Annotated in this window: 109 protein-coding genes (2 of these 109 cut by a window edge); 39 read left to right on the plus strand and 70 right to left on the minus strand. The window is 46.9% G+C overall.

Annotated elements, in window-relative coordinates:
- Nucleotides 1-599 carry the 3' portion of an aldo/keto reductase gene (locus tag AC58UW_RS07385; protein WP_497420057.1) on the plus strand. Its footprint begins 265 nt before the window's first position, so 599 of the gene's 864 nt are visible here — the last part of the coding sequence; its start codon lies beyond the left edge, outside the window; it ends in the stop codon at nt 597-599.
- Nucleotides 600-822: 223 nt separating this feature from the next.
- Here AC58UW_RS07385 and AC58UW_RS07390 read toward each other — a convergent pair whose 3' ends face one another.
- The 8 genes from AC58UW_RS07390 to AC58UW_RS07425 all read right to left on the minus strand — a co-directional run bounded on the left by AC58UW_RS07390 (nt 823) and on the right by AC58UW_RS07425 (nt 10,268).
- Nucleotides 823-1,569: a LutC/YkgG family protein gene (locus AC58UW_RS07390; protein ID WP_497420058.1), complete on the minus strand. Its 747-nt coding sequence runs from the start codon at nt 1,567-1,569 to the stop codon at nt 823-825.
- Complete coding sequence (locus tag AC58UW_RS07395; RefSeq protein WP_497420059.1) at nt 1,562-3,079, minus strand: LutB/LldF family L-lactate oxidation iron-sulfur protein; 1,518 nt, start codon at nt 3,077-3,079, stop codon at nt 1,562-1,564. The genes AC58UW_RS07390 and AC58UW_RS07395 overlap by 8 nt, the downstream gene beginning before the upstream one ends.
- Nucleotides 3,066-3,809, minus strand: coding sequence for a (Fe-S)-binding protein (locus tag AC58UW_RS07400; protein ID WP_497420060.1), 744 nt, complete (start codon nt 3,807-3,809; stop codon nt 3,066-3,068). The genes AC58UW_RS07395 and AC58UW_RS07400 overlap by 14 nt, the downstream gene beginning before the upstream one ends.
- 112 nt (nt 3,810-3,921) lie before the next feature.
- Entirely contained in the window at nt 3,922-4,689 is a 768-nt protein-coding gene (locus tag AC58UW_RS07405) for a DeoR/GlpR family DNA-binding transcription regulator (RefSeq protein WP_497420061.1), read from the minus strand.
- Nucleotides 4,690-4,698: 9 nt separating this feature from the next.
- On the minus strand, nt 4,699-6,201 hold the full coding sequence (gene rhaB, locus AC58UW_RS07410; RefSeq protein ID WP_497420606.1) for a rhamnulokinase: 1,503 nt from the start codon (nt 6,199-6,201) through the stop codon (nt 4,699-4,701).
- Nucleotides 6,195-7,415, minus strand: a complete 1,221-nt coding sequence (gene rhaI, locus AC58UW_RS07415; RefSeq protein ID WP_497420062.1) for an L-rhamnose isomerase — start codon at nt 7,413-7,415, stop codon at nt 6,195-6,197. The genes rhaB and rhaI overlap by 7 nt, the downstream gene beginning before the upstream one ends.
- 31 nt (nt 7,416-7,446) lie before the next feature.
- On the minus strand, nt 7,447-9,516 hold the full coding sequence (locus tag AC58UW_RS07420) for a bifunctional aldolase/short-chain dehydrogenase (protein ID WP_497420063.1): 2,070 nt from the start codon (nt 9,514-9,516) through the stop codon (nt 7,447-7,449).
- A gap of 623 nt (nt 9,517-10,139) precedes the next feature.
- On the minus strand, nt 10,140-10,268 hold the full coding sequence (locus AC58UW_RS07425) for a hypothetical protein (protein ID WP_497420064.1): 129 nt from the start codon (nt 10,266-10,268) through the stop codon (nt 10,140-10,142).
- A 296-nt stretch (nt 10,269-10,564) separates the two neighbouring features.
- Between AC58UW_RS07425 and AC58UW_RS07430 the strand changes: the two genes are divergently transcribed.
- Nucleotides 10,565-10,939: a LysR substrate-binding domain-containing protein gene (locus tag AC58UW_RS07430; protein WP_497420065.1), complete on the plus strand. Its 375-nt coding sequence runs from the start codon at nt 10,565-10,567 to the stop codon at nt 10,937-10,939.
- 12 nt (nt 10,940-10,951) lie between these two features.
- Here the strand turns inward: AC58UW_RS07430 and AC58UW_RS07435 are convergent, their stop codons facing one another.
- The 3 genes from AC58UW_RS07435 to AC58UW_RS07445 form a co-directional block, all read right to left on the minus strand.
- Entirely contained in the window at nt 10,952-11,569 is a 618-nt protein-coding gene (locus tag AC58UW_RS07435) for an SLOG family protein (RefSeq protein ID WP_497420066.1), read from the minus strand.
- A 77-nt stretch (nt 11,570-11,646) separates the two neighbouring features.
- Entirely contained in the window at nt 11,647-12,687 is a 1,041-nt protein-coding gene (locus tag AC58UW_RS07440; RefSeq protein ID WP_497420067.1) for a dienelactone hydrolase family protein, read from the minus strand.
- Between the two features lie 22 nt (nt 12,688-12,709).
- Nucleotides 12,710-13,993 (minus strand): Gfo/Idh/MocA family protein, encoded by a 1,284-nt coding sequence (locus AC58UW_RS07445; RefSeq protein WP_477501826.1) that lies wholly within the window; start codon nt 13,991-13,993, stop codon nt 12,710-12,712.
- Nucleotides 13,994-14,152: 159 nt separating this feature from the next.
- Here AC58UW_RS07445 and AC58UW_RS07450 point away from each other — a divergent pair, with 159 nt between their 5' ends.
- Both AC58UW_RS07450 and AC58UW_RS07455 read left to right on the plus strand, forming a co-directional pair.
- Entirely contained in the window at nt 14,153-14,974 is an 822-nt protein-coding gene (locus tag AC58UW_RS07450) for a helix-turn-helix transcriptional regulator (protein WP_497420068.1), read from the plus strand.
- Nucleotides 14,975-15,446: 472 nt separating this feature from the next.
- Complete coding sequence (locus AC58UW_RS07455) at nt 15,447-15,698, plus strand: hypothetical protein (RefSeq protein WP_497420069.1); 252 nt, start codon at nt 15,447-15,449, stop codon at nt 15,696-15,698.
- A 163-nt stretch (nt 15,699-15,861) separates the two neighbouring features.
- Here the strand turns inward: AC58UW_RS07455 and uxaC are convergent, their stop codons facing one another.
- The 3 genes from uxaC to AC58UW_RS07470 form a co-directional block, all read right to left on the minus strand.
- Nucleotides 15,862-17,262 (minus strand): glucuronate isomerase, encoded by a 1,401-nt coding sequence (gene uxaC, locus AC58UW_RS07460; RefSeq protein WP_497420070.1) that lies wholly within the window; start codon nt 17,260-17,262, stop codon nt 15,862-15,864.
- A gap of 124 nt (nt 17,263-17,386) precedes the next feature.
- Nucleotides 17,387-18,319, minus strand: coding sequence for a VanW family protein (locus tag AC58UW_RS07465; protein WP_497420071.1), 933 nt, complete (start codon nt 18,317-18,319; stop codon nt 17,387-17,389).
- 148 nt (nt 18,320-18,467) lie between these two features.
- Entirely contained in the window at nt 18,468-19,277 is an 810-nt protein-coding gene (locus AC58UW_RS07470; RefSeq protein WP_497420072.1) for a phytanoyl-CoA dioxygenase family protein, read from the minus strand.
- A gap of 160 nt (nt 19,278-19,437) precedes the next feature.
- On the opposite strand from AC58UW_RS07470, the gene AC58UW_RS07475 reads away from it, so the two are divergent.
- The 4 genes from AC58UW_RS07475 to AC58UW_RS07490 all read left to right on the plus strand — a co-directional run bounded on the left by AC58UW_RS07475 (nt 19,438) and on the right by AC58UW_RS07490 (nt 23,403).
- Nucleotides 19,438-20,211, plus strand: a complete 774-nt coding sequence (locus AC58UW_RS07475) for a helix-turn-helix domain-containing protein (RefSeq protein ID WP_497420073.1) — start codon at nt 19,438-19,440, stop codon at nt 20,209-20,211.
- A gap of 68 nt (nt 20,212-20,279) precedes the next feature.
- The gene (locus AC58UW_RS07480) at nt 20,280-21,512 is read left to right on the plus strand and encodes an aminopeptidase (RefSeq protein WP_497420074.1); all 1,233 of its coding nucleotides are present in this window, start codon (nt 20,280-20,282) and stop codon (nt 21,510-21,512) included.
- Between the two features lie 157 nt (nt 21,513-21,669).
- Nucleotides 21,670-22,587 carry an arginase gene (gene rocF, locus AC58UW_RS07485; RefSeq protein WP_497420075.1) on the plus strand — a complete coding sequence of 306 codons (918 nt, stop codon included), beginning with the start codon at nt 21,670-21,672 and terminating at the stop codon, nt 22,585-22,587.
- A gap of 126 nt (nt 22,588-22,713) precedes the next feature.
- Nucleotides 22,714-23,403 (plus strand): DUF1361 domain-containing protein, encoded by a 690-nt coding sequence (locus AC58UW_RS07490; protein ID WP_497420076.1) that lies wholly within the window; start codon nt 22,714-22,716, stop codon nt 23,401-23,403.
- A gap of 61 nt (nt 23,404-23,464) precedes the next feature.
- On the opposite strand, the gene aspA is transcribed toward AC58UW_RS07490, so the two are convergent.
- A complete protein-coding gene (gene aspA, locus AC58UW_RS07495; protein ID WP_497420077.1) occupies nt 23,465-24,883 on the minus strand; it encodes an aspartate ammonia-lyase in 1,419 nt (472 codons plus the stop codon).
- A gap of 498 nt (nt 24,884-25,381) precedes the next feature.
- Here aspA and AC58UW_RS07500 point away from each other — a divergent pair, with 498 nt between their 5' ends.
- Entirely contained in the window at nt 25,382-26,581 is a 1,200-nt protein-coding gene (locus AC58UW_RS07500; protein WP_497420078.1) for an ornithine--oxo-acid transaminase, read from the plus strand.
- A gap of 252 nt (nt 26,582-26,833) precedes the next feature.
- Here the strand turns inward: AC58UW_RS07500 and AC58UW_RS07505 are convergent, their stop codons facing one another.
- The 7 genes from AC58UW_RS07505 to AC58UW_RS07535 all read right to left on the minus strand — a co-directional run bounded on the left by AC58UW_RS07505 (nt 26,834) and on the right by AC58UW_RS07535 (nt 31,766).
- Nucleotides 26,834-27,454, minus strand: coding sequence for a carbohydrate-binding family 9-like protein (locus AC58UW_RS07505; RefSeq protein ID WP_497420079.1), 621 nt, complete (start codon nt 27,452-27,454; stop codon nt 26,834-26,836).
- Between the two features lie 202 nt (nt 27,455-27,656).
- Nucleotides 27,657-28,424 (minus strand): ABC transporter permease, encoded by a 768-nt coding sequence (locus AC58UW_RS07510; RefSeq protein ID WP_497420080.1) that lies wholly within the window; start codon nt 28,422-28,424, stop codon nt 27,657-27,659.
- Nucleotides 28,425-29,195, minus strand: coding sequence for an ABC transporter ATP-binding protein (locus AC58UW_RS07515; RefSeq protein ID WP_497420081.1), 771 nt, complete (start codon nt 29,193-29,195; stop codon nt 28,425-28,427).
- 18 nt (nt 29,196-29,213) lie between these two features.
- Nucleotides 29,214-30,080 (minus strand): pentapeptide repeat-containing protein, encoded by an 867-nt coding sequence (locus AC58UW_RS07520; protein WP_497420082.1) that lies wholly within the window; start codon nt 30,078-30,080, stop codon nt 29,214-29,216.
- 13 nt (nt 30,081-30,093) lie between these two features.
- Nucleotides 30,094-30,423, minus strand: a complete 330-nt coding sequence (locus tag AC58UW_RS07525) for a PadR family transcriptional regulator (protein ID WP_497420083.1) — start codon at nt 30,421-30,423, stop codon at nt 30,094-30,096.
- A gap of 201 nt (nt 30,424-30,624) precedes the next feature.
- A complete protein-coding gene (gene rpoZ / locus AC58UW_RS07530; protein WP_497420084.1) occupies nt 30,625-30,840 on the minus strand; it encodes a DNA-directed RNA polymerase subunit omega in 216 nt (71 codons plus the stop codon).
- Between the two features lie 221 nt (nt 30,841-31,061).
- Nucleotides 31,062-31,766, minus strand: coding sequence for an SDR family NAD(P)-dependent oxidoreductase (locus AC58UW_RS07535; protein ID WP_497420085.1), 705 nt, complete (start codon nt 31,764-31,766; stop codon nt 31,062-31,064).
- Nucleotides 31,767-31,883: 117 nt separating this feature from the next.
- Between AC58UW_RS07535 and AC58UW_RS07540 the strand changes: the two genes are divergently transcribed.
- Nucleotides 31,884-32,360 (plus strand): MarR family winged helix-turn-helix transcriptional regulator, encoded by a 477-nt coding sequence (locus tag AC58UW_RS07540; protein WP_497420086.1) that lies wholly within the window; start codon nt 31,884-31,886, stop codon nt 32,358-32,360.
- Nucleotides 32,361-32,482: 122 nt separating this feature from the next.
- Here the strand turns inward: AC58UW_RS07540 and AC58UW_RS07545 are convergent, their stop codons facing one another.
- Both AC58UW_RS07545 and AC58UW_RS07550 read right to left on the minus strand, forming a co-directional pair.
- Nucleotides 32,483-32,926 carry a DUF2663 family protein gene (locus AC58UW_RS07545; RefSeq protein ID WP_497420087.1) on the minus strand — a complete coding sequence of 148 codons (444 nt, stop codon included), beginning with the start codon at nt 32,924-32,926 and terminating at the stop codon, nt 32,483-32,485.
- A gap of 119 nt (nt 32,927-33,045) precedes the next feature.
- Nucleotides 33,046-33,279 (minus strand): cold-inducible protein YdjO-related protein, encoded by a 234-nt coding sequence (locus AC58UW_RS07550; protein ID WP_167060956.1) that lies wholly within the window; start codon nt 33,277-33,279, stop codon nt 33,046-33,048.
- 157 nt (nt 33,280-33,436) lie between these two features.
- Here AC58UW_RS07550 and AC58UW_RS07555 point away from each other — a divergent pair, with 157 nt between their 5' ends.
- The 5 genes from AC58UW_RS07555 to AC58UW_RS07575 all read left to right on the plus strand — a co-directional run bounded on the left by AC58UW_RS07555 (nt 33,437) and on the right by AC58UW_RS07575 (nt 41,037).
- Nucleotides 33,437-34,702, plus strand: a complete 1,266-nt coding sequence (locus AC58UW_RS07555) for an MFS transporter (protein WP_497420088.1) — start codon at nt 33,437-33,439, stop codon at nt 34,700-34,702.
- Between the two features lie 156 nt (nt 34,703-34,858).
- The gene (locus AC58UW_RS07560; RefSeq protein ID WP_497420089.1) at nt 34,859-37,228 is read left to right on the plus strand and encodes an AraC family transcriptional regulator; all 2,370 of its coding nucleotides are present in this window, start codon (nt 34,859-34,861) and stop codon (nt 37,226-37,228) included.
- Between the two features lie 261 nt (nt 37,229-37,489).
- On the plus strand, nt 37,490-39,145 hold the full coding sequence (locus AC58UW_RS07565; RefSeq protein WP_497420090.1) for an extracellular solute-binding protein: 1,656 nt from the start codon (nt 37,490-37,492) through the stop codon (nt 39,143-39,145).
- Between the two features lie 70 nt (nt 39,146-39,215).
- Complete coding sequence (locus AC58UW_RS07570) at nt 39,216-40,145, plus strand: ABC transporter permease (protein ID WP_497420091.1); 930 nt, start codon at nt 39,216-39,218, stop codon at nt 40,143-40,145.
- Between the two features lie 16 nt (nt 40,146-40,161).
- Entirely contained in the window at nt 40,162-41,037 is an 876-nt protein-coding gene (locus tag AC58UW_RS07575) for a carbohydrate ABC transporter permease (protein ID WP_497420092.1), read from the plus strand.
- 61 nt (nt 41,038-41,098) lie between these two features.
- Here AC58UW_RS07575 and AC58UW_RS07580 read toward each other — a convergent pair whose 3' ends face one another.
- Nucleotides 41,099-42,856: a glycoside hydrolase family 2 protein gene (locus AC58UW_RS07580; RefSeq protein WP_497420093.1), complete on the minus strand. Its 1,758-nt coding sequence runs from the start codon at nt 42,854-42,856 to the stop codon at nt 41,099-41,101.
- Nucleotides 42,857-43,032: 176 nt separating this feature from the next.
- On the minus strand, nt 43,033-43,311 hold the full coding sequence (locus AC58UW_RS07585; RefSeq protein WP_497420094.1) for a hypothetical protein: 279 nt from the start codon (nt 43,309-43,311) through the stop codon (nt 43,033-43,035).
- 160 nt (nt 43,312-43,471) lie between these two features.
- On the opposite strand from AC58UW_RS07585, the gene AC58UW_RS07590 reads away from it, so the two are divergent.
- Both AC58UW_RS07590 and AC58UW_RS07595 read left to right on the plus strand, forming a co-directional pair.
- Nucleotides 43,472-45,154, plus strand: a complete 1,683-nt coding sequence (locus AC58UW_RS07590) for a DUF2339 domain-containing protein (protein WP_497420095.1) — start codon at nt 43,472-43,474, stop codon at nt 45,152-45,154.
- Between the two features lie 227 nt (nt 45,155-45,381).
- The gene (locus AC58UW_RS07595; protein ID WP_497420096.1) at nt 45,382-45,933 is read left to right on the plus strand and encodes a hypothetical protein; all 552 of its coding nucleotides are present in this window, start codon (nt 45,382-45,384) and stop codon (nt 45,931-45,933) included.
- Nucleotides 45,934-46,357: 424 nt separating this feature from the next.
- Here the strand turns inward: AC58UW_RS07595 and AC58UW_RS07600 are convergent, their stop codons facing one another.
- From AC58UW_RS07600 to phnX, 8 genes are all read right to left on the minus strand, one after another.
- Nucleotides 46,358-47,194: a DUF8832 domain-containing protein gene (locus AC58UW_RS07600; RefSeq protein WP_497420097.1), complete on the minus strand. Its 837-nt coding sequence runs from the start codon at nt 47,192-47,194 to the stop codon at nt 46,358-46,360.
- The gene (locus AC58UW_RS07605) at nt 47,191-48,210 is read right to left on the minus strand and encodes a hypothetical protein (RefSeq protein ID WP_497420098.1); all 1,020 of its coding nucleotides are present in this window, start codon (nt 48,208-48,210) and stop codon (nt 47,191-47,193) included. The genes AC58UW_RS07600 and AC58UW_RS07605 overlap by 4 nt, the downstream gene beginning before the upstream one ends.
- 50 nt (nt 48,211-48,260) lie before the next feature.
- A complete protein-coding gene (locus tag AC58UW_RS07610) occupies nt 48,261-49,076 on the minus strand; it encodes a DeoR/GlpR family DNA-binding transcription regulator (RefSeq protein WP_497420099.1) in 816 nt (271 codons plus the stop codon).
- A gap of 21 nt (nt 49,077-49,097) precedes the next feature.
- Nucleotides 49,098-50,819: a putative 2-aminoethylphosphonate ABC transporter permease subunit gene (locus tag AC58UW_RS07615; RefSeq protein ID WP_497420100.1), complete on the minus strand. Its 1,722-nt coding sequence runs from the start codon at nt 50,817-50,819 to the stop codon at nt 49,098-49,100.
- Complete coding sequence (locus tag AC58UW_RS07620; protein ID WP_497420101.1) at nt 50,820-51,857, minus strand: putative 2-aminoethylphosphonate ABC transporter ATP-binding protein; 1,038 nt, start codon at nt 51,855-51,857, stop codon at nt 50,820-50,822.
- A gap of 131 nt (nt 51,858-51,988) precedes the next feature.
- Nucleotides 51,989-53,092 (minus strand): putative 2-aminoethylphosphonate ABC transporter substrate-binding protein, encoded by a 1,104-nt coding sequence (locus tag AC58UW_RS07625; RefSeq protein ID WP_497420102.1) that lies wholly within the window; start codon nt 53,090-53,092, stop codon nt 51,989-51,991.
- Nucleotides 53,093-53,225: 133 nt separating this feature from the next.
- Complete coding sequence (phnW, locus tag AC58UW_RS07630) at nt 53,226-54,353, minus strand: 2-aminoethylphosphonate--pyruvate transaminase (RefSeq protein ID WP_497420103.1); 1,128 nt, start codon at nt 54,351-54,353, stop codon at nt 53,226-53,228.
- The gene (gene phnX / locus AC58UW_RS07635; protein WP_497420104.1) at nt 54,350-55,147 is read right to left on the minus strand and encodes a phosphonoacetaldehyde hydrolase; all 798 of its coding nucleotides are present in this window, start codon (nt 55,145-55,147) and stop codon (nt 54,350-54,352) included. Before phnX ends, phnW begins: the two co-directional genes overlap by 4 nt.
- A gap of 258 nt (nt 55,148-55,405) precedes the next feature.
- On the opposite strand from phnX, the gene AC58UW_RS07640 reads away from it, so the two are divergent.
- The gene (locus AC58UW_RS07640) at nt 55,406-56,191 is read left to right on the plus strand and encodes an HAD family hydrolase (protein ID WP_497420105.1); all 786 of its coding nucleotides are present in this window, start codon (nt 55,406-55,408) and stop codon (nt 56,189-56,191) included.
- A gap of 68 nt (nt 56,192-56,259) precedes the next feature.
- On the opposite strand, the gene AC58UW_RS07645 is transcribed toward AC58UW_RS07640, so the two are convergent.
- Together AC58UW_RS07645 and AC58UW_RS07650 are read right to left on the minus strand one after the other, a co-directional pair.
- The gene (locus AC58UW_RS07645) at nt 56,260-57,048 is read right to left on the minus strand and encodes a DUF975 family protein (protein WP_497420106.1); all 789 of its coding nucleotides are present in this window, start codon (nt 57,046-57,048) and stop codon (nt 56,260-56,262) included.
- A gap of 116 nt (nt 57,049-57,164) precedes the next feature.
- Nucleotides 57,165-57,938, minus strand: a complete 774-nt coding sequence (locus tag AC58UW_RS07650) for a phytanoyl-CoA dioxygenase family protein (protein WP_497420107.1) — start codon at nt 57,936-57,938, stop codon at nt 57,165-57,167.
- A gap of 132 nt (nt 57,939-58,070) precedes the next feature.
- Between AC58UW_RS07650 and AC58UW_RS07655 the strand changes: the two genes are divergently transcribed.
- Nucleotides 58,071-58,940, plus strand: a complete 870-nt coding sequence (locus tag AC58UW_RS07655) for a helix-turn-helix domain-containing protein (RefSeq protein ID WP_497420108.1) — start codon at nt 58,071-58,073, stop codon at nt 58,938-58,940.
- Between the two features lie 9 nt (nt 58,941-58,949).
- Here AC58UW_RS07655 and AC58UW_RS07660 read toward each other — a convergent pair whose 3' ends face one another.
- Nucleotides 58,950-59,792: a phytanoyl-CoA dioxygenase family protein gene (locus AC58UW_RS07660; RefSeq protein ID WP_497420109.1), complete on the minus strand. Its 843-nt coding sequence runs from the start codon at nt 59,790-59,792 to the stop codon at nt 58,950-58,952.
- A gap of 124 nt (nt 59,793-59,916) precedes the next feature.
- Here AC58UW_RS07660 and AC58UW_RS07665 point away from each other — a divergent pair, with 124 nt between their 5' ends.
- Nucleotides 59,917-60,795: a helix-turn-helix domain-containing protein gene (locus AC58UW_RS07665; RefSeq protein ID WP_497420110.1), complete on the plus strand. Its 879-nt coding sequence runs from the start codon at nt 59,917-59,919 to the stop codon at nt 60,793-60,795.
- 49 nt (nt 60,796-60,844) lie between these two features.
- Here the strand turns inward: AC58UW_RS07665 and AC58UW_RS07670 are convergent, their stop codons facing one another.
- The 4 genes from AC58UW_RS07670 to AC58UW_RS07685 all read right to left on the minus strand — a co-directional run bounded on the left by AC58UW_RS07670 (nt 60,845) and on the right by AC58UW_RS07685 (nt 66,409).
- Nucleotides 60,845-61,927: a Gfo/Idh/MocA family protein gene (locus AC58UW_RS07670; protein WP_497420111.1), complete on the minus strand. Its 1,083-nt coding sequence runs from the start codon at nt 61,925-61,927 to the stop codon at nt 60,845-60,847.
- A 182-nt stretch (nt 61,928-62,109) separates the two neighbouring features.
- On the minus strand, nt 62,110-62,826 hold the full coding sequence (locus AC58UW_RS07675; protein ID WP_127457431.1) for a response regulator transcription factor: 717 nt from the start codon (nt 62,824-62,826) through the stop codon (nt 62,110-62,112).
- Between the two features lie 96 nt (nt 62,827-62,922).
- Entirely contained in the window at nt 62,923-64,719 is a 1,797-nt protein-coding gene (gene pnpS / locus AC58UW_RS07680) for a two-component system histidine kinase PnpS (protein ID WP_497420112.1), read from the minus strand.
- Between the two features lie 139 nt (nt 64,720-64,858).
- Nucleotides 64,859-66,409: a fumarate hydratase gene (locus AC58UW_RS07685; protein ID WP_497420113.1), complete on the minus strand. Its 1,551-nt coding sequence runs from the start codon at nt 66,407-66,409 to the stop codon at nt 64,859-64,861.
- 76 nt (nt 66,410-66,485) lie between these two features.
- Between AC58UW_RS07685 and AC58UW_RS07690 the strand changes: the two genes are divergently transcribed.
- Together AC58UW_RS07690 and yfbR are read left to right on the plus strand one after the other, a co-directional pair.
- The gene (locus AC58UW_RS07690) at nt 66,486-67,628 is read left to right on the plus strand and encodes a polysaccharide deacetylase family protein (RefSeq protein WP_497420114.1); all 1,143 of its coding nucleotides are present in this window, start codon (nt 66,486-66,488) and stop codon (nt 67,626-67,628) included.
- Nucleotides 67,629-67,645: 17 nt separating this feature from the next.
- Entirely contained in the window at nt 67,646-68,251 is a 606-nt protein-coding gene (gene yfbR / locus AC58UW_RS07695) for a 5'-deoxynucleotidase (RefSeq protein WP_497420115.1), read from the plus strand.
- Nucleotides 68,252-68,540: 289 nt separating this feature from the next.
- Here yfbR and AC58UW_RS07700 read toward each other — a convergent pair whose 3' ends face one another.
- Nucleotides 68,541-68,969 carry a hypothetical protein gene (locus AC58UW_RS07700; protein WP_497420116.1) on the minus strand — a complete coding sequence of 143 codons (429 nt, stop codon included), beginning with the start codon at nt 68,967-68,969 and terminating at the stop codon, nt 68,541-68,543.
- A 224-nt stretch (nt 68,970-69,193) separates the two neighbouring features.
- Here AC58UW_RS07700 and AC58UW_RS07705 point away from each other — a divergent pair, with 224 nt between their 5' ends.
- Together AC58UW_RS07705 and AC58UW_RS07710 are read left to right on the plus strand one after the other, a co-directional pair.
- Complete coding sequence (locus AC58UW_RS07705) at nt 69,194-69,769, plus strand: TetR/AcrR family transcriptional regulator (RefSeq protein ID WP_497420117.1); 576 nt, start codon at nt 69,194-69,196, stop codon at nt 69,767-69,769.
- Between the two features lie 150 nt (nt 69,770-69,919).
- Nucleotides 69,920-70,681, plus strand: coding sequence for an SDR family oxidoreductase (locus tag AC58UW_RS07710; RefSeq protein ID WP_497420118.1), 762 nt, complete (start codon nt 69,920-69,922; stop codon nt 70,679-70,681).
- Nucleotides 70,682-70,747: 66 nt separating this feature from the next.
- Here AC58UW_RS07710 and mdh read toward each other — a convergent pair whose 3' ends face one another.
- The 3 genes from mdh to citZ form a co-directional block, all read right to left on the minus strand.
- Nucleotides 70,748-71,689, minus strand: a complete 942-nt coding sequence (gene mdh, locus AC58UW_RS07715; RefSeq protein WP_477499823.1) for a malate dehydrogenase — start codon at nt 71,687-71,689, stop codon at nt 70,748-70,750.
- Nucleotides 71,690-71,746: 57 nt separating this feature from the next.
- Entirely contained in the window at nt 71,747-73,045 is a 1,299-nt protein-coding gene (icd, locus tag AC58UW_RS07720) for an NADP-dependent isocitrate dehydrogenase (protein WP_497420119.1), read from the minus strand.
- A gap of 359 nt (nt 73,046-73,404) precedes the next feature.
- The gene (citZ, locus tag AC58UW_RS07725) at nt 73,405-74,517 is read right to left on the minus strand and encodes a citrate synthase (protein WP_497420120.1); all 1,113 of its coding nucleotides are present in this window, start codon (nt 74,515-74,517) and stop codon (nt 73,405-73,407) included.
- A gap of 300 nt (nt 74,518-74,817) precedes the next feature.
- Between citZ and AC58UW_RS07730 the strand changes: the two genes are divergently transcribed.
- Nucleotides 74,818-76,353 carry a Ppx/GppA phosphatase family protein gene (locus AC58UW_RS07730; protein WP_497420121.1) on the plus strand — a complete coding sequence of 512 codons (1,536 nt, stop codon included), beginning with the start codon at nt 74,818-74,820 and terminating at the stop codon, nt 76,351-76,353.
- Here the strand turns inward: AC58UW_RS07730 and ppk1 are convergent.
- Nucleotides 76,319-78,451: a polyphosphate kinase 1 gene (gene ppk1, locus AC58UW_RS07735; protein ID WP_497420122.1), complete on the minus strand. Its 2,133-nt coding sequence runs from the start codon at nt 78,449-78,451 to the stop codon at nt 76,319-76,321. The genes AC58UW_RS07730 and ppk1 overlap by 35 nt on opposite strands.
- Nucleotides 78,452-78,626: 175 nt before the next feature.
- Between ppk1 and ytvI (AC58UW_RS07740) the strand changes: the two genes are divergently transcribed.
- Entirely contained in the window at nt 78,627-79,763 is a 1,137-nt protein-coding gene (ytvI, locus tag AC58UW_RS07740) for a sporulation integral membrane protein YtvI (protein WP_497420123.1), read from the plus strand.
- Nucleotides 79,764-79,801: 38 nt separating this feature from the next.
- Here ytvI (AC58UW_RS07740) and AC58UW_RS07745 read toward each other — a convergent pair whose 3' ends face one another.
- The 8 genes from AC58UW_RS07745 to AC58UW_RS07780 all read right to left on the minus strand — a co-directional run bounded on the left by AC58UW_RS07745 (nt 79,802) and on the right by AC58UW_RS07780 (nt 88,992).
- The gene (locus AC58UW_RS07745) at nt 79,802-80,197 is read right to left on the minus strand and encodes an FxsA family protein (RefSeq protein WP_497420124.1); all 396 of its coding nucleotides are present in this window, start codon (nt 80,195-80,197) and stop codon (nt 79,802-79,804) included.
- 13 nt (nt 80,198-80,210) lie between these two features.
- Nucleotides 80,211-80,663 carry an acyl-CoA thioesterase gene (locus AC58UW_RS07750; RefSeq protein ID WP_497420125.1) on the minus strand — a complete coding sequence of 151 codons (453 nt, stop codon included), beginning with the start codon at nt 80,661-80,663 and terminating at the stop codon, nt 80,211-80,213.
- 154 nt (nt 80,664-80,817) lie between these two features.
- Entirely contained in the window at nt 80,818-82,572 is a 1,755-nt protein-coding gene (pyk, locus tag AC58UW_RS07755) for a pyruvate kinase (protein WP_497420126.1), read from the minus strand.
- The gene (accA, locus tag AC58UW_RS07760) at nt 82,565-83,539 is read right to left on the minus strand and encodes an acetyl-CoA carboxylase carboxyl transferase subunit alpha (protein ID WP_497420127.1); all 975 of its coding nucleotides are present in this window, start codon (nt 83,537-83,539) and stop codon (nt 82,565-82,567) included. The genes pyk and accA overlap by 8 nt, the downstream gene beginning before the upstream one ends.
- Nucleotides 83,529-84,395: an acetyl-CoA carboxylase, carboxyltransferase subunit beta gene (accD, locus tag AC58UW_RS07765; RefSeq protein WP_497420128.1), complete on the minus strand. Its 867-nt coding sequence runs from the start codon at nt 84,393-84,395 to the stop codon at nt 83,529-83,531. The genes accA and accD overlap by 11 nt, the downstream gene beginning before the upstream one ends.
- A gap of 67 nt (nt 84,396-84,462) precedes the next feature.
- Complete coding sequence (locus AC58UW_RS07770; protein ID WP_145659579.1) at nt 84,463-84,651, minus strand: glutamate decarboxylase; 189 nt, start codon at nt 84,649-84,651, stop codon at nt 84,463-84,465.
- A gap of 171 nt (nt 84,652-84,822) precedes the next feature.
- Complete coding sequence (locus AC58UW_RS07775) at nt 84,823-85,323, minus strand: phosphatidylglycerophosphatase A family protein (protein ID WP_497420129.1); 501 nt, start codon at nt 85,321-85,323, stop codon at nt 84,823-84,825.
- A 69-nt stretch (nt 85,324-85,392) separates the two neighbouring features.
- Nucleotides 85,393-88,992: a DNA polymerase III subunit alpha gene (locus AC58UW_RS07780; protein ID WP_497420130.1), complete on the minus strand. Its 3,600-nt coding sequence runs from the start codon at nt 88,990-88,992 to the stop codon at nt 85,393-85,395.
- A gap of 120 nt (nt 88,993-89,112) precedes the next feature.
- Here AC58UW_RS07780 and AC58UW_RS07785 point away from each other — a divergent pair, with 120 nt between their 5' ends.
- The 3 genes from AC58UW_RS07785 (at nt 89,113) to AC58UW_RS07795 (ending at nt 90,321) form a co-directional block, all read left to right on the plus strand.
- The gene (locus AC58UW_RS07785; protein WP_497420131.1) at nt 89,113-89,445 is read left to right on the plus strand and encodes a YtrH family sporulation protein; all 333 of its coding nucleotides are present in this window, start codon (nt 89,113-89,115) and stop codon (nt 89,443-89,445) included.
- Nucleotides 89,442-89,933, plus strand: coding sequence for a sporulation membrane protein YtrI (locus tag AC58UW_RS07790; protein ID WP_497420132.1), 492 nt, complete (start codon nt 89,442-89,444; stop codon nt 89,931-89,933). The genes AC58UW_RS07785 and AC58UW_RS07790 overlap by 4 nt, the downstream gene beginning before the upstream one ends.
- An 85-nt stretch (nt 89,934-90,018) precedes the next feature.
- Nucleotides 90,019-90,321: a YtpI family protein gene (locus tag AC58UW_RS07795; protein ID WP_497420133.1), complete on the plus strand. Its 303-nt coding sequence runs from the start codon at nt 90,019-90,021 to the stop codon at nt 90,319-90,321.
- On the opposite strand, the gene AC58UW_RS07800 is transcribed toward AC58UW_RS07795, so the two are convergent.
- The 3 genes from AC58UW_RS07800 to nfsA all read right to left on the minus strand — a co-directional run bounded on the left by AC58UW_RS07800 (nt 90,318) and on the right by nfsA (nt 92,959).
- The gene (locus tag AC58UW_RS07800) at nt 90,318-91,646 is read right to left on the minus strand and encodes a DRTGG domain-containing protein (RefSeq protein WP_497420134.1); all 1,329 of its coding nucleotides are present in this window, start codon (nt 91,644-91,646) and stop codon (nt 90,318-90,320) included. The genes AC58UW_RS07795 and AC58UW_RS07800 overlap by 4 nt on opposite strands.
- Nucleotides 91,647-91,836: 190 nt before the next feature.
- Entirely contained in the window at nt 91,837-92,166 is a 330-nt protein-coding gene (locus AC58UW_RS07805; protein ID WP_497420135.1) for a hypothetical protein, read from the minus strand.
- 64 nt (nt 92,167-92,230) lie between these two features.
- Nucleotides 92,231-92,959 (minus strand): oxygen-insensitive NADPH nitroreductase, encoded by a 729-nt coding sequence (gene nfsA / locus AC58UW_RS07810; RefSeq protein WP_497420136.1) that lies wholly within the window; start codon nt 92,957-92,959, stop codon nt 92,231-92,233.
- Between the two features lie 234 nt (nt 92,960-93,193).
- Between nfsA and AC58UW_RS07815 the strand changes: the two genes are divergently transcribed.
- Nucleotides 93,194-94,222, plus strand: coding sequence for an NADH:flavin oxidoreductase/NADH oxidase (locus AC58UW_RS07815; RefSeq protein ID WP_497420137.1), 1,029 nt, complete (start codon nt 93,194-93,196; stop codon nt 94,220-94,222).
- Nucleotides 94,223-95,127: 905 nt separating this feature from the next.
- Here the strand turns inward: AC58UW_RS07815 and AC58UW_RS07820 are convergent.
- The gene (locus AC58UW_RS07820; RefSeq protein WP_497420138.1) at nt 95,128-96,222 is read right to left on the minus strand and encodes an acyltransferase; all 1,095 of its coding nucleotides are present in this window, start codon (nt 96,220-96,222) and stop codon (nt 95,128-95,130) included.
- A gap of 149 nt (nt 96,223-96,371) precedes the next feature.
- Nucleotides 96,372-96,707, minus strand: a complete 336-nt coding sequence (locus AC58UW_RS07825; protein WP_497420139.1) for a YlbF family regulator — start codon at nt 96,705-96,707, stop codon at nt 96,372-96,374.
- A 160-nt stretch (nt 96,708-96,867) separates the two neighbouring features.
- On the opposite strand from AC58UW_RS07825, the gene AC58UW_RS07830 reads away from it, so the two are divergent.
- The 5 genes from AC58UW_RS07830 to AC58UW_RS07850 all read left to right on the plus strand — a co-directional run bounded on the left by AC58UW_RS07830 (nt 96,868) and on the right by AC58UW_RS07850 (nt 103,110).
- Nucleotides 96,868-98,244 carry a YheC/YheD family endospore coat-associated protein gene (locus tag AC58UW_RS07830; RefSeq protein WP_497420140.1) on the plus strand — a complete coding sequence of 459 codons (1,377 nt, stop codon included), beginning with the start codon at nt 96,868-96,870 and terminating at the stop codon, nt 98,242-98,244.
- Nucleotides 98,245-98,253: 9 nt separating this feature from the next.
- Nucleotides 98,254-99,381 carry a YheC/YheD family endospore coat-associated protein gene (locus AC58UW_RS07835; RefSeq protein WP_497420141.1) on the plus strand — a complete coding sequence of 376 codons (1,128 nt, stop codon included), beginning with the start codon at nt 98,254-98,256 and terminating at the stop codon, nt 99,379-99,381.
- Between the two features lie 97 nt (nt 99,382-99,478).
- Nucleotides 99,479-100,843, plus strand: a complete 1,365-nt coding sequence (locus AC58UW_RS07840; protein ID WP_497420142.1) for a YheC/YheD family endospore coat-associated protein — start codon at nt 99,479-99,481, stop codon at nt 100,841-100,843.
- Nucleotides 100,843-101,970, plus strand: coding sequence for a YheC/YheD family endospore coat-associated protein (locus AC58UW_RS07845; RefSeq protein ID WP_497420143.1), 1,128 nt, complete (start codon nt 100,843-100,845; stop codon nt 101,968-101,970). The genes AC58UW_RS07840 and AC58UW_RS07845 overlap by 1 nt, the downstream gene beginning before the upstream one ends.
- A 6-nt stretch (nt 101,971-101,976) precedes the next feature.
- Nucleotides 101,977-103,110 (plus strand): YheC/YheD family endospore coat-associated protein, encoded by a 1,134-nt coding sequence (locus AC58UW_RS07850; RefSeq protein ID WP_497420144.1) that lies wholly within the window; start codon nt 101,977-101,979, stop codon nt 103,108-103,110.
- 46 nt (nt 103,111-103,156) lie between these two features.
- Here the strand turns inward: AC58UW_RS07850 and AC58UW_RS07855 are convergent, their stop codons facing one another.
- The 4 genes from AC58UW_RS07855 to AC58UW_RS07870 all read right to left on the minus strand — a co-directional run bounded on the left by AC58UW_RS07855 (nt 103,157) and on the right by AC58UW_RS07870 (nt 105,800).
- A complete protein-coding gene (locus tag AC58UW_RS07855; protein WP_497420145.1) occupies nt 103,157-103,519 on the minus strand; it encodes an ArsR/SmtB family transcription factor in 363 nt (120 codons plus the stop codon).
- 12 nt (nt 103,520-103,531) lie between these two features.
- Complete coding sequence (locus tag AC58UW_RS07860) at nt 103,532-104,584, minus strand: cation diffusion facilitator family transporter (RefSeq protein ID WP_497420146.1); 1,053 nt, start codon at nt 104,582-104,584, stop codon at nt 103,532-103,534.
- Nucleotides 104,585-104,834: 250 nt separating this feature from the next.
- Nucleotides 104,835-105,059 carry a spore germination protein gene (locus tag AC58UW_RS07865; protein WP_497420147.1) on the minus strand — a complete coding sequence of 75 codons (225 nt, stop codon included), beginning with the start codon at nt 105,057-105,059 and terminating at the stop codon, nt 104,835-104,837.
- A 72-nt stretch (nt 105,060-105,131) separates the two neighbouring features.
- Nucleotides 105,132-105,800: an HAD family hydrolase gene (locus AC58UW_RS07870; protein WP_497420148.1), complete on the minus strand. Its 669-nt coding sequence runs from the start codon at nt 105,798-105,800 to the stop codon at nt 105,132-105,134.
- Between the two features lie 243 nt (nt 105,801-106,043).
- Between AC58UW_RS07870 and nagB the strand changes: the two genes are divergently transcribed.
- From nagB to AC58UW_RS07885, 3 genes are all read left to right on the plus strand, one after another.
- On the plus strand, nt 106,044-106,772 hold the full coding sequence (gene nagB / locus AC58UW_RS07875) for a glucosamine-6-phosphate deaminase (RefSeq protein ID WP_497420149.1): 729 nt from the start codon (nt 106,044-106,046) through the stop codon (nt 106,770-106,772).
- Nucleotides 106,769-107,941 (plus strand): N-acetylglucosamine-6-phosphate deacetylase, encoded by a 1,173-nt coding sequence (nagA, locus tag AC58UW_RS07880; protein WP_497420150.1) that lies wholly within the window; start codon nt 106,769-106,771, stop codon nt 107,939-107,941. Before nagB ends, nagA begins: the two co-directional genes overlap by 4 nt.
- A gap of 420 nt (nt 107,942-108,361) precedes the next feature.
- Nucleotides 108,362-109,108 (plus strand): YdcF family protein, encoded by a 747-nt coding sequence (locus AC58UW_RS07885; RefSeq protein ID WP_497420151.1) that lies wholly within the window; start codon nt 108,362-108,364, stop codon nt 109,106-109,108.
- 84 nt (nt 109,109-109,192) lie between these two features.
- Here the strand turns inward: AC58UW_RS07885 and AC58UW_RS07890 are convergent, their stop codons facing one another.
- From AC58UW_RS07890 to AC58UW_RS07900, 3 genes are read right to left on the minus strand one after another with little or no spacing between them, the layout of a single operon-like run.
- Nucleotides 109,193-109,762: a manganese catalase family protein gene (locus tag AC58UW_RS07890; protein ID WP_497420152.1), complete on the minus strand. Its 570-nt coding sequence runs from the start codon at nt 109,760-109,762 to the stop codon at nt 109,193-109,195.
- 16 nt (nt 109,763-109,778) lie between these two features.
- Nucleotides 109,779-110,045, minus strand: a complete 267-nt coding sequence (locus AC58UW_RS07895; protein WP_161409001.1) for a spore coat protein CotJB — start codon at nt 110,043-110,045, stop codon at nt 109,779-109,781.
- Nucleotides 110,042-110,266: a spore coat associated protein CotJA gene (locus AC58UW_RS07900; protein ID WP_161409000.1), complete on the minus strand. Its 225-nt coding sequence runs from the start codon at nt 110,264-110,266 to the stop codon at nt 110,042-110,044. The genes AC58UW_RS07895 and AC58UW_RS07900 overlap by 4 nt, the downstream gene beginning before the upstream one ends.
- Nucleotides 110,267-110,472: 206 nt before the next feature.
- Between AC58UW_RS07900 and AC58UW_RS07905 the strand changes: the two genes are divergently transcribed.
- Entirely contained in the window at nt 110,473-111,159 is a 687-nt protein-coding gene (locus AC58UW_RS07905; RefSeq protein WP_497420153.1) for a C40 family peptidase, read from the plus strand.
- Nucleotides 111,160-111,346: 187 nt separating this feature from the next.
- On the opposite strand, the gene ytvI (AC58UW_RS07910) is transcribed toward AC58UW_RS07905, so the two are convergent.
- The 4 genes from ytvI (AC58UW_RS07910) to AC58UW_RS07925 all read right to left on the minus strand — a co-directional run.
- Entirely contained in the window at nt 111,347-112,393 is a 1,047-nt protein-coding gene (gene ytvI, locus AC58UW_RS07910; RefSeq protein ID WP_497420154.1) for a sporulation integral membrane protein YtvI, read from the minus strand.
- A 14-nt stretch (nt 112,394-112,407) separates the two neighbouring features.
- Entirely contained in the window at nt 112,408-113,745 is a 1,338-nt protein-coding gene (locus AC58UW_RS07915) for a hemolysin family protein (RefSeq protein WP_497420155.1), read from the minus strand.
- A 29-nt stretch (nt 113,746-113,774) separates the two neighbouring features.
- Entirely contained in the window at nt 113,775-114,902 is a 1,128-nt protein-coding gene (gene yfkAB / locus AC58UW_RS07920; RefSeq protein WP_497420156.1) for a radical SAM/CxCxxxxC motif protein YfkAB, read from the minus strand.
- 118 nt (nt 114,903-115,020) lie between these two features.
- Nucleotides 115,021-115,343, minus strand: partial view of an MMPL family transporter gene (locus AC58UW_RS07925; RefSeq protein ID WP_497420157.1) — the final stretch only. 1,909 nt of this gene lie beyond the right edge of the window; only the last 323 of its 2,232 coding nucleotides appear in the window; the start codon falls outside the window, past its right edge; the stop codon is at nt 115,021-115,023.

A 115,343-nucleotide genomic window follows, 5' to 3' on the forward strand; every position in this document is an offset into this window, starting at 1 on the left:
ACGGTTCTATGAAGCTGCTCGAAGAGAGCTTGAAGAGGCTGCAAACCGATCATGTGGAAGAATGGCGCTTGCACAATATTATGACGATGGAAGAGCTGGACCAATGCTTTGCCAAAGGCGGTGCTATGGAAGCATTAGTTGAAGCAAAAGACCAAGGCTTGATCAAACATATCTCGATCAGCGGACACACGAATCCTCGTGTTCAGCTCGAAGCCATCGACCGGTACCCGTTCGATAGCGCGCTCGTGGCTCTATCAGCCGCTGACCACCTCGTGTACAGCTTCGCGCATGAGTTCCTGCCGAAAGCAAACGAGAAGGGCATTGCCGTAATCGGCATGAAGGTAATGGCGCTAGGCAAGCTTGCTCCGTGGTACGAGAAGGCGCTGCAATACACGTTCTCTCTGCCGATTTCCACAGCAATCGTCGGCATGGAATCGATGGAGCAGCTAGAGCAAAATCTAGCCATCGCCAAGAGTTTCAAACCAATGACTGAGCTCGAGCAGCTGTCCTTCCTGAAAGAGATTATGCATCTGGCGAATCCGGATGTACTGCGTTGGAAATCAACCGACTGGGTATCGGGGGAATGGTACGTTCGTTAAAAAGGCAAATGAAAAAGGAGCTAAGCGGCTTAAATGCGCTTAGCTCCTTGGCTTTTGGCGTCAATAGCTGGGAGAGTCCCCGACTTCCAGACTTACTTAGATGCGATGGGAAAAGTGTCGATTCCCAGCAAAATAGAGGATCATAGTTCCCTTCATGGGTGCATCTGTCCATTATTTCGGAACATAATGGACTGTAAGATCGTCCACCCTCGTGCACGAAAGCTTATTCAATAATTAAGGCATAAACGATGCCAGGACCATGAACGCCAATGGTCAAATCGTTCTCGATATCGGCTGAGCGGCTCGGACCTGATATAAAATGGATGCCTGCCGGCCGCTCGCCTAACGCAAGTTCGTCAAAAGGCCGCAGAACCTCGCCAAGCTTCGTCCACAGGCGCTCCACGGGGATGATCGCGATGAACGTCGTCGGGAGCAGACTAACACTTCGGCCTCGCGTAGCGTCAGAGGTGACGACTAACGAGCCCGTGTAAGCTACCGCATGCTCGACAGCCACGATGCCGATATCTGCGCCAGCCGCTTTAGCGACTAGCTCATCTTTGGCCTCGCCGGTAGCGCCTTGCGCATTCCAAACGGTGATGTTCGTTTCCGTACCGGCTGAGAGGCTTGCGCGCAGCATTTCCAACTCCGGCTGATCCTGTATGATCAGATTCTTCGCCTGCGTTTTAGCGATAAAATCGGAAATGAAGGCTTGCGCTTCTGCCATCCCAGACAGACGGTAGGTGTGTCCGCCAGCTTTTTGCCAGTTCGCCATGAAGAGCTGAATCCGCTCCTCGAGCGGAAGGTTTACGTCCTCCCAAAAAGCTGGAGCCCCCTTCATCGGATGTGCAGGTGCGCTCTGAAGCGGCTTCGCACGACCGAGTCGCGTCGAAATATTAGCGAAGAAGGATTCCTGCTTCTTGAGGGCTTCTTCGTGCAATTGCTGCAGAAATGCCGGATCTGATTTAGCCATGATGATGTCCTCCTCCGCCATTTTTGCGATCAGCCACTAACTTCTCCATGCGCGCTTTCATGACAGCATCAAGCTCTGGGAACGTGCCTTCCAGCTCCTGCTCGATGTCCTTCCACGACTCGCGGAACGTCTTCTTGGCCATACTTGGCGCATAACGATACGAGTTCCAGCCTTTGAGCGGACCAATCCGCGCTTTAATATGGCCGTCACGGACAAGCAGCTTTTGCCCGACGCGACCGAGCTTAATAAGCGCCTTCACGCGCTTGGCATCGGACATGAGGAAGTTAAAGCCCTTCATCCCCATTTTCTCCGCAAAATCCGTCGATCCCCGCTCTACTTTGCGTTGGCGAAGATATACGAGCATATCGTGCAGCGGAATTTTGACCGGGCAGGCCTCATAGCAAGCCCCGCAGAGGCTGGAGGCGTTGGCGATGTCGTCCCACTGGTCGACATTCTTGTTCAAAGCCGGCGTAAGCACGGCACCAATAGGGCCGCTGTACACGCCGCCGTACGCATGTCCGCCGATATGGCGGTACACGGGGCAGGCGTTCAAGCAAGCACCGCAGCGAATGCAGTTCAGCAATTCCTGGAACTCTGGATCGCCGAGCTGCATGGAGCGCCCATTATCAAGGATGATGATATGCATCTCCTCGGGACCATCGCCGTCATGCTGACGCTGCGGCCCGGAAATAACGGACATGTACACCGTCAGTTTCTGTCCAGTAGCCGAACGAGGCAGCAGCGTCGCCATGACTTCGAGATCGTCCAGTGTAGGAATGATGCGTTCCATCCCCATGTAGGTGATCTGTGTCTTAGGAATCGTGCTTACCATCCGCGCATTGCCTTCATTTTCAAAAAGCACCATCGAACCTGTCTCGGCAATGGCAAAATTACAGCCCGTCATCCCGATGTCGGCTTCAAGGAATTTCTCGCGCAGCTTTCTCCGTACGTATCCGGCCAAAATACCTGTATCAGGCTCAAGCTTCTCTCCTGCGTCTTCGGACAGTAAATCAGCTATCTGATACCGGTTTTTGTGAATCGCCGGGATAATGATATGCGAGGGTGTTTCACCAGCTAGCTGAATGATATATTCACCAAGGTCTGTCTCAATAGCTTCTACGCCGATTTGCTCAAGCGCATGGTTAATGTGCAGTTCCTCGGAAACCATCGACTTGGACTTCACGGCGCTTTTCGCCTTCTTGTGCTCGGCAATCTGCATCGTTAGCCGAACCGCATCGGCCGCATCAGCCGCAAAATGAACGTGCACACCTTGCGCACTTGCATTTTCAACAAATTTGCCAAGATAGTAGTCGAGGTGAGCAATCGTATGCAGCCGAATTTCTCGTCCGCGTTCACGCCACTCTTCCCAATTGCCATGCTCGGCCGTTGCAGCCAGTTTCCCGTTCTTCAATCGCTCCGTTGTGAATTTCACCGCATTGCGCAGAAAGTCATTGTTCAGCGCAATCTTGGATCTATCCTTCACCGTCCCGCTAGGTTTATGCTCGCTCATGGGCAAGTTTCACTCCCTCAGCCAATAATTCCGCCAGATGCATCACCTTGACAGGCTTTCCACGAAACGATAAATTACCGGCAATATTCATCAAACAGCCCATGTCGAGCCCAACGAGCACTTCGGCTTCCGTCTCTAGCACGTGGTCGGATTTCTCGGACACCATCGCACCGGAAATATCACTCATTTTCACTGCAAAAGTACCGCCAAAGCCGCAGCAATCCTCGGCATGAGGAAGCGGCAGCAGTTCCATCCCGCGAACATTTTGCATCAGCTGCATCGGTTCAGCCTTAACCCCCAGCAGCCGGCTGCCGTGGCAGGAAGGATGGTAGGTCACTTTATGCGGGAATACAGCTCCCACATCCGTAACCCCTAACACTTGAACGAGGAACTGTGTGAATTCATAAGTTTTGTCAACGAGCCGATTAGCGCGTGCTAGATTCACAGGATCATTTTCAAAAAGCTTCGGATAATAATGGTGAATCATACTCGTACAGGAACCCGAAGGCGATATGACAAAATCGCTGTCTTCAAAAGCCGCCAGCAGGGTCATTGCAGAGCCTCGCGCCTCATCCCAATAACCGCTATTGAAGGCGGGCTGTCCGCAGCAGGTTTGTGTCGCCGGGAAGTCTAGCTTGACTCCGTATTTGGCAAGCAAATGAACGATAGACTCGCCGACCTTGGGATAAACAAGATCGCTGAGGCACGTAATGAACATCGATACTTTCATGTTGCAGCTGACTCCCTTCCTGCATCGTTCCCCCCACAGAGGTAGGTGGTTATACAAAAAACCATCCTCAGTACGAGAGAGAACATACTGGAGATGGAAGGAACAATGTCTTTTACTCTTTATCTAGTTGGATGACGTGGACACCTTTTTCCCGAATACGGTCCACATCTTCCTTATTGGTTTGTCCGTCTGTGATCACATGCTTAATTTCAGGCCACGCCGCGACTTGCGTCAAAGACTGCATTCCGAATTTGCTGTGATCGGCTAGCAGGTACGTTTCATCGGCAATGGAAATCATTTTGCGCTTAATAAGCGCTTGAAGCTCGTTCGACTCGCTGATGCCGCGTTGAATATGAACCCCTTTGCAAGAAAGAAAAAGCTTATGGACGTGGTACATGTCAAGCGACCTCTCCGCTAGTGGTCCTACATAGGACAACGATTTTGGCGAGAGAAGCCCTCCAGTTGAAATCACTTGGATCTTCTCCTTGCCGCTAACCTCAAGCGCGACTTTCATCGAATTCGTAAGGATGGTTAGCTGCATATCCGGAATCAATTTGGCCATATACCAAGCCGTTGTGCTCGCATCTAGAATAATGCGGTCCCCTTCGCGAATATGCGATACCGCTTCCTTCGCGATGCTGTTTTTGAAATCAGCATGCGCCGTTTCCCTTTCCAGGAAAGGCACTTCTGACTGCGCTTCCTTCACGCTTACTGCACCGCCGTGGCTGCGCATCAGCTTGCCTTCGCTTTCCAACCGATCCAAATCTCTTCGAATCGTCTCTTCCGTTACCTGACACAGCTCACTGAGCTCCGTCACTCGAATGCTTCCTCTTTCATTCACTAACTGAACGATTCTCTGCCATCTTTCCGCTACCAGCATCGTCTTCCCTCATTTCATCCTCGATCGGGACGCCACCTGACAAAATGTTGCATACGCCGCCTGCCAACCCGCAGCATCCTCGGGGATGTACGTTTTGACTGGGAACGAATTCCGAATCAGTTTCCTGGCTTCGCGCAAATTCGCGATATACCCTAATGCTATCCATTGTACTACAAGGTTTCCCAGGGCACTACCCTCGATAGGTCCTGCCCAAACCTCGCGCCCTGTAGCGCTCGCAGTGAATTGGCAGAGCAGCTCATTTTGAATGCCGCCGCCAACAATGTGAAGTCCAGGGTACGTAACGCCTGTAAGCTGCTCGGTCCATTCCAGAACAAAGCGATATTTGAACGCCAGGCTTTCTAAAATGCAGCGCGCGATCTCGCCTTCGGATTGTGGGACAACCTGCTGCGTATCTCGGCAGTATTGCCGAATTTGCTTCGGCATATGCTGTGGATTAAGGAACATATCGTCATCCGGATCAATGAAGGATTGGAAAGGCTTCGCCTGTTCAGCAAGCTTGACGAGAGCGGTAAAGCTGAGGTTTTTGCCTTCTTTATCCCACGTCCGCTTGCACTCTTGAATCAACCACAGTCCCATGATGTTCTTCAGTAAACGATTCGTGCCATACACGCCGCCTTCGTTCGTGAAGTTCCAAGCCAAAGCCTGTTCGGTTAGGACAGGTTCCGTCGTTTCTGTTCCGAGCAAGGACCAAGTCCCACAGCTTAGGAAAGCAAAATGATCGTCCAGCGCAGGAACCGCAACAACGGCTGAAGCCGTATCGTGCTCCCCTACAGCAATGACAGGAATGGAAGCAATATCAAGATCCGTGCATATATCTTCAGTTAATGAACCTACTCGTGTACCTGACGCTACTGGATTCAGCAACAAACGGGCTGGCAGTTCAAGCTGCTCAAGAAGCTCTGCATCCCACGTCTTCGTTGTAGCATTCAAAAGCTGAGTGGTCGTAGAGTTCGTGAATTCGCTATGTTTTTCCCCAGTCAGAAAATAGCGGAGCAAATCTGGAATCATGAGCAGTGTTTCCGCACGTTCCAGCAGTTCCGGGTTTCTTTCTTTGATTGCAGCAAGTTGAAAAATCGAGTTGAATTGCAGAAACTGGAGCCCTGTTTTGGCATAAAGCTTTTCACGTCCGACTTTTGCGAATACCTTCTCCATTACATGGTCAGTCTGGTGATCACGGTAATGATATGGATTGCCTAGAAGCTCGCCGTTCTTGGAAAGCAGACCGAAATCTACCGCCCAGGAATCGATCGCCAAACTCTCGATATCCGTATAACCTAGCTGCCTCGTCTGTAAAATGCCTTGTTTCAACTCATGAAACAAGCGCAAAATGTCCCAGTGAAGATGGTCGCCCACCTTCACTGGATCATTCGAAAAGCGGTGAATCTCCTCGATCGTCACTTGGCCCGCTTCAGAATCAAGGCGTCCGACGATCGCTCTGCCGCTGCTTGCTCCCAAATCAAAGGCCAGAACGCTTGAGGGTTTACTCACCAGCTCGCACCGCCTTTGCCGCGCACGTTAATGCTTTCATCGTAGCCGCTTTCCAGATAAGCTTTCATCGGATCAACCGGCACGCCGATTTCTTCGCGAACAGCTTGCAGCAGCGGTGTCACATCGAATTCGAATGCTTTCCGAACCGCATCTTCCGCACCAAGGACGTCTTGACGCTCTTGCGCATCTCTCACTTCATCAAGGTTGATGAGAAGAGCTTTGGCATATTGCGTTTGAACGTTCAGGACAGATCGCAGCATTGCTGGGATTTTGCGCTCGATATTATGGCTTTGATCAATCATGTACGCAATGTTGTTTGCAGCCTGACGGATTTGCGGGTTTTTGTCGCTCGCCGCATCAATGATTTGGTAGAAAATCAGGAACAATTCGTATGGATTCACGGATCCTACGATCAAATCATCATCCCCATATTTGCGGGAATTGAAGTGGAAGCCGCCAAGTTTATTTTCATCTAACAAATAAGTCACGATGTGCTCAATGTTCGTGCCTTGCGGGTGGTGGCCTGTGTCTACAAGCACTTCTGCTTGAGGACCCAACTTATTCGCCATGTTGAACGCCATGCCCCAATCCGCCAAATCCGTATGGTAGAAGGCAGGCTCATAGAATTTGTATTCGATCAGCATCCGCATGTTAGGAGTCATTGCATTGTACATCTCTTTGAGCGATTCATACATCCAAGTTTTGCGAGCGCGAATGTCGACTTGGCCTGGGTAGTTGGAGCCGTCAGCAAACCATAAACTCAGGATGTCAGAACCAACGGTTTTGGCGATGTCTACGCACTCCAGCAAATGATCCGTCGCTTTGCGACGAATGGCTGCGTTCGAATTCGTCACGCTTCCGAAAATATAATCATCTTCTTGGAAGAGGTTCGGATTCACTGCTCCGATGGAAACGCCTAAATCAGCTGCATGCTGCTTCAATTTCGCGTAATCGTCCACTTTATCCCAAGGAATGTGGATCGCAACCGACGGGCAAACACCCGTCAGTTTATGAACCTGCGCAGCATCCTCGAATTTCTCAAAAGGATTACGTGGCACACCGTTTTGCTTGTACACTTTGAAGCGAGTTCCGGAATCCCCGTAACCCCAAGATGGCGTTTCTACTTTGAGGGCTTTCAGCTTGGCTTTTACAGCAGTCAGATCAATACCTCTACTTGTTTGCAGCTCTTCAAACAGCGCATATGCTTTATCACTCATGGGAATAGCCTCCTTTTGGATATGGAACGGATTAACGGGTAAATGCAGCCGGAACGCCGCCGTCAACGGTAATCATACAGCCTGTCGTTTTCTCAGCTTTGGAAGATGAGAAGTACACGATGGCTTCCGCAACGTCTTTCGGGAAAATGTTAACAAGCAATGTCGTTCTTTTGCGGTAGTGCTCTTCGAGTTGATCTGGTTCGATGCCGTAAGCCGCAGCGCGCTCATTGCGCCAGTTGGAATTCCAAATCGCGGAACCTTGGAGAATGGCATCCGGCAGTACAGAGTTCACGCGAATGCCGTATTCTCCGCCTTCAGCTGCGATACAACGCGCCAAGTGAATTTCTGCCGCTTTCGCTGTTGAGTAAGCAGAAGCATTTTTACCTGCAAATACCGAGTTTTTGGAGCCGACGAATACCATGCTGCCGCCAACATTTTGCTTTTTCATAATTTTAAAAGCTTCTCTAGCTACCAAGAAATATCCTGTGCTGAGCACGTTCATGTTCAGGTTCCACTCTTTGAGGGACGTTTCATCGAAAGGACTCGATGTCGCAAGACCCGCATTATTCACGATTACATCAATACCGCCGTAGCTAAGAATCGATTCGCGGTAAGCCGAATCCACTTCTTCTTCCTTCGTTACATCCATTTTCACAGCAATGGCTCTGTTCTCGCCGTATTGCTCGTTCAACTCAGCCGCTAACTTTTGTGCGCCTTCCAGATTCAAGTCAGCCAGCACAACGTGTGCGCCTTCTTTGAGGAATTGGCGAGCCGTTACGCTGCCGATTCCACCTGCGCCGCCAGTGATGAAAGCAATTTTGCGGGAGAATTCCGCTTCTGCAGGTGCAAGTGTCAATTTATATAATTCAAGTGGCCAGTATTCCACGTTATAAGACTCATTTTCGCTCAAGGAAACGAAAGTTCCAAGTGCAGTTGCGCCTCTCATAACGGAGATTGCACGGTGGTAAAGCGCGCCGCTGACTTGCGCCATAGCCCAGCTTTTGCCTGTGTTAATCATCCCGATTCCTGGGATCAAAATAACGCGAGGAGCCGTTTCGAAAATAACGTCGCCTTCATTTTTGTTGCGCTCGAAGTATGCTTTGTACTCTTCTTTGTAAGCAGCAATGCCGGCTTGTAATGCTTCCGTCAGGGAAGCGGCATCACGGGAATTCGGATTCCAGTCGATGTACAGCGGCTTCATTTTTGTATGAACCAAGTGATCCGGACAAGCTGCGCCTACTTGTGACAGGACAGCCGCATCTTTGCTGTTAACGAACTTCAATACATCGTCTGCGCTGTCTACTGTTAGAATCATTTTCTTCTCTTTGCTTACAGCTCCGCGAACCGTTGGCAGTACTTGCGCCAAAATGTCGTTACGCTCGGAATCGGAAAGGGATTCGAATTTGGAGCCGCTGTACAAGCTGTCCTCATGAACTCGCGCTTCGATAAAGCTTTCAGCTTCATTGATGATGGCAAGTGTTTTGAGGTAGCTCTCCTCGGACGTTTCGCCCCAAGTAACCAGACCGTGCTTCTCCATCAGCACTAGCTCAGCATTTGGATTGTTTCTTACGCCTTCAGCGATCATTTTGGACAGTGTGAAACCAGGACGTACGTAAGGTACCCATACGAAGCGGTCGCCGTAGATTTCCTTCGCCAGCTCACGGCCATTGTGTGCGCAGCACAGCGAGATAATCGCATCCGGATGTGTGTGATCTACGTGTTTGAACGGTAAGAAAGCATGCAGCAGTGTTTCAATGGAAGCACGCGGATGTTTGCTGTCGATCATGCAGTTCACAAGGTAAGCAACCATTTCCTCATCGGACATTTCGTCTCTTTCATACAAAGGACGAATGTCTTCCATACGAAGACCTGTGAAATTCTTTGCTTTCATCGTCGCTAGGTCAGAACCGCTTCCTTTGACCCACATCACTTCAACGTCTCGGCCACGGAAATCTTTTTCGATCGTTTTGTATGACGTATTGCCCCCGCCCCAGTTAGCAACAGCACGATCTGTTCCAAGTAAATTGGAGCGGTAAACCAATTCCTCTACACCTTTTGATACGTTACTCGCCTTTTCTGCTTCCCACAAATTCGCAACCATAAGTACCCTCCTAGTATAGGGGTCTCTGAGCGCTGCCCAAAGTCTCTCCTCTTCACATCCCATGATGTGTTTGTTTTTGATGGATTTATCGTATCACATCTTTGTTTATTTTTGAATAATTATTTTTGTTTTTGTTTATCTTTGATTAAAAGAAGGAGGAAAAACACCTCCATGGAGGGGGATGGAGGTGTTAAAAACTCAGAGTTCCGCAGCAATGGTTAAGAACTAATTGCTTCGGGGAATGGGCCCTGGTGCCTTCTGCGACGACTGAGCCTAGCCCTTAAAGCATAAAAAAAGCCTGGCTGGATTCAGGATTCAATCCGCCGGACTTTCGTATATGATACTTTTCTAACCTACCACCATCCATCTCACTATTCTCCACACAGCCGCCTTCTACCTCTTCTTAGGGGAACTTGAGTCCCCTATTTAAAGGAAAACAAGCTGTTTCCTCTCTGAGCGGAACTACAGGATCTTCCCCGTCCATGTCAAGCTTTTCTGGTGAAATTAGCAAAATAGCGGATCGTAGTTCCCGAGACTGTTGGAAAATGCAGATTTTCTGTGAAATAGCGGCCCGTAGTTCCTCCCTCTAAGAGGACTGTCAAAAGAGCACCCTCCCGCTACTTTCATTGGATGAATTCCAATGAAACTGCCATATTTCCCCCTGAAACAGCCATCTCATTGGACAAAATCCAGTGAGTCGGCCATATTTCCACTGTTTCATCACCTTCGCGATTGCTCTCATTGGATTCCATCCAATGAAAGCTCAATTTCGACCAGTAAATCCCCCAATTTATTGGATTTCATCCAATAGAAATTGATATCCTTTTCCCAGCTCACACCCGATTCCCATTACCGCGAACAAGAAAGCACTCGTTTTGGCAGGGTCTCCGCTGCGAAGCAAATAAAACCACAGGGACAGCTATCTTTAACAACCGGGCATACGCAATTTTTGATTGAAAAGGTGCTTCACTATGAGCTCGATGGCGCATTCATCGGTTGTTCCTGCGCGCATCCTGATTTGCAGTCCATTCAAACATAGGAAGAGGAATTGGTCGTCGCTGCCGGTCCTGGCGTTGCCACACTTTCCGAAGCCTTGACGAAGCCTATTCTTGTCTTCAACACAGGCTGTTCCTATCGCGACGTTCTGGATCAATGGCTGCAGTCCATTGGCAAATCACAACCGATCATCATGGAGTTCGGTATGCTTGAAGCCATTATTGACGGTGTAACCGCTGGATTAGGGATATCGCTCATGCCCAAAGCGGTCATACAAAAGCACGAAAAGGAAGGTTTAATCCGCACCTTTGAGATGCCACAGCCTTACCGGTTCATCAAAACGGAATTCATCACGCGTAGGGATGCTTTTATAAGCAGTTCATTAAGCGCTTTTGTCGGCATGCTGCCGGGAGTCACCCGGGCGTAAGATGCAACACGCTTATATTTCCTCATATTCGGTGGGACCGCTTGGATGTTGGGCGTCCACATCCCCCCACTGATCCCCGTGCTCAACATCCTGTTCATCTTCGGCGACATTTTGCAAATCGCTGGCATTAATCGTGATGATTGGGTAGTCATGATGAGCCGCCACCTGCGCCGCTTGCAGTTTCATGAACTTCGGAGACCCTTCTGTATCCTCATCATAGACAAGAAGAATGCCGTCCGAGTTGCGCAGCAGGAACTTGTCCCGTTCCTTAAACTGCCAAGGTCCCTCATATTTCGTTTTCGTGATGCTATTTACGTAATTAGCCCGAGTTATAACGCTCGTGTAGCTATTCTTCTTCTCGTCGCTCCACTTCTCTTCTTGCTCCAAAAAAGGCGTGATTACTGCCAATTTGAGCTCTGGGTAGATGTTGGCTCTAAGGTCAAGAACAGCTTCCGCCGCCCACAACTCGACACCCCATCCGCCACTGACGACAACCCATTCAAGTCCCTCTTCAATCAGCGGAGTAAGTCTCTTTTGGATCGCTTTTTTAATAATCGAAATGCCTGGATGTTTGAGTGAAAAAATGCCTAGCTCTGATGCTTTATATCCTGTAATTAATATTCTTTTCAAAAGAGGCACACCACCTTGTTAACTCTCCCTAAAGGGTAGCATAGAAAGATAACGATAGAAAGCAAAAGAGCCGCCGGTTAATTACCGGACAGCTCTCTGCTCATAGCCTCGACAAGCCAAGGATGCGCCTGGATCCCATTCACTTCGTGTTTACCTTCGTACAAATGGAATCCCAATCGCTCAGCCGCACCAGCTTTCGTGTACTCGCGCTTCAATTGCTCGATCGCCACTTCCGTCGTAGCTACCGGGAAAATCCGATCCTGCCTGCCAGAAGCTATGAATAACGAACGAGGTGCAATTAGCCCCATTAAGTCAGGCAGCTCCGCATAGGCCAGCGCGCCTGGCAAGTAGTTGTCAATGCAGTGCCGAACATGCATAATACTGCCCTTGAACGTATTCGCAAAAGCGCATAACACGGTAGCCTTGACGCGTTCATCCAAAGCCGCTGCGTAAGAAGCAATTAAGGCGCCGCCTGAGAAGCCAAAGCAGCCTACGCTGCCGCCTTCGACATCTTCGCGTGCCAGCAGATAATCGATGGCCCGCTGCGCTTCCTGCACGCGCAGCCCTGCCAGCGATATGCCGTACAGCAGCAGCTGGGAAGCGAGCGCTTGGCAAGAGGAGTTGCCGACTTTCCCATCCTTCAGCTCCTCGGCCAATCGGCGATCGCCGAAACCGATAATTTCCGGCACCATGACGATAAAGCCGCGTCTCACTAATTCAAGCGCATAATTGCCATGAGAATCCGGTTCTCCGGTATTTTCGGTACCATCCGCATGCATGCCGGAAATCTGCCTGCTGCCATAGCCATGCCCATGCAGGGCAAGGACTGCGGCTGATCGCTCTTTTGTACCCTTGGGGATCAGCACATAAGCAGGGACACGGAATCCCGACACCGTCCCAAATTCAATTCGCTCCTGAATATGATCCTCCCGTTCGACACGATCAAGAAGAACAGGGCGAAGCTCATCCTTCGTCATCAATCCTATCTGCAGCGAATTAGCTAGCCCTTGCTTAAGCCTCTCCCTAGTCTGGTCGGCACTCTCTTCCCTCATCTGTGCTAGACGTTTCTGCTCATAGGAGAGATAGAGATTCTCCATGATGGCATCTGGATTCCACATACCGTCTCCTCACTCTCAGTTGTTAAAAAGTGACTAATTTATCTACCGCAACAGGTTGTCCAGTGCGCAGTGAAATGTTGCCCGCGATGCCAGTAAGAATAGACATAGCGCCGTCTACATGAGAAGCTGCTCTTTGGAAGCGATCGTCAGATGCTTTTTCGAAAATATCTCGAAGCAGCACAGGGTCTCCGCCACCGTGACCGCCAACGCCTTCTTCGATCTGAACCTGATAAGGTGCCGCGAACATAGGGAATACCTTGATCGTTTTCTCCTTCAAAGCGCCTTCATCTTCTTTTTTACCGCCGGAATTGACATATGATTGCTCGACAACTTTCATTTCAATACGGCCTTTGCTGCCGTTAATATGCACATTGAAGCCTTCCCATGGCATGTAAGCATTCAAAGAGTAGGTCAGAATCGCTTTATTTTTGTAGCGAACCATAACGCCCATCGTATCTTCGATGTTAATACCGTCGCCGAAAACACTTTGATCGCGCTGATAACCGTCTTCATGCTCCGCATTTAAATATAAGCCTTTGAGGTGCTCGTTTTTATCCAAATGCAGCGCAAACGGATCATCCTTCGCATTCTCGTTGCCTGTCGCGCGTTGATAGAACTTGGTCTCGCCGCGTTTCTCGGCATTTTCTCTGCCGTAGAACATTAATCCACCCATTGCATAAACAGTTTCGGGACGCGTTCCCAGCCAGAAGTTCACAAGGTCGAAATGATGCGTCGATTTGTGTACGAGCAGACCGCCGCCATTGCGCTTATCCCGGTGCCATCTGCGGAAATAGTCAGCGCCATGCTGGGTGTTAAGCAGCCACTCGAAATGCACGGAATGCACGTCGCCAATAGTTCCATCCATGATCAGCTCGCGGATTTTCGTATTGTGGGGTGCATAGCGGTAATTGAAAGTTACGCGAAGCTGACGACCTGTCCGCTTGATCGCATCAAGAATCTCTTGGCATTTCTCTTCATCCACCGTCATCGGTTTCTCGGAAATGACATCGCAGCCTAGCTCCATCGCTTTAATAATGTACGTGTGATGCGTGCGATCAACGGAAGTTACAATGACATAATCCGGCTTTTCTCTGCGGATCATCTCTTCGAATTCATGCGCTTTATAAGTGGGGACAGCCTTATATTCGTATTTTTTTTGCAGCAAACCGTTTGTAAAGTCCATTCTCGTTTGATTAATATCGCAGATTGCAACCAATTCCGATGTATCTTGGAAATCCCTGACAATAGCGCCATAGAAAAATTCGGCCCGTCCTCCGGTGCCGACGACAGCATAACGTTTTTTCATAACCGGTTAAGCCCCTCTCGAGATTAAGTTTTCTTACCTCAAGATTAATACAATATTTGCTGTGTTTCTAATCAAATCTTATCTAATGTCTTTCAATCCTTGCATATTTTGCTATAATAACAGTACATTTTAGTTTGAGTGATCGAAGAGGTGTCCCTTGTGATCCAATATGAAATCGAAAGACTGCGCAGAGATCGGCCCTACTCCATGCAGGTGAATCATTTCCATGATCATTATGAAATCTACTATTTGCTGAGTGGTAAACGCTACTACTTTATACAAGACCGCTCGTACTTCATTCAAGAAGGCGACCTCGTTTTTATTGATAAAAATCAGCTGCACAAAACGCGAAATGTCAATGCGGAGACGCATGAGCGCATTTTGCTAAGCTTCGATGATAGATGGATTCGCTCCATTGGTGAAGATGCTTCGACGCATCTGCTAGTGCCTTTCGTGCAAAAGCAGCATGTATTCTCGTTGAGCGGTACGAATCGTACCCTCGTTGAGAATCTGCTGTTTCAACTGCTCCGTGAGCAGCAGCAGGCGCTCGGTGGATGGCAATTAAACAGTCGCGCACTGCTTACGCAGTTGCTGATTTTCTGCTCGCGCTTGACTGATAAGATGAGCACGGCTCAAGATCATGCGCAATCCCACAATCCCAAAATTTTTGAGATTGTGGCTTATATCAACGAGCAGTACCGGAATCGGCTGACGCTTGCTTCGATCTCGGAGACGTTTTATATTAGTCCCAGCTATTTTTGCCGTTCTTTTAAAGAGACAACGGGTTTTTCGTTCGTTGAGTACTTGAACAATGTGCGGATTCGGGAAGCTCAGCGGCTGCTAAGAGAAACGAAGCTGAAGGTTATTCACATTGCGGAGCAATCGGGCTTCGATAGTGTGGCCCATTTTGGCCGCGTATTTAAGCAGGTCACCTCGCAGACGCCGCTTGAGTGTCGGAAGATAATGCGGCTGAGCCAGTAGTTGGTGGGTGGATCGCGTTGGATGGGTTAAATCGGGATTGGATGGAGAATAACTGGAAAAAGTACTGTTAATTTTTCCTTTCGAGAATGCTAATGCAAATTAGAGGGAAATTCCACCTCTAATTTCCTAGAAATGGTGTGATCTGAGGTCATGTGATTGAATTAGCAGGAGAATTTCCCTCTAATTGGAATTAACTAGTTGAATTACATGAAAATAACAGTAGAAATTCCAGTTATTTCGACTGCGCATGGTTATTGATGCTGATATTGGTGGATGCTGCTTGAGAGTATAACTTGTGACTAGTCAGTGTTGGTGGATTGCTAGTCCTGTTTGGTGGCTGATGCTGGTACCGATGATGCTGCTTGAGAGTATGGCTTGTGACTAGTTAGTGCTAATGGCTTGCTACTCCTGTTTGGGGACTTATGCTGTTACTGATGATGCTGCTTGAGAGTACGGGCTTGTGACTAGTTGTATGGATTTGCTGGTTGTACTTGCTATGTGCTTGCTGCTTGTAGCTACTTCGTGCTTGCTGCTTGTAGCTACTTCGTGCTTGCTGCTTGTACTTGCTATGTGCTTGCTAGTTGTAGCTACTTCGTGCTTGCTGCTTGTAGCTACTTCGTGCTTGCTGGTTGTACTTGCTATGTGCTTGCTAGTTGTAGCTACTTCGTGCTTGCTGCTTGTAGCTGCTTCGTGCTTGCTGGTTGCAGCTGCTTGCGGCTGCTGATTGCTATAACGTGCTTCTTACTTATTGCTATACTACCCGACAGTTCGCGATCCCCCTCATCGCCTCCCGCAGCAGCTCATAAGCGCGCCAAGCCGCGCGTCCACAAAACCAAAAAAAGGCTCCCCGCAAGCAGATAACTCTGCTTGCGGGAAGCCTTTTTCTCTTAAAACCCAAAATATTGTTTCGCGTTATTGTAGGAAATACCTTGAACCAATTGCTTGAGCAGCTGCTCGTCATTCGGGAACTCGCCCGCTTCAACCCACTCGCCGAACATGTTGCACAAAATTCTGCGGAAATAATCATGTCTCGTGTACGACAAGAAACTTCTGGAGTCAGTCAGCATTCCGACGAAACGGCCAAGCAAACCGAAATTGCCGAGTGATTTCATCTGCGAAACCATGCCGTCTTTCGTATCGTTAAACCACCAAGCGGCGCCAAGCTGAATTTTGCCTGGGATTCCGTCGCCTTGGAAGCTGCCCATCAGTGAAGCAAGAATTTCGTTGTCGCGCGCGTTCAATGAGTAAAGAATGGTTCTTGGCAGCGAATCCGCTACAGCCAGAGAAGACAGTAAACCGGTAAGCGCGCTAGCTACAGGGCTATCATTAATGGAGTCGAATCCCGTGTCCGGCCCGAGTGTTGCAAAAGCTTGTCCGTTATTGTTACGGGATGCGTTGATATGGTACTGCATCGCCCAATCCAGCTTTTTATAAACGCCGCCTAGGAACAACAAAGTGAATGCTTTATATTTTTTCTCGTCTTCCAGACTAACAGCGTTACCAGCCAAGGCGGATTTGAAAATTTGTTCAACTTCTGCTTTGGTCGCCACCCCAAAAGGCACGTAATCCAAAGCATGGTCAGACACTTTACAGCCTACGGAGTTAAAGAATTCCGCTCTGCTCTCAAGCCCTGCAAGCAGGTCGTCGTAAGACGAAATCGTGATGTTTGCTGCTTTTTCCAGTTGAGCGATCCACGGAAGGAATGTAGCTCGGTTAATTTCGAGCGCTTTGTCAGGACGGTAAGACGGCAGCACTTGGGTATGGAAATCTTTGATTTCTTTGATTTTAATGTGATATTCCAAGGAATCAACCGGATCGTCCGTCGTGCAGATTACGGTTACTTTGGAATTCGTGATCAGGTCTCTGGCGCGTGAACCGCCTTCAGCCAGCTTCGCGTTCACTTTTTCCCAAATTGCAGGTGCGTTCTGTTCATTGATCAAGTCATTCACGCCAAAATATGTACGTAGCTCCATATGGGACCAGAGATACAGCGGGTTGCCGATCGCCATTGGCAGTGTGCCTGCCCAAGCAACGAAACGATCATAGTCGCTAGCTTCACCGGTAACTTTATTCTCCTCAACGCCGTTAGCGCGCATCATTCTCCACTTATAGTGGTCGCCGTAAAGCCACGCTTCCGTAATGTTATTGAATTGTTTATTTTCATAAATCTCTTTAGGGCTTAAGTGGCAGTGATAGTCAATAATCGGCAGATCTTTGGCATATTCGTGGAACAAATGAACAGCGGTTTCATTAGTAAGTAAAAAGTTTTCATCTAAAAACGTTTTCATAAAGCAAATTTCCACCTTTCTCGACCTGAATGATCTGCCCTTATTTTAGCCGAAGGTGGAAGTGTTGTCTTGTGATTTTTTGCTTTAATTTTGCGAAATATGCATATATTGACCTCTCGAAAGTCTAAGGAATTAAATACTCAACTTCTGCACTAGCCGTTATTTCTTCCGGTATAGCCTTGGAAGCGCCAGGAACGTGCCGCGGCTTATGATTTATCAGCTCAGAGGAATAGATGCTAACATACACTCTACCGGGCAAAGCCTGCGCTCTGATGAGGATCGGCTGATTATAGTTATTTTTGAAACTAAAATCTGGGCCACCCCAGTTCACGGTCGCGTCTCTTCCAGAAGGTACATAGGGTACCGATCTGCTGTGAGAGTACCTTTCTACAATCGTCAGACCAGCCCGGTCCACTGCATTAAAAAGAGTCGAGGAGGTTTGACAAATACCGCCGCCAATCCCTTCAGAGAATTCTCCCCTGACAATGACTTTGGCTGGCATGTAGCCTCTTCCGCGCGTACGAACGCCAACCACCCGGTTAAAAGAGAACGTTTCGTTCGGGAGAACCACGTAATTGTTTATCGCCTGAGTAGCGAGCTTAATATTCGTAAAGCGGTGCTTATTATTTGAATTAAAGTACGTCACATAATAACCGATTGGATGCACGCGGATGCTAGCAAGCAGCTCACTATCTACTTTCGGATAAATAGGCAGCACGGGAACATCGAATTTCAAAGGCCCCTCACTGTAAAACTGCCTGTAAAATTGTTCTACAAACGCGCGCCGATTCAACTGTGCTCCTGGAATTTCCTTCACAATCCCTCCCGCATCGCTAATCGTAGCATTAACGGGCTTCCGGTACGCTTTCTTCTCCATTTCATTCACAAGACGATCTAATCGTTCATTATTGATCAATGGTATGTCAACATAATCAAGTCTGTAAGCTTCACGCTGCACATTGGCTTGGATTTGAGAGCTTCCATCCTTGATGCTTTGATCAGCCATTTCATTCATCTGCATAAAAAGCATGAGACCCGCAATCCATCCCTGCATCATCTAATCAATCACCCCTCCCCTATTGTGAGCAATTGAACATTTTCCATACCAAATAAATGAATTCCTAGCAACAATGTAAAAAGGACCGCCCCCCTGACCAGTGTCTGGTTAAGGAACAGTCCCTTACTTTTCAGCAGATTGTATCGCCTTAATGCGGGTAAGCAACTTGGAACTCATCACCGCAAGGCCCGCCGCCAGGATTATTTTCCAGATCGACGGTTTCGCCGTTTTGGCGGAACAAAGGGCAATAATGTTGATTAATATGCGTAGCGGAATCATTGGCATAATGGCAGATGAACGCCCTGCGGAAGCGATCTTTTGTTTTGTTGCGATACGAGCCATGGATGAGATTGCCGTTAAAAAACAACACGTCGCCTCGTTCCATGACGACAGGCATTGCCTTTTCGTCTTTTGGCGGCTTCACGTAATGCGTGGTAAATGATTCTTTGTCATCTGCAAGATCCGGGCAAGAAAGCTCCAGCGTATTCGTTTTGGGCACGACGAGTAGACCGCCGTTTTGCTCATCTGCGGCATCTATAGCCGTCCAGGCGGCAATGCAGTTACCTGGCTCAACCTGCAAATAAAAGTTATCCTGGTGCAGCGCTTGGCCGCGAGAGCCTGGCGGTTTGTAATAGAACATACTCTGCGCAGCCAGTGCTTCCTCCTCATACAAATCAGCTAACACCTCCATCACCGGCTGATGCAGCATATACTTCTTTGCTGTCTCATTAAAACGGTGCGGATGCATGACACGCGGATAACGCTTCAGAGGATCCGATACGTCCGCCTGCAAATCGGGTTCAAAATAGCCAGGTACCGTCTGCATCGACATCTCTTCAAAAGTAGCATCAATTTCTGCCAAGTTATCCTCTGAAAATAAGCCTTTAACGATCAAATAACCGTCACGTTCAAAATGCTGTTTTTGCTCTTTGGTTAGTTTAAGCAAGGTTTTGGACATCTGATCTTCCCTCCAAATTATCTATTATTCTTCATGCTTTCAGCATATCGAATATTGCGCAATCCAAGAAGTAAGAATGCTGCTAATTAATCCTACAATCCTGCTATTTTCTGATATACTCAATTCATCAGCATGCAGCTATCAGGAAGGAAGGATCTTCATGAATAACGAAGCAAACACGTTCTTGGCCGGGCATTTCAATGAATCGGATTCCTATGTCACCATTCGCCCTGAAGGACGTAACGATTGGCTCCTTTGCTTCACGTTAGACGGGGAAGGTTACTTCAAACATAACGGAAATGAAAGGCGCTGCCGAGCAGGGGATCTCACGCTGCTTGCCCCAGGAACTCCGCAGCATTATGGTACGAGGAAACATCATCATTGGCACTTTGTTTGGGCTCATTTTCCGTCCATCCTCGCAGAGACGAATCTGCTGCCGAAGGAAGAGCAGCTTGTCCTCGCCATTGAAAGCGAGTCGCTCCGGGAGCGCATTTATCAAGCTTTCGCACGCATCCTGCAGGATTCCAGAGAACGCGGGGAATACTGGTTTGAGCTGATCCTTTCCTCCTTGCGGGAAATCCTGCTCATCATGGCGCAGAAAACAAGCCGCAAAATGGACCCTCGCATTGAAGAGGTCCTTCACCTCTTGTCCCAGCAGATGCGCGAGCCTATCCGCATCGAAGAATTGGCTCAGCATGTCGGGCTCTCCTCATCGCGACTTGCCCATCTTTTTAAAGCCAGCACGGGGTACTCCATCATTGATTCCCTCAACCGAATGCGCATTCAGCAAGCCGCTCTCCTGCTTGAGCATACGCAGCGGAGCGCCTCGGACGTTTGCTATGACGTTGGTTTTCAAAACTATAATCACTTCACTAATCAATTCCGCAAGTGGCATGGCACTAACCCCAGCACCTTCATGAAAGAACGACGGTAAAATTTATTTGACAGTTTACAAACTCCACGATAAACTGCTAGCAAGCTATAGAAAAAAGGAGGATTTCTATGACCTTTGAACACAATCTTGATAAATATGCGGAGCTTATCGTCCGCGTGGGTGTAAATATCCAATCCGGGCAAACGCTATGGATTAACGCTCCCATTCTCCATCCAGCTCTTGTGCGACTCATTTCCCGGAAAGCTTATGAAGCAGGAGCCAAACACGTACATATCGAATGGCAAGATGAAATCAGCACACAAATTAAATATATGCATGCACCAGAGGAAGCTTTTCACGAGTATCCTACCTGGCGCTCGCAAGCACTTAATGATTTAGCGGAAAATAACGGCGCTTACCTATTGATCGATGCCGTAGATCCTGAGCTACTCAAAGGCGTCGATCCCGCGCGTATTGCCGCAAACTCCAAGGCAGCAGGACCTAAACTGGTCAAATGGAGAGAAAGCATGTCCTCCTATTTCATGACCTGGTCGATTGCTGCTGCGCCTACTCCAGCCTGGGCCTCTAAGGTGTTCCCGCACTTGGAGGAAGAAGCTGCCATGGATGCCCTATGGGACGCGATTTTCAAAGCGACGCGCGTTGATCAAGACAATCCTGTGCAAATTTGGCACGAGCATAACGCAACGCTGCGCAGCAAAAGAGAACAGCTTAACGAGAAGCAGTTCCATAAAATTCATTACCGTGCCCCGGGCACAGAGCTAAGTGTCGAGCTGCCGAAAAACCACATTTGGCGCGGCGGATCAGCAACCAACGGAACGGGAGGCTTTGAATTCAACCCGAATATCCCGACAGAAGAAGTGTTTATTTCACCAAATCGACTAGGGACACAGGGCACCGTAAGCAGTTCGAAGCCGCTAAGCTATCAAGGGAATTTGATCGACAACTTTACGATCACCTTCGATAACGGACGTGTCGTCGACTATACAGCCGAGGTAGGTTTTGAGTCCTTGAAAGCGATGATCGAAATGGATGAAGGCGCCCATTATTTAGGCGAAATCGCGCTTGTTCCGCATGATTCACCGATTTCCAACTCGAATCTGATCTTTTTCAATACACTTTTTGATGAAAATGCTTCAAATCACTTGGCTTTGGGAAGAGCTTTCCCTACTTGCGTGGAAGGCGGACCTTCCATGTCCAAGGATGAGCAGCGCGAAGCAGGCCTTAACGACAGCTTAATCCATGTTGACTTCATGGTCGGCTCTGCCGACATGGATATTGACGGTGAGCACGCAGACGGCCGTATTGAACCTATTTTCCGCAAGGGCAACTGGGCATTTTAACCTCGACAAAAGAGACCTTCTTAACCCACAATAAGTGTGGAACGGAAGGTTCTTTTTTCATATAGTATAGGAGCATGGGTTCTTATGAATTTGGGAATGTTAGTCAGAAGGTAACGGAATTTCTTGCAACCCCATCCAAACAAGAGGAGTTGATCGTATGAGTACCAAACCGACGATTGCTGCGATTAGCGTGCCATTTGATCTTGGAGCAGGCCGACGCGGGGCTAGTAAAGGACCTAAAGCCATATTTCAAGCAGGCTTATTGCGGGGCTTGCAGCAAATGGATATATCGATTCAGCATGTGGCGGAGATTCGTCTCCCGAATGATACAGCAGCTCCGCTCCCGCCTGAGGTGGACAAAACCAATTTAAAATATTTAGCTGAAGTTATAGACGTAAATACTCGCTTGGCTGAGCAAGTTTCCAAGGTTGTGCAGCAAGGGCAATTCCCCTTAGTTATTGGCGGCGATCACAGCATTGCCATTGGGACACTTGCCGGTTTATCCGGGCATTATACGAATTTAGGCGTCATATGGGTTGATGCGCATTCTGATTTAAATACGGCGGACACGAGTCCAACCGGCAATATTCACGGCATGTCACTCGCAGTTAGCATTGGGATGGGGCACCCTTTGCTCACCGGCATTAAAGGAGATCAAGCCAAGGTGAAGCCGGAAAACATCGTCCTTATCGGGTCCCGTTCACTGGATGGGGGTGAGAAAAAGCTGATTCGTTCACTCGGCATCAAGTGCTATACCATGCATGATATTGATCGCAAAGGGATGGCCGCTATCATGCAGGATGCAATCGCTTATATTAGCGGTAAAACGGACGGTGTTCATGTTAGCTTTGATGTTGATTCCTTAGACCCGCTCGAAGCGCCGGGAACCGGCACAGCCGTTAAAGGCGGACTTCACTTCCGCGAAGCCCATCTCGCTCTAGAGATGCTGCACGAAACAGGCATCGTTACTTCTGCCGAATTCGTAGAGGTCAACCCGCTGCTCGACGATAACAACAAAACCTCGCAGCTAGCTGCTGGTCTCATTAGCTCACTGCTGGGCGAACAAATCTTATAGCATCCTTATAGGCGGCTTACAGCTCGTATTCCTCACAAGGGATACGGGTTTTTCTGCTTGTTGCATGCAGGTTTAATTGGTAAAATATAGATGACTTACGAGACGGACATTGGATTGGAGCTCAGCATGAAAACGATAAATCAATGGATTCTGCAGCTTTTACTTGCCCTGCTTTCTTTATGCACGATTGGCATCTACCTGTTTTTCAAAAACCAAACGTACTTTGAATTTCTGAACTGGAATCTATTCCTTGCCTGGATCCCCAATCTCTTCGCATTGCTTGCTTATTGGTTACATACACGCCGACCTTCGGTTATTGGCCATATTTTCATGTTCATCTTTGGACTAGCCTGGCTTTTGTTCCTGCCCAATGCCCCGTATATTATAACTGATTTCATTCATTTAACGCTTTTGAAGGACTTGTACATACAGAAAAAATCCTGGAGCATGGCCTATTGGAATGACTTTTTCACGATTTTTTTATATGCGTGGAATGGGTTATTGCTAGGATGCAGCTCCATGTATATGATCCATGTCATTATGATGAAACGTTGGGGCCGCATCATCTCATGGCTCCTCATGATCGCAACCTCACTGCTAAGCGGGTATGGCATTCTTCTGGGCAGAGAATATCGACTGAATAGCTGGGATGCCCTGCTGGACATCGATATCGTGGGGACCCTGCAAGAGAGCATTCACAAAGAAGCAATTATTTTCTGCGTCCTAGTAGGCTTTGTCATTTTTGCCATGTATACAACTTTCTATTTGCTTATCAACGGCATTGGCAGCTCCAAGCTTGCAACTTATAAAAGATAACAGTAACGCCCTCACCCCATCTTTTCGATGAGTTGAGGGCGTTTGGTAGGTTCAGCCAGACTTAGTCTGCAGGCTGTAGCAATCTTTCGCCGGCAATGCCTGGCGTCGTCATCTGAATCGGATTGAGGATTTCTTCAATCTCCTCCGTAGTCAGCAAGCCGCGCTCCAGGATCAGCTCTTTCAGCGTCATGCCTGTGCGCACGGCCTCTTTCACCAGCTGCGCGGCTACCTCATAGCCAAGATGCGGATTCAAGGCAGTAACGATGCCGAAGCTTTGCTCGACATAGGTGCGGCATCGGTCACGGTCCGCTTCCAAACCTTCAATCGCGAAACGCTCGAAGACATCCGCCGCGTTGCGCAAGATTTTGAGCGACTGCAGCAAGTTAAACGCAAGTACTGGCCCCATCACGTTAAGCTCGAACTGCCCCGCTTCACACGCCAAGCAAATCGTATGATCGTTCCCGATGACTTGGAAGGCAACTTGGTTCACAACTTCCGGCATTACAGGGTTTACTTTTCCGGGCATGATCGAGGAACCAGGCTGTCTTGGGGGCAGCTTCAACTCCCCTAATCCAGCGCGCGGACCGGAAGCCATCAAACGAATATCGTTGCATATTTTGGACAGATTCACCGCACAAACCTTCAAAGATGCCGAGAGTTCTGTGTACGCATCCATGTTTTGAGTGCCGTCAACCAAATGCTCGGCATTCTCAACCGGGATTCCACACTGATCTTTCAAATGGAACATCACGCGATTGACATACTCCGTCTTCGCATTCAACCCCGTACCTACGGCAGTCGCCCCCATGTTCACCGTCAAAAGTCCGGTCGAAGCTTGGCGAATCCGATTGATATCACGTTGCAAGACACGTGCATAGGCACCGAATTCTTGTCCAAGACGAATCGGAACAGCATCTTGAAGATGCGTTCTTCCCATTTTTATCACATCATCAAATTCCGTTTCTTTCCTTGCAAAAGCGCTCTGCAGCGAAATCATCGTCTCGATCAATGATTGAGATAACCGGTATGCGGCAATCTTGATTGCGGTAGGAATAACATCATTCGTTGACTGCGACATATTCACATGATTGTTTGGATTACAGTGAAAGTAACTGCCTTTCTCCTCACCCATCAACTCCAGCGCCCGATTGGCCAGAACTTCATTCATATTCATATTGATCGAAGTTCCTGCTCCCCCTTGGATGGAATCTACGATGAACTGATCCAGTAGTTTGCCTCCTCTGACTTCTTCAGCTGCTTTTACTAGTGGCTCAGCAATCTTCTTAGGCAGCATATGGGTTTCCATATTCGCAAGAGCTGCTGCTCGTTTTACTTCTGCTAAAGCCGTTATAAGTTCTGCATGAATTTTAACGCCTGTAATTGGAAAATTCTCAAGCGCACGCATCGTTTGAATGCCGTAATAGGCCTCGGCTGGAACTTGTTTTTCACCTAAAAAATCTTTTTCAATGCGAATACTCATCGTACACACCGTTCCTTTTTCATTAAAGTAACTGCTCGCGAAGTAGATGATCTAGTAGCATCCTTCAGAGGATGAAATTAATTGACCACTGTAATGTACAGTAGTTATCACAACTATTCGCGCCTTCCTGCTACAATTCCTGCAATATCTGCACGGCTTGTAATAAATTTATGCGAAAATGAAAGCATTTTCATAAAACGAATGGTTTTCGTATTCTTCAAATAATATTACCCAACTTGCACGTTACCATGATTGAATTTTGATACATTTTGAGAAAGCGTGCATCACGTCTGACTCTCTACTAATATATGCTCGCACGAAGCCACATGCAAAGGACATTTCGCGTAAATACGCTGCCCGGATATTGAAAAATCCATAAATCGCCGCACATGAGCAACCTTATAACCAGAAGAATACAATGGATTACAAGCTCGCTATGTGCGACAATACAGGTATCCAAACAGGTTTGGCCAGGTTGAACTCCAAGGAGGAATACTCATGGACACAAAAAGTTCTTTGATCATTGAGCAAACAGAAAAGTACGGAGCGCATAATTACCACCCGCTGCCTATCGTCATTTCAAAAGCCGAAGGCGTTTGGGTCGAAGATCCGGCAGGCAACCGCTTTATGGATATGCTGAGCGCTTACTCGGCTTTGAATCAGGGACATCGTCACCCCCATCTCTTGAAAGCGCTCCATGAACAAGCCGAGAAAGTCACCTTGACTTCAAGAGCTTTTCATAGTGAGACACTCGGGGTTTTTTATGAAAAATTAGCGAATTACACAAATAAGCCGATGATTTTGCCTATGAATACTGGGGCGGAAGCTGTTGAAACGGCGGTAAAAGCCATCCGCCGCTGGGGCTACGACGTCAAAGGGATTCCGGATGATCAAGCGGAAATTATCGTCTGCGAAGGGAATTTCCACGGGCGCACGGTGACGGTCACTTCTTTCTCGTCATCGCCGGAATACAAGCGCGGCTTCGGGCCTTTCACGCCGGGCTTCCGCATCATCCCTTATGGCGATGTGGAGGCGCTTCGGGCGGCTATCGGACCGCATACAGCCGGGTTCTTGTTCGAGCCGATTCAAGGCGAGGCCGGCATTGTCATTCCGCGGGATGGCTATCTGCGGGAATGCTATGAGCTATGCCAAGCGAATCGCGTGCTTTTTGTGGCGGACGAAATCCAGACCGGATTCGGCCGTACGGGCCGCCGCTTCGCCACGGACTGGGAAGGCGTCACGCCGAACCTGTACATCATGGGCAAAGCGCTCGGCGGCGGTGTTTTTCCGATCTCTGCCGTAGCCGGAGATCGTGAGGTCCTTGAGGTGTTCGAGCCCGGGTCCCACGGATCCACCTTCGGCGGGAACCCGCTCGGCTGCGCCGTCGCTATCGCGGCGCTGGAAGTGATCGAAGACGAGCAGCTCGCAGAGCGCTCGGATGAGCTTGGGGCTTATTTCCTGAAGCGGCTTCAGGAAATTCAGTCTCCGCTGATCGCGGAGATTCGCGGACGCGGGCTGTTCATTGGTATTGACCTTAAGGTCCCGGCCCGGCCATTCTGCGAACAGCTGAAAGAGAAGGGACTCTTGTGCAAGGAGACACACGAGCACATTATTCGCTTGGCTCCTCCGCTAACCATTACGCGGGAGGAGCTCGATTGGGCTTGGCAGCACGTTCACGATGTGCTGAGTGGCGCTTAAGATTGTAAGACATACCAAGCATACGGGAACTACAGGTCGCTATTTGAGCGAAATCGGCCATTTTCTGTGTGAGACGGAACTACAGGGTCTTATCTGCCCCAAGTTGGCCACCTTCCACCTCAAAATGATGAAATAACGGACCACAGTTCCCCCTCATCCGCTATACAGCTGCACTTCAGACAAATAGCAGCCTGTAGTTCCGCTAAATAAAAGAAGCTCCGATTCCTCTTGAGAGGAAGTCGGAGCTTCTTTCTATTCTTTCACAAACACCAGCTTCCCAAAACGCTGCGGAATATGAAAGTTAACTGCACCGGTCGGAGACCAGGCCCAGTAATGCCGCTGCCCTTCCGTATCGTCATCTATCCGATACAGATTGCAGCCCCACTCGTCACCATGCAGCGGGACTCGCGCCGGCTCCTGCTCGTCCCTTAAATCGGCAAATGGAATTCGCAGCTCGTAATGCTTCCATCCCTCTGCCCCACCGGAGACAGACGTACGCAAGCCCTTAGCGTCCCAAGCCACATCCACTTTTTTAATCCCATCGAGGTTGTTGTGAATCCGAGCATCGAATTCAACGCCCCGCGGGCTGAGTTCGAATTCGTAGTAGACTTTGCCCGTGCCAATGGGGTCAAGAAATACCTCCACGACATCCTCCTCATAGATAGGATCATCACGCCGTTCCATCGTCGCCACGACATGGTCGTCCTCGCAATCAAACCGGACATGCAAAGCATCCGCCGTCCAGCATGCGCGGAATCGAGTTTCCAATCGAGGATTGCCTCCGGTTACAACATCGTACAGCACGCCCGAAGTTATTTCATCCCAAAGAATACGAGCATTTTCATCAGCTATGTATTGGCATTCGTATCTCATTCCAGTTCGATTCCCCACTTTGCAATTTATCTTTGTAAACCATATTAATATCTTATTTCATGGATGCCAATAGGTAAAAGTGCTGGAATGTGCATATAACACACTTTTAACACAATAAAACCGCCTATCGGCGGTTAATCGTGTTAACACTTTCTAGTCATCTGACAATGAGAGTTCGGTATTTCCACGATCTCATGCCTTTTCATATTCTTTTTTTATAAACTCTCATTGCAAAGATATAAGCCAGGAGCATAATTCCGACGCACCACGCAAGTGCGACCCATATTTCATTACCCACCGGCTGGCCTGACAGCAATGCGCGAATGGCTTCTACAATCGAGGTCACCGGTTGGTTCTCAGCAAAGATGCGAACGATGGTCGGCATCGACTCGGTTGGCACGAATGCTGAGCTGATAAAGGGCAAGAAGATAATCGGGTAGGAAAAGGCGCTAGCTCCGTCGACCGTTTTTGCGGAAAGTCCGGCTATTGCTGCGACCCAAGTTAAGGCCAAAGTAAACAGTGCGAGGATGCCGGCTACGGCAAGCCACGGCAGCACGCCAGCGGGCGAACGAAAGCCCATAATCAACGATACGAGAATGATGACGACAACGGATATCGCGTTGGATACAAGCGAGGTTATAACATGCCCCCATAGTAAGGTGGAACGAGCAATCGGCATGGTGTGAAACCGCTCGAATATACCCCGTTGCACATCGATAAACAATCGGTAAGCCGTATAGGACACGCCGCTAGCAATAGCAATAAGTAAGATACCGGGCAACAAGTAATTCACATAGTTATCCGTGCCGGTTTGAATGGCGCCACCTAGCACATAGACGAACAAGAGCATCATCGCAATCGGCATAATGGTAACCGTGACGATGGTGTCCATGCTGCGGAAAATATGGCGCATGGAACGTCCAAGCATGACACTAACGTCGCTGAAAAAATGATTTTTTACCGTCTCCATTTATTTCCCCTCCTTTTTACCGACGATTGCTAGGAATATTTCCTCTAATGTCGGCTGCTTTTCAACATATTCCACCTTTGCTGATGGAAACAGCTTTTTTAAATCCGAAAGTGTGCCGCTCGCGATAATTCTGCCTTCGTGTAGAATGGCAATCTTGTCAGCGAGCTGCTCGGCTTCCTCCAGATACTGTGTCGTAAGAAGTACCGTCGTCCCCCCGTCGGCAAGCTCTTTGACTATTTTCCATACCTCGATCCGCGCTTCGGGATCAAGCCCTGTAGTTGGTTCGTCAAGGAAAATAATCTGCGGTTTTCCCACGAGGCTTAAGGCGATATCAAGCCTGCGGCGCATACCGCCTGAATAAGTAGACACCCTGCGGTCGGCGGCGTCAGTTAGGCCTAAGCGTTTAAGCAAGTCATCCGCAACCTGACGCGGGTCCTTGAGGTATCGCAGCTTCGCGATCATGATCAGATTTTCTCGTCCGGTTAAAATTTCGTCCACCGCGGCAAATTGCCCGGTTAGACTGATCACTTGCCGTACATTCTCAGGTTTCGACGCTACATCGAATCCGTTAATGGTGGCGATTCCGCTGTCTTGCTTCAGCAGCGTGGTGAGGATTTTTACAACCGTTGTCTTGCCCGCCCCGTTGGAGCCAAGGAGCGCGAAGATACTGCCCTTTTCAACCTCGAAATCTACGCCCTTCAGCACTTGATGGTCCTTGTAGGATTTTTCCAATCCTTTTACTTGAATGGGTTTGCTCTGCACGGTTTGCATCAGAATCCCTCCTTTAAATTAAATGACTGTAACTTTTGACAAATTGGCTTCCATGCCTTTAAGCGCGGCAAAGGTCAGTTTATCCATGGTCGCACCGTCGAAGCAGATGCTTTTGATAGCCTTGTAATATTTCTTAGACAAGGTAAACCCCGACATGAAAGATACATTCTTAAGCGTTGCATTTCTGAACGAAGCTTCGTTTAATGCCGCTTTGTCAAACTTAACGCCGATAAACGTCTGTCCGTCAAAACACTGCTTGGTCAGATCGGAGTATTTGAAGTCAACCCCATCAAATAAACAACTTTCAAAAATCGTTTTTCTTAGATCGGTCATCGATAACGTAACATCGGTCATTCTTACGCCTGTGAATCTGGCTCCTTCAAGCCCCGACTTGCTGAAATTAGTTCGTACAAGGATCGTTTTCTTAAAGCTAGTTTTTGACAGGTCAAGCGCGGTTAGGCTGCAGTCCGTGAGATTCGCGCCGTCAAAATTGGCTTCGCGTACATCGCTTGCTTTAAATACACTGCCGGTCAAATCTGCGCCCGAAAAGTCGGAACCGTGCAACGCGCTGCCATTAAACTGTCCTTTATGGGCTCTAACGCCTGCAAAGTCGCTTTTCACCAGGTTGCTTGCACTAAAGTTAATCAGCACTTGCCGTTCCAGCGAGCGAGAGAGGTTGGCGACCTCCAAGATCGTTTGCTCGATGTCCCCGATACTCTCAATCGTCATCTTCAATGCTGTTTCATCGTCTTTGCCCTCGGCTTTGAGTTCTCTGTAACGCTCCTGCAAATCGGAGTGCAGGTCCGCCTTTAATTCGTTTACGCTTTTTACCCCGTCGTATGGTGTGAAAACACCGTTCAAATAGTTCGCCAATTTCTGATTCATAATAGCCATCTCCTTATACTAAATTATCTAACACGCGCTTTGCATACTCCCAATTGCTATTGTTGCGGGAATAAGTATCCTTACCCTTTGCGGTAATTCGAAAGTACTTGCGTCGTCCACCCTGGGTTTCATCACCCCAGTACCACTCGATATCCGAGTCTGCCTCGAGCCGCCGGAAGCTGGAGTACATCGTCGCTTCCTTTAATTCGTACTCGCCGCCTGAGCGCTCGGCAACCAGATTGACAACCTCATAACCATAGCGATCAGCTTCAGACAAGAGCCGTAAAATCATTGTATCCGTATGCCCGCGCATCAGGTCGGATGTGATTTTGTTCTCACTCATGTCATCACCTCCATAACTGCATAATAAAGCATATTACTATGACTGTCAAGGTACTATTTTAAATTAAATACTTCGCCTAAAATAATTTGTGCAGACATAACAAAAAACCGCGTATTAGCGCGGTTTTCTTGGGTGGGTCCTTTTATATAAAAAAAATGCAGCACCCTCAATTTCTTGAGTGCGCTGCACCTTGCCGCTTGTTTATTTCTTGTCCGTCTCGGTCATAAGTTTTTCATAACTGATATAGTTGCCGTAAAGTTCTTCTAAAGCAATTCCAACATATTTGTGGGACTTTTGGCCTTTCAAATCAGACTTAGCTCCGTCACGCAAAGATCTTGCCCTCATGGAAGAAGCTACAACTAGAGAATACTTGCTATCTACGATATCAAGCAGTTTATCAATTGAAGGATATAACATGCCATTTACCTCAATTCCAGTGTTACGATTTTTAGTATTCGACGTTTTTCATGCAGGGCTAATTTTTGGGCGTAGTTTTATCATATTATACCCTACTTATCAACTAATTATCCATTGTAATTGGAATAAGTGTAGGACTGTTTGCACCGGTAGATGAGCAGAACACAAGAAGGGCCCGCTATTGCGGACCCGTACCTCTACCCAGATTCTTTTGCTGAATATCATTTATCCATATATTGCTCATCCGGCTCATTTAATGCTGCCGCCAAGATTTTCTCTGCAACATATTCAGGCGTATCGGATGGAGTGGAAGAAGCTTGTGGCTGCTGTTGAGCGCCCAGAGCGGATTTGCCAAACTCCGTTGCGGTTGCACGCGGATAGACGGTAATCACCCGGATATGCTCGGAGGCCAATTCAACTCTTGCTGTATCGGAAAGCATGTTCAAAGCAGACTTAGTAGCTGCATAGGCTCCGATTCCAGGTTTATTCATCTTGGTAACCACCGAACTTATATTGATGATCAGTCCTCCTCCTTGCTCTCGCATAATAGGGATCACAGCTTGCATAGCTGCTAATGGCCCAATCACATTAAGGTCAAAGATCTTACGAAAGTCATCGCTATTGATGTCGGCGATCGCTCCAACTGCAGCTTGCCCTACGTTATTGATGACCACATCCAAGCGGCCAAAGTGCCGCGCTGTCTCATTAATCACTCGTTGAACTTGTGTCGGATCGCTCAAGTCAGCAGGCAGAGCTACAGCGTCATTTCCTTGACTCTTCAATTCCTCAGCGAGCTGATGGAGTACATCTGCAGATCGAGCTACCAATGCTAATTTCGCACCAGCGGCGGCAAAGCGGCGTACTGTGGCTAAGCCGATACCCGCGGAGGCTCCCGTAATAAGAACAACTTTGTCATGTATGTCCATAATAAATGTTCCTCTCTTTAAATAAAATGATTAGTCCAATTAGGTTGACGTATCAACCTAATTCACTTTAACACATTGCGGTTGACGCGTCAACCATGCTATGATGCTCCTATGAATATGAACGAACTAAACGAAGCGGAAATGAAAATTTGGAATATGTGGAAGGGTTCCTTTAAGAAAATCTTCGGTCGTGTTATTAAAGACATGACCGAACATACGGGACTTTCGGAAGGCGATTTTGGCGTATTAGACCGGTTAGTCAAATTTGGGGACGGTAAGCTTCGCCAACAGGAATTGGCGGCTTCGATGGACTGGGATAAGAGCCGATTGTCACATCATCTAACGCGGATGGAGAACCGCGGACTTGTGTTAAGAAAACAATTAGACACAGAACGTAGTGTTCAAGTCATCATTACTTCAGCCGGTAAGTCAGCCCTGGATGCAGCCCTTCCTATAGTCTCAAAGGCCATACGCGAACATTTTCTAGACCAATTAACCACTCAAGACATCGAGTCGATTACTAAGCTGGCGGAAAGAACAAAAGCAAGGCTTTCTTCCTCTAATAAAGACTGCCAACCGGATCGCTGTTTTTGAAGCTGTCCTCTTTCCACCAAATCGATAGGCCGAGGGCTGCTTAAAAGTCAGCTACGGCAATTAATTGTCAAATCTATCTAACAAAAAGACCATGCGAATTCGCATGGTCTTTTTGTGCCAAATTAACCTTTATACGCAATGTTGATATCAAACTCTTTATCTAAATAACTAGAGATTTTATCGCGAGATTCCGATTTGATATCATTCAACCAATCAGCATCAAGCCTGTCGACGGTTTCCATGCGGATATTTTCGTATTTCGTTTTGGCTTTCTCTTTTTGCCTCACAAGGTTTCGGCTAAACATGAAAAAGCTTATGCAAGCCAGTAGCGAAGCCGATAATCCTTTGTTCGAAACAAGCAAATCAAGGATGACCATGGCATTGCCACCCGAAACTAATAAAACCTTATGATAAAAGGAGATTGTGAAATATAGCAGCAAAGCGCCAGTAACAATGAGAAATATCCATTGAGCCCTCTTTAGTCTGTCCCATTCCTTTTTTCTCTTTTTCAGCTTTTCTATCAACCTTAAGGTATCATTACTTAGATTTAGATCAGGCTGCTCCATCGGCATTCCCCCTCACTAATCATCGTATGCTTGTTCACCGTTAATCTTGCAAGAAAAAAAGACCGAAAGCATCACTCTAAGAGCGTTGTCGAAGATGCTTTGGTCTTTGGATATTCAGGTTAGAAACGCTTTTTCCCTACCAGGAATTTTTTGTTTCCTTTTTTCGCAGTCACTGGCACGTGCTTATAGCTGCGAATCATCGGATTTTTGCAGAGCGGGCATGTTGGTAAAGCTTCCGTAACGAATTCTTTGCGAACCCATGCTTTACAATCTGCCTCTTTACATTTCCAAATTTCAATCTGTTCGACTTCTGGTTTCTGTTCTTCCGTAACGGTACTCGTTGATGTAGACATTTTCAGCATGTTCTCCCTGTTTCGTAGATTAGACTACTTATTATTATACAGATCCCATTTAATATCAAGTCTTTAACGTGTTCAAAATTATTTACCGATGGTAGAATGGGTAAAGCGGCTACAAATTAGACACACAATACGAAGGCAGGAATCTAGCATGGCAACTTTGCTACAAGAATGGAAGTTTCAGTTTCAGGGGTACAGCCGAAATATTTTGCTGTTCTTTTGCTTTAACTTTGTTTGGAACCTAGGTTTGGGTATGTTTGGACTCGTTTATAATCTGTATGTCAAAAGTCTCGGCTATGAGCAAACGACTGTCGGCAGCATCGTTGGCATGACTTCACTGGCAGCAGCCCTCATTCTTATTCCCGCAGGTATTATGAATGACCGATTCGGACCGAAACGTGTCATTACGTTTGGTCTTGTTTTTACCATTGTCGCATTGACGGTTCGCTCTTTATTCGAGGTCGAAAGTGGCATGCTCGTTTCATCTTTCTTCGGGGGCATGGCACTTGCTGTCGTCTCGGCGACCATCCTGCCTTTTATGGCTAACAATTCCACTCCACAGCAGCGTGTACATTTATTCAGTTTTAATATGGCGCTAGTGATGATTGCAAATGTTGTTGGTATTGCGCTCGGAGGCCTTCTATGTGACTTTTTCCAATTCATCATCGGGTTAGAGGAGATTTTAAGTTTACGTTTTACATTATTAATTGGCGTTGTCTTTGCTGCGCTTGGCGTCATCCCTGTGGCTTTGTTCGAAAAAAGCGAGCAGGAAACGCAGCCGCGCAGGGAACCGCTCAATTGGAAGCATTCGTGGCGCTCACACAAATCTTCCCTTCAAGTCATCGGCATTTTCTGCCTGCTCGGTTTACTGTCAGCTATCGGCGGGGGAATGATTGTGCCTTATTTAAATGTGTATTTCGAGGATCGCTTTGAAGCTTCGAAGTCGGCAATCGGTATTGTTGTCGCGTTAGGTCAAGGAGCAACCGCGATTGCCTTTCTCATCGGCCCGATGATTGTGAAGAGATTTGGGGAAGTCAGATCCGTTGTATACTTGCAGCTCTGTTCTATCCCCTTCCTCCTTCTGACCGCTTTCTCAGCTAATTTCTACTTATCTTCCGGCGGGTATTTGTTCCGTCAGGCCTTGATGAACGCGGCGAATCCGTTTTACAACTCGGTCAAAATGAGCTATGTCGACCGTTCGCTGCGCGGACTAGCCTCCTCCTCAGGAGAAGCCGTTTTTAACTTAGGCTGGTTCTTGGCGGCTCCGATAAGTACAGGCCTGGTATTCCGTCATGGCCCTTATTACGGGTACGCATATGCTTTCTGCATCACAGCAGTAGTCTATACCGTGATCTCCTATTTATTTTATTTCTTTTTCGGGAAAAATCGGTTCAAGCCCGTTGAAGAATCTCAGTAAATGCAAGAGTCTCACTAGTTTGCGAATAAAAAATGGTTCTTTTCTATCGTTGACTTCGACGATGGAAAGGAAATACAATGAAATGAGAGCGCATACATTTGGATCGGTTATGAGCTCGTTATCTAGTCCGATTTTGATTGTGAGGGGATTGCTAGCATGAAGAATAAAATCATCTTTAATGGACAAAGCATTGTCTTAACCTGGATGATCTCCTATATCGTTATTCTCCTTTTACCTGTTGTTATCGGTTTACTCTTGTATGTGGAATCCAACAAAACGCTGAAGGATGAAATTCAACAAGCCAACGATTCCTTACTGAAACAGGTTCGCGAAGTCATGGACAACCAATTCAAAGCCATGGAGCAGCTAAACTTTGAAATCACCTGGAATGTGAACATGCAGGAACTGCTCTATTCTAATAAATATGAGGCCTTCCCCAAAGAATATCGCTATGATATTTCTCAAATCGCACGTAATTTATCGATGTACAAAACCTCCTATCCATTAATTGACTCTTTCTATGTCTATTTGTATAAGGATCAATCCGTTATTCTCCCTACTACGGTCAGGCCTAGTGCTTTTGCCTACCAAACCCTGCATATGAGCGATGAATTCTCCTTTTCAGCTTGGCAAGAAATTATGACTCGTCCCAACTTCAAAGGTTTTATTCCGATGACGCGGATCGGTGACGATAATATGCTGCGCAAAACGGTGGCTTATATCAGCACCTACCCTGTAGAGCACAATCAACCGCTAGCCACGAATGTCATTATGGTCGATCAGTCTCGTATTCTTGGTGCTATTCAAAATATGGAAATTTTCAATAAAGGGCACGTCTTTATTTTGAATAATGAGAATCAAATTCTGGCTTCCAATTCGGCCCAAGCCCTTCCCAGCGATTTCCCTTACGACAAATTAGCGAACACGCCAAACTTCTATTTTTCCGGCTCAAATAAGGAGAAATACGAGGTTTTTAACATTCAGTCCCCCCGTTCCAAATTAAAATATGTGTCCATCATGCCAAGTACGATTTATTGGCAAAAAGCGGCTCACATCCGTAATTTGACGTATATGAGTATGGCCATTTCGCTGCTTGGCGGCGGTATTCTGACTTTCTTCTTTTTACGGCGCAATTATAATCCCGTTCGGCGTCTCGTCCATGCATTTTCCAAGAAGATGACATATGCCTCAGGCGAGCGCTATAACGAGTTTCACTTCATACAAGAAGCGGTGGACAGTACTTTACTTGAGATGGCTGATTTCAAAAGCAAAATGGAACAGCAGCGGCACATGGTCCGCTCTCATTTCATCGAAAAGCTGCTGAAAGGAAAGCTTGACCGGCATGTGCCAATTGCCGAAGCTCTGACGACTTTTGATATGAAGCTCGATCGCAAGGATTTTGCCGTTATGCTGTTTGTCGTCGATAAAAGCGCACCGTTCTTCGAACGAATTACCCATACGTCTGTTGAGGATAAATGGAAGCTGCTGCAATTCATTATTATGAATGTTGTGGAAGAGCTGATGTCCAAGCGGCACCGCGGCTATGCGACGGAAATTGACGATTCCCTTGCCTGCTTAGTCAATTTAACGCTGGAAGCGGATGAGAATGGCAAGGAGGAGCTGCTGCGCATCGCCGAAGAGACGCAGCGCTTCCTCTCCGCTGCCTATGACATTCATTTGACCATTTCGATCAGCAGCATACATGAGAAAATATCAAGTGTACCTCAAGCTTTCTTAGAAGCGCTGGATTCCATGGCCTATAAATTGGTTATGGGCGGACGAGAGATCCTCGCCTATGATGATTTGCAAGCTAACCGTGTCTGTGAGCCGGCTTCCGGCTACTATTACCCGCTGCAAATTGAACAACAGTTCCTGTATGCCGTGAAATCAGGGGAATTGGAAGATGCTAGGAGCATTCTTGGCGAGATCATGAACAAAAATTTTGAAATCCGCGGGATCTCGGTCTCCTTAACCAAGTGCTTAATGTTAGGCTTGGTTACGACAATGATGAAAAGCATTAGTGAAACCGGAGACATTCAGGAGAGCTTCTTCATCCGCAATCCCAAGCTGGTCGACCGGCTGTTAAGCAGCATAACCGTCCCAGAAATGAATCTGTATTTGAACGAAATGCTAGAGCAGGTATGCGCATATACAGCTGCCAAACGTCAGGTAGCTATCTCGCAAACGCGGCAAAAAGCGCTGCAGCAGCTGGTCGACGAAATTTCAATTTATATCGAAAATAATTACTCCGACGCGAATTTGAATGTAACCATGATTGGCAGCCATTTTGACCGCAAAGCCACCTACTTGTCGAAGCTGTTCAAAGATTATGTGGGAGAAGGTTTGCTGGATCGCATCAATAAAGTCAGGATCGACAAGTCCAAGCAGCTTCTGAAAAGCCAAGAGCAATCGGTCGGCGATGCTGCAAACGGTGTAGGTTTCAATGATATTAATGCCTTTATCCGTGTTTTCAAAAAAGTCGAAGGTATCACGCCAGGCAAATACAAGGAACTGATTGAAAAGTAGATACTTTGGGCAGCCCATGGGCTGTCCACTCCTGTTTATAGGCCAAATTCGGTTATTTTGAAGACCCAATTGGATATTTTGTAGAGCATCTCTCAACAATTCAAGAAGCAATTGGATAATTTGCAGATGGTTGTTTTGTAAGCGTTATCATATAGTGAAGGTGTGACAGAGAGCACCTCAACAATTTGCGCAAAATGCCGTATCGTCTGCGATGCCAGTTGGTTCTGGCGAAAAACTCAGTAACTCTTAGGAGGTCAATCTATGCAAAAAAACAGAAAAAAAATGTTCACCGTTCTTGTCGCAACAACATTAATGGGAAGCTTGACAGTCGCTTGTTCGTCATCGAACACACCAACTTCGGAATCCAGCACAAGTCCGAAAGCGACTGCTGGAGCATCAACAGCACCTGCCGGTGCAGCAGTCACGTACCCGCTCAAATCAGACAAGACCCTGACGTACTGGGGCGAACTGCCTGGCAACGTGACAGGGGTTAAAGCGGCTCACGCAGATATTCCTTTTTTCCAGGATTGGCAGAAAAAGACCGGTGTTCCATTGAAGTTCCTTGCTCCTCCTACGAACCAAGGTCAGCAAGCATTGAACGTTTTGTTAGCATCAGGTGATCTTCCAGATATGATTGAGTTTGACTGGCAAGGGGCATTCCCCGGCGGTCCTGAAAAAGCGATCAAAGACGGCTACATTTTGAAATTGAATGATACGATTGATAAGTTTGCACCTAACTTGAAGAAATATCTCAAAGAGCATCCTGAAATCGATAAACAAGTAAAAACTGATAACGGCAGCTACTATTCCTTCCCTTTCATTCGCGGCGATGATTACTTGCGTGTCTATCAAGGTCCGATTATCCGCAAAGACTGGCTGGATGAACTAGGCCTGCCGATTCCTGAAACGATTGACGATTGGTATACGACACTTAAAGCATTTAAAGAGAAAAAAGGCGCTACAGCTGCATTCTCCGTCGTCAGTGTGCCTAGACCTTTCAATGAATTAGGAAACGGCGCTTTCGCAGGTGCTTATGGCGTGACGCGTGATTTCTATAACGACAACGGCACGATTAAATTTGGTCCAGCTGAAAAAGGCTACAAAGATTTCCTTGCTACCCTGCACAAATGGTATGAAGAAGGTCTGATTGATAAAAACTTTGCAACAGCGGACGGCAAAGCTTTGGATGCCAATATGGCCTCCGGCGCAACAGGGGTTACGGTAAATAATGCAGGCGGCGGTATCGGTAAATGGCAGCCGCTCATTACAGCGAAAGATCCGAAGGGCGTGCTCGTTGCAGCGCCATATCCGGTGCTCAAAAAAGGCGATATCGCGATGTACGGCCAGAAAGACCCGTCCTTCTCGCCAGGCGGTATGGTTGCGATCACAGCCTCTTCCAAAAATATTGAGACTGCAGCAAAGCTTCTTGACTATGGTTACTCCGAAGAAGGTCATAATTACTTCAACTTCGGCAGCGAAGGCGTTTCCTACAAAATGGAAAATGGCTATCCGAAATATACCGATCTTGTTATGAAAAATCCGGATAAATTAGCACCGGCACAAGCGCTGTCCCTGTATGTACGCGGTAACTACAATGGTCCATTCGTTCAAGATAAACGCTACATTGAGCAGTATTTGGCTCTGCAAACGCAACGTGATGCCGTTACAACTTGGCAAAAAACAGACGTAGACAAACATAAATTGCCGCCAATCACGGCTACACCGGAAGAAAGCACAGAGCTGGCCAAAATCATGACTGACCTCAACACGTTGGTCGATGAAATGACGCTTAAAATTATTTTGGGCACTGAGCCTGTTGATTCCTTTGAGAAATATCAAGAGAAATTCAAGTCTGTGAAGCTGAGCCGCGCGCTTGAAATCAAGAAAGCATCCTTGGATCGTTTCAACAAAAGATAGATAACAGGCCAGGGGGAGGGCAAACGCCCTCCCTGCTTTACTAGAAACTCACGGCGAAAGGAGAGATTTCATGCGCAAAACAGGGCAAGCAACGTTCCAAGTACGCTTCAAGCGCGATTTTTTGCTCAACAAATATTTGTACCTGATGATGGTTCCCGTGCTGGTCTACTACATTGTGTTCCATTATGCGCCGATGTATGGAGCTCTGATTGCGTTCAAGGAGTATACCCCGATTAAAGGGATTTTGGGCAGCGCATGGGTCGGCTTCCAGCACTTCAATGACTTCTTCAGTTCCTATTATTTCTGGCGAATTCTCAAAAACACCGTTATTATCTCGCTTTACTCCCTATGCTTTGAGTTTCCTGCTCCTATTATTTTGGCCATTCTGATCAATGAGTTGACGAATAAAAGATTCCAGCGTTTCGTACAAACGGTTACGTACATGCCTTATTTCATCTCCCTCATCGTTATTGCCGGGATGATCAAGGATTTTACGAATAATGGCGGGCTCATTAATAACTTTCTGACTCATTTTGGCTTCAGCGACACGGCCATGCTGCAGAAGCCTGAGATGTTCCGGACGATCTATATTTTATCGGAAATATGGCAGAAAATTGGGTGGGAGTCTATCATTTATTTAGCGGCACTCATGGGAATTGATCAGGAGCAGTATGAAGCGGCGAAAATAGACGGGGCCAACCGATTAAAGCAAATCTGGCATATTACCCTCCCGGGTATTCTACCGACGATTGCGATCATGTTCATTCTGCGAATGGGGAATCTGCTGAACGTTGGTTTCGAGAAAATTATTTTGCTGTATAACCCCAGTACGTACGATACGGCTGATGTGATTTCCTCCTTCGTTTATCGAAAAGGATTAATCGAATTCGGTTGGAGTTATAGCTCCGCCGTCGGTTTGTTCAATTCCGTCATCAATCTGGCCTTGCTCATTGCAGCAAATAAAATCAGTAAAAAAATAAGTCAAAGCAGCTTATGGTGAGAAAGGAGGGACTGAAGTGAAAACCAGCTACTCAGACAAAGTGTTTACTACGATCATCCATATTGTATTGCTTTTGCTCGTTGTCGTTACGTTGTATCCACTTCTCTACGTCACCTTCGCTTCCATCAGCGATGCCGGGCAGTTGATCACCCACAAAGGGTTTTTGTTCAAGCCATTAGGCTTCAGTATTGAAGCTTACAAAAGCGTTTTTAAGAACCCTGCCATTCTCAAAGGTTACCAAAACACGATCTTCATCCTTATATTCGGTGTCACAACCAACTTGATCGTCACATCCTTAGGAGCTTATGTCCTATCGCGTAAAAATGTCATGTGGAACAATGTATTTATCTTCGTTGTTGTCGTAACGATGTTTTTCAGCGGGGGCCTCATCCCGCTTTACTTGGTGGTCAAAGGTGTAGGCTTGATCGACTCCTTGTGGGCTACGATTCTACCTTTTGCCGTTAACACCTTCAATTTGATCATCATGCGTACTGCCTTCATGGCCGTACCTGAAAGCCTTGAGGAATCTGCGAAAATGGACGGGGCCAATCATTTCGTCATCCTGTTCCGCATTATCATCCCGCTCTCCATGCCGGTTATTGCTGTTATGATTCTCTATTATGCCGTTGAGAAATGGAATGGTTGGTTCTATGCTTCCATCTTCCTGAAGGATCGAGATCTGTACCCGCTTCAGCTCACCTTAAGAGAAATTCTAATTTCGAATAACACCGACTCCATGTCAACCGGTGCCAATGCAGCCGATCAATTTCAAATTGGGGAAACGATCAAATATGCAACGATCATGGTAGCTTCCGTGCCCATTCTTATTTTATATCCATTCGTGCAAAAGTATTTCGTCAAAGGCGTCATGATTGGCGCTGTTAAAGGGTAAATTCACATCGAGGAAGCCGAAGAATAAGAAAAAGCCGGGGCATCTAACTGCCCCGACTTCTTTATTTACGGTCATTGATCGCTTTAATCAGTTCAACCGGAATTTTCGGTTTCCGATCATACGTAAGCAAGCCATTAATTTCCTGTTCCACATCCGTTAACTGCGTATAGCAATATCCTTGAACAACACCCGAGTTCAGTAGTGGACGAATGACGGCACGCAGCTTCTGCTCGTACTCTTCATCGTTATCCGCACCTGAGTAACCCCAGCCCTCCCAATCGCTCTTCTTGTAAGCTATCCCGCCAAACTCAGTGACAAGAATCGGCTGATTTTCATAGGGGAAACTTTCGACAAACAAGCGGCGATTAGCCGGCATCGCGTGAACGGCCTTCTCTTTGGAGCTGTAACGCTCTGTCAAAACCTCTTCGCGCCATTCATAATCGTGAATCGAGAATAAATCCGTTTTCACCAGTTCCCAACCGTCATTCGAAATAACTGGACGCATCGGATCAAGCGATTTGGTCAAATGATACATGGTCAGCGCATGCTGCTGCTGCCTTTTATCAATTTGGATATTGGGAACTCCCCAGCTTTCATTCAGAGGAACCCATGCAATGATGGAAGGATGGTTATAATCGCGATCGACAGACGCTTGCCACTCTTTGGTAAACCGTTCTACATACTTTTCCGTATATTCGTAGGCATTTGCCGCCTCACTCCAGACGACAAGCCCGAGCTGATCGCACCAGTACAGATATCTAGGGTCTTCCAGCTTCTGATGCTTACGGGCGCCGTTAAAGCCCATCGCTTTCGTCAGCTCCACATCCTGTTTAATCGCCTCATCACTTGGCGGCGTCAAGTTCCCATCTGGGAAATAACCTTGATCCAGCACCATTTTCAGAAAATAAGGACGGTTGTTCAGACAAAGCTTGCCGTTCTCGATCGAAACTTTACGCATGCCGAAATAGCTCGTCACTTGATCAACAGCTTGTTCATCAACTAGCAGGGTGAAGGTGACATCGTACAAATTCGGATGTTCAGGCGTCCACCAGCCGCCAAGTCCATGATCATTAAAGTCTTTCAGCCGAACCGTTCTTGTCCCAACGCTGTCTTTCAACAAATAGGTGTCCTCAGAAACAAGCTTGCCCTTAAAGGAAATTTCGACCTTCATCTGCTGCTTCTCATGCACTTTGGAGGCTTCGATGAAAAATTGTAATTCCACCTGCTTTTTATCAATGTCTGGCGTAATTTTCACTTTATTTAAATAAGCATCGGCGCTTACCGCTTCGATCCAAACCGTTTGCCAGATACCAGTGGTTCGTGTATAGAAAATGCTTGCTGAGTCCGAGAGCCAATACTGCTTGCCTCTAGGCAGCGTCACGTCCTTGCTGTAATCAATGGCTTTGACAACTAATGTATTCGTGCCTTCCTGAAGAGCATCGGTAATGTCCGCGTGAAATGGCGTATGTCCGCCTTCATGCGTCACAACCAAAGTGCCGTTAACCCAAACGGATGCATCGTAATCAACGGCCCCAAAGTGAAGCAAAATCCGCTTATTGGCAAAGGAATCCGGAATCACCAATTCCCTGCGGTACCATACAACATCATGAAACTCATTGTTGCCAATGCCGCTTAGCTTACTCTGAAAAGCGAAGGGGACTTGAATCGTTTTGGATAACGCTTTGTTCCCTAAATGCCACTTCTCTTTGCTGCCTATGCGGTCATCATCAAATTCAAATCCCCATTCGCCATTCAGGTTCATCCAACTGTCTCGTACAAATTGTGGCCTTGGGTAATCTGCTCGGGGTTGATTCGTCATGGGTAACGCTACCTCCATAAAGTTAATTTATAAGTTAATTAAATAAGCCGAATATAACTAAGACTATTATCATCCTAAAGCTCATTTCCTGTCAATACATGTTATTCAATTAACTTATTGGTTACGATAAATAAAAAAAGGACGACACAGGAGAAATCCCCGCATCGTCTATTTCATTAATCCATGTACCCGGCTAAGCCATGTTTCATCAAATACGCCATTTCCGCTTCCAAAATGGTATCAACCGCCAGCTCCGTCAATTTCACATCCGGCTTGCTCAGAATATGATCGATCAAATCGTCGCTGTCGATGTCCACTTCCCCTTTGGCATTTTCCTCGGCTTTGAGAATATACGCTTTCTCATATTTCAGTACGAGCTGAATTTGCATTGCATCTGCTTTCGATTTTTCTACGATAAATTGGATAAGCTCTTGTTCGTTTAATTCCTTACTCATGATGGTTCATCTCCTAATATCCTAATCTTGTTTATGACTATTGTAGCATAGTTGTCCCGCTTTTATTTTTCTCTATCTGCCTACACGTCTTGTCAGGCCCATGTTAACATAGAATGAGATGGAAAAACATACCTAAACCATCACAACAAAGGGGGCTATAATGGATCTAGAAATGCGAGTAGCCGCATTAGAAAAGAAAGTCAAAGAACTCGAGCTGTTGCTGGATCATGCGCTCGACCGAAAAAATGCCTCAGCATCTGAACGCTCAGGCACGCCAACCCCAGTAGCTGTGCATAGCCAGCCATCTCCACAGCCTACCCTCCAGCAGGAAATATTTGTTCCTGGCCTAGAGCCCGCTCCCCCAAGAGATTGGGAGCATTTGATCGCCCGAGTCTGGCTGCCGCGTATATTCATCATCGTCTTCCTGCTTGGCGTTCTCTGGGGGTTTACAGCAGCCGTGAGTGCCGGCTTCATTACCGAACCAGTGCGCTGCCTACTCGGAGTTGCCGCAGCAGGTCTTATGTATTGGCAAGGGGAAGCGCAAATCCACCGCAAACGCATAGCATTAGGGCAAGTGCTGCTAGGCGGAGCGAGCGGGGTGCTGATCTTATCGCTTTTCGCAGCTCATATGCTGTTCGAATTGATCCCCTCCTGGCTTGCTTTCGTCCTTTACATTCTTTCTATAGCTGCTAGTGTATTTACAGCAATTCGCCACCGTTCACAAGCCCTCATGATTATTACCCTGCTTGCAGGTTACCTCGTTCCGTTCATGGTCGACTCGGCGCATCCGAATATGTGGTTTTTTGCTGGATATGAAGGCCTCTTTTCCATGGCTATGATACTGTTATCCTTGCGCTACGCCTTCCGAGGCGCTTATTTCACCGCAATTGGCGTGCTTCATCTGCCTCTGCTCATTTCAACCTTGCTCAGCCATACGGCGAGTGACAAACCTGCCGTGCTCACCGTTATCATCGTGCAGCATCTGCTCCTCTTCGGCATTGCGCTTATGCGCTCGCAAGACAGTCGAATTGGACAGCGCATTACGCTGTTCTTAAGCTTTGGACTCGTTGCAGCCTGGACCTACGGTTTGTATGGCACTACAGACAGTGATAGGCTCATCAATGAGTGGATGCTGGCCATATGGTCGCTTTTGTACGTTGGTACTTCCTACTGGCTATCCAGGCAAAAGAGGACCTTCTCCGCGCAGCTTTCAATTGCAACGTTCAGTATCTTCTTATGGCTGATTTTCGTCCTGCATGCCGACCAAGCTGGATCAGCGCTATTAGTTGAAGGCGGCATCGCTCTCTTCTTGGGTGTCCGCTTCCAAAGCAGACTGCAACAAATCAGCGGAGCCCTTACCTATTTCATCGGTATGCTGTTCGTTCTCGCCCATCCGATTCATGATATAGGATCACATGAAACTTTCGCTTGGCTTGTGCTTGTGGCTACCATTGGCGGCCTCTATGCGTTCTTTCGCACTTCTGCCCGAGATGGCCTTGTACCGCCGCGAATCTCTCTGCTTTTACTTTGGATGGGATTCATTCTGCTCCTCATCTTCGTCTCTCAATTAACCAATGCCTTAACGAAAGGCCTCGATAGTGATTACCAACATCTCGTTCTCTCCGGTGTTTGGGCGATCTATGCGGTGCTCCTCATTGTCGCGGGACTGTTTGTCCGAAGAGCCAAGGCCAATCTAATCGGTATCCTGTTCCTGTTCGTAACCCTGCTCAAAATTATTTTCATTGATTTACCTGATGTGTCTACCGCCGTTCGGGCGATCCTGTTTATCGGGCTTGGAGCCATTGGCGTTGGGATTTCCAGGTTGTTTTATAAGCGTAAATAAGTACGCGATCATCGGCTAAAACGAAAAGCCTTCAACTCCACTTATCTTGTGGATGCGAAGGTTTTTTTCACATTCTCAGGGACAGAATAGAATGTGAACTTTCCTTGAATTCGTTGCATTACGTCTAAAAATAGCGTATATTCTAAACTTGCAATAAAATAATTTAAATATTATATGTATTTATTTACAAATAAATACATTCATACAAATGAAGAGGTGTATCACAAATGACTTTGAAACAAACAGCCGCAGGCGTTGTCCTGCTTACGATGATGGTTACAGGAGCAGCTTGCTCCTCCGAACCGAAAAATACAGCGACTAGCCCGTCTCCGAGCGCAAGCGCAGCAGCTTCACCGCAAGCAACAGCTGAAACGCAGGATGCGATCAACATGAAAGGCTACATCGGTGCTAGAATCGCTCAAGAGAAAGTGGGCTTCCTATTCGGCGAAGCAAAATCCAAAGATGACAAGTTCATTCTTAACCCTATCGCAGCAGATAGCAAAGAGAAAGCCGTGAAGTTCCTTTCCAGTTATTTTGATGCCGCTATGGCAGATAAATTGGTTGCTCACTATTTGACGGAACAGAAGGCAGACGGAGCTATTGTAACTAACCCAACTTCATTCTTCCCGACGAACCTGCTCGACACAACCAAAGCGGACGTCACATTTGACAAGGCAAATACAGCCGATCAAGTCAAATTCACGACAAAAGATGGCGCTACTTATACAACAAAAAAAGTAAACGGCAAATTCGTTATCTCCGACGTAGCGAAAAAATAAACACTTACTCAAAAGACAGGCGAATCTTAGATTCGATCTGTCTTTTTGCTCTAAAGCTTATCCAAAGGGAACTTGAGTCCTTTATTTGAAGAAACATGGGCTGTTTCCCAGCTGAGCGGAACTACAGGGCCCTATTCAGTCACCATACCCCGTTTTTCAGATAATATCGGCAAAATAGCGGAACGCAGTTCCCCCTATAAGCGGAATATGTGCCTTTTCAGAGAGATAGCGGACTGTAGTTCCCTCCGTATAATATACCTATGCCACATAAAAAAAGAGACCCACAGCAACGGGCTGCGGGTCTTAAGATATATATATTTTAAAGGGGGTCGAGTTCTATTATAAGCCTGTTTCATTAACGCTAGATGAATAACATATTTCTTTTTGATTACAAAATTCAGATGACATTGTAAATGCAAAGCTCTTATGGCACTTTTATGGTAAAAGGTACGATAAATACTTCATTCTGATGCTGAAATTGCCCCCAAATTTTATAGATACCGCTTTTGGGGAAAATAATTGTGAAAGGCGCTTCAGGTCCTGAACCCTTCTGCTCATTCGGGTGGACATGAACATACTCCTTCGCATCGGCGCTGATCGCAACCACATGCCCCAAGCTGCCCAAATATGGCTGCAGATCGGTAATCGGCTGTTTCGTTTGGGCATCCTTGATCGTGAAGATCATATCCAGCCCCATACCCGCCATGAGATGGTCGAAAGCAAGCGTCACTTCCTTGCGGCCTACCACTTTCGTCAGCGAGGTATCCGGTTGCAGCACCGTCTGCTTCGGATCATTACGGTTACCGTTAATTGTGACCCAGTGGGTTTGCACCGTCTCTCCGCTCCCCTGTGGGGTGAAATCAGCAATCAGCTGATAATAGCCGCCGGTAGGGAACTTCGTCTTGACTGTAAATTGCCCTTTACCGACATGCTCAGGATGAAGATGATCAAAATAAGACAGATCCTTACTCACCACGATCAAATGCATCAGCTTCTCATGCATGAGGTCAAAATTATCAATGGGTTTATTCCATTTATCTTGAATAAGTATGGTGATCGTCGCCTCTTCACCCGGCATATAACGATCCATGGCAACCGAGAAATGCGCAATGGCATCATTGCTGTGGGCATGTGTCGGCATGGCTCCCATCGTTCCTGTCATTTGCATGCCTGACATATCAATGGTCGTGTTTTGATTCCCGCAAGCAGCTAAGAGAAAGAGAATAGCCAAGCCCACAAGAAGAATGACTAGCTTTTTCATTGATTTCTTCCAGTCGTGATTGGGGCTGTCAGCATGCTTAATCCCGTCGAACAGAGTCCGCAAATAAATATCGTGCCGCCCCAAAGCTCAGGAGACCAATCTAACGTGTGAAACAAGCGCAAATCCGCAAAATATAGGCCCCAGATGAGAATTGGCAGCAGGAAGAAAACGCCGCGATACTGCCACGCGCTGGCTTCTTTTTCTTTGATTGATTTTAAAAGCAAATCCCCGATTATCCCGCTAATGAGCAGAATCACGATCGAACCATAGTGTGAAAAACCATCCAGCACCGCCATCAATATCGCCTCAAAAACAAAGAAATAGGTCACCGTGCCGAAAGGCAGCTTCCACCTTCTGAGTACGAGCATAATCGGCAAAACGAGCAGCATCGTTGTAACCAGGAAATCCACAACAGCTTTAGCAACTGCATCTTCTTCCCTAGCCATCCATAAATTCTGGCGAAACGACCATGCATACATGAGAAAAAAAGCCATCACGGCAAAGGTTAGAGCCACGGAAGTCAGAGCAGGCAGCAACCGGCGAAAGCTCGGAGAAACGTCCTTCTCCCCATAGCTCATCGCGCGGTACGGGCTGGTCAGAATCATCAGTGCTCCAGTCAATAAGATCAGATGTGTCGGGCTTAGGAGAGCCTCAATATTTTTCTCAATGCCAAATATCGTATGCCAAAGCATATCGCCAATGCCGCCGATGAAAAAGATGATTACACCAGCGACACCGAGCCTATATCCCGTCGGAATGGACGCTGCCCAAGTGGCATGACGGGCTCTTGTTTTGTTCTGATAAGTAATGATAAGAATCCAAATCGCACAGGCTAGATATCCGGAGTACAAAATAGCATGCCATGGTGTAAAAAAGGTCTCAACCGCTCCGTGGTTATGAGCAAAGCCATCGATAAACAAGCCAACAATCAGCCACATCCCCATCACCATCGTGATGGCATGCTTCAAAATGCCAATGTTACCCGCGGGCTGCATCACTTTCAGTTGTACCGACAAACTAATCAGCTCCCAACATTTGTCATGATTACCGTTCTATCATAACACAGCTAATCGTTTGATGAGACCCATACAACACCTTTTTTCTCCAATTCGTTTGACCATTCCTTTGGGGCAGCCACATCGCTGACAATGATATCGATCTCTCTTAAATCTGCAATTTTGTAGAATTGTACCAGACCAAACTTGGAGTGGTCACACAGCACGATGCTTTGCTTGGCATATTTCATCATTTGCTGAGTCAATTGACCTTTACTTTCCTCGAAGCCAGTGATCCCTTTGTCCAGCATCATGCCGTCCACGGATAAGAACGCTTTATCCGCATTGAAATTTTCCACCATCTTCTCAGCGAGTAGACCTGAGACCCTGGAATGCAAGGCATTTACCTTACCGCCAATGAGAAAGATGTCACCGGTGAATAATCCTTTGTTTTTGTAATCAATTAACAAGTACAGAGCTGGTATGGAAATCGTAAGAACCGTCAGGTTTTTCTTGTTAAGTAAATAATCAATGATATGCAGGGTCGTAGTTCCGTCATCGATGAAAATAACGTCATTATCCTCCACGAGTGTGGCAGCTGCACGGCCGATTTTACGCTTCTCATCCGCGTACAGAACTTCCCTTTTCAGGTGGGACGGCTCATCTCGGGACAAATTAATTTTGACCGCGCCGCCATATACCCGTTTCAGCTTATTTTCATCTTCCAGCTCTTCCAAATAACGACGAATCGTCTCGGAAGAAACATCCAGTGCCTCGACTAATTCATTCGTCTTTACTTTGCCATCCAAATTCAACTGATTGAGAATATAATTCTTTCGCTCTTCACCAATCAAAAGACATAAGGTTAGACCCTCCAATTTATGCATCACTCATTGCATGATGGGGCTTTACTTCGGCATTTGCCAAGCAGCCGTTCGATTTTTCACCTTTTTCAAAATGAACTCGTAAGACAAACGAACGATAATATTCGTTCCTACGATCAGGGTTGACATCGCTGCAGCGGCAGCTACGTCGCCTGCATCTTCCATATTCACTAAAGCGACAGCCGCAAGATTCATATCAGCAGCCCGGAGGAACACGACGGCAGATACCGTAACCATGGAGTTAACGAAAAAGTACATGGCAATTTCAATAATTGCCGGGAGAGACATTGGAACTGTTACTCGCAAAAATGTTTTGTAGAAAGGGACACGCATAGACTCCGAAACGAGTTCGAACTCTTTGTCCAGCTTTTTCAGCGCAGTCGTCGCCGTAATGAAGGGAACTGCATAGAAATGCGTAATGTTCGCAAGCACGATGATCGCCATTGTGCCATAAATCCAATTCAGCGGATTGCTCGGATCATTAAAGAAGAAAATGTAAGCAAGTCCAATAACCATACCTGGAAGCGCAAGCGGTAAAATAGATAAGAAATAACCAACTTGCCGCATTCCTTTCATCGATCTCGTCTTTTCAATTAAATAAGCGAAAATAAAGGTCATGATTGTGCCCACTACGGCCGTGATGAGTGAAACTTTAAGCGAATTCCAAAACGGCTCCAAACCTGATCCGGCAACACTAGAAAAATCATAATGCTTGAAGCTTAAGCTGATATTGTACGGCCACACCTTCACTAATGAAGCAAAAACAATCGTGAATAACGGAACCAGAATTGCAATCGAGACGATGATACAAAATGCACGGTAGAATCTGTCTCGCGACTTTCCTTCAGGCACCCGATATGGTGTTGATTTGGAAGAAAGCAGCGAACGCTGTTTGCGCTCTACGAATCGATCCACAGCAAAAGCTATGATTGCCGGGATCGTGAGCAAGATCCCCACCGTCGCACCCATGGATAAATTTTGCTGCCCGATAACTTGCTTGTAAATATCCGTGGCAAGCACGTTAAACTTCCCGCCGATAGCCTGCGGAGCTCCGAAATCCGTGAAGCTAGCTGTAAAGCAGACGAAAATCGCGCTAATGAGACCATACTTAACGGATGGCAAAGTTACTGTGAAAAAGGTTTTCCATTTATTCGCGCCCAGCGATTCTGCGGCCTCATACAGTCGCTGATCGGTCATTGACAAAGCTGTGATAAAAATCAGAAAAGCTTGAGGAAATAAGTAAATCACCTCGGAGATGACGATCCCAACGGGTCCATAAATCGGTATCCTCAGACCAGGCAGAAGTCCGAAAAAACCGTGTGTAACCATCCCTTGATTCCCAAACAAGTAAGTAAGTGCAATACCATGCATCATTGTCGGTTGAAAAAGCGGCAATAACGCTACGTAGCGAAAATAACTTTTGCCGCGAATAGCCGTACGGCTTATTCCATAGGCATAGGCGAAAGCGAGAACAACGGCAAGTACCGTGGATAGGACCGAAATCCAAATCGTGTTCGTTAACGATTGAAGTAAGGAAGGGGTAGAGAAATACTGGACAAAGTTCGCGAGTCCAATATACTCCGCATTCTTATTCAGCAAAGCCTTGCTAAATAAAAGAATTAACGGAATGAGAGTGCTTGTTGTTAAAGTGAGCACGAGCACGACAATCAACACATTTTGTAAGGTCAAAAAATCTCTAAGGTGACGGCGGATCGGCGGATTCATGCTGACGATTCCCTTATTCATTTAAGCACCTACCATAGATTCAGCTGGGAATGTGATCATTTTTTCCTGCGGGAATTCAACAGATACTTCGGCATGTTTGACAAGCCTCAGTTGGTGTGTAGCTTGCGAAGACACATCCACCGTAAGCAATACATTCTGGTAACCGCTGCCGACTGCCGGCTGAAGCGTCACTCTGTAGAAAGCTCCTCTGAACTCAACATGCTTAACAACCGCCTTCATTCCTTTGCTTGAACCAGGAGCTGATAGGCGAATATGTTCAGGACGAATGGCAAGACTTCTACGCGGCGAGTGCCCTGCTTGGTCCCCATTTTCCAAGAAATTAATCGATCCGATAAAATCGGCGACAAAAGCCGAATTCGGCTCTTCATAGACTTGTTCCGGTGTTCCCATTTGCACAACCTCGGAGTTTTTCATCACCACAATGCGATCTGCCATCGTGAGTGCTTCCTCTTGGTCATGCGTAACCATTACGGTCGTAATGCCAAGCTTGTCCTGCAATTCGCAAATTTGCTCCCGAAGTTTCACCCGAACCTTGGCGTCAAGCGCCGAAAGCGGCTCATCCAGCAGCAAGAAATCTGGAGACAATACAATAGCGCGAGCCAATGCCACACGCTGCTGCTGCCCGCCGGACATTTGCGCTGGGTAGCGATCTTGTAGGTGCAGCAGATCAACTAAGTTCAAGACTTCCCTTACCTTCTCGTCAATCTCTTTCTTCTTAAATTTCTTGCCCTGTAAGCCATAAGCTACATTCTGATAAGCAGTCAGATTGGGAAAAAGCGCATAGGACTGAAACACCATCCCGAAATTTCTTTTGGCTGGCGGCAGGGAGGTAATATCTTTCCCGTCAACCGTGATCCGACCTTGTGTCGGTTTTTCTAATCCCGCAATGATGCGAAGTAATGTCGTTTTACCGCAACCGCTTGGGCCTAACAAACAAATGAACTCATTTTTCTGAATATCAATATGAATATTATTTAAAGCGCTGAAAGATCCAAATGTTTTGTTTACCCCTTGAATGGACAAGTAAGCTTGTGTCATGCTCAAGCAGCCCCCTTAGTCTTATTAGCTTTAGTATAAGTGTGATATGTTATCGCTTTGTAAAAAGGTGATAGAAAAAAGGCTGCTGCAAGCATGGTTCGCAGTCAGCCTTTTTCTCGGTTTGTTGTTTATTATTTGGGTTCGCTTTTCGCGTTGAAACGCTTGTCCCACTCAGCTAGAACACTGTCACGTTTTTTCGCAGCATCGTTCAAATCGTTTTTGATAAGTTGTTTAACTGGATCTACGCTGTAACCATCAGGGATTTTGGCAGAGTCTGTTTTAATCGCTAGGATTGCGTAGTTTTTGTTGTATTCTTTCATAACATCGTCGGTAATAGCCCAATCCAAGAAGTCTTTAGCCACTTGTTTCACGACTTTTTTCTTCATCAGAGCATTAGCTTCTACGTCCCAGCCAGAGCCTTCTTTCGGGAATACAACTTCAACCGGAGAACCATTTTTCTTCTCTTGAATACCGCGGTAACCAAAGGAAATACCAATTGGATATTCGCCAGTACCAGCTAATTTAGCAGGTTTGGAACCGGAGTGAACATACATTGCAATGTTGTTATGCAATTTGTTCATATAATCCCATGCCGCGTCATTGCCTTTCAGTTGAACCAATCCGGAAACCGTCAAGAAACCAGTACCTGAAGATGAAGGATTCGGCATTGTGATAAGCCCTTTATATTCCGGCTTCGCTAGATCCTCGTATGACTGAGGAATTGCCAGCTTGCGCTTCTCCATCTCTACTTTGTTAACGATGAACGCTGTTTCCCATGCATCGATACCAACCCAATGCGTTACAGCATTTTTATCTTTAAAATCAGGAAGAATACGTTCTACGCCTTTGGGTGCGTAAGGCTCTAACATGCTGTTCTGGTCAAGAACGAGCAAGCTTGTTGCCGCTAAGCCCCATACAACGTCTGCTTGTGTATTATCTTTCTCAGCAAGCAATTTAGCTGTTACGATCCCCGTGGAATCACGCACAATGTTTACTTTTACATCTGGATATTTCGCTTTGAATGTCGTGAGGTAAGTTTTGATTTGGTCATCTTCCAAAGCCGTGTAAACCGTTAGATCTTTGCTTTTTGTATCTACTGTAACCTCTGCACTTGCTGAAGAAGCTGGAGTTGTACTTGGTTTCGCTACATCTGTACCTGCCGTTTTCCCACCGCAAGCCCCTAACATAAAAGCAACTGTCAACAACGCTACTGCACTTCCTAATGATTTCTTCATCTACTTACTCCCACCTTCATTCAAATTATCGGTTTGTATTTCTTTCACCTGATAAATATTAGTATAAATTAGAAATGTAAAATCAGTATTAAATACACGTAAAATATTTGTATTTTATTTTTATTCGTTGTTTTTAAGTTGTTTTCCAAAATAACTGTTTTTCAATACCTTGTAGCAGACGTTCAATGTCAGGGAGATGAATATCGCCAATGTTACCAATTCGGAACGTAGCCGCGGCTGTTATTTTACCTGGGTAGATAACAAAGCCCTCTTCTTTAATACGTGCATAGAACTCATCAAAGGAAAACACAGATGAATCCGGGTACAAGAAGGAAGTAATGATCGGCGACTGCAGCTCAGTTGGAAGTAAAGGTTGTAACCCCATTTGCTGCATGCCAGCAACTAACGTTTGTTGATTACGAGTGAACCTTTCGAATCTACGTGCAACGCCGCCCTCTTCCTCCAACTCTTGAAGTGCTTGATCAAAAGCACGAACTGTATGCGTTGGTGAAGTATAGCGCCATTTGCCGTTCCCTTGCTCCATAGTCTCCCACTGATCGTAGAGATCTAACGACAAGGAACGTCTAATTCCTTTGCATTTGAATAAAGATTCTTTACGCGCAATGATAAAACCAAAACCCGGTACGCCTTGAATGCATTTATTGGCACTGCTAATTAAATAATCGATATCTAACTCCGCTATATCAATCGGAATACCGCCAAAAGAGCTCATCGCGTCGACAATCAGTGTTTTGCCGTATTGCTTAGCAATGCGAGCAACATCAGCGATCGGATTCATCATTCCCGTCGTTGTTTCAACATGAACGACCGCCACATGCGTGATCGACGAGTCCACCTTCAACACTTCTTCTAGCTGCTTAACATTAACCGGCATCGTTTCCCCCGCATCCAGGACGATCGAGTAAATACCGAGGACATCCGCTATTTGGGCAATTCTTTTGCCATAAGCTCCGTTGGCTAAAACAAGCAGCTTACCGTCTTTAGGAATAACGGATCCAATGACCGATTCAACACTGAACGTTCCGCTTCCCTGCATTAGCACGGTTGTGTAGTCATCCGGCTTGCTGGATGCCATCGTCACTAGTCGGCTGCGAATGGACTGCACGAGTTGATTATAGTCTTGATCCCATGTGCACCAGTCACGAAGCATGGCTGCCTTTACTTTTTTACTAGTCGATAACGGGCCTGGTGTTAGCAATAGATAAGGATTATCTGGTAATTCATTCATCTTTGTTGTCATGGACGTTCACCTCTTTGAAGTTTTTGATTGATAACAGGAATAAGCTGATCAAGCTCACCAATTGTTTGGATGACATAATGAGCGCCTTCTTCATGAAACTTAGCTGTGACAGCTTCCATGCGCGCCTTTAGAACTTCAGGATCACAAGCTCCCACTTCCGCTTCGCTCATACCTAGTTCGCTGCTTCCTAGTACCACACCAATTGTCCAAGTACCGGCGTTGACGCCTTCCCTTATATCACTTACCGTATCTCCGACTTTCATTACGTTATACATGGGATAAACGTTCAGAGCAGCGGCGTTCTCGTAAATCATCCAAGGAAACGGACGTCCTGCCGGCACATCATTTGGCGTAACCAAGTAGTCCGGAGCATAACCTCGCTTCTTCGCTTGAGCGGTGACAATCGCCATCATCTCAGCTGTGTAGCCTGTTGTGGAACCGATCCGAATGCCGCTTTGACGCAGGCGATCCACGAGTGCAAGGGCTCCTGGGACCGGTTCAGCGTATTCGTGGACGACGGCCAGCATCATCGGTTCAAAATCTGCATATAAGGAGTCAACATCCGTTTCCTGCGGCAATTGACCATAGCGCTCGCGCCACAAGCCGGCGACACGCTCCATTTTTAAGATTTCGCTAATATGATCGCGTTTGAGAAGTCCCATTGGCGCTCTCGCTTCTGATAAGGTAATAGCAATCTCTCTTTTTCGGAAGACTTCCATAAAAACGTTAAGAGGAGCAAAGCATCCATAGTCCACCATTGTCCCCGCCCAATCAAAAACAACTGCTTGTATCATTGAAATCCTCCTGTATGACTCATTTAAATTGTTTATTCCAGCACCATTTAGTTGGTTTTGGTTGCGTCTATAGATACATAATAACCTGCATTTGTAATCCCAGCGTTAAACGCGTGTAAAATTTGTGTTTTTAATTTGATTTGTTTTGTTTTCGTTGCCCCCTTTACATAGTATTCGAAATTCAACCTTCAGTTTTCTGTTGACTTCCTTGTTATTATGTTGGAAATTAAGTGTAAGACATTGGGAGGGAGCATAGAAATGAAGCCGATTAAAGCGATTATTTTCGATTTGGATAATACGTTATTATGGGATGAAAGAAGTATTCAGGAAGCATTTGAGGCAACTTGCCAGGCAGCGGCAGCTTCTGTGAACGTAAACCCTTCCGAGTTAGAGCGCGAAGTACGCGAGTCATCTGAACGTTTATTTGAAGAAATGGCCTGTTATGACTATGCCAAAATGATTGAAGTCACACATTTGGAAGCGCTGTGGGGTCGATTTGATGCGAAAGAGCATCCTACCTTTCTAGAGCTGGGACAGTTAACGCCAGGGTTTCAAAAAAGTTCTTGGACGCAGGGCCTGCTCAAGCTAGGCATTAACGATCCGGCGTTAGGTGAAATACTCGCGCTGAGGTTCGCTAAAGAGCGTCGGGAGCGTCCATTGGTCTACGAAGCCACTTTCAAGGTCTTGCAAGCTCTGCGCCCGAAGTACCAACTGCTATTGCTGACGAATGGCGCGCCTGACCTGCAACAGGAAAAGGTAGATAGTATCCCGGGCCTGGCGGATTACTTTGATCATATCTTGATCTCCGGTTCCTTTGGCCGCGGTAAACCTGATCCTTCTATTTTTGAGCATGCTTTGAAGCTGCTCGGTGTCACGGCGGATGAAGCCCTCATGGTCGGTGATAATCTCGACACCGACATCAAAGGGGCATTAGCGGTTGGCATGCGAAATGTTTGGATCAATCATCATCAGCGGACGGCCCCACAGATCAACTTGCCGAACCATGAAATCGCATCACTGCAAGAATTGCTAGCGATTGTATGAAAAAGGACTTCCTCAACAAGGTCTATTGTGACCTTGTTGAGGAAGTCCTTATTAAATACCCGTCTTATTTATTCTTCGGGCAGATTCAATTCCTTGCTGCTGCTGAGTCCAGCGTACAGCGCCTGCTGCCTGAGAACCTTATACAGCTCAGCCTTGGTTGAGTGATCGTACGGCATAACGAATAGAACGCCGATGCCAAGTGCCAGGAACCCTAGGATATACCATCCAAGGAAAGAAAGATCCAGGACGAACATGTTCCATTTATGCCCGTTCGTCATCTGTTTGCTAAGCTGAGCGGCCCTCTTCGAACCAATCTCCGGATTGTCTCCTAATAGAAAGGGCACCATGCTGTACGCATAAACCTTCACAAAGCCCGGAATAATGAGCAGCAAAAACCACAGAAACGTGAGAAAGCTTTTCCAAAGCATCCCCTTAACGATAGCGAGATACCTGCCTTTTTGGAACGAATAGACAAGATAATTCATATTCACATCTTCGGATGCAGCCTGTTTAAAATATTGCATAACGCTCACTTCGAAAGGGGCGGTTACAAAAATATGAAAAGCAATAGAGACAAGAATAAGGAAGATAAATAACAAGATCGCTCCAACAACGACTGCAACAAATACCGGGCTGGTATAAAAATCGCTCCAACTGTCGTGATTACCAGTTAAGGGGAAGTTGATTGAATTTCTACCATTCGAATTGTATGAACAACTCGACGCCCCTCCGCTCAGCACAGCTAGTAACAAGCTTACGAGAAATGCCTTCCAGTAGGATGTTCGTAATACTTGCTTTGCTCTTTCCTTTAGTTCGCTACGCGTCCAGTCCAAGAAACCACCATCCAATTTCCACATATTTACTAACTATCGTACAACAGAATGTCCAAAAGTAGAACCCTCGGCTGGAGATAGGTAACTGCGTCAACCAGCCGCTAACGAAAAAAAGGCACCCGCAGGCACCTTTCCCATCCTCAAATAATTTTATATTCCGGCTTCACCTTCGTGAAATGCGGGTTTTTCCCTGTGACCATGAGGCCCATGCCCCAATCAAAATGCGTATTCTCCGTCGGAAAATCGCTCGGATCGCGGTACTGGAACAGCACGTTCCGTCTTGTTCGATTACTCCGATTGGATTCCGAGCCATGGATCGTCAAGTAGTTAAAGAACAGCACATCGCCGGCTTCAGCCACACAAGGCGTCCCCTCTTTGACCGGATATTCTCTGTGGTTCAAATAATGTTGACCCACGTGCGGTATGCTGCCTGAGCGGTGCGAGCCTGGAATCACTCGCAAGCAACCGTTCTCCTCATCCGCATAATCCAAATGCACGCTCGCAGCCAGCATCGAATGTTTTTCATGCGGGAAGTACGGGTGATCCTGATGCATAGGGAAGGCAGCACCATTTTCCGGTGGCTTCACGAGCATTTTCGAATGATGCAGCTGCACATTGGGTCCAATGATTTGCTGCAGCACAGCAGCCATATTCGGATGAATCACAGCGCGCATAAATGCGGCATCGTGATAATGCACATCGTGGAAGCCTTTCAAAACCAGCTTCTTCAGTTCATCCGGTGGAAGGAAATCCCCCCTCCATTGATCATTGCGGTCTGCTTTCGCCTCAGCCGCACGAATAATAATTTCTTCTACAGCTTGTCTCATTTCCTCAACTTCCTGCTGATTGAATACCCCTTTAACAAGCAAATACCCATTTTCTTTGTAAAATTCTACATCCTCACGAGTAATCATAGTCTATTCCTCCATCTATGCAGTTGATTGTAAACCGCTTTCTTATCTATTATTATAAGGAATGAGAATGAGATCTGTCTTTTTCTGCAAAGGACAGCTTTTTGCAAAATAAGGACATGAAGGATGATATGTATGTACTTGTGCAAAGAAACTAGATCCCTGCTGAACGAGGTTGCAACCGTCATTCATGGACCCTCAGCATGTTTTAAAATTCAATATTGGGGCGTAGATCCCTGCTTATTCGATAATCAACCTCACAAACATTCCTTTTTTGAGGTCTGTTATGTCATTAGCGGCGAAGGCGAGTATACAGAAGAAGGCATTCTCTACCCGCTGCGAGCAGGTACGCATTTTTGCTCCAGACCTGGCATCAAACACCAAATCCGCACCGAAAAAGGCCTCTTTATTTTATTCGTCGCGTTTGAACTCGATGAAACACAAAGTGAAGATACGATGCGAGATGCCTTTCAGGATCTAGCTGAGCATGCCGAGGTTTGTCTGTATGACGGGGACCATCACCCGACGTCTCTCTTGTGGAAGTCGCTTTTGATTCGTGAGGGTAATGGCAGCTTACCGGCTGCAGCCGTTCCTACATTAGCCTACTCTCTTCTCGTATCATTTCTCAGCTTATTCGGTAAAGAGACCGGCAAACCTATTGTCCACCGTAAAAATACGAATATCCTGCTGCAGCGGGCCAAACTTTATATCCGCGACAACCTATCGCAGCCTCTTCACCTTAGCGATGTTGCCGGCTATCTCAATGTTTCAGAGCGCCATCTTTCGCGCCTATTCTCAGAAGGAATTCATGAAACATATACCGATTTCATCCGCAGTGAGCGCATACGCCAAGCAGCCCACCTGCTATTGACAAGTGGGCTGTCGATTAACGAAATTGCTGAGGCCACGGGCTTTTCGTCCGTTCACTATTTTACCCATACGTTCAAACAAGAAAAAAAGCTACCCCCAGGCAAGTTCCGCAAACAGGAACAAACCAGCAGGTAGCTGCAATTCCTATCGTGCGGATCGGCTGTAGACCAGCGGATTGATGGCGGTTGCTGCCAAATCTCCTGGCTGAGCGCCGGGGAACCACGCTTTCAAGTCGCCTTCGCGTGCTTTACTATCCGGCTCTGCAATACGCAGTCCATCGGCATAGTAGATAACCGTCATGACTTTGCGCATGGAGTCCGTCGGGTTGCCAGGTGCGCTGTGCAGCGTCCAGCCTGCATGGAAAGTCGCATCGCCGGCTTCCATAGCGCCATGAGACATCGTTTCAAACCCTTTGCCCTCAATATAACCCGCTAAAGTGCGATGGGATTCATCGGAAATCACCATTTTATTAATATAGCCTATGCGGTGGGACTCAGATGCAAAAGTCATTGAACCTACTTCTTCCGAAATAGGGACCAGCGGCATCCACATCGTAATCGTTTTATCTGTATCCAGCGGCCAATAGATTTGGTCTTGATGCCATGGTGTGTGACCTCCATGAGGTTCCTTGTACAAAGCTTGATCATGATAAATGCGCACGCCTTCTACGCCCATCAAATCCGCTGCGATTTTGGCAAATCTTTTTGCCAGTACGAACCTGCGAGCCGCTTCACTTTTTTCCCATAGGTTAGAGATTTGGATAAAAGCTTTGCCATACGTATCACGCTGATCTATCGGTTTGTTGTGATAATTCAGTTCCTTCACCAAATCCGTAATAACCGGCTCGTATGAAGTGATTTCCGACGGGCTAGCCACTTGCCGAAGCACAATATGTCCTTTCTGCTGATAGCTTTCTATCTGCTGCTCCGACAAGGTATAGCTGTCTTCCAAAGAGGGTAATGTTTGGTTAGGGCTTGTTTCTTTCATGCTCATCTCGGATCACCTCGTTTTGTATAATTATAGCTTTATTATAGAGCTCAACCTATTCCAAATCTTTGTCAAACAAGGTTATATTATTGTCAAAAACAACTGGATTGAAAGGTAGATACATATGCTAAGCGATTATCTGAAACAACATCCCATCGTTCCTTTCGTAAGACAAAGCGACTTTGCTGTTCGCAAACCATGGTCTTACCCGGAGCGCAGATTGCTTGATTATTTGTTGGTATACATTCAAGAAGGCACTTGCTGTTTCCATATTGATAATAAGAAATATACATTTAACGCAGGCCAGTTTTGCCTTGTGCAGCCTGGCAGTTTGCTTTCTTTGGAAGGGTTAACGAATACCGTTACGCCCTATATCCATTTTGACATCTGTTTTAACACCGACCGTGAACACAGTTTCCCTACACGCCCCGGACAAATTGATTTATCGGCTTATAGGCATCTCATGCAGCCAACCATCAAAGACTTGTATGGGGTGGAAATACCTGTGCAGGTTGAGCCGTCCAAGCCGTTAAAACTGAAAGAAACACTGCTACAGGTCATCGAGCAAGCTGAAAAGCAGGATCCGCTCATAGAGCTTAAAACCCAGCATCTAGTAACGGAGATCATCCTTTCTTTATTGGAGACCTACTATCAAGAACCATACACAGCTTCACAATCGTTCGACTGGATTACTTCCTACTTCTCACATCATCTGAGTGATCCTATCTCCTTAGAACACATGGCTGCACGAGCTAATCTGTCAATTTCCCGATTCAGCATTGTGTTCAAACAACGGTATGGCATTTCCCCTCATCAATATTTGATGAACATGCGGGTGAATCATGCCAAAGAATTACTGACCCATACAGATTTAAGTCAGGAATCGATAGCCAGCTATTGCGGATTTGCAGACCTGCACCATTTCTCCAAAACCTTTAAGAAACGAACCGGACTAACACCCGGGGAATATAAAAAAAGCAAAATCCCCTTCATTCGAGCTTAACCACTCGAAAAAGGGGATTTCTTGCTTATTTCCTGGGAAATAGTTGAAATTAGTCGAAATAAACAGCTTTTCCTGTTTTAGCAGATTCGTAAATAGCTTCTAAAATCTCAGAAACGACACACGCTTGCTCTGGTGTCACGACTGGGTCCGTATCATTCTCAATGGCTTGAATCCACATACGCATTTCCAAATCCGGTGCACTTTCCGTTTCACCATCATAAAAGGCAACGCCGCCAGCTTTCAGCTCAACCTCTGTTGTAAACAAGCGACTGTGCTTTTCACCGTTAATGCGCAGTCCATTTTTCATGTCCGCGCCGCCTTCAGTTCCGCTAAGCGTACATTTCGCTTCATCAACTTCCAGCGTGTTCAGCGCCCAGCTTGATTCCAGCATAATGGTAGCGCCATTTTTCATCGTAATCATACCGAAAGCGGAATCTTCCACGGTAAATTTCGATGGATCCCAAGGCCCCCATGCGTTTGCTGCGTTTTCGCGTTGGGACAATTTATGATACGAAGTACCGAGAACAACCTTCGGCTCATAATTGTTCATCATCCACAGCGTCAAATCGAGGGCATGCGTGCCGATATCGATTAGAGGACCTCCGCCTTGTTTCTCTTCATCAAGGAAAACTCCCCATGTCGGTACCGCGCGGCGGCGGATCGCATGAGCTTTCGCGAAATAAATATCACCTAGCTCACCTTCCGAGCATAGTTGGTGCAGATGCTGGCTGTCGCTGCGGAAGCGGTTGTTGTAACCGACGGTCAATTTTTTGCCAGTGCGTTTCGCTGCTTCCACCATCCGGCGAGCATCAGCAGCCGTTTTGGCCATAGGCTTCTCGGACATAACATGTTTACCAGCTTCCAATGCCGCAATCGTAATGTCCGCATGGGAATCATTCGGTGTACAAACATGCACGATATCAATTGTGCTGTCTTTCAAAAGCTCACGGTAATCTTCATACACGCGAGCTTCGCTTTTTCCATACTTGCCAGCAGCTTCTTGCGCTTTTTCAGGAATAATATCACAGAAAGCAACCATTTCTACATTGTTTAATTTGCTCAAGCTTGGCATATGTTTGCCGTTGGCAATGCCTCCACAGCCGATAATCGCGATTCGATACGTTTTGGACATGATGGTCCTCCTTAGGGTTTTCGTCTGAGCTCGTACTACATATCAGTATATCAAAAACCAGCAAAAATAAAATTTCTGATCTGGCGATAATTATATCCGATTGTGCTCTCTTTGATTTCTAGAAATGAATCCTTACAACAAAAATAAGCCCGGGTAACTGTTTCACCAGCACCCTAGGCTCTTTATTTTTTGATAATCGATGCCACTAACTTATAGCCGACACCGCGGATCGAATCAATCTGCACTGATTGCTGATTCATTTCCAGCTTTTTACGCAGCGAACTTACGTGAACATCCACCGTGCGCTGTCCGCCGATATAATCAAAGCCCCAAACAATATTCATCAGATCGTCCCTAGTCACAACTACGCCTGGACGCTGAACGAGATACAGCAGTACCTCGAACTCCTTAGGTCTCAAAGGAATCGATTCGCCATTCAGGACGACTTCATACTTCTCCGGATAGATGAAGAGCTCGCCCGCTTGAATGACTTTCTCATTCGTTCCCTGCTTGTCTACCGTGACATCCTCTGACATCGTTCTACGCAGTACCGCGGATACCCGTGCCAGCAATTCCGCAACACCAAAAGGCTTCGTGATATAGTCATCCGCTCCGTGCTTCAAGCCTTGGACAACCTCATCCTCCGCATTGCGGGCCGTTAAAATGATAACTGGCGTGCTATTTCCTTTTTGTCTAAGCTTAGCCAACACCTCGAAGCCATTCAAACCCGGAAGCATAATGTCCAAAATAATTAAATCATAGGACTGCTGAAGCGCTTCTTGAAGACCATCGCCGCCATGATCCACAACTTTTGTATGATACCCTTCTTGCGAAAGATTGTACGATAACAACCTGGCCAAGGTAGGCTCGTCTTCAATTACTAATATTTTTTGTGCCATGGGATCCCCCGTATTTACAGTTTATTAACATTGCACATCCATATAATAACACAATTTTGTGAGGTGAATGTAAATGTTGCATTTTCGCCATATAATTTAGTGGATGACTGGCAATTCTATGGTGAATCTCGTCCCAACTCCGACCTCGCTATCTACGCGAATCGTCCCTTTATGCAGCTCAACCAAGTGCTTCACAATGGATAAGCCGAGGCCAGTACCACCTGAACTTCGCGAACGAGCTTTGTCTACCCGATAAAAACGTTCAAAAATCCGCGGTAAATCCTTCTTCGGAATCCCCATGCCGGTATCAGAGACAATTAAACGCAGACGCTCATAATCACCCTCACTATTCGGATCAAGCGGCTCTATCCGGAGCTTAACCTTGCCGCCTTCCTGCGTGTACGCAATGCCATTGGAGAGAAGATTGATAATAATTTGGCGCAGGCGATCTTCGTCAGCTTCAATATACATATCTTCATCGACTTGCAAGCCCAGCTCAATATGTTTTTTCTCGGCTTCTTTTCTCAAAACGTTAAGTGATCTTTCCAGAAACTCAGGTAAATAGATTGGTGAGAAATTCATTGGAATCCGCTTGGATTCAATTTTGGACAGTTCGAGAATATCCCCAATCAGCCGGTTCAACCGTTCGCTTTCATCAAAAATAATTTGCAGGAACGATACCGCCGTTTCCTTATCATTCAGCGCCCCTGCTAGCAGAGTCTCAGCGAAACCTTTGACAGCGGCAATCGGCGTCTTGAGCTCATGGGAGACATTCGCTACAAATTCGCTTCTCATCCGTTCCAGCCTGCGAACTGCCGTGATATCATGAATCACGATCAGGACACCAGACCATTCTTCGTCTTCGTGGGCAATTGGACTTAAATGAATATCCAGAATGCGTTCAGCTGGATAATAGAAAATCATTTCGTCACGAATGGATTCCCGCGTCTCAATACATTCCTGAATCAGCTTCGTAAACTCAAACTGCTGCTTCGCTTCGTTGTATCTTTTCCCCAATAGCTCCTGTGAAGAAAAGCCCAGAATGTATTCAGCTGAAGGGTTTAGCAGCATAATCCGCTCTTCCCGGTCAATCATCATAATGCCGCTCAGCATATTTTCCATAACGCCTTGCAGCCTGCGCTCATTCTCCCGAATCCGTGCCATTTGTTGCTGCAAGCTTTCGGACATCCGATTGATCGCCTGTCCTAGCTGCCCAACTTCATCATTGCTGTAAGCGGGAACACGAGATTCATAATTCATATTCGTGATTTGCTGGGCGACTTTCGTCATTTTCTCTATCGGATGAGTAATCCCCTTAGCAATTCGATAGCTGACCAGACCAGCAATCAGGAATAAGATCATCAACCCTACAATAAGAAAATACCACAAGCTGCGGATCGAATTATCCACCTGCTCCAGACTCATCGAAATTCGTAAATAACCAGTCGTCACCTTGGACTCGTTCTTTACTGGAATCGCGGCATACAGCATCTTCTCGTTAAGAGTATCGCTGTATCGCGTAGCATATCCTACACCGTTTGCTGCAGCTGCAGCAATTTCCGGGCGAGTTAAGTGGTTGTCCATTTGTTCCGGATTTTGGTCGGAATCGCCTATCACTTTGCCATCTGCACGAACAAAGGTTAACCGCTCATTCGTTGTTGCTTTAATCCGTTTGGCTTGTTCGGAGAAATAAGATACCAGTTCAGGTTCTGTACCCATCCTGCCCCAGTCCCCCGTGGCTACAATGACATGCAGCTCGCGTTCCATATTCTCCTCCAAGGACTTCACGTGAGAATCCTCAAGTACCTTTGCCATAAAAATACCGGCAAGCAGCATGGATGAACCAATCAATACAATCAAAATAAATGTCAGTTTGGCACGGAATTTAGTCATCTGTTTTTCTGGCCTCCGATAAATCTAGTCTGAATTCAAAGATAAAAGGGCTACTCTACATAGTAACCCTTTTTCCGGTACCAAATCCAGTTATTTAATTGTAAAGATGAAAAAGTGCAAAATCATGAATCGCTTAAACTTATTTAAATACTGGTTCTTTCAACGCTGAAAGCTTCTCAAATGCGTTTTTCTCAACATCAGCATGCAAGCTGTTACCGTGTGAATCCATTGTAACAATAGCAGCGAAGCCTTCTGTCTCCAAGTGCCACATCGCTTCAGGAATACCGAATTCCATGAAATCAACGCCTTCTACTTTCTTAAAACATTGAGCGTAATATTGCGCAGCGCCGCCAATTGCATTAAGATAAACACCGCCGTGATCCTTGAGCGCTGCTAAGGTTTTCGGACCCATTCCGCCTTTTCCGATGACCGCACGAATCCCGAACTTCTTGATAATATCGCCTTGATAAGGCTCCTCGCGAATACTTGTCGTCGGCCCAGCCGCTTTCACATGCCACTCGCCAGCTTCATCCTTGCTCATAACCGGTCCACAGTGGTAAATTGCCGCACCGTTCAAATCAAGCGGAGCATCATGATCCATCAAATATTTGTGCAGCGCGTCACGTCCCGTGTGCATCGTACCATTAATAACGACCACATCGCCGACTTTCAGACTGCGAATTTGATCTTCCGAAATCGGAGTCGTCAAGACGATCTCACGACGATCCTCTTCCTTCACATTTTTAGCAGCTTCAGCACTCGCCTCAAAAGCTTCTTGGAAGGAAACTTCGCTTCCTCTCGGGTACGACCAGCCGTTGATTTCGCCCGTTTCGGGATTAAGCAGCACGCCTTGACGGCGGAACGCCCAACAGTTGTACGCAACAGATACGAAGAAACTAGCTGGCAAACGGTTGGCCACACCAACTTTACAGCCTAACAGTGTTACCTGCCCGCCGAAACCCATGGTGCCTATTCCGAGCGTATTCGCATGCTCCATCACATACTCTTCAACTTTGCGAAGCTCCGGATGCGGGTTCACATCATCAACATGGCGGAACAATTGATGTTTCGCCAGCTCGTAACCGCTTGTCCGGTCGCCGCCGATGCCAACGCCAATGAAGCCTGCACTGCACCCTTGCCCTTGCGCTTGGTACACAGCATGCATAATACATTTGCGAATACCATCAAGATCGCGTCCAGCTTTGCCCACGCCTTCAAGATCAGCAGGCAAGCTGTACTGAATATTTTTATTTTCACAGCCGCCGCCCTTAAGGATCAGCTTTACTTCAACTTCATCGCGTTCCCATTGTTCGAAATGAATGACCGGGGTTCCAGGTCCCAGATTGTCGCCAGTATTGGCGCCTGTTAAGGAGTCTACCGAATTTGTGCGAAGCTTGCTCGCTTTTGTCGCATTGGCTACGGCTTCAAGAATGTGCTTCTTCATAATAATTTGGTTTGCCCCAACCGGACAGTGTATAATAAACGTTGGCATGCCTGTATCCTGGCAAATCGGGGAGACATTGCATTCCGCCATATGAATGTTATCGGCAATACGGGATAGGGAGAGCGCTGAGCGAGTTCCTTTGTCTTCTTTTTCGCTTGCGGCTTGAACCGCACGACGTACATCACCCGGAAGGTTTGTGGACGTTTCGACAACTAGATCGTAGACGCTTTGATAAAAATGCTGCATGACTAAAAATGGCTCCTCTCGACTAACAAATAATAATCATTACAAACTATTATAACATATAAGGAGTTACGCTGACATGTCCAAAAGAATCGGGATCACGATTCTGCTGAGTCTGATAGGGCTCACGCTTCTGCTTACGCCGCTCTCCGCTAAGCGATCTCAAGATACCTACTATCAGGATCAAGTTGCTGTCCTCATGTATCATCATATCCATGACACCGATACAAGCTCCAGCACCATTACATCCGCTCTATTTCAAGAACAACTGCAATTTCTACTAAGCAAGGGCTATCATTTTATTTCTTTGAATGAATTCAAGCAATATATGGCAGGTGCCACCGTTCCCTCCAACGCGGTCCTTGTGACCTTTGATGATGGATACCAGAGCTTTTATACCGGGGCTTATCCAATTTTGAAAAGCTTGCGTGTTCCCGCTGTAAATTTTGTCATCACGCATGATTTGGACAATCCGCTGGCATCCTATATTCCTTCGATGTCCAAGGAGCAAATCAGCGAAATGACCCATGCAACGAATTTCATCGATATCGGCTGCCACACCGATAGCTTGCATAACAAGCTGCCGAGCGGCGATGCTGCGCTTGTCGGACGCTTAGATGGAGAAAGCGACGACGCCTATAAGCAGCGCGTGCTCCAGGATACGCAAGCATGTGTCGGCAAGCTTGCAGGGCTGACAGACGCGCCGCTCGACGCAATGGCGTATCCATACGGCATCACGTCGCCTGCGGCGACGGAACAAATCCAGAAGGCGGGCATCCGCTACGCCTTCACGATCTCCCCCGAGATGGCGACGCGCAGCGCCGACCATCTGCTCATCCCGCGGATCAACGCGGGCAGCCCCGGCATCACGCCGGAGCTGCTCGACCGCTCGATCCAGCGCCGCATTCAGGCGCAGCCGGGCAGCGCCCCGCTGCGCGTGGACGCGGCCGCTGCCGTCGCGCAGCTCGGCGGCAGCGCAAGTGCAGAAGGCGGAGCGCTTCGCCTCCGCCTGGGGCAAGAGGCATTCACCCTGCAGGTGAATGCTGCTGAGGCCACGCGCGGCTCTGCGCGCGTGAAGCTGAAGGAGCCCGTGCTGCGCGAGCACGGGCAGGTCACGATCGCGCTCGATGATTTGAGCGCGCTGGTCGGGCTGCCGCTCGTCTACACCCCGGCCACCGGAACGGTGGCTGCGCGGGTGGCGCCGAGCGTGAAATCAAACTGAAGGAGTACAAGACCCTCATGAATCATCACTTTTTTGCTTATTTATACCGCCTCAAATATATCGATCGTTGGAGTCTCATGTGGAACATGCGCAGGGATACCGTAGCTGAGCATTCTTTCTACGTCTCTGCGATCGCGCATATGCTTTGTACGATCGCCAATGAAGTTTACGGCCGCAATGTCCCTACGGATCGTGTCGTCTCCATCGCATTGTTCCACGATGCGTCTGAGGTATTAACGGGGGATATCCCTCAGCCCGTCAAGCACAACAATGAGCAGATCCTGCGCAACTTCCGCGAAATCGAAGATGTCGCTGTAGAGCGGCTCATTCAGACGATCCCGCCAGAAATTAGTGACATCTACCGCAAGCTGATCCAGGAACCGGATCCTGAGCTTTACCGCTGGGTGAAAGCTGCGGACTTGCTCGAGGCTTACATCAAATGCTTAACAGAACTATCAACCGGCAACCGCGAATTCGTCGTTGCGAAGCAGCAAATTCTAGAAAGCTTGAAGAAAATGAATATGCCGGAAGTTGATTATTTCCTTGAACATATGAGCGCTTCGTTTGAGAAAACGCTGGACGAAATTACGTTAAACCCAAGCCAAAGCGATTCTTCTAAATAAATAGGTGTAAAAAATACCTATAATTTCGATTTTATTCGGACCATACAGCTAATAACTGGAATTTCTCCCGTTATTCGATAGCTTCGGCCGATGTTTTCATGTTCTAACAGCAAATTAACAGGAGTTTTTCCAGCTATTCAATGAAATTCACCTTTGTACGATTCTAATAAAAGGAGAAAATCGCGTTAATTTGACATGGAACCAGTATTCTCAGGCTGACCCAATATTACAAAGGGGCTGTTCAAACGTAGAAATCTCTACGCTTGGAACAGCCCCTTTATTTTGAGCACTAAGCTAATATTTGAGGATTCGTCATGAACAGGATAGCAACAACTACGGCTACCGCAGCAATCCAGCTGAATGTTTTAACTTTCGCAGCATCTGTAGCTGTGCTGTTTCCTGCCTTAGCGTTAGCAGCCAGCTTCTTCATTCTTCCGCCGATCATGCCAGTCACCGCTCCCACGATAAGCAGTAAAACAATAGCCAACACCATCCACAACACGGACACTTCAACTTTAGAAATCATAGCACCGCCCGTGATGAAGGTCACAATCAATGAAAATTGCCCAACTCGATTTAGCGTAGACAGCAGCCCTATAAAGCCCTCTAATGCAGCGCCAGTTAACGATGCGGCACGTCCCACTATGAACGGGAACACGACGTATACGCCAAGCAACAAGGCACTAAGCACATGTAAAAAGATCATGACTTGATACATTCTAATAACCTCCGCAATTTTGAATTAGAATCGTTCTTATGTAAGTATACCGAATCCCTATCTTTGGGACAAGAAAGCGATGTCAACAATTCTCCTTTTTCACCATATCTCCATAAAAATGTGTCCAAATATGTCAAAACCCTTTCTTTACTGATCGTTCTCAATATGCTATTATAGGACTTGTAGATAGAGTTTAGTGTATATATAAGGACGTGACAATGCTCATGGCTAGAAATAAAGAATTTGAAATCAATGCGGTACTAGACAAGGCAATGGATTTATTTTGGAGACAAGGCTATGAAAAAACCTCCATACAAGAGCTTGTCACCCATATGGGCATTCATAGAAGAAGCATGTACGATACTTTCGGAGACAAACATGACTTATTCATGCATGTAATGAAGCGATACAAAACACTTTTTGAATCAAAAATAAATAACCGAGTTCATCAAGCTAATTCTGTTAAGATGGCCATACGACTATTGTTTGACATAACAATTAGTAGAGAAGACGATCAGCCCAAAGGCTGTCTATTGGTTAATTCTGCCGTGGAATTAGCTTTGCTCGATTCGGAAGTTGCCGCTAAAGTTCATGAGGAGTTTTTAATTACAGAAAAATTATTTTATGACCTGTTAGTGAATGGACAGCAAACTGGAGAAATTTCAAGCGAGCACAGTGCTGAGAATCTTTCGATTTACCTTAATAACGCTTGGGTAGGGTTGCGTGTTTTGGTCAAGACAACAGAAGACAAAGAAAAACTAAGAAGTCTTATTGACACAACCTTAGCAATCCTTCATTAAATTTTTTTCCTTATTATAGAATGATCATTCTCATTTAGTCAGAAAGTGATTCATGTCTAGATGAAAGGCGGTGATGCCTGCCATTTCGTATTGGTCGGCAAGCAGTTCTTCTATCAAATATAAAACATTATAACAAAGGAGAAATAGAAAATGACAACAAACTCATCTAATCTTGAAGGTAAAGTTGCTTTTATTACAGGAGCAAATCGGGGAATTGGATTGGAAACTGCACGTGAATTGGCTAAGCTTGGCGCTAAAGTCGTTATAGGAGCACGTGATTTAGAGAAAGGGGAAGCCGCCGCGGAAACACTTCGTTCCGAAGGACTCCAAGCGGAGAGTCTTAAATTTGATGTCACTCGAGTTGAAGATCATCATGCTTCGTATGATTTTTTTGAACAGCATTACGGAAAGCTGGATATTTTAATTAATAATGCTGGCGTGCAGAAAGAAACAGAGCATCTTTCACCTATGAATGAAACAAGCACCGTATCACCGGAAGTTCTTCGTGAAACATTCGATGCCAATTACTTCAGGCTGATTGAATTGACTCAAAAATTGCTTCCGTTAATTCGTAAAGCACCTGCGGGTAGAATCGTCAATCTGTCCAGCGTTCTTGGATCCCTTACCTTGCATGCAAATCCTGATGCTCCGATTTACGGCATGAAGCTGCTTGCCTATAACTCCTCAAAGGCAGCAGTGAATTTATTTACCAATCATCTTGCACATGAACTTAAAGATACTTCAATTAAAGTTAATTCGGCGCACCCGGGTTGGGTAAAGACAGAAATTGGCGGAAAACACGCCCAATTGGATGCTAGAGAAGGCAGCATGACCAGCGTGAAACTAGCTACCTTACCTGCAGATGGTCCAACTGGTAAATTCTATCATTTAGACGAAGAACTGCCTTGGTAAAATAAATGCCCTGTTCAAAAAAAGAGCCGATCCCCTATTTCAATAGGTGATCGGCTCTTTTTTGAATTAGCCTGTTACAACTTTGATTACGTTGCGAACAGAGTTAGCTGTTTTGTCTAGAGCTGCTTTCTCATCCTCAGTCAACTCGATATCCATCACTTTCTCGATACCGTTCGCACCAAGAACAGTCAGTACGCCCATAAACAGGTTATCATAGCCATACTCTCCTTCAAGAAGAGCGATTGTAGGAATGATACGTTTTTTATCTTTCAGAATAGCTTCAGTCATTTGCACAAGGGACGCTGCTGGCGCGTAGTATGCACTACCGTTACCAAGCAGGTTAACGATCTCCCCGCCGCCCGTACGTGTTCGTTGAACGATTGCTTCAATACGGTCAGCTGGGATCAGCTTCTCAATTGGGACTCCGCCTGCGTATGTGTAACGGACAAGTGGAACCATGTCATCGCCGTGACCGCCGATCACAACTCCCTTAACATCCTCAACCGAGACATTCAACTCTTGAGAGATGAACGTCAAGTAACGAGCTGTATCCAGTACACCCGATTGACCGATTACGCGGTTTTTCGGGAATCCAAGAGCTTGATAGGCAACGTAAGTCATTGCATCAACTGGATTACTCAAGATGATAACGATGGAGTTTGGAGCTACTTCTCTTACATTTTCACAAACGGACTTCACGATACCTGCATTCGTGTTTACCAGATCATCGCGGCTCATTCCCGGTTTACGGGCGATACCAGCGGTGATGATGACGATATCGGAATCAGCAGCATCTGCATAGCTAGAAGTACCGGTGATTTGAGCGTCGTACCCTTGAACCGGGCCAGCTTCGAGCATGTCGAGCGCTTTCCCTTTAGTAGGGTTTTCCAATTGCGGGATATCTAGAAGAACAACATTACCAAGTTCTTTTTGAGCTAGCATAAGAGCTGTAGTTGCTCCTGTGAAGCCTGCACCGACAACAGTAATTTTATTACGACGGATTGCCATTTGAGATGTGCCTCCTAATAATGATTAGTTATCGTACCCTTGGAGCGTTCAAAATGATTAAGCCATGTTTTTGATGATTTCGTTCGCGAATTCGGAGCATTTAATTTCAGTTGCGCCTTCCATCAAGCGAGCAAAGTCATAAGTAACTGTTTTGTTGTTGATCGAAGTTTCCAAGCCTTTGTAGATCAGCTCAGCTGCTTCCAACCAGCCAAGGTGCTCAAGAAGCATTACGCCGGAAAGGATAACAGAACCTGGGTTAACAACGTCAAGACCTGCATATTTAGGAGCAGTACCATGTGTAGCTTCGAAGATTGCGTGGCCAGTCAAGTAGTTGATGTTTGCTCCTGGAGCGATACCAATACCGCCTACTTGTGCAGCAAGTGCATCAGACAGGTAGTCACCGTTCAAGTTCAATGTTGCGATAACATCGAAATCAGTTGGACGAGTCAATACTTGTTGCAACGCGATGTCAGCAATCGCATCTTTTACGATGATTTTGCCAGCAGCTTCTGCATCTTTTTGAGCTTTGTTAGCTGCTTCAGCGCCTTCTGCTTCTTTGATACGATCATATTGTGCCCATGTAAATGTTTTATCACCATATTCACGCTCAGCTAGCTCGTAACCCCAGTTTTTGAACGCGCCTTCTGTGAACTTCATGATGTTACCTTTGTGAACCAAAGTTAGCGTTTTACGGCCATGTTTGATGGCATATTCGATTGCAGCGCGTACCAAACGCTCAGTACCTTCAGAGGATACTGGTTTTACACCGATACCTGAAGTTTCTGGGAAACGGATTTTGTTAACGCCCATTTCGTTTTGCAAGAAGGAAATTACTTTCTTAACAGCATCGGAACCAGCTTCCCACTCGATACCTGCATAGATATCTTCTGTGTTCTCACGGAAAATAACCATATCAACTAGCTCAGGACGTTTAACCGGTGAGGGAACGCCGTTGAAGTAGCGAACTGGACGGGAACATACGTATAGATCTAGCTCTTGGCGAAGCGCAACGTTCAGGGAACGGATACCGCCACCGATTGGTGTAGTCAAAGGTCCTTTGATGGACACGATGTATTCACGCATAGCTGTTAATGTATCGTTAGGCAACCAGTTGTTGAATTTGTTAAAAGCTTTCTCTCCTGCAAAAACTTCGTACCAAGCGATTTTTTTCTCGCCTTTGTAAGCTTTCTCAACAGCAGCATCAAGAACGCGTACGGAAGCCGCCCAGATGTCAGGACCTGTACCGTCACCTTCAATGTAAGGAATGATTGGGTTGTTAGGTACTTGCAGAACACCATTCTCGATCGTGATTTTTTGGCCTTCTGTTGGTAGTTCGTAGGTTTCGAATTGTGGCATGATAGTTCCTCCTAAGATTTGTTTAAAATGATACAAGTTCATAAGGTGCGTTACGTTGCATGCTTTTGATAGTACCTTCCGACCGCTTCTTATAATCAATTATTTTTGAACAACTTTTCATATGTAAATAAATGGATTATAAATGCGGACACTACGTTTCTCCAAGCACTATCAAGCACTCCACTAGCTACTTTACTACAAAGAAATCAATTTTAAAAATTTTACTCGTCACCGGCTAGGTAAAAAGCATTTACACACACAAAAAGTGACGGGAGTTGCGGTACACCCCAAGGAATTTGAGTCCCTGAAGTCGGGTACCGAACTGCCCGCACCTTGAGCATACTTCTAATCTAGGCCAATTAGCGAGCGCTAATCGGAATGTATTTTTGGTTTACCGGACCTGTGTACTCAGCGCGAGGACGGATCAAACGGTTGTTTTCGTACTGCTCAAGAATGTGTGCAGTCCAACCGGAAGTACGGCTGATCGCGAAGATCGGTGTGAACAGATCACGCGGGATTTCAAGTGTTGTGTAGACGGAAGCCGAGTAGAAATCTACATTCGGTTTCAAACCTTTAAGTCCTGTCACAAGCTCATCAGCCTTAATGGACATTTCGTACCATTTCAGGTTGCCAGTCAATTTACCAAGCTCGTAAGACATTTTTTGCAAGTGCTTGGCACGCGGATCTCCGTTTTTGTAAACACGGTGTCCAAAGCCCATGATTTTGTCTTTACGCTCTAATTTGCCGTTAATGTAAGGAACTACGTTCTCTACAGTACCGATCTCTTCAAGCATAGCCATAACAGCTTCATTCGCACCACCGTGAAGAGGTCCTTTGAGCGTGCCGATAGCCGATGTAATACCGGAGTAAATATCAGTTAGAGTAGCAACTGTAACGCGCGCCGCGAATGTAGAAGCATTCAATTCGTGGTCAGCATGAAGCACTAACGCTTTGTCCAAAGCTTCAATTGCAACTTTGTCCGGCTCTTTTCCAGTCAATTGGTACAAGAAGTTAGCAGCAACAGAAGAATATCCCGGGGAAGCTAACGGCTCTTTACCGTCACGGATACGAGCAAAAGCAGCAATGATACCTGGAATTTGTGCTTGCAGCTTAATCGCTTTACGTACATTGGATTCTTGGCTCAAGTCGTTCGCTTCCTCATCGTACAGAGCAAGAGCGGAAACAGCCGTGCGAAGCGCAGCCATGGAATTAACATCTTTCGGGAATGCTTTCAACTGGTTGATTACCGCATCAGGCACCTTGCTATAAGCGTTCAGGTCGCTTTGCAGTTTCTCAAGCTCAGCTTGGTTAGGAAGTTTGCCGAACCAAAGCAAATAAATTACTTCTTCAAATGTCGCATTTTCTGCGAGGTCATCAATATCAATCCCGCGATATGTTAATACTCCATCTACAATGGAGCTAATCGACGAGGTCGTGGCTACAATTCCTTCTAAGCCTTTGGTTGCAGTCATTGGAATCTCTCCTTAGCTACTCTATTAGCAAAAAATTGCTTTTTTCCTAACTTTAATAATAAAGTATTTTACTCGGTAAGTGAACAAAAGAGGACATAAAACTTCATTATCACTACCATAAAGAATCTTTTTGACACAGAAAAGCCATTTTATTTTGCTCCACAACTTAAAACACACGCTACAAGTTTTTGTTTATTTCCCCGAATTATACAACAATTTTGCAAAAGTTTGTCGAGTTGGCCTTCCCTTGATACAATGTAGGCAAAGCATCAGTGATTTCTCGGACAAAGGAGCAAATACATGAGCAGCGGCACAAAAATCGGCATCATCGATATCGGGTCCAACTCGATCCGACTCGTGATCTATGAAATTAACGAGTTGGGAGCCTACCGTGTAGTAAGCGAGCATAAGGATTCCGCAAGACTCAGCGAACGCATCGGATATGATGGCATTTTACATAGCAAAGATATCATTTCTATTGTTCCCATTCTTTCGCATTATGCCCTGCTATGCCGGGTACATGAAGTTCAAACTGTAAGAGCAGTAGCAACAGCAGCCATTCGCAACGCGGCCAATTCAGATGAGATCATTCGGATCCTTGAGGAACAGACCAGCCTGCAGATCGAAGTACTCAGCGGTTCGGAGGAAGCGCGTTACGGCTATTTGGGAGTCATCAATACCATTGATATTCGCGACGCTCTCGTCATAGATATCGGCGGCGGTAGTACGGAGGTTACTTTACTGCGCGATCGGAAGCTTCTGAAGAGTGTTTCCTTTCCATTCGGTGCCGTGAACACGACCCATCAATTTATGAAAAGTGCGAACCTCACTGAACAGGAATCAGCAGATATTCGCCGCATGGTTGAAGAGGCGATAGCCAGTCAACCCTGGATTACCCAGTCTCCGAATCTGCCGATGATCGGGCTAGGCGGTACGATTCGAACACTCGGCAAAATGAGCCAAAAGCGATCGAAGTACTCCTTGCAGCTTGCGCATAACTACGAACTGAAGCCCGGAGAGCTTCGATCTTTCGTCACCTTGCTGTCTTCTCTCCCCATCGAAAAGAGAAAGAAAGTCGACGGCCTCTCTAAAGAACGCTCCGATATTATCGTTCCGGGACTCCTTATTTTAGATACCTTGTTCCAAGCTGCTAATGCCTCCCAGTGTACCGTCAGCGGTTCGGGACTTCGGGATGGAATATTCTTCGAGATGTTCAATCCTAAGCAGCCAATTCATCAGGATATCCTGGAAGCGAGCATCCAAAACTTACTTTGCCTTCATCCCAATGGGGCCGAGAAACATGTCCGACGTGTTGATCAGCTTGCCTTACTGCTCTATGACAAGCTTGAGGTTCACGCTAACCTTGAAGAGGGCAGCTGGCGCTATTTGCACACAACCGCGCTCCTGCACCGAATTGGTGTCAGCGTTCACTATTATCAATATCTGAAACATACACAATATATGTTAGCGAATGCCCGTATCGATGGACTCACGCATCGAGAGATCGTGATCTGCTCCCTCATCGCGACGTACAAAACAAAAAGCCGGACCCATCAGCAAGCCCTTGCTTACAAGGATTTGCTGAAAGAATCCGACGAGATGTTAATTGTAAAGTTAGGCACTCTCTTGAAGCTTGCCACTGCTCTTGATCACAGTGAAACTCAGCCTGTTCAAAAGCTGGTCGTTACACGATCTGATACGTCCTTGACGCTCAAGCTGCTCTGTGTACACAACCCAATCTTAGAGCTGAAAGAGCTCGCTGCCATTACCAAAGATTTCGAAAAAACGTGGGGCCTCAAACTTAAGATTCAAGCTGGAGTTTTTTCCAAGACGTGATTTTCATTGCCTCGAACTGGCTCCGATAAGGGGTCAGTTCATTTTTTATGCTGGTATACATCCCATTTGACATAAGCTCTCTAGATTTCACGTTGTCATTCAGACTGACGTTCAGAATCGAAATCATCATTTTCTTCATCTGCGGATCAATGACTGGGCACATCAATTCAATACGACGCGTCAAATTCCGTGTCATCCAATCAGCGGAAGATAAATACACGTCAACCAGACCGCCATTATGGAAATAGTAAATACGTGAATGCTCCAGGAACCTGTCTACGATACTCCGCACCGTAATATTCTCACTAAGTCCCGGAACTCCCGGACGCAAGCAGCATACGCCGCGAACAATTAATTCAATCTTCACGCCAGCTTGCGACGCCGCGTACAGCGCATCCACCATTTCTTGATTCGACAACGAATTCATTTTGGCTATGATTTTCGCTGGCCTGCCTTCTCTCGCATGGGCCGCTTCCCTCTCGATAAGCTCGAACAGTTTATCCTTAAGATCCGTAGGAGCTACAGCAAAAGACTGCCAATCGTGCGGAGCCGAATAGCCGGTAATTTCATTAAATAACGCCGAAGCATCCTCGCCAATAACACTATTGGAGGTGAAAAGCCCTACATCTGTATATAGACGGGCAGTAATGTCATTATAGTTTCCCGTCCCCACATGCACATATCGGCGGAGGGTACTCTCTTCTTGGCGCACGACCAAGGTAATTTTTGCGTGCGTTTTAAGTCCGACAAGGCCGTAAACGACGTGGCAGCCTGACTTTTCCAGCATTCTCGCCCAAGCAATATTCCGTTCTTCGTCAAAACGCGCCTTCAGCTCTACAACCACCGTAACCTGCTTGCCGGATTCCGCTGCTCGCGCCAAGGATTGAATAATCAGAGAGTTCCCGCTTGCCCGGTACAATGTCATTTTAATCGCAAGCACTTTAGGGTCATATGCGGCATGGACAATGAAATCCGTAACCGCATCGAATGTTTCATAAGGGTGATGGACGAGAACATCCTTTTGCTTCAGCACATTGAAGAAATCGACCTCATCTTCAAATTCCACCGGATATTTGGGGTTTACCCGCGGGTAACGAAGATTTTCAAAACCATTGAGCGTATTCGCCAATTTCATAAAATAAGTGATATCGAGCGGTCCGTCAATTTCAAAGGTCTGCTCCTCAATCTCGAACTCTTCCTGCAATTGGGCAAGCGCATAAGGGTGAATCCCTTCTTGAACCTCAAGCCTCACAGGAGAGCCCCAGCGCCTGCGTCTTAGCTCTTTCTCGATCTCCTCAAGCAGATCTTCGGCCCCTTCTTCATTGAGCGTTAGATCAGCATTACGAGTCACCCTGAAGCCATGAACGGAAATTGGGATGTACCCGCTAAACAACGATTGTATATGATGCTCCATTAATTCTTCAAGAAGAATAAATTCCTGTTTCTTGCTATTAGGGCGTGAAGGCACAGAAATATAACGGGATAAATTGCTAGGAACTTGAACGATGGCAAAAAACGGCTCATCATCCGGATCATCGCCTTCTCTGATGAGCAGGACAGCCAAATAGACGGAATGATTATGTACGAGTGGAAAAGGTCGGCTCTGGTCCACTGCCATCGGTGTTAATACAGGAAAAATAATATCGTGATAGTAAGCATCCATGGCTTTCTTCTGGCTCATGTTCAAATCCTCGTATTCGGTGAACACGATGCCTTCTCTCGTTAACAATCTCGTGACTTCGCGATACGTTTTGTATTGTTCAGTCACCATTTTGTTCGTGCGTTTCATAATCCGTTTAATTAGTCCCGCAGGCGTATAGCCGGTAAAATCTTTTTTGGTATACCCAGCTTTAATTTGGTCCTTAAGACCTGCGACACGAACACTCATGAACTCGTCGAGATTGCTAGATACGATAGCCAGAAATTTCACACGCTCAAGCAGTGGAGTACTTGGATCTTGAGCTTCCTCCAAAACTCGCCAGTTGAATTCGATCCAGCTTAAATCACGATTTAAGTATTTGGTCGAAACCTCTTTGAGTTCCTTTTGTTCCTTGAGCTCTTTAACTTCCTTCAGATCGGGTTCTCGCGCAATACTCATAAAGCCTCCAATTAATTTTATCTAGTTTATGAATTCATTGTACTATGTGACTGGAATGCCGACAATGCAGGCCCCCCTTCACTATTATATTAAGATTTTGTAAATGGATGTTCGTTTCCGTATTTATCCATGTTCATGTTACAATACAAAGAACTGAACCAAGGAGAGAAGAACGATGGGTATCCTGAATCCGCGCTTAGTTCACCAGATTTTCAGGGGTATTTGGGTAGCTTTAATCATAGCTGGAATCGCGTACGCTTTCTACTACGTTATTCCACTCGTTTATCCCTTTATTTTTGGCTGGATTTTGGCGCTTATGCTTAATCCAATTGTGAATTTTTTTCAATTTAAGCTCAAATTTCCGCGATGGCTTGCCGTCAGTTTCTCTATGCTTCTCTTTTTAGCGGCCATGGTTACTGCCATCACCCTGCTAGTTGCCAACATTATTGTTGAATTAGGATCACTTGCGGATACCCTGCAGCTTCAGATTAATCGTTGGGTGGAACAATTCAATGTGTTCATCAATTCAACTGCATTCCAAAATTGGATCGAGAAAATTAATGAGTTTTTTGAGAATAATCCTAAATATCAGGAAACCGTCAATAACAACCTCTCGTCCACAGCAGGCTCAATTGCCGATGTCAGTAAATTCATTATTAGTTATGTCTTTGAAACACTCAAAAGATTTCTCACCTCGCTGCCGAATATTGCAACGATTACAATTATCGTCATGTTGGCTACCTTCTTTATAAGTAAAGACTGGTATCAGCTCATCAAAAGATACAAAGGCATTTTCTCAGATCTCATCGTGAAAACCACGCAATTGATTCGCAACGATTTGCAAAAAGCATTGTTCGGCTACATGCGCGCACAGCTTATCCTGGTATCTCTGACAGCATTGGTTGTCATTATCGGCTTGTTGGTCTTGCGCGTTGATTATGCAATTACCATAGGCTTATTGACAGGCCTGGCAGACTTAATGCCTTATCTGGGAACAGGCGCGGTTATGGTGCCTTGGATCCTGTACGTGTTTTTTGCTCAAGGAAATCTGTTTCTGGGGATCGGGCTTAGTGTGCTGTACGGCGTCATCGTAATTGCCAGACAAATTATGGAGCCTAAAGTGCTTGCCTCTTCCGTCGGTCTTGATCCTTTGGCTACGTTAATCGCTATGTTCGTCGGATTGAAGCTGTTCGGGCTCCTCGGGCTCATTATTGGCCCTGTTTCCTTAATTCTCATCTCTGCTTTTTATCGAGCAAGAATCTTTCATGATATCGCCATTTACATAAAAAAAGGCTCGGCACCTTCTGAATAAGAAGGACCGAGCTTTTTTGACGAATTGCAAGCCATGGCTTATCTTCGATTAATCCAATGAATATTGCCTTTGCTAATTTGTCTTTGGATCAATGCTAACAGCATGACCTTGAAAATCGGTCTCGTATACGGAAAAACAAGCAGGAACCCGAAGATGTCCGTAATAAAGCCTGGTGTAATCAACAAAATACCGCCGAGGAAAATACAAATCCCGTCCAGCAGATGCTGTGCAGGCAGTTGCCCTTGCGACCACTCAAATCGAGCGTACTCCAGCACTTTGCGTCCCTCTCGCTTAGCGAAATAAGCACCAAGAAAACCACTTAGCAGAATAAGTCCAAAGGTCGTCCAACCGCCTACAAAATGACCCAGCGCGATGAGCACAGAAATTTCAATGGCAGGCACTATGATGAAAATAGCAAGAATGATACGAAACATAAGCCCATCCCCTTTAAGAGTACTTAGATAATAGCTGCCATAATTCCGGCGCTTCCTTTTCTATACGTACTGGCCTCCAAGAAGGATTCACCCAAACGTGCCGCGTTGTTCCTGTTACAAGTAAATCCCCCGAATTTCCTTCTGAATCGGCTGCCAATCCCTCGTTCAGCTTACGAATCTCATAGGCAAAATGGATCCGCACCGAGGTCATCTCCATCACTCGTGTGTTAATACTTACCAAATCGTCATAACGTGCCGGCTTCTTAAACTTAAGATCCGCCTCTACGACGGGAAGCAGCAAACCTTTATCCTCGATACTGCGGTATGGGTAGCCTAGCTCCCTGATCAGCTCTGTTCGACCGATTTCGAACCAGTTCAAATAATTGGCGTGGTACACAACGCCCATCTGATCCGTTTCGGCATATCTCACGCGCACCTGGTGCTGATACCAGTGTCCCTCGTTCATGATTATGCACTCCTCCTGAGATATTGTTATGTGTTTAGTATAACACAGGGGTTGCAGGAACTCCCTTTTAGCGGGGGGAGTAACCCCCAACAAAAAAAGAGGCCATCCAGATCGGTCTTAGCAGACCCTCTTAGATAGCCTCTTCGTTTATAATCTACAGAACGCTCGCTTGACCAGAGTAGATAATACCTACTTCTGGATAGATCGACACTTCTGTACCATCTTTAATGAGCTCAACCGCATTCTCAACGCCTACGATAACTGGAATACCAAGGCTTAGCGCAACAACAGCCGCATGAGAGGTGATACCGCCAACTTCCGTAATCAGTGCGGAAGCTTTTTGTACCGCCGGCATGTACTCTTTGTCTGTCGTTACCGTAACCAACACAGCACCATCGACCATTTTGGAATTTGCTTCTTCAGGTGTGCGAGCTGTGACAACGATACCTGTAGCTGTTTGCATACCAATACCTGTACCTTTGGCAAGCATCTCGCCCACATGATGAACTTTGATCAAGTTCGTTGTTCCAGATCGTCCAACAGGAACACCTGCCGTGATAACAACGATATCACCTAAAGATACTAGGCCTGTTTTGATGCTGCTATCCACAGCAAGCTTGAACAGCTCGTCTGTCGTTTTGGCTTGTACGCTCATCACAGGGATAACACCCCATACTAACGATAAACGACGGATTACTTGCTCACTTGGCGTAATTGCAATGATTGGTGATTTTGGACGGTATTTGGATACCATTCTTGCTGTATATCCACTTTCTGTTGCTGTCAAAATCGCTTTCGCTCCAAGCTCTAACGCCGAGTTAGCCACGGCTTGAGAGATAGCTTCCGTAACCGTAACTTGCTGTGCTTGTGCTTGACGAAGGAAGATTTCTTTGTATTCCAAAGCCGCTTCTGCACGCTCAGCAATACGAGCCATCGTTTGCACGGACTCAACTGGGTATTTCCCTGCTGCTGTTTCTCCAGACAACATAACGGCATCTGTTCCGTCGAATACTGCGTTCGCAACGTCACTTGCTTCTGCGCGAGTCGGACGCGGGTTACGCTGCATGGAATCCAGCATCATCGTTGCTGTGATAACCGGCTTACCAACGATGTTACATTTTTTGATCATTTGCTTTTGAACAACTGGCACATCTTCAGCAGGAATCTCAACACCAAGATCTCCACGAGCAACCATCAAACCATCGGAAACTTCGAGGATTTCGTCTAGATTGTCTACGCCTTCTTGGTTCTCGATTTTACTGATAATTTGGATATGCGATGCATTATGTCTTTCGAGCAGTTCACGAATTTCCATGACGTCGCTCGCTTTACGAACGAATGAAGCTGCGATGAAATCTACACCTTGCTCGATACCGAAAACAATATCGTTGGCATCTTTTTCAGTGATACCTGGAAGAGAGATTTTCACGCCTGGCACGTTAACGCCTTTTTTACTTTTGATTGTTCCGCCGTTGACGATACGGCACTCGATTTCAGTTCCGCGAATATCTACAACAGTAAGACCGATCAAGCCGTCATCGATCAGAATCGTGGATCCTACTGCAACGTCACGCGGCAGATCGGAGTAAGTAACAGAGATACGGTCTGCATCCCCCAGAATTTCTTCTGTAGTCAAAATGATGTGCTTGTCCTGTACAAGCTCAATCGGCTCTTCTTTCAATTTACCGGTACGAATTTCTGGTCCTTTGGTATCAAGCAAGATAGCTGCTAGTTTGCCAGTCTCAGCGGATGCAGCGCGAAGGTTGCGGATACGTGCGCCATGCTCTTCAAAATCTCCGTGGGAGAAGTTAAGACGGGCAACATTCATTCCCGCTAACAAGAGTTTTTTCAAGTTTTCTTGTGATTCGCTTGCTGGTCCAATGGTACAGACAATTTTCGTTTTACGCATGGTTTCCCTCCTGAGTGAATGTGAACCGACCAATGTCTCTAAATTTACGGTAACGGTCCTCTAACAGCTGCTCTTCGGTCAAGCTTAGCAAAGGCTGAAGCTGTTCCCAGATCGCTGTTTTAATAAATTCTGCTTGTGCAGCCAGATCACGGTGTGCGCCGCCTTTTGGCTCTGGGATGATGCCGTCAATAACGTTCAGATCTTTAATGTGATCTGCCGTAATTTTCATTGCTTCTGCCGCATGTAAAGCTTTGGAAGCATCTTTATATAAGATGGAGGCCGCGCCTTCCGGACTAATGACCGAATAGATCGCATTTTCCAACATCAACACCTTATTGCCAACACCTAATGCCAACGCGCCGCCGCTGCCGCCTTCACCGATAACAATACAGATGATCGGCACGCGAAAAGAGGCCATTTCCAGCAAATTTCTGGCAATCGCTTCTCCTTGACCACGCTCTTCAGCAGCATTCCCAGGGAATGCGCCCTTCGTATCAATAAATGTAATAATTGGACGATTAAACTTGTTCGCTTGACGCATCATGCGCAGCGCTTTACGGAAGCCTTCCGGGTGCGGACAACCGAAGTTACGAGCAATGTTATCCTTCGTATCTTTCCCTTTTTGGTGCCCAACAACGGTAACTGGAATGCCGTTAAACTTGGCTAGTCCACCTACAATTGCAAGGTCATCTCCATACAAGCGATCTCCATGAAACTCTATGAAATCAGTAAAAATAGATAAAATATAATCAATCGTCGTCGGTCTTTGCGGATGACGAGCTAATTGCATTTTTTCCGCAGAAGACATACTTGCATAAAGTTCATCTTCAAGCTCTACGTATCTTTCTTCCAAACGGCGAATTTCTTCTGAAAAGTCAATTTGCTTTTCTGCACCAAATTTACGCAGCTCAGCAATTTTGCTTTTTAGTTCCGCCAGCGGCTGTTCAAACGGCATTTCACCCGCCATAAGTCGCCTCCCCCTTCACTCCGTGCATGTCCAACAGCTTGATTAACGTAGGTCGTAGATCCTTGCGGGGTACGACCTTGTCGAGCTGACCATGCTCGAGATTGAATTCTGATGTCTGGAAATTGTCCGGCAACTTTTGTTTAATGGTTTGTTCAATAACACGGCGACCTGTGAATCCAAACGGTGCTGCTGGTTCAGCGATAATAATATCTCCCAGCATGGCAAAACTTGCGGAAACACCGCCAAAAGTCGGATCTGTGATAATGGAAATAAAGAGTCCGCCAGCGTTGCTAAGCTTGGATAGGGCTGCGCTTGTTTTGGCCATTTGCATCAAACTAAGAATACTTTCTTGCATACGAGCGCCACCTGAAGTGGAATAAATAATAATAGGAACTTTCTTCTCGATGGCAGCTTCAACTGCTCTCGTAATTCGCTCTCCTACAACGGATCCAAGTGATCCGCCCATAAAATCGAAGCTCATGGCCGCAATTACGACCGGATAGCCGCCAATAGTGCCTTCACCGGTAATAATCGCATCTTGTAATTTCGTCGTGCTCTTCGCTTTATCTAATTTCTCAACATAATCAGGAAACTGTAAAGGGTCCTCAGAAATCATATCCGCATCGTATTCCAGAATCTGGCCTTCATCGAGCGTTAATTGAATACGTTCCAATGCGCTTAAACGATAATGGTAGCCGCAAGCTGTACACACTTTCAGGTTTTTCTCTAGCTCTTTACTCGTTTGAATGGTACCGCATTTCGGGCATTTATTCATTAACCCTTCGGGAATTTCCCTTTTTGTTTTCTCGGAAGGAATCGTTGCGTATTTACGCTTTTGAAATAAATCCTTTAGCACATTTCCACCTCTAATTGGCTGTTATCGTGAATCTCTGACAAGCCATTTTACTTGCTTCTACTTTTCATTATCTATGTAAAATAGAATTGAGTACTTCCTGAACTTCTTCAACTTCCCCTGCGGGAACGACAATTTCAAACTGATTTTTGGATAAGGAGATACCCCTTACTTGTACGAGAAACCCTTCTTCCGTTAGCCTCTGTTTAATCCGCTCTGCAATTCTCGCGGTAGGAGCTATGTATATCACCGTCCACATGAAAAAAAACCTCCTATGAAGTACTGCTACATGGATTAGGGCATTTAGTACGATGATAATAAACATCCTGTAATAAGCATAGGCACACACAATGGAATAATGATATCATAATTTCTCTTTTTCCCGCAACAGAGCACGTTCATGAAAAAAAGTGAAGTCTGAACTAACAAGTTAGTCCAGACGTAATTTACTGCTATAATCAGGCGCATGCTCATTCTGATGAGCGATTCTGGCAGACGCGGCAGCCGCTAATCCGCAAATTAAATCATCCAGAAAAACATGCACAGCGCTTTTATCATCGTTGAGACTCCGAATAATTCCCATTTTTTCTTTGTCCAGGTAGCCAAAGCTGGTTAATCCGATCATTCCGTATACATGAACAATACCTAAGGCCAGTGTTTCATCGACACCGAACAGAGGTTCATCTGCCTCAAGAATAGATTGCAAAGGTTCGGGCAACAGTTTCTTCTCTGCCAGTTCATCCAGCGCGATGCCCGTGTACAGCGTGTATTGCACTTCCCGCTTGGCGAGCACTGCCATTACACTATCGGTACAATCTTGCTCCGTCAGATCAACATTATAGGGCTTCTGCAGTTTGAACACAATTTCGGAAATTTGTTCCACCGTCACACCGCGTTTTTGCAGCAATTGGATCATATGTTGTTCAGTCATAAGTCCCCCTCCTACACAAGGATGCCCCTGAAATGCCGGGTTCCTATTCATATGCGGAGGATTCATGCTTTATTTCACCCTTACGGAATCTTTACCCATGATCGTTTCAATCATCCGGATCAGATCCTTGGAGGGATCGATCAAATATTGGTCGCTCAGGGCCAAAAGCTTGTTGCTGCTTTCGTAGAAAAGCGCAACCGCGAGCGGCCCTTTGTGCAGCTTCAGCAGCGCCTTCAGCTGCAAGAGCTTATCCGGCTGCTCGCAGTCAGCCGAGATCTTGACGAACACCCGCTGCGGCTTCGCCTCGGCAGCGGCTGCCTGGCGGCCCGATGACGGGGCCGCTTGCTGGACAGGGGCGCCGCTGCGCGCAGCCCCAGGTACGGCTGCCGCGCGAACAGGCTGGCCATTGACTGCGTGAGCGGCTCGCCTAGGCGCTCCGGGCTGCCGGCGAAGCCGCTGTATGGCCGCTGGGTCATCCAGCGGGGCCACCTGCTCGGCGAGCAGCTTAGGCGGATCCTCGTCCTGAAGTTGCAGCTTCGCCTTGACGAGGACGAGTCTGCCCTTCTGCACGAGCGGAGCCGCGTTCTTCCAGGTCTCTGGGAAGAGCACCACCTCGACCTTGTCGATGCGATCCTCCAGCTCCATGAACGCCATGGGCTGTCCTTTCTTGGTTACGATTGTCTTGTTTGAGAGGATCATCCCGGCTACAAGAACCTCGCTGTTATCCGGCAGCTCAACCAGCTGATGGAGCATGACCGCTTCCATCTCCTCAAGCGGCTGTGCGTAGGCATCCAGCGGATGGCCTGAGATGTACATGCCCAAAAGTTCCTTCTCGAGTTCCAGCTGTTTGCTCTGCGGCATGACGGGAATGTTCGGAACTTCAACTTCCCAGTTCGGCTCCTCGACAAAGCCGAACAGGTGAAGCTGCAAGTCGTCCCGCTCCTTGCGCCATTTGGTAGCGGAAGCAATCGTTTCATCCAGAATGGCCATAAGCTGAGCACGGTGACCTCCCAAAGAGTCGAAAGCTCCGCCTTGAATCAACGATTCGACGACCCGCTTGTTGCAGACTCGCAAATCAACACGTCGGCAGAAGTCAAGCAAGCTCTCGAAGGAAGATTTCTTGCGTTCAAATAATATAGCATCGATCGCTTGCGTGCCTACATTTTTGATTGCGGCAAGACCGAACCGGATCGCCCCAGTTTGAGGATCAGGCGTAAACACCGTTCCGCTCTTATTCACATCCGGCGGAAGAACAGCGATCTTCGTCCGCCTACACTCGTCTACATATTCGGCTACCTTCCTGTGGTTCCCCATCACCGCCGTTAACATGGAGGCCATGAAATAAATCGGGTAATGCGCTTTGAGATATGCCGTTTGAAAAGCCAATACCCCATAGGCCGTAGCATGCGCTCTAGGAAAGCCGTAGTCGGCAAAACGGACGATCATATCGTAAACATGATTCGCTTCTTCCGCACTAAAGCCTTGCTGCAAGCTGCCTTTCACGAAATGGGCACGTTCTTCATCGAGTACTTCCCGCTTCTTTTTGGATACCGCACGCCGTAACAAATCCGCTTCGCCTAAGGAAAAGCCGGCCATCGAGGAAGCAATTTGCATAATTTGCTCCTGATACACGATAATGCCGTACGTATCCCGAAGGATCGGTTCTAACGTCGGGTGCGGATAAACGACTTCCACTTGACCATGTTTACCGTAAATGTACTTGGGAATGAACTCCATCGGACCCGGACGGTACAAGGCTAGAACAGAGATAATATCTTCAAAAACAGAAGGCTTCAAGTCCTTCAGCACCTTGCGGACACCTGTTGACTCCAATTGGAAAACGCCGGTGGTTTCGCCTTTACTCAGCATCCCATAAGTAACAGCGTCCTCATCCATATCCAGCCTGTCAAAATCCAAGCGTAAGCCTTCCATTTGTGCAATCCAATCCACGGTTCGCTCAATAATTGACAATGTCCGTAAACCTAGAAAATCCATTTTCAAAAGTCCAATGGCTTCCAAATGCTCCATCGTATACTGCGTTAGCGCCGTCTGAGTCGTCCCTTCTTGAAGGGGGACATACTGCGTGAGCGGCTCTCTGGAAATAACAACCCCTGCCGCATGCGTCGATGCATGGCGCGGCATGCCTTCTACACGCTTAGCCATTTCAAGCAACTCTGCGGTTTTGGGCTGTCTCGCGACTAGAGATTTGAGGTCCGAGCTTACCTGCAGCGCCTCCGTCAGCGTCATGCCGAGCTGATTCGGAATGGCTTTCGCTGCGCGATCTACGTCCCCGTAAGGAACGTTCAATACACGGCCGACGTCCCTGACCGCTGCTTTGGCCGCCATCGTTCCGAAGGTAATAATTTGGGCTACATGCTCGTGCCCATATTTGGCAACGACGTAATCAATAACTTCATCCCGCCGTTCATCGCTGAAATCGATATCGATATCAGGCATCGAAATCCGCTCAGGATTCAGAAAGCGCTCAAAAAGCAGCTTATATTGAAGCGGATCGACATTCGTTATGCGCAGCACATAAGCTACAAGGCTTCCAGCGGAAGATCCCCGTCCTGGCCCTGTCATGATGTGCTTCTCGTGGGCAAAACGAATGAAGTCCCACACAATTAAGAAATAATCGGAAAAGCCCATTTTCTCAATGACGCCTAATTCATAAGCCAGGCGTTCATCTGCTTGCTTCCTCAGCGGTGAGTCCAGCTGCTCCCATTCCGGCTTAGCGCCATATCTCTGATTCATGCCCTGCTCGCACAGCTCTCGTAAATATTGGGCGGCAGTAAGAGGCTCAGGGATGGGACGGAAGCTTGGTAAAATCGATTTGCCAAACTCAAGCTCGAGCTCGCAACGCGAAGCCACGACAGCCGTATTCGATAGCGCTTCAGGCACATGGACGAATAAACGCCGCATCTCCTCTTCACTTTTCAAATACATCTGGCTTGTTCCCATTTTGAGCCGATCCGTATCATCTACGGTTTTGCCAGTTCCAATACAGATCAGAATATCCTGCATCACATGATCCGGCTCCGTCACATAGTGCACATCGTTCGTCGCAATCAGCGGGATACCGGTTTGCTTGCTCAGCTCAATCATGGAAACCATCACTTTTTTCTGCTCAATCATGCCGTGATCTTGGATTTCCAGAAAGAAGTCATCGCCAAAAATACCCTGATACCGCTCCGCTGCTTGTCTCGCTTCATCCGGCCGATTATGCAGTAAGTGCTGTGAGATTTCGCTGCCTAAGCAGGAACTCAGACAGATAAGTCCCTCTGAATATTTGGATAATTGTTCCAGATCGATGCGCGGTTTATAGTGAAAGCCTTCCAAATGCCCAATCGAACAAAGCTTCATCAGATTCTGATAACCTTGGTAATTCTTAGCAAGCAGAATGAGATGATAGATGGGCTGTTCTTGTCTTGTCCCTTTGTCGCGAATGGAGCCCGCTGTAAAATAAACCTCACATCCAATAATCGGTTTTATGCCACGCTGCTTACACGCTTTGTAGAAAGCGATAGCCCCATACATGACACCGTGATCCGTCAAAGACAGAGAGGTCATGCCCAGATTAGCTGCTTGTGTAACAAGCTCCTCCATGCGTGCGGCACCATCCAATAAACTGTATTCACTATGCACGTGCAAGTGTACAAACGAACTCATCAGCATTTCCTCCCTGCTCTCATTTTATTCCTTACATATTATCATATTGTAGCCTAGCATTCCCATACATTAAGTATAGAGTTTGTCCTCATAACGGACTGGAAAGGAAGCGGTAAAGTCATGGGAATCTTTTGGGCAAATATTATTTTATACTTCTGCATTGCTTTCGGGGTCGTCTTCGGGGGCAGCATGTTAAGCGGCATTGCTGCTGTGCTGACCCTACAATCACCGACGGAGAAAATGATGACTGTGGCTGAAAATATTAAAATCTGGGCCATGGTGGCTGCTGTTGGCGGCACGATTGATCCGATACGCTATATAGAAAGTCATGTAGCCGTTGGACATCTGAATCCTGCAATCAAACAAATCATTCTTATCATTGTTGCCTTTGTGGGAGCACAGATCGGCACCTCGCTCATCCAAATGATTTGCAAGGGAGGTCACCAGCCTTGAGGATTCCTCCTTTTGCCCGCTATCAGCGCTTGCTTGCGAACTTCGCACTGATGGTTGCGGGAGCCATCATTGGGAGCGCGGTCTATATGAGCATTCATCAGTACACCTATACGCAGCTATACGTAGAAATGCATAAATATATACAAGAAAATCGTGATTTGCGTGCCGATATCGACAGTTTAAACAAGACAAAAAACAAACAATCCTTAATTAACGTCGTCAATGTACATCTAGTTCCCAAGAATCAGGATGAGCTTATTAGCGAAGATATTCAAAAGGAAATCGAGAGTGATATTAAAAGCGAAATGAAGCTCGTCATCGGCCAGAGAGCCACTTACGTCAAAGACGCTCAACCTCTATATGAGAAGCTGATTACTCAAAAAACCTACATTTTGCATGATAAAAAATATATTGTTGAAGTGAAATCGATCGTGTTAATTCAGACTGAATTGACCGTTTGGATCACAGCCCAAGAGAAGCGAACATAAGCATTCAGCATGAGTTGCGCGAGATGTGATTGCATTCTCCTCCCAAAATCGCTAAAGTTAAGAGTAAACTCGCTTAAAAGGACGGATGAACCACATGTTCGCGATTCAAGTTTCTTTATTCTCTCTCATTTGCCTTCTGCTTGCCCTATCGGTTTTTTTCAGCTTCCGGGCGCGTCGTGAAAAGGAACCCGCCAAACGCGGTCTTTACTCCGCTCGCATGAATATTTGCATGGGCTTGATGCTGGTGATGATTGCTGTCACTCAGCTCTTCTTCTTCAGCGAGTCCAGCTTCCGCCGGATCTTCGGCACCGTACTGGTCCTGCTTGGATTGTTTAATTTATTCGCAGGCATTCGTAATCACGGGCACTTCGATCGTTTGCTTCGCTAGATGACTTGGGCGGTCAGCATTGCTTTGGAAACCAAAGCCCCAGCATGATAAATTTCCACATCAATTTTGCCAAATTTACGGCTCACCTCAATGATGGTGGGTCGTATTTCTATTTTGGAATCAATTTGCAGCGGTTTGAGGAAATAGGTGGACATGTTGTCCATGACGAGGTCGCCTTTTTTAAATTCCTGCACGATGCGGTAGGCCGCTTGAGTCATGAGCGTTGTAAGAACTCCCTCTGACACTGTGCCCAGATGATTCGTCATCTGAGGGGTAATGACACCGTGGAACTGCAATGTCCCTTTCTCATCTCTGACCTCTTCGAGTCCAGACCAGATCAAATCCTCGAACGTTTCCCCGTTCTGCGGCTGCTTCTGAATATACTGCATCGCTTTGAGTACATCGCTCCGGTTCAGCACACCCACCATTTTGCGGTTCAGATCCACAACAGGCAGCAACTCGATGCCTTCCCACACCATCATGTGGGCAGCAGAAGCTACCGAGGTCTGCGGCGTGACCGTGAGCGGGCTGCGCGTCATGAGCTTGTCGACCGTCTGCAAAGCGTTCGCTCCGACCATATCCTTGGACGTTACGACGCCAATAATGCGGTTCCACTCATCAACGACCGGGAAACGGCTGTAGCCTGTATCCTCGGACAATCGCTGCCAGTCCTTCAGCGTGCTGTTCGCTTTCAGCGCATACAGGGAGGCGCCCGATGCCAGGATATCCTCAACGAGCATAATCTTCTTCTTAATCAGGCGATCGTAGATCGCTCTATTAATCATAGAAGCTACCGTAAAAGTATCGTAACTGCTTGAAATAATCGGCAGCTCCAGCTTGTCGGCAAGGAGCTTCACTTCTGAGCTGGTATCAAATCCGCCTGTGATCAGTACTCCTGCGCCGTATTCGAGTGCACAGCTGTGCGCCTCGTTCCGGTTTCCGACGATGAGCAGGCTTCCAGCTTCGATATATCGCATCATGGCGTCCTGTTCCATCGCGCCAATGACGAATTTATTCAGCGTTTTGTGCAGTCCGCGCGAGCCGCCAAGCACCTGTCCGTCCACCATGTTCACAACTTCTGCAAACGTGAGCTTATCGATGTTTTGCCGCAGCTTTTTCTCCACACGCACGGTTCCGATTCGCTCTTTAGTTGAGACGAGACCTTGATTCTCCGCCTCTTTGATCGCTCGGTATGCCGTGCCTTCACTTACTTCCATGTTCTTCGCAATTTTGCGAACAGAGATTCGACTGCCGAGCTTCAAGCTTTCTATATAACGTAAAATTTGTTCATGCTTCGTTAACGCATCAACGGATTGAGTATCCAACTGTTACACCCCATTCACCTGTTCCTGTACTACTCTGTACTACTAGTATAAACCTTCGAAAGAGCAAGAACAATGCGAACAGCATCTATAATGAGAAAAATCCAACCCTAATGGATTGGATGCTTCATTTGTATTATACCAAACATATGTTCGTTGTCAAAAGGCAAAGCTTAACATCCTTTGTTCTGAGCTATTTACGAAATTGCAGCATTTTTCTGCGGCCTTGAACTAGCTGCTCCAGCTGCCATTTTTTCATTCGGTTAATGCGCTTAAGCTCTCTGCGCTTCTCTTCATCCACACCTAGAATCTGATGCAAATGAGACGCAATAACGAGAAGCGCCATAGCGATCCAAATGCTGCTAAAAATCATCGGCAGGGAGCCGACTTCCCGAAGCTGCAATTGGGGTAATGAATAAATCAGCATGCCCAGCGCTACGCTCATGTACACGACATTTTTAAAGCCTTTCAACCTGATCACACTCCTTTCGCCTGATGAACTCTCCAAGCCTGTCTTCATCATCCTCATTCATATGTATGAGACAAGTTCTTCCAATATGAGTGCATCCGCGAAAAGAATCGAAAACTTACACCTCGCCGAAGCCCTGCGAGTTAAGGAAAGCTTTCATGTGCTCGCGCGGCCGCAGCGCCTTGCCCGCCATCTCCTTCGACCAAGTCGTATCGACTTTGCCTCCCGTACGAACATTCATGTAGCCGCGGACCGTCTCGTCGTACTGACGAACCGCTTCTTCGTTATCCGTATACCGATTCTCGTGGTATACGGCTTCAAGAGGGAGCCGCGGACGCTGCAGCGGCTCTTGATCCGGCGTGCCGATGCACATGCCGAAGATGGGGTACACCAGCTGCGGCAGGCCCAGCAGCTGAGAGACCTCAGCGGGCTTATTGCGCAGCCCGCCGATGTAAACGACGCCGAGTCCAAGCGACTCGGCCGCAATGGCTGCATTCTGCGCAGCGAGTGCAGCATCGACAGTGGCAATGATGAAATTCTCCGCATTGCCGGTTATCGGCGTATCCGCATGTCGGTGCGACGCCTGCGCATAGCGCTGCAAGTCCGCACACCATACGAGAAACACCGGGCATTCGCTGACATAGCCCTGGTTGCCAGCATACGCGGCAAGCTGGTCTTTCAGCTCTTGGTCCCTCACGTGAATGACACTGTACGCCTGCATGTTACTGGAGGTTGAAGCCGCTTGAGCAGAAGTTAGAATGGCCTTCAGCTGTTCATCCGTGACGGGTTGATCGGTAAACTTGCGAATTGAGCGATGATTTTGTAGTAACTGAATGATTTCGTTCAATGTAGAAACAACCCTTCTATCGTAAAGTTTGTTATTCCGCAGAACCTTGGCGTACTCTTCCAACCTTTAAGGAGCCCATTAGTATACTTTTAGTTACTATAGCACTAAAAAGTGGGTACTTGAATTTAATTATAATACAACCGATACTAAGGTACATAGTTTTGCCAAACGCTCCAATCTAACGGCGTCAAATATCTATATATCTAGATATCTATATCCTCGGAGGTACATTATATGAAAAAAGATTTATTTTCGCCCTATGAGCTAAAAGGCTTGCAAATAAAAAACCGCATCGTCATGGCGCCGATGTGTCAATATTCAGTTACAGCAAAAGACGGAATACCTAACGAGTGGCACTACGTCCACTATCTGTCCCGGGCAATCGGAGGCACTGGTCTCCTTATTATGGAAATGACGGATGTACATCCTGATGGCCGGATTACAGACCATGATTTGGGCATTTGGTCCGACGAGCATATCCCTGCTTTCGCCAGAATTATTGATGGCGTTCATGCGCACGGCGCAAAAATCGGCATTCAGATTGCCCATGCAGGCCGCAAAGCTGAGGATGCGGAAGTCCCTGTCGCGCCATCGGCCATCCCTTTCCCTGGAGATGCCTACAAAATGCCGCGTGCGTTAACAACAGATGAGGTGCAGGACACCGTGAAGCTATTCGTCGATGCTGCCCGCCGTGCAGTGCAAGCAGGCGTAGATACCATCGAGCTGCATGGCGCTCACGGCTATTTGATCCACCAATTCCAATCGCCACTTACGAATAAAAGAGACGATAGCTATGGGCAGAATCTAGCCCAATTCGGCGTGGAAGTCATTCAAGCAGTGAAAAAAGAAATGCCAGCTGACATGCCGCTTATTTTCCGTATCTCCGCTGTTGAGTACGCTGACGGCGGATATGATCTAGATTACGCCATGGAACTCGCCAAAGCGTATCAAGCCGCAGGCGTCGATGCGTTCCATGTGAGCTCAGGCGGGGAAGGCCTTGCAGGGCAGCGGAAACCGGGCAATTCCCCCGGTTACCAAGTGCCTTTCGCGCGGCAAATCCGCGAAGCGCTGCAGGTGCCGGTCATCGCCGTCGGCCTGCTGGCGGATCCGGAGCTGGCGCAGTCCATCATCGCTAACGAGGATGCGGATCTTGTTGCCATCGCGCGCGGCCTGCTGCGCGACCCGTATTGGGCAACGCATGCTGCTGTGCAGCTGGGGCATGAGCATCCCTATATCCCGCAGCAATATCAGCGCGGGTACTAATTTCTTGGCCTGCTAGGTTGTAGTTAATACAACATGATCATTGGGATTGGGCGCCTTCGGTCCCCCATGTTGTACTTTGTACAACATAGCTAACGAGATGGAGCCGATTTCGGCCATTTTAGCTGAAATGGCTGCACTTTGTGCAACGTAGTTCGAAATTTCAAAGTCTTCTCGGTTTTTCGTTGCACAAAATACAACATAGATGACTCTAGCTTTTTATCATACTTGCAGGAATCAAAGCTAGGATTTTGCACAAGGAACTGTGGTCCTCTAGTGTTTGGAGGAGAACAAGCTTTTTCCTCTCTGAGCGGAACTACAGGGCGTTATTTGGCCTCCGTGGCATGTTGATCAGGTAAAATTGGCAAAATAACGGAACGCAGTTCCCTTTACAATTGGAAATTGCCCCTATTCAACAAAATAGTGAACTACAGTTCCCTCTAACAGAGCTGACGAGTCATATGAGTCGGAACAAACAAAACAAAGGCCTGACGGGTTGACCCGTCAGGCCTTTGTTTTAGCTACTTAAACTAACTCCCCACCGTCCCATCACGCTTTCCACCATACAGCCAACTTCCATTTAAATAGCCAACAACAAATATGAATGACCTAGCGAGAATTCCGCTAATGCTTATCTTGTGGGAACTGTGATCCTCTAATTTGGAGGAGAACAAGCTTTTTCCTCTCTGAGCGGAACTACAGGGCGTTATTTGGCCTCCGTGGCATGTTGATCAGGTGAAATTGGCAAATAACGGAACGCAGTTCCCTTTACAATTGGAAATTGCCCCTATTCAACAAAATAGCGAACTACAGTTCCCTCTGACAGAGCTGGCGAGTCATATGAGTCAGAAGAAACAAATAAAAGGCCTGACGGGTCACCCCGTCAGGCCTTTGTTTTAACTACTTAGCTAACTCCCCAACGCCCCTATCAACTTTCTTACCTTACGATACAGCAGCGTCAGTATCCAAGGAATCGCTACAATTAGTACTAACACAATCGCATTGTATATATGAAAGAGCACAATGGAGCCCGGCATATGGACTTTATATTTCCATAGAGAGAGCAGTGCTGGATGCATCAGGTACACGCCGAACGACACGGAGCCGAGAGAAACAAAGAAGCGGCCTACCGGCGCTGCTTTTTCCAAGAGCCATTTTCCAGCCCAGATAAAACTAATACCGATCCCTAGGCTATAGAGGAGCCAAAGCACCTCAAACCATGTATTTTCAAACGTATATCCTTTTAAGCCTAACAAATAAAGTCCCGAATAGATGAGGCCGACAAGGATCGAAGCCGGGATGACCCAACCTTTGTTTCGTTCCAGCCATGCGCGAAATACCCCGTAGTTTATCCCGATTGCGCCTCCGATAAGGAAATACGCAAAGTAGGTAATGCACAGCTCCGGCTTGTGGTCGATTGTCCCGAACCAATGACTGTATATGTACACGCCGGCCTGAATAGCCAGCCCCCAAAGCGCCAGCGTTTTGCGGAACCAGGCAGCATTCCTTACAGCCCAAACCAGCAGCGGAAACAACAAATAGAACTGTACAATGATGATCATAAAATACAAATGATAGCCGGAATCAGCCCATTTTAGCTGCTCTAGGAACACACGCGGTTCTATCTTCAGAGGGTGCCCTGGCGTCCATAGCCACGGATTATAAATATAATAGAAAAACGACCATACAATATAAGGAACAAGCACCTGCCTGACCCGCTTCCAATAAAAGACTCCGGCCTGTTTAGCGCTCCAATTGTCCGTATATATGTAAAAAAGCACAATTCCACTTAAAAAGATAAACACAGGAACAGCAAAATAACTTATTTTGTTTAAAAATAAAATGAGCAACTGCGAGCTGCTGCCCTTCAAAGCCGGATCTACTGTCCAGTCTGCCGTAACGTGGATCGTGACGACTGCAAGGATCGCTATTGCTCTGACGATATCTAGCTCCGTGATTTTCTGTTTGGCCATATCGGTTTCTGGTCCTCTTTTCCTTTTCAACAATCCCCCTTTACTATAGACAGTTTCGACACATTTCGCAACCTGATAGCGCTTACTTATCTTCAATTAAAAAGACTATCCAGGATGAAGTAAGTTAACTACCTGAATAGCCTTTCATTTAACTTCTATTGCATCTTCTATTCCATCCACTATTTCAACATAGCTTGCAACGGCTCTGCAATAATGCGCTGAACGTCTTCCAGGACAACAGATAAACGGCGTTCCGCATCAAATAACTGCTTGATTCCCGGATTCAAAGCTAATACGTCATACAGCTTCTGCAGCTGTTCCATCTCTTCTTGAGGCGGCATCTCGCCTCCAGCCATTTTCAGTTGAAGTTCATTTTGGCGCGAGCGAAAATCTTCCAATAGGTTTTTGCTAGCTGCATCCTCGTTAATCTGCGAGCGAATCTCCAGCATATCCTTGTATTCGCTGCTTTCCTTAATCGCTTTTGCCAGCTCATATGCTCTATCGTGTACGTTCATTTCTATTACCTCCTCATTTTACCCAAACGCGGTTGGGCTCTTCCCCCAAACAGTTTCGACTACATACCAAGCACCAAGGGATATATGTCCTCATATGATGGAGTAGTTTACTTTGCTTAAACAGCAATGCCATTTTTGATGCTGGAAGGAGTGTTCGCTATTGACCAGGACGAAAGTCGGAATATCCATTCAAGGCACCAGCATCTATTTGGATGATCGGACCGTTGTTCTAAGTGAAGCCATTGCAAGAAAATGGAAAGTTCCGTCCAATCAATCGATGATCCTGCGTTTCGGCTCTGCCAAACAGGATGTCAAGGTCGTCACCGCTGCTACATCGAATAGTTTACGGTTCAATCCTGTCCTCGCTACCAAGATCGGTATTCATCAAGGGGCGCAGCTCAATATCCATTATAGGCAAAATGTGGGCACTTTGTCGATTGGACCTCTCATTGGCGTAATGATTAGCCGCGTTTATACAAGTTCCCAAGACCGCCCATTTGGTGCTATTACCGCTTTTTGTAAAGAAATGACGGACGCATGTGAACGTTATGGAGCTGTTGTCTGCTTCTTCCCGCCTGGTGAAATGCAAGCGAATGCCAGTTCCATTTCCGCGTATGCGTATGCCAATGGTTCCTGGAGCAAGAAATCGTTTCCGATCCCAAATGTCATCTACAACCGACTTACTTCGCGCAAGTATGAGAACTTGCCGAACGTTCAACAATTTTTGAAAGATGCCAAGGCCCGTTACGGAACAGAGGTCTTCAATGAGAAATATTTGAACAAAACGGAAGTGTTCGAAGCTTTGCGCAAAGACAGCTCCCTTCATGGGTATTTACCGGAATCCCACCTCTTCAAAAATTATCAAATGTTAAAATCCATGGCCTCCCGCCATCCCGTTCTTTTCCTCAAACCAATTACCGGCAGCCTTGGGAAAGGGATTATCCGCATTCGCCGAGAGACCGGTGACGTCTATACGTGTCATTATACGAATCTAACCGGCGTTCGCAAACAAACGTTCCCATCTCTTTCTGCTGTCTTCCAAGCGATATCCGGCAAGCTCAAGACCCAGCGCTATCAGCTGCAGCAAGGACTTGATCTCATCACAACAGATGGCAGATCTATTGATTTCCGCTCGCTGGTTCAGCGTGGGACCAAAGGTGAATGGGCCATCACTTCCATTGTCGGCCGCATTGCCGGATCTCAGCATTTCGTCTCCAACCTTGCACGAGGCGGAAGCCTGACGAATGTGGTGGGCGCACTTGCCAAAACGCCATTTTCACCAGCTACTCGTGTCTCTGTAACGGCTCGTTTGCGCAAGGCCTCTATCGACATCGCCAAAGGGATTGAGGCCCAAATCCCGAGTCATTTTGGAGAGCTGGGGATCGACCTTGCTGTAGATAGAATGGGAAAGGTTTGGCTGCTTGAGGTAAACTCCAAACCATCTAAGGATGATAACACGCCACTCAACAATGAAAAGAAAATAAGACCTTCCGTGAAACAACTCGTACAGTATGCCAAATATTTAGCCAAGATTTGAGGTGGAACTATGCGGTTAAGCACCAAACGTCCATTACTTGGGATTATGGTCACAGAATTGAAACGGGAACTGCCTTTTGCTAGTTCAGGCTTTTATAAGCATCTGACTTATTATGGCGCCCGTGAAGGTCTGGACGTCGTCGTGTTCTCACCGAATCGCATCGATTGGAAAGGGCAAACGGTACGGGGTTACACCTATCTGACGGAAACGAAGGAATGGGTGACCAAACTCTTTCCGCTGCCCTCACTGATTTATGATCGATGTTTCTTTAGCAGTAAACGCAGCTACGAACAGTATCAGTACCATGTGAAAAAGCTGCGCGAAACACCCCTTATACGCTTCCTTGGTTATGGATTGGGCGGAAAATGGGAAGTGGATCAAATTTTGCAAAAAGATAGCACGATCAGCCACTACTTGCCTGAAACGAACTTGCTCACAAGCGGCCGTGTTCTTAGAAATTGGCTTCAAACGAGGGACGATGCGTTCCTTAAACCACAGGGCGGCAGTCAAGGAAAAGGTGCCCTGCATCTTCGCAAAGTAAACACAGTGAACGGAAAAAGCACCTATCATATCAAAGGTCGCAATGCTCATAACGGGCTCGTCGATCACCAATTTAGTGATTTCTATTCCTGCTGGCAATGGCTGCGCAGCTGTATCGGCACTAGGCCGTATCTGATGCAAGAATATCTGCACCTGCATTCTTCAGAAGGAATGGCTTACGATATTCGCTCTCTCGTCCAAAAAAACGGCTCCGGCATATGGGAAAGCACCGGTATGGCTGTTCGCGTCGGTAAGCCCGGCAGTGTGACTTCCAATCTACATGGCGGAGGCAGCGCTGAGGAGGTTTCTGCCTTTCTGACAAAGGAATTCGGCGATACCAAGGCAAGTGAGCTCATATCAACACTTGCCATGCTCTCGAATCGAATCCCTCCACTCCTGGAAACCCATCATGGACGATTGGCGGAGCTCGGTATTGATCTTGGGATCGATACCTGGGGGCGCGTCTGGATTCTTGAAGTGAATTCCAAGCCAGGCAGAACGATTTTCGCGCGCATGCGCAACAACAAAGCACGGTTGAAATCCATTGCTAACCCTATTTATTATGCTGGATATTTGCTGCACAAAAAGCTGAGTTAAGCTTGGATTGCTGGTAAGTGCCCGGGTAGGCAGACGTCATGTCTATCTACTTTGACACGGAAGCCCCGTAGGGCAACAAGTTTAGGAGGGTAACCTAATGAGTTTGACAACGTGTATGCTCCACGCCGTACAACGAACAGATAGATCGGTCTACTTAACAAGTGAACTCGTCAAAGCTTTACGGTTAACCGGTAACAAATCGATTACTGTAAAGGTCGGCAGCAAAACAGCTACCCTACCGATCCGCCTGATTAAAAAAAGTGGTCAGCATATGTACATTCCGCTTTCTTTAATGGCTTCTCTGCGCATACCTCGCTCGGGGAGCGTTATGGTCGCTAGCTCGACGAATAAAGAACTACGCATCGGCCCGCTCATCGGCGTTCTAACGAATATTGTAGGGGGGACTTCTCCCTTTGGTACTAAGACCGGATTCATCCGTCAGGTTTTAAATACAGGTTCAAGCAAGTCCTTTATTTTCGCTTTCAGTCCGAAGGGGGTCAACTGGGTACAGGAAACCGTCACGGGTATCATTCCCAAAGAAGGCGGAGGCTGGATTCGTAAAACCTTCCCGCTGCCGGATGTTGTCTATAACCGTCTCTCCAGCCGTATAGCTGAGAAGTCCGCCGGAATGGAGGGCTTTAAGGATCGTTTTGTGCGGAGAGGAATCCCGCTGTTTAACTGGAGCTTTTTTGACAAATGGGATGTCTACAAAATGTTAGATGGCGATGATGCTTACAAATTTGTTCCTGAGTCCCGGATTAATCCATCTGCCGACCAAATTAAAGAAATGCTCGACAAACATAAATTCATTTATTTGAAACCAACGGCGGGCTCCTTGGGCATTGGTATCTTCCGAGTGACCTATAACCCGAAACGTGGTTATTTTGTTCGCTACCGCAAAGGCGGCAAAAACGTACTCATCCGTTATGGCAAATTCGAAGGACTCATGCAAATGCTCGGAACTGGACGGGGCCGTCTATCTAATTACGTGGCACAGCAAGGAATCCGCCTCATTGAAATTGACAACTGTCCCATTGATTTCCGCTTCCACTTGACAAAGAATGGCAGTAACAACTGGGTTGTCGCCGCCATCGGAGCTAAGAAATCCGGCAAGGGCAGCGTGACCACCCATATCCGCAACGGTGGTCAATTAATGACGCCAGAGCAAGTGCTTCGTCAAATTTACGGCAGCCGTGCAGAGTCGGTGCTGAACAATGCCAAAGAAACTGCGATCAAGCTCGCTGAAGGAATCGAAAATAATTATAACCACTTGCTTGGAGAGCTCGGATTCGATATTGGTATCGATCAAAATGAGAAAATTTGGATGTTCGAGGCCAATGCCAAACCAGGTAGATCGATCTTCAAGCACCCTTCATTGAAAGAAGGAGACCTTGCTACTCTACAAAATATATATGAGCACTGCCTCTATTTAAGTCGTTTCCGCTCTAGGAGGGAAAACTAATGGGTTTTTTCCTGCACGATAAAGAGCCAAATCCGAGGCTGGCCATTCTCACTGTTAAGGACAGTAATCGAGTATTCCGCGGCAATTTGCACAATTTCCTTGATTTAATTCAAACTGGTGAGCGGCTTGGGGTTGATGTTTACGTCGTGACAACCAAGGATTTCAACCTAACCGGTAATGAGATCTACGGCTATCGCTACAACAACCAAACCAAAAAATGGAGCAGGGAACTCGTTCCCGCTCCTCAAGTCGTCTACAATCGGATTCCTTACCGCAAAATGGAAATGAAACCCGAAGTCCAACAAGCAATTCAAGCTTGCAACCGCAGCTCCAGTATTCATTTATTCAATTCTTCCTTCTTTAACAAATGGACCTTATTTAGCTGGCTGAACGGAGCCAGGGATAGCAAACCCTATATGCCCGATACCAAACAATTAAGTTCGGCTGACGATCTGTCTTCCCTTTTACGCAAACATGCCGTACTGTATTTGAAGCCGGTGAAAGGCAAAGCGGGAAAAGGCATTATGCGCATTGACCGAATAACAACGAAAAGCAATCAAACCCAATACCGATTAAGCCGCCAGGTTGATAAACAAATGACCTACAGCGTCCACAATACCACCTCGGAGCTTTGGAACGAATGGAATCGACACCGCGGCTCCAACGAGTACATTGTTCAGCAGGGTATTGCTTTAGCACGGTACAAACAGCGGGCTTATGATTTACGAGCTTTGATTCAGAAAACGTCCAAAGGAGAATGGAGCGTGTCAGGCATCGGCGCACGTGTAGCCGGCAAAGCCAGCATCACGACTCACGTTCCGCGAGGCGGTTCGATCGATGATCCGTTCAAGCTGCTCTCACAGGGCTTTGGACCAAAGGAAGCAAAAAGCATATTAAGACGGGTTGAAACAGCTGTCGTTACACTCGCGACCCAGATTGAAAAATCATCGGGCAATCAGCTTGGTGAAATGTCGATGGATATCGGGGTCGATGTTGGAGGCCATATCTGGTTCTTCGAAGCAAACTCCAAACCTATGAAATTCGACGAACCGAAAATCCGCAAAAAATCACTTGAACGCATTATTCGTTATAGTCTTTATTTAATTAATAACGGAAGAAGAAGGTGATTATGCTTGTCTTCGCAACGACTGGGCGTACTCGCTATATATTTAAGCAAATCTCGGTTGGAAGAACTCTCTTACTTTCAAAGGCTCAGTAAAGAAGGTAAGAAAATAGGCGTTCAAGTCGAAGTATTCTCGCCAACCGATGTCGAAGCTGACAACTCGGTGCGGACCTTAACCTATGATGCTTCACTAGGCAAATGGATTCGCCGCCGCACATCGATGCCGCCTGTCATCTATGACCGCTGCCGCTATAAAGCAGCTGCGAATTATCAAATGCTCAAAGCATTCCGCAATCGGCATGCCAAGCTGATCTTTCTTAGCAGACCGCTAGCTAACAAATGGTCGATGCATCAGATTCTTTCTGAAAATGAAGGCATACGCCCTTTCCTGCCGGTTACCCTGCGATACAGCTCGGTTCAAGAACTGCTGAAATTTATCAAGAAACATACACTCGTCTACGTCAAACCGAAAAACGGTACAGGTGGAAGAGGCATCCTGCGCATCGAACAGCTGGGACCTGATCTGTTTCTATTACAAGGAAGAAATCAGCAAAGAACCATCATCGCCCCTTACCGCGCAAGCGAAAAACAGCTATCGATCAAGCTGCATACGCTTAAGCTTAGTCCGGACTATGTGGTTCAACAAGGCATACAACTTACGCTTAAGGATGGACGTGTGCATGATTACCGGCTGCTGATTCAAAAAAACGGCCGCGGTGAATGGGAAGTAACCGGCTGTGCTGGCCGCATCGGTCCTCACCGCAGCATCACCTCGAACCTTCACGGTGGCGGAAGCGCGGTTTCGCAAGATAAGCTGTTAGCGTATCGTTTTGCTTCACCTGAGAAAACGGAAACCATCAAGAAGGAAATGAACAACTTCGCCTATAAGCTGGCAGACTTTCTAGAAACGAAATTCGGCAAGCTGTGTGAGTTAGGAATGGATATCGCTGTAGATCCAAAAGGAAATGTTTGGCTGCTTGAAGTCAATCCTAAGCCTTCCCGGGAAGTCTTTCGAAAGATCGGAGAAAACTCCACGTATCAGAAGGCGGTTTCGCGACCTCTCGAGTACGCCGTCTGGATGTTAAAACAAAACGCTCGAAAGATTGATTTACCTTCGAGCGATGAGTCGAATGCAAATGATTAAGCTCGCAATCGGAAGCAGCAGCACTATGCTGTAAGGAGCTTCCGACTTACATATGCTGGAGATGTCCTAGGGTCTGCACAAAAATTTGTTCAATGTGATCATCATCCAGTGAATAAAAAACGGTTTTCCCTACTTTTCTGCGCTTAACAATGTGCATGTCCCGCAAATAACGCAGCTGATGAGAAACTGCTGACTGCCCCATCGAAAGAAGTGTTGAGAGATCATGCACGCAGAGCTCCTGCTTCAAGAGGAAGAATATGATTTTGACCCTCGTTGGATCCCCTAATGCTTTGAATACATCGGCAATTCCCACCGCCAGTTCTTCCGTCATCGGAAGCTCATGCCCTTCCTTGACAGCTCCCGTACCTGTACATGCTTCATCGCAAGTATCCAGAACTGCTTTTTCCATCTAATAACCTCCTTATACTTTTAACTCCGAGTGCGTATTCGTAGAATTTTCAATTTGGATAGTTGAGTGACTAATATGGAAACGTTCCTCAATCCGGTGAATGGCTTGCTGTAGGATCGTTTGGCTATCTTGATCATCAGCAATGAGCAAATGACAGCTTAAGGCGTCGAGACCGGAAGTAATCGTCCAAATGTGCAAATCATGGACATTAATGACCCCGTCAATGCCCTCCAACACCTGCTTAACCTCCCCGAATGAAACTTCAGATGGCGTCCCCTCCATCAAAATATGCAGCGTGGATTTCAAAACGGCCCAAGCACCTCTCAAAATAAGCAAAGCGACAATGACGCTAATAATCGGATCTGCTGCATACCAGCCAAAAATCAGCATCACCGCACCGGCAACAATGGCGCCGACAGAACCAAGCGCATCACCTAAAATATGCAAATATGCGCTGCGAATATTCAAATTGCCATGCACATCCCCTTTGCGCATAAGCGACCACGCGCTTAGCAGATTGGCCAACAGCCCTATGCAGGCAATGAGCATCATGGAACCGCTGGCTACGACAGGCGGTTGAAGAAACCGTTCAAATGCTTCCCAAATAATGAAACCGGCAATGAGAAAAAGGGTGACGGCATTAAAAAGTGCCGCTAAAATTTCAATGCGATGAAAGCCAAAGGATTTGCTTGCCGAGGACGGTTTGGCAGCGAACCACAAGGCAATCAAACTCAGAAGCAGAGACCCGGCGTCACTTAACATATGGCCCGAATCCGAGAGCAGTGCCAAACTATTCGTCCAAAGCCCTCCAACAAACTCCAAAACCATGATTCCTGCCGTAATGCAAAGCGCAATCAGAAGCCCCTGTTTGTTTCCGCCATGACCATGGTGGTGGTGTCCGTGATGATGCCCGTGGTGATGTCCATGATGCGCATCCTTGTGCCCAGCGTGCTGGCCATGTTCATGATCATGCTGCGAATGAGTATGCTCACCGCTGACCTCGTGGCTGCATGAAGCGTGCTCCTGATGAGAATGAGATTTCTTATCTGACGAATGTTGATGCATTGCATTCCCTCCCCGTCGCTCTGCCACTAGAATGGCGTGCTGTCCGTAACTTTATACATGACATATTAATATATGAGCATTTATTCATATATTAATGAGTAAAGCCTTATTCTGTCAATAATGTTTTGCCTAAATTTGAGAAAAAGCCGCTGATGCAAGGGGAATGGAGTCCTCTATTTGGAGAGTAATGCGCAAAAAAAAGAGCCCCAAGCCCGTCATCCGCGCTTGAAGCTACTCCTTTTCCATACATTTACGTCCCAGTAGCTACTTTATTAGCCCCAGCATCCACAACATCCGGATCAAATGATATCGTCGCGCTAAATAGAACATTTGAAACGGCGAAATCTCCTGTTATGCCGCCGCCGCTGCCGGAGTACGATTTGGCTGCACTTGTTGGAGCAATCACTAACGTATCACCGTTCACCAGGCTTCCTTCGTTCCTTATAATGTTGAATATCCCTACAAAAGAAGGCATTCTAATCAGCACCTTTATCTGTCAATGTGCTATAGTGTATGCCTAGCCAACCATGTTTGCGACAACTTCAGCTTAAACATATTCCAACAGCTCAGCAAAGCTGCGGATTCGAATGTGCGCGCCTTCGAGCTCCCCAGGCTCTCGGAAGCCGGCATAGTCACAAGCAGCTACGGTGAGATTATTCTTAAGGCCAGCCTCCACATCGGAGGAACGATCTCCTACCATCCACGCGGACCCGATCTGATGCTTGTCGAGCGCTATTTTAACCAAATCAACTTTGGATCTAGTTTGATATTTCCCCGCACTGTATAGGTCCTCAAATAAATGGGAAAGCCCCATCGCCTCGGTTACATGACTGACGTAGCCCTCCAATCCGTTGCTCGCCACAAACAAGCGGACACCTTTGTCCCGCAGAGTTTGCAAGGTTTCAGCCACGCCATCGTATAACTTACCCTTTCCTTGCTTAAGCGCCTCCATCTGAAATTGCAGCAACAACTCATCGGCTGCCTGACGCGCTTCTATAGAAGCTTCCGGCATAACCCGCTGCCAAATATGCTCAAGCAGCATGCCCAGCGCTCCCAGAATTCTTTCTTCTGGCGGTGTTTCTCCCGTAAATAGGCCCTTCTCTCTAAGCACATCAAATGTTGCATGATAAGCGGGCAGTAGAATTGTCTCGGTTTGAAATAAAGTGCCATCCATGTCAAAAAGCATAGCCTCAGGTAGATTTCTCTGTGTACTCATCATCAAGCTCCTTCTCCATCATGAAATTTACAAATCGTGTAATGATCTTAGTTAAGAATGGCAAACATACCCATGTAAGTCAATGTTCATATTTGGGAAAATGCCTGTTGCCGAGACGAATGAATTCAGTTATGATTGAAATGAGTAGAATTACATCAAAAAAATGATATTTTCATGCAAAACAATTTCATAAATCATGCATCTACTGCAAATAACTTGTCCATGAGAGTGAGGAGCACGAATATGAATCTTCATATTTTTCAAAATCAACAAGAGCTGAATGAGGCCGGAGCAGGAATTATTACATCGCTTGTCCAAATGCAGCCAAAAGCTGTCCTAGGCTTAGCCACAGGCGGCACGCCAGTAGGTATTTATGAAGAGCTGGTGAAAGCTTACCAGAAAGGCCGCGTCAGCTTTAAGAACGTCACCTCTTTTAATCTGGACGAATATGTCGGCTTGCCGACGGATCACCCAGAGAGCTATTACGCCTACATGCAGCAGCATTTATTTGCACATATTGACTTGCCAGCTGCCTCAGCTCACCTTCCTAACGGTAATGCACCCGACTTGGAAGCGGAATGTGCAAGATTTAATGAACTTCTCGAAGATGCGAAGCAGATTGATTTGCAAATCCTTGGCCTTGGCCATAACGGACATATCGGCTTTAATGAGCCTGACGATTCCCTGATCAGCGGGACGCATCTCGTCGAATTAAAAGAAGAAACCCGCGAAGCGAATGCGCGTTTTTTCAACTCGATTGAAGAAGTTCCGACTCACGCTCTAACGATGGGCGTAGGCACGATTCTCAAAGCCAAAACAATCCTGCTAATCGTTCGCGGAGCCGACAAAGCTGAAATCGTTCATCGCGCGCTTACAGGCCCGATTACAACAGAAGTGCCAGCTACTCTGCTGCAAACTCACCCGCACCTTGTCGTTCTGCTTGATTCAGAAGCAGGGAGGTTGTTCGAATGAGCGAACTTGTCATTACGGGAGCAAGGATCGTCACGGAACAAGGCGTCATCGAACAAGGTGTCGTTCATCTAAAAGATGGCGTTATCGCTTCCGTTCAAAGCAGTTCACAGTGGAATCCCAGCGCTGCTGATCCGTCTGCCGAAACGGTCGATGCTCACGGCAGCTGGTTATTGCCGGGCTTCATCGACGTTCACGTGCATGGCGGATATGGCGCTGATTTCATGGAAGCCAGCCCCGAAACGCTTGATACCATTACACGTTTTCACGCCAAGAACGGAACTACCGCCATGCTGGCCACGACAATGACCCAAACGCATGAAGCGATTGACCGCGTCCTTGGCGAAGTCAGCCGCTACATGCAAGAGCCTATGCCTTACGCGCAGCTGCTTGGCGTGCATATGGAAGGCCCATTTATCTCGCCGAAGTGGGCTGGTGCGCAAGATCCTAAGCTGATGCTGCCGCCACAGCTTAGCTGGCTGCAAGACTGGGACGAGCGCTATCCGCAGCTCGTGAAGCAGCTTACCCTCGCCCCTGAAGTCGAGGGGGGCCTTGAGACGATCGCGTGGCTGCAGAGTCGTGGCATCGTTGCCGCGTGCGGCCACACCGACGCTTCCTACGCCGACATCCAGTCGGCGGCTAGCGCGGGACTCTCGCATGCGGTGCACACCTTCAACGCGATGAAGCCGCTGCATCATCGCGAGCCCGGAACCGTCGGTGCGGTCCTTACCGACGATCGCATCAGCGGCGAAATCATCGCCGATGGGCACCATGTGCACCCGGCAGCGATTCGCCTGGTGGTGAAGGCTAAGCAGCCTCATGGCTTGCTGCTGATTACAGATGCCATGTCGGCCGCGGGACTCGGCGACGGGCAGTACGACCTTGGCGGGCAAGCCGTTACCGTCCAATCGGGCGTTGCCCGATTGACGGAAGGCGGCGCGCTCGCCGGCAGCACGCTGACCATGATCGAGGCGCTCCGCTTTATGGTGCGCGAGGTTGGTGTCAGCGTCGAGGACGCGAGCCGCTTCGCGAGCGGCAACCCTGCGCGGCTGCTGCAGCTGCAGGCGTCGCACGGCTCGATTGCGCAGGGCAAGCAGGCTGACCTGCTGCTCGTCAGCCCTGAGTTGGAGCTCGAACACGTGTGGATTCGTGGTAAAGAATTACAAGCATAATTTAATTATCCAGCTTTATATCTCGTAGCTGAACCGTTCGATTGAGGGGCGGGGGCATTTGCCATGCCAAACTGATTCAATAGTTAACGGAGAATTCTCCAGTTAATACAAGCAATTCCGGCCTGAATATCCAATTAAATGGAAAAATCCCAGTTAATTCACTTCTACAACCGTGTTCCTAGCTCAAACGTCCTCTTTAACTGGAGAAATTCCATTTATTTGTCGTTTAGCTGTGTTACTCAAATAAATAACGGTAGTATTTACCGTTCATTTGAGAAGGCTGTCTCTCGGTCATTTGATGACTTTCGGGACAGCCTCTCTTTATTTTTTGCAGGATATTCTCTGTCTTTGTCGAAAAAGCATAGGAACGCAAATAGCCGCTTTTTTCCAAGAAAGGATTTAATCATCCCTATGCTCTATTTGATCAAAATCGCCTATACGTTATTGTTTCCCCCAGGGATTGTCATTCTGCTGCTCTTCTGCATTGCCTTATGGCTGCAGCAAAAAAAAGAGTACATAGGTACTCTGCTTATCGGACTGACTGCACTTCTCTTGTGCTTTTGCTCCATGCCCTATTTCGGCAATTCACTTCTCAATTCCATTGAACGAAGATACACCCCGCCGGCTCAAGTGACCGGTGATGTGATTGTTATGTTGACAGGCGGTGCGACACTTGACACGCCAGACACTTTAACCAAAGGCGAAGGATATTTGACAGGGAACACAGCTGCCCGCGTGCTAACCATAGCAGAGCTATATCGCAGCACGAAGCTGCCTATCCTCATCTCGGGTGGACAAGTTTTCACAGACTCCGGCAATGAATCACAAATTTCCAAACGCCATCTCATCGCACTTGGCATCCCAGAAGCGTCCATCTTTCTGGACGATACGAGCCGCAACACGGAGGAAAATGCGCTGCATACCCAAGCCTTGCTAACCACAAATGGCTGGCAGCATCCCATTCTCGTTACTTCTGCCTTCCATATGGCCCGCTCCGTCAAACAATTTCAAAAACTCAAGGTGGATGTAGTCCCTTATCCAACTGATTATATTACGCAGGGAAAGCAAGCACTCAGTATTAGTAAATTCGTTCCCTCTTCCAGCGGATTATCCAGTACTTCAATCGCGTTGAAGGAATACTTAGGCTTACTCGCAGCAAAAAATTAGCTACACGGAATGACTGTTCTCTCCCTGGCTTGCCTTTCTAAGGCGCACCTTTCCTTCTGGAAGAATGGGTGCGCCTCCAACCCCTCAAAAAACCTTCTTCTGCATCCTATCATCCTTCAAAATTTCGACCGCTTCGCGAAACCGAAGGGAATGTACGATTTCCCGCTCACGGAGAAACTTCAGACTATCTTGGAGATCAACGTCATCGGTCAAATCAATCAACCATTGATACGTAGTTCTTGCCTTCTCCTCGGCAGCTATGTCTTCGTAGAGATCCGCTATGGGATCACCCTTCGCTTGTATGTAAGCTGCCGTCCATGGCACGCCGGACGCATTCTGATAGAATGGCGCCCTATCGTGAATCACATAATGATCGTCCATCCCAGCAGCCTTGAGTTGATCAAGCGTTGCATCTTTCATGAGCTTGTAAACCATTGTCGCAATCATCTCAAGATGCGCGAATTCCTCTGTCCCAATATCCGTTAGCAGCCCTACCACCTTATCCGGAATCGCATATCGCTGATTCAAATAACGCAAGGCCGCAGCAAGCTCACCGTCAGCTCCCCCATATTGTTCCAGCAGAAGCTTCGCCATCCTCGGGTCGCATTTGCTGACTCTAACTGGATACTGAAGTTTCTTTTCATAAATCCACATGCTTTTTCCTCCTTATTCAGACCTGCCATGGCCAGGGCGTATCCACCCATTGCCAAGGATTTTTGCTGTAGGCATGACCAAATGGCATAAGCGGACCAAACTCCAGCTCAAATTCCTGAGCCATCGACTTCCTCTTTTGTGCAAATTGATTGTATTGTTGGATGGCTGCGAGATCATTCGGATGTGTATCCAAATACAGCGTTAGCTCAACCAATACGAAATCAACAGCCTGCAAGTCGTGCATCATCTTGTAATATGATTCCGGTACCGCTGGTGGATTCATAGCCACGGGCTCCCTTCTTCTATTTTGGATTCGTAAGGTCCATACAGGGCGGGCCATAACGTCCCTTTTTTCAGGGCTTCATAAGGACTGAATTGCGGCAAACCTGGCGGTTGGAAGGCAATATAGAGGTGTGGCGGTACATTATACAATTTCACTTGAATCGGTGGACAAGGATCGAATGGACTGATATAGGGATAGTACTTTCTGAATTGCGATTGCATACGTCTCCTCCTCTTCTCACTTCGTTGCACGAGAAATAGTCATAGCGGCAGAGCGGCCTATAAGCACGTATATGCAGCACAACTTGGCCAAAATCACAGATTTTCCAATATTTCCTCATGGTCAGAGGGCGCTTTGAACGCTTAAAATAAGAACAATCCTTGTGACACCATTTCTTACACAATCTAACACCTTGGAGGGAATCACAATGACACGATTTAAACGAATGATTGTTTCAGCAACAATTCTTGTAAGCGCCACCATAAATGGCATTATTCCTGCACCACCTGCATCTGCGACGTCAGCTTCAACAAGCGGCATTGCTTTAGCTCAAGGAATGACAAGCTCATCCGTGTCTGCCCTGCAAAGCAATTTAAAAACGCTAGGTTATTTTACATATCCAACCATCACCGGTTACTTCGGCACAATTACAGCTCAGGCTGTTAAAGATTATCAAAAGGCCTATCTGTTAGCTCCAACTGGTGTAGTGGATACCGCGACCCAAACCAGCATCTCCCATTCGATAAAAAAACGGCTTCTGCTGGACGATGCGATGAACTTTCTGCATGTCCCCTACCTATGGGGCGGAGCGACTCCACAAGGTTTTGACTGCTCCGGCTTTATTTATTACATGTTTCAAAAGCATGGGATTCCGGCTGTTCGAACAACCTCCAAGGAGCTTTATCATACAGGCGCGTCCGTGAGTCAGGCTAACTTGCAGCCAGGTGATTTGGTGTTCTTCGCCATAGCATCTCCCGGCGTTATTGACCATGTAGGCTTCTATTTGGGGAATGGGCAATTTCTATCTGCCACTCGATCAGCAGGCATTTACCCGCAAAGCCTGGCAAGTACATATTGGGGGCCTAAGTATATGGGAGCTAAGCGCGTTTATTAGTTTTTCGCTCATTTGGCACACCCGAGGTGCGCGCGAGACGGCTTTTCCGGCCTTCTCACTGCTCTTCCCTCTCTCCCTCCGGAGACGGGCTTCCCGGCATTCTCAGACACTAAAAAAAAGCCCTGCTCTTTGCCATGAACGGCAGTTAGCAGGGGCTAATTTGTACGCAGCACAGACATCCGCGCTGTTAATCCAACTTAATGTTCAATTTCAAAAGACCGGCCTTCCGCATCGCCTGATAAATAATAACGACCAAGGGTCCTAAGAACAAGCCTGCTACGCCTAGAAGCTCGAAGCCAATGTACAAGCTTATTAAAGCCGCGAGGGCATTAATCCCTACTGCTTCGCTTAGCACCTTAGGCTCCACAATACGGCGGAAGATTGTCAGGGCAAGGAACAGCACCAATAAGCCAATTCCCATCCCCGTATGCCCTACTAACAGCTGATAACCAAGCCATGGGATGAACACTAGCCCCGTACCAATGACTGGAACGAATTCCATCACCATCACCAGTAAAGAAATAGCTAACGGATATTCCGCTCTAAGCACCAGTAAGCCTACGAAAGTGACCAAATATGTTAATATCGCCATGATGAGCTGAGCACGTATGAACCCAAAGATTGCTTCTCTCAAATAAATAAGAACATTTTCCATTTTGGTTCTCGTCTGGTCTTCGAACATGGACAGGAAGGCAATTCGCTGTTTCGGCAAGCTAAACATGCATAAATATAAAGCGATGATATAGACGATCATGACGATAAAGAAATTCGGAATTTTGCCCGCCATATTCAGGAAGAATCCGGAAATTCCGCTCAACATGTCGGTTAATGTAGCGGTTAACGTTTCTGTGCTTCGCTCTACCCAAGTTTGCACCTGCGCCGCCATCTCTGGCGACAAGGAATCATAGAACACCTGAGTTTGACTAACGGCCTGATCGACGTATTTATTGACATCGTCCATATAATTGGGGGCTTTGCGGCCCAGATCAATGACTTCTGTCACAACATTAAACCCTATGAAATAGAACAAGGCCAGCGTCAGCAGTGTAAAAATGGTACTGATAATCGACGCAGCAATCAACCGGTTGACCTTCATAGCTCGCATGAGCAGCAAGGTTAGAGGATCCAAAAAAATAGCGGTAACCAAAGCAAGCAGGAAAGGTAACCCTATCGTGAAAAACCCGTATAGGACCAGCAATCCAAGCACTATGATTAGTGTCGTCTTAAGCGACATAGGAATTCCTCCGATTATTCATTTCCAGGCTTTACAGAGTTGATTTTGGTAATATGTATACGTACAATACGCAATCGATCTACTTCAGAAACTTCAAAAACATGATTGCCTGAAGCCACTCTTTTACCTTTAACCGGGGCTCCTTCCAGCTTCTTAAATAACCATCCGCCTATAGAGTCTACATCCTCGTCTTCAATTTCCAAGTCCAGCATATCGTTCAAGTCTTCAATGAGCACACGTCCGTCTACGGATGTATACTTATCTTTCACCTCAACTTCTGGTCGTTCGTCAATATCGAATTCGTCGTGCAGTTCACCAACGATTTCCTCCATAATGTCCTCTAAAGTGAGAAGACCTGCGGTACCGCCGTATTCATCCACGACGATCGCTAATTGCGAATGTTTTTTCTGCATTAATTTCAAAACACGACTTACTTCCATGGACTCCGGCACATTCAAAATAGGGCGAATGAATTCACTAATCTCGTGCTCTACATCAGGATCAGCCGTCAACAGATCGGTAATATGTACGAATCCGACAATTCTATCTTTATCCTCGTCAGCGACGGGATAACGGGTATGTTTTGTTTCATGAACCATCCGCAAGTTTTCGATAAAACTGACCTCTAGATACAAACAATCCATATCGGTCCGCGGTAGCATCACTTCTCGAGCAATACGATCTGAGAATTCAAAAATATTATCAAAAAGCACCATTTCATCTTGATCGATATGCCCGCTCTTCACGCTCTCGTCCATCAGAATTCGAATTTCTTCCTCCGTATGCGCCGCCTCATGCTCGCTTGCGGGCTCTACGCCGATCCAAGACAAGAACTTATTGGCCGTTCCATTGAGCACCCAGATGATCGGACGAAACAAGCGATAGAAGTATAGCAGAGGCGCAGAGAGCCAAAGTGAGGTCAATTCCGCTTTTTGAATCGCGAAGGACTTAGGCGCCAGTTCCCCCAGTACAATATGGAGGAAGGTAATGAAACCAAAAGCAACAATGAAAGATATCGCATGCGTATACACAGTAGCTTCTAGGCCTAGCATATGGAAGAACGGTTCCATGATCAGCTCAGAAACAGCTGGTTCCCCTACCCAACCCAAGCCTAACGAAGCTAAAGTAATTCCGAGCTGTGTGGCTGACAGATATGTATCTAATTCCGATGTAACCTTGTTCGCATACTTTGCCTTGCTGCTGCCTTCATTAAGTAGCTGCTGGATGCGGGAATGCCGCACCTTGACAAGCGCAAATTCAGCAGCAACAAAGAAACCATTCAGCAGTACGAGGATAATTACTAATACCAGATTTAGAACAATAGGTCCAATTTCAAAGGAAGTATGTGGCAAGTGCGGATAGCTCCTTCAGATAGATGATATTAGATAATAGCTTGTCGGTTTTTAAAATCAATGGAACGATAATACGAGTCGGCTACCAGCAGGTTCGGGCCGCAGCAGGAAGCTGCACTGCAGAAGCAATTCACCTTCTGATTGAGCGGGTTATGCTCCCATCTGGCAAAAATGGTATCCAAATGATCATCATGGATATTACCCAGAGGCGGTTCATTCGCAAAATCGGTGACGTAAACCTCTCCGGTAAATGTGCTCACATTTAAGCGGTTTCGGCCATCTGGATCATTCCGAACCGTGACATTCGGCTCGTCGCGAAGCCTTTTCACCAGCAAACGGTCCTCCTCGAGCTCATTGCAAGCAAAAAACGGCAGTGTGCCGAATAACATCCACATGTCGCGGTTGCGACTGTCCAGCAAGCGATGAATGCTGCTTCTTAACTCGTCCAGTGAAACCATTGGCAAATGGGAGGCAAAAGAGCTCGCGTACATGGGGTGAACCTCGTGTCGTTTGCAACCCATTTCATCGATCAGCCTGTGAATTTGCGGAAGCTTCTCATGCGTGCGTGTGTTAATCATGGATTCCGCTGATACGTACAGACCGCCTTTGCTGAGCGCAATCGTATTGTCTACCATACGCTCATACATGCGCACCGCTGTTTCACGGCCTACCGGATGCTGAGAATTAACGAAACCGACTTGGTGGAAATCGTCAGCATTCAAGTAATTAAAGGAAATATGCATGACGTCTAGATAAGGAGCAAGAAGCTCATACCGCTCCAAGTCGAGCGTCAAATTAGAGTTGATTTGTGTGCGAATACCCCGTTCGCGCGCATATTTGAGGATCGGCAGCATGTAATCTTTGACAATCTTAATATGATAAGAAGGCTCTCCGCCTGTCAAGCTGATTGTCTCCAAATGTTCTACCTGATCCAGTTTATTCAAAATAACAGGTAAGGGAATACGTGGCCCTTCCGTCATCGTTAACGAGTCGCCTACCGCGCAATGCTCACAACGCATATTACACAGATTGGTAATCGTTAACTCTACACTCGTAAGTACGTGTTTCCCGTATTGCCGATAAGACCGAATCGGGTCCCAAGGGTCATAAGCGGGAGATAGCTCCGGTAAAAAGGAGCGTGTTCCATTCATATTCATGCTGTTCACACCTGACCTATCATTTCCTATTCACTTGCTATTTGTTCTTTTCATGCCTATACCTATGCCCTTTATTGTAACTTATGATGCGAAAAAAAGGAAACCGCCTTCTCTTTCGCTACGGTTTCTCCGCAGGAATCGACGCCGATTTCACCCGCAACCACTTTGGTGCCCACCAGTTTGCGTCTCCAAGCAGCTTCATCAAAGCGGGAACGAGCATGACACGAACAATCGTAGCGTCAATGAGAACCGCGAGGCCAAGCCCTAGACCAAGCGCCTTCATGATTTCAATATCTGTGAAGATAAACGATCCGACGACTACAACCAGAATGAAAGCAGCGCTTGTAATTAAACTGCCTGTTTTTTTGAGCCCTTCCGCCGTGCTCCTATCATTATCTCCGCTTGCTTCATATTCCTCCATGATGCGAGAAATTAAGAAGA

It is taken from the genome of Paenibacillus sp. J22R160, from assembly GCF_059692135.1.

Coding starts and splice junctions, on each gene's coding strand:
- AC58UW_RS07390 (WP_497420058.1), bottom strand. CDS start 1,569: ATGGCTAAATCAGATCCGGCATTTCTGCAGCAATTGCACGAAGAAGCC.
- AC58UW_RS07395 (WP_497420059.1), bottom strand. CDS start 3,079: ATGAGCGAGCATAAACCTAGCGGGACGGTGAAGGATAGATCCAAGATT.
- AC58UW_RS07400 (WP_497420060.1), bottom strand. CDS start 3,809: ATGAAAGTATCGATGTTCATTACGTGCCTCAGCGATCTTGTTTATCCC.
- AC58UW_RS07405 (WP_497420061.1), bottom strand. CDS start 4,689: ATGCTGGTAGCGGAAAGATGGCAGAGAATCGTTCAGTTAGTGAATGAA.
- rhaI (WP_497420062.1), bottom strand. CDS start 7,415: ATGAGTGATAAAGCATATGCGCTGTTTGAAGAGCTGCAAACAAGTAGA.
- AC58UW_RS07420 (WP_497420063.1), bottom strand. CDS start 9,516: ATGGTTGCGAATTTGTGGGAAGCAGAAAAGGCGAGTAACGTATCAAAA.
- AC58UW_RS07425 (WP_497420064.1), bottom strand. CDS start 10,268: ATGGAATCCAATGAGAGCAATCGCGAAGGTGATGAAACAGTGGAAATA.
- AC58UW_RS07440 (WP_497420067.1), bottom strand. CDS start 12,687: ATGTGGAATCCAGATGCCATCATGGAGAATCTCTATCTCTCCTATGAG.
- AC58UW_RS07445 (WP_477501826.1), bottom strand. CDS start 13,993: ATGAAAAAACGTTATGCTGTCGTCGGCACCGGAGGACGGGCCGAATTT.
- AC58UW_RS07455 (WP_497420069.1), top strand. CDS start 15,447: ATGGATTTGCTGGTTGTACTTGCTATGTGCTTGCTGCTTGTAGCTACT.
- uxaC (WP_497420070.1), bottom strand. CDS start 17,262: ATGAAAACGTTTTTAGATGAAAACTTTTTACTTACTAATGAAACCGCT.
- AC58UW_RS07465 (WP_497420071.1), bottom strand. CDS start 18,319: ATGATGCAGGGATGGATTGCGGGTCTCATGCTTTTTATGCAGATGAAT.
- AC58UW_RS07470 (WP_497420072.1), bottom strand. CDS start 19,277: ATGTCCAAAACCTTGCTTAAACTAACCAAAGAGCAAAAACAGCATTTT.
- AC58UW_RS07475 (WP_497420073.1), top strand. CDS start 19,438: ATGAATAACGAAGCAAACACGTTCTTGGCCGGGCATTTCAATGAATCG.
- AC58UW_RS07480 (WP_497420074.1), top strand. CDS start 20,280: ATGACCTTTGAACACAATCTTGATAAATATGCGGAGCTTATCGTCCGC.
- rocF (WP_497420075.1), top strand. CDS start 21,670: ATGAGTACCAAACCGACGATTGCTGCGATTAGCGTGCCATTTGATCTT.
- AC58UW_RS07490 (WP_497420076.1), top strand. CDS start 22,714: ATGAAAACGATAAATCAATGGATTCTGCAGCTTTTACTTGCCCTGCTT.
- aspA (WP_497420077.1), bottom strand. CDS start 24,883: ATGAGTATTCGCATTGAAAAAGATTTTTTAGGTGAAAAACAAGTTCCA.
- AC58UW_RS07500 (WP_497420078.1), top strand. CDS start 25,382: ATGGACACAAAAAGTTCTTTGATCATTGAGCAAACAGAAAAGTACGGA.
- AC58UW_RS07505 (WP_497420079.1), bottom strand. CDS start 27,454: ATGAGATACGAATGCCAATACATAGCTGATGAAAATGCTCGTATTCTT.
- AC58UW_RS07510 (WP_497420080.1), bottom strand. CDS start 28,424: ATGGAGACGGTAAAAAATCATTTTTTCAGCGACGTTAGTGTCATGCTT.
- AC58UW_RS07515 (WP_497420081.1), bottom strand. CDS start 29,195: ATGCAAACCGTGCAGAGCAAACCCATTCAAGTAAAAGGATTGGAAAAA.
- AC58UW_RS07520 (WP_497420082.1), bottom strand. CDS start 30,080: ATGAATCAGAAATTGGCGAACTATTTGAACGGTGTTTTCACACCATAC.
- AC58UW_RS07525 (WP_497420083.1), bottom strand. CDS start 30,423: ATGAGTGAGAACAAAATCACATCCGACCTGATGCGCGGGCATACGGAT.
- rpoZ (WP_497420084.1), bottom strand. CDS start 30,840: ATGTTATATCCTTCAATTGATAAACTGCTTGATATCGTAGATAGCAAG.
- AC58UW_RS07535 (WP_497420085.1), bottom strand. CDS start 31,766: ATGGACATACATGACAAAGTTGTTCTTATTACGGGAGCCTCCGCGGGT.
- AC58UW_RS07540 (WP_497420086.1), top strand. CDS start 31,884: ATGAACGAACTAAACGAAGCGGAAATGAAAATTTGGAATATGTGGAAG.
- AC58UW_RS07545 (WP_497420087.1), bottom strand. CDS start 32,926: ATGGAGCAGCCTGATCTAAATCTAAGTAATGATACCTTAAGGTTGATA.
- AC58UW_RS07550 (WP_167060956.1), bottom strand. CDS start 33,279: ATGTCTACATCAACGAGTACCGTTACGGAAGAACAGAAACCAGAAGTC.
- AC58UW_RS07555 (WP_497420088.1), top strand. CDS start 33,437: ATGGCAACTTTGCTACAAGAATGGAAGTTTCAGTTTCAGGGGTACAGC.
- AC58UW_RS07560 (WP_497420089.1), top strand. CDS start 34,859: ATGAAGAATAAAATCATCTTTAATGGACAAAGCATTGTCTTAACCTGG.
- AC58UW_RS07565 (WP_497420090.1), top strand. CDS start 37,490: ATGCAAAAAAACAGAAAAAAAATGTTCACCGTTCTTGTCGCAACAACA.
- AC58UW_RS07570 (WP_497420091.1), top strand. CDS start 39,216: ATGCGCAAAACAGGGCAAGCAACGTTCCAAGTACGCTTCAAGCGCGAT.
- AC58UW_RS07580 (WP_497420093.1), bottom strand. CDS start 42,856: ATGACGAATCAACCCCGAGCAGATTACCCAAGGCCACAATTTGTACGA.
- AC58UW_RS07585 (WP_497420094.1), bottom strand. CDS start 43,311: ATGAGTAAGGAATTAAACGAACAAGAGCTTATCCAATTTATCGTAGAA.
- AC58UW_RS07590 (WP_497420095.1), top strand. CDS start 43,472: ATGGATCTAGAAATGCGAGTAGCCGCATTAGAAAAGAAAGTCAAAGAA.
- AC58UW_RS07595 (WP_497420096.1), top strand. CDS start 45,382: ATGACTTTGAAACAAACAGCCGCAGGCGTTGTCCTGCTTACGATGATG.
- AC58UW_RS07600 (WP_497420097.1), bottom strand. CDS start 47,194: ATGAAAAAGCTAGTCATTCTTCTTGTGGGCTTGGCTATTCTCTTTCTC.
- AC58UW_RS07610 (WP_497420099.1), bottom strand. CDS start 49,076: ATGCATAAATTGGAGGGTCTAACCTTATGTCTTTTGATTGGTGAAGAG.
- AC58UW_RS07615 (WP_497420100.1), bottom strand. CDS start 50,819: ATGAATAAGGGAATCGTCAGCATGAATCCGCCGATCCGCCGTCACCTT.
- AC58UW_RS07620 (WP_497420101.1), bottom strand. CDS start 51,857: ATGACACAAGCTTACTTGTCCATTCAAGGGGTAAACAAAACATTTGGA.
- AC58UW_RS07625 (WP_497420102.1), bottom strand. CDS start 53,092: ATGAAGAAATCATTAGGAAGTGCAGTAGCGTTGTTGACAGTTGCTTTT.
- phnW (WP_497420103.1), bottom strand. CDS start 54,353: ATGACAACAAAGATGAATGAATTACCAGATAATCCTTATCTATTGCTA.
- phnX (WP_497420104.1), bottom strand. CDS start 55,147: ATGATACAAGCAGTTGTTTTTGATTGGGCGGGGACAATGGTGGACTAT.
- AC58UW_RS07640 (WP_497420105.1), top strand. CDS start 55,406: ATGAAGCCGATTAAAGCGATTATTTTCGATTTGGATAATACGTTATTA.
- AC58UW_RS07645 (WP_497420106.1), bottom strand. CDS start 57,048: ATGTGGAAATTGGATGGTGGTTTCTTGGACTGGACGCGTAGCGAACTA.
- AC58UW_RS07650 (WP_497420107.1), bottom strand. CDS start 57,938: ATGATTACTCGTGAGGATGTAGAATTTTACAAAGAAAATGGGTATTTG.
- AC58UW_RS07655 (WP_497420108.1), top strand. CDS start 58,071: ATGTACTTGTGCAAAGAAACTAGATCCCTGCTGAACGAGGTTGCAACC.
- AC58UW_RS07660 (WP_497420109.1), bottom strand. CDS start 59,792: ATGAAAGAAACAAGCCCTAACCAAACATTACCCTCTTTGGAAGACAGC.
- AC58UW_RS07665 (WP_497420110.1), top strand. CDS start 59,917: ATGCTAAGCGATTATCTGAAACAACATCCCATCGTTCCTTTCGTAAGA.
- AC58UW_RS07670 (WP_497420111.1), bottom strand. CDS start 61,927: ATGTCCAAAACGTATCGAATCGCGATTATCGGCTGTGGAGGCATTGCC.
- AC58UW_RS07675 (WP_127457431.1), bottom strand. CDS start 62,826: ATGGCACAAAAAATATTAGTAATTGAAGACGAGCCTACCTTGGCCAGG.
- pnpS (WP_497420112.1), bottom strand. CDS start 64,719: ATGACTAAATTCCGTGCCAAACTGACATTTATTTTGATTGTATTGATT.
- AC58UW_RS07685 (WP_497420113.1), bottom strand. CDS start 66,409: ATGCAGCATTTTTATCAAAGCGTCTACGATCTAGTTGTCGAAACGTCC.
- AC58UW_RS07690 (WP_497420114.1), top strand. CDS start 66,486: ATGTCCAAAAGAATCGGGATCACGATTCTGCTGAGTCTGATAGGGCTC.
- yfbR (WP_497420115.1), top strand. CDS start 67,646: ATGAATCATCACTTTTTTGCTTATTTATACCGCCTCAAATATATCGAT.
- AC58UW_RS07700 (WP_497420116.1), bottom strand. CDS start 68,969: ATGTATCAAGTCATGATCTTTTTACATGTGCTTAGTGCCTTGTTGCTT.
- AC58UW_RS07705 (WP_497420117.1), top strand. CDS start 69,194: ATGGCTAGAAATAAAGAATTTGAAATCAATGCGGTACTAGACAAGGCA.
- AC58UW_RS07710 (WP_497420118.1), top strand. CDS start 69,920: ATGACAACAAACTCATCTAATCTTGAAGGTAAAGTTGCTTTTATTACA.
- mdh (WP_477499823.1), bottom strand. CDS start 71,689: ATGGCAATCCGTCGTAATAAAATTACTGTTGTCGGTGCAGGCTTCACA.
- icd (WP_497420119.1), bottom strand. CDS start 73,045: ATGCCACAATTCGAAACCTACGAACTACCAACAGAAGGCCAAAAAATC.
- citZ (WP_497420120.1), bottom strand. CDS start 74,517: ATGACTGCAACCAAAGGCTTAGAAGGAATTGTAGCCACGACCTCGTCG.
- AC58UW_RS07730 (WP_497420121.1), top strand. CDS start 74,818: ATGAGCAGCGGCACAAAAATCGGCATCATCGATATCGGGTCCAACTCG.
- ppk1 (WP_497420122.1), bottom strand. CDS start 78,451: ATGAGTATTGCGCGAGAACCCGATCTGAAGGAAGTTAAAGAGCTCAAG.
- ytvI (WP_497420123.1), top strand. CDS start 78,627: ATGGGTATCCTGAATCCGCGCTTAGTTCACCAGATTTTCAGGGGTATT.
- AC58UW_RS07745 (WP_497420124.1), bottom strand. CDS start 80,197: ATGTTTCGTATCATTCTTGCTATTTTCATCATAGTGCCTGCCATTGAA.
- AC58UW_RS07750 (WP_497420125.1), bottom strand. CDS start 80,663: ATGAACGAGGGACACTGGTATCAGCACCAGGTGCGCGTGAGATATGCC.
- pyk (WP_497420126.1), bottom strand. CDS start 82,572: ATGCGTAAAACGAAAATTGTCTGTACCATTGGACCAGCAAGCGAATCA.
- accA (WP_497420127.1), bottom strand. CDS start 83,539: ATGGCGGGTGAAATGCCGTTTGAACAGCCGCTGGCGGAACTAAAAAGC.
- AC58UW_RS07770 (WP_145659579.1), bottom strand. CDS start 84,651: ATGTGGACGGTGATATACATAGCTCCTACCGCGAGAATTGCAGAGCGG.
- AC58UW_RS07775 (WP_497420129.1), bottom strand. CDS start 85,323: ATGACTGAACAACATATGATCCAATTGCTGCAAAAACGCGGTGTGACG.
- AC58UW_RS07780 (WP_497420130.1), bottom strand. CDS start 88,992: ATGAGTTCGTTTGTACACTTGCACGTGCATAGTGAATACAGTTTATTG.
- AC58UW_RS07785 (WP_497420131.1), top strand. CDS start 89,113: ATGGGAATCTTTTGGGCAAATATTATTTTATACTTCTGCATTGCTTTC.
- AC58UW_RS07795 (WP_497420133.1), top strand. CDS start 90,019: ATGAACCACATGTTCGCGATTCAAGTTTCTTTATTCTCTCTCATTTGC.
- AC58UW_RS07805 (WP_497420135.1), bottom strand. CDS start 92,166: ATGATGAAGACAGGCTTGGAGAGTTCATCAGGCGAAAGGAGTGTGATC.
- AC58UW_RS07815 (WP_497420137.1), top strand. CDS start 93,194: ATGAAAAAAGATTTATTTTCGCCCTATGAGCTAAAAGGCTTGCAAATA.
- AC58UW_RS07825 (WP_497420139.1), bottom strand. CDS start 96,707: ATGAACGTACACGATAGAGCATATGAGCTGGCAAAAGCGATTAAGGAA.
- AC58UW_RS07835 (WP_497420141.1), top strand. CDS start 98,254: ATGCGGTTAAGCACCAAACGTCCATTACTTGGGATTATGGTCACAGAA.
- AC58UW_RS07840 (WP_497420142.1), top strand. CDS start 99,479: ATGAGTTTGACAACGTGTATGCTCCACGCCGTACAACGAACAGATAGA.
- AC58UW_RS07845 (WP_497420143.1), top strand. CDS start 100,843: ATGGGTTTTTTCCTGCACGATAAAGAGCCAAATCCGAGGCTGGCCATT.
- AC58UW_RS07855 (WP_497420145.1), bottom strand. CDS start 103,519: ATGGAAAAAGCAGTTCTGGATACTTGCGATGAAGCATGTACAGGTACG.
- AC58UW_RS07860 (WP_497420146.1), bottom strand. CDS start 104,584: ATGCATCAACATTCGTCAGATAAGAAATCTCATTCTCATCAGGAGCAC.
- AC58UW_RS07865 (WP_497420147.1), bottom strand. CDS start 105,059: ATGCCTTCTTTTGTAGGGATATTCAACATTATAAGGAACGAAGGAAGC.
- AC58UW_RS07870 (WP_497420148.1), bottom strand. CDS start 105,800: ATGAGTACACAGAGAAATCTACCTGAGGCTATGCTTTTTGACATGGAT.
- nagB (WP_497420149.1), top strand. CDS start 106,044: ATGAATCTTCATATTTTTCAAAATCAACAAGAGCTGAATGAGGCCGGA.
- nagA (WP_497420150.1), top strand. CDS start 106,769: ATGAGCGAACTTGTCATTACGGGAGCAAGGATCGTCACGGAACAAGGC.
- AC58UW_RS07890 (WP_497420152.1), bottom strand. CDS start 109,762: ATGTGGATTTATGAAAAGAAACTTCAGTATCCAGTTAGAGTCAGCAAA.
- AC58UW_RS07895 (WP_161409001.1), bottom strand. CDS start 110,045: ATGAATCCACCAGCGGTACCGGAATCATATTACAAGATGATGCACGAC.
- AC58UW_RS07900 (WP_161409000.1), bottom strand. CDS start 110,266: ATGCAATCGCAATTCAGAAAGTACTATCCCTATATCAGTCCATTCGAT.
- AC58UW_RS07905 (WP_497420153.1), top strand. CDS start 110,473: ATGACACGATTTAAACGAATGATTGTTTCAGCAACAATTCTTGTAAGC.
- ytvI (WP_497420154.1), bottom strand. CDS start 112,393: ATGTCGCTTAAGACGACACTAATCATAGTGCTTGGATTGCTGGTCCTA.
- yfkAB (WP_497420156.1), bottom strand. CDS start 114,902: ATGAATATGAATGGAACACGCTCCTTTTTACCGGAGCTATCTCCCGCT.